At 68.4% G+C, this 113498-nt stretch carries 105 protein-coding genes and 1 pseudogene (2 of these 106 running past the window's edge); 45 read left to right on the forward strand and 61 right to left on the reverse strand.

What is annotated here, in order from left to right:
• A protein-coding gene (locus tag NXI30_03015; protein ID MCR9093164.1) for a glycoside-pentoside-hexuronide (GPH):cation symporter crosses the window boundary here: on the reverse strand, nt 1–724 show its 5' portion. 632 nt of this gene lie to the left of the window's left edge; the window shows 724 of its 1356 coding nt (coding positions 1–724); its start codon is at nt 722–724; the stop codon falls past the left edge of the window.
• A gap of 87 nt (nt 725–811) precedes the next feature.
• Between NXI30_03015 and NXI30_03020 the strand changes: the two genes are divergently transcribed.
• Nucleotides 812–2002: a heparan-alpha-glucosaminide N-acetyltransferase domain-containing protein gene (locus NXI30_03020; protein MCR9093165.1), complete on the forward strand. Its 1191-nt coding sequence runs from the start codon at nt 812–814 to the stop codon at nt 2000–2002.
• Between the two features lie 128 nt (nt 2003–2130).
• Nucleotides 2131–2883, forward strand: coding sequence for a hypothetical protein (locus NXI30_03025; protein ID MCR9093166.1), 753 nt, complete (start codon nt 2131–2133; stop codon nt 2881–2883).
• 55 nt (nt 2884–2938) lie between these two features.
• Here NXI30_03025 and NXI30_03030 read toward each other — a convergent pair whose 3' ends face one another.
• Nucleotides 2939–3406, reverse strand: a complete 468-nt coding sequence (locus NXI30_03030) for a nuclear transport factor 2 family protein (GenBank protein MCR9093167.1) — start codon at nt 3404–3406, stop codon at nt 2939–2941.
• Nucleotides 3407–3573: 167 nt separating this feature from the next.
• Here NXI30_03030 and NXI30_03035 point away from each other — a divergent pair, with 167 nt between their 5' ends.
• Nucleotides 3574–4362, forward strand: a complete 789-nt coding sequence (locus NXI30_03035) for a tyrosine-protein phosphatase (protein ID MCR9093168.1) — start codon at nt 3574–3576, stop codon at nt 4360–4362.
• A 30-nt stretch (nt 4363–4392) separates the two neighbouring features.
• Nucleotides 4393–5223: an SDR family NAD(P)-dependent oxidoreductase gene (locus NXI30_03040; protein MCR9093169.1), complete on the forward strand. Its 831-nt coding sequence runs from the start codon at nt 4393–4395 to the stop codon at nt 5221–5223.
• Here NXI30_03040 and NXI30_03045 read toward each other — a convergent pair.
• A complete protein-coding gene (locus NXI30_03045) occupies nt 5220–5624 on the reverse strand; it encodes a VOC family protein (GenBank protein MCR9093170.1) in 405 nt (134 codons plus the stop codon). The genes NXI30_03040 and NXI30_03045 overlap by 4 nt on opposite strands.
• A 79-nt stretch (nt 5625–5703) precedes the next feature.
• Here NXI30_03045 and NXI30_03050 point away from each other — a divergent pair, with 79 nt between their 5' ends.
• Together NXI30_03050 and NXI30_03055 are read left to right on the forward strand one after the other, a co-directional pair.
• A complete protein-coding gene (locus NXI30_03050) occupies nt 5704–6471 on the forward strand; it encodes an enoyl-CoA hydratase/isomerase family protein (GenBank protein ID MCR9093171.1) in 768 nt (255 codons plus the stop codon).
• A gap of 136 nt (nt 6472–6607) precedes the next feature.
• Nucleotides 6608–6907: a hypothetical protein gene (locus NXI30_03055; GenBank protein MCR9093172.1), complete on the forward strand. Its 300-nt coding sequence runs from the start codon at nt 6608–6610 to the stop codon at nt 6905–6907.
• Between the two features lie 57 nt (nt 6908–6964).
• Here the strand turns inward: NXI30_03055 and NXI30_03060 are convergent, their stop codons facing one another.
• Together NXI30_03060 and NXI30_03065 are read right to left on the reverse strand one after the other, a co-directional pair.
• On the reverse strand, nt 6965–7480 hold the full coding sequence (locus NXI30_03060; GenBank protein MCR9093173.1) for a UGSC family (seleno)protein: 516 nt from the start codon (nt 7478–7480) through the stop codon (nt 6965–6967).
• A 34-nt stretch (nt 7481–7514) separates the two neighbouring features.
• A complete protein-coding gene (locus NXI30_03065) occupies nt 7515–8975 on the reverse strand; it encodes a thioredoxin family protein (GenBank protein ID MCR9093174.1) in 1461 nt (486 codons plus the stop codon).
• Nucleotides 8976–9065: 90 nt separating this feature from the next.
• On the opposite strand from NXI30_03065, the gene NXI30_03070 reads away from it, so the two are divergent.
• From NXI30_03070 to NXI30_03090, 5 genes are all read left to right on the forward strand, one after another.
• Nucleotides 9066–10226: a CoA transferase gene (locus NXI30_03070; protein ID MCR9093175.1), complete on the forward strand. Its 1161-nt coding sequence runs from the start codon at nt 9066–9068 to the stop codon at nt 10224–10226.
• Nucleotides 10227–10262: 36 nt separating this feature from the next.
• Nucleotides 10263–11291 carry an NADP-dependent oxidoreductase gene (locus NXI30_03075; protein MCR9093176.1) on the forward strand — a complete coding sequence of 343 codons (1029 nt, stop codon included), beginning with the start codon at nt 10263–10265 and terminating at the stop codon, nt 11289–11291.
• A 9-nt stretch (nt 11292–11300) separates the two neighbouring features.
• Complete coding sequence (locus tag NXI30_03080; protein MCR9093177.1) at nt 11301–12521, forward strand: CoA transferase; 1221 nt, start codon at nt 11301–11303, stop codon at nt 12519–12521.
• Nucleotides 12419–13057: a GNAT family N-acetyltransferase gene (locus tag NXI30_03085; protein ID MCR9093178.1), complete on the forward strand. Its 639-nt coding sequence runs from the start codon at nt 12419–12421 to the stop codon at nt 13055–13057. Before NXI30_03080 ends, NXI30_03085 begins: the two co-directional genes overlap by 103 nt.
• A 93-nt stretch (nt 13058–13150) precedes the next feature.
• Entirely contained in the window at nt 13151–15295 is a 2145-nt protein-coding gene (locus NXI30_03090) for an FAD-dependent oxidoreductase (GenBank protein MCR9093179.1), read from the forward strand.
• Nucleotides 15296–15307: 12 nt separating this feature from the next.
• Here the strand turns inward: NXI30_03090 and NXI30_03095 are convergent, their stop codons facing one another.
• Nucleotides 15308–17533 (reverse strand): molybdopterin-dependent oxidoreductase, encoded by a 2226-nt coding sequence (locus NXI30_03095; GenBank protein MCR9093180.1) that lies wholly within the window; start codon nt 17531–17533, stop codon nt 15308–15310.
• Nucleotides 17534–17833: 300 nt separating this feature from the next.
• Here NXI30_03095 and NXI30_03100 point away from each other — a divergent pair, with 300 nt between their 5' ends.
• Nucleotides 17834–19078 (forward strand): efflux RND transporter periplasmic adaptor subunit, encoded by a 1245-nt coding sequence (locus NXI30_03100; GenBank protein MCR9093181.1) that lies wholly within the window; start codon nt 17834–17836, stop codon nt 19076–19078.
• Nucleotides 19075–22323 carry an efflux RND transporter permease subunit gene (locus tag NXI30_03105; protein ID MCR9093182.1) on the forward strand — a complete coding sequence of 1083 codons (3249 nt, stop codon included), beginning with the start codon at nt 19075–19077 and terminating at the stop codon, nt 22321–22323. The genes NXI30_03100 and NXI30_03105 overlap by 4 nt, the downstream gene beginning before the upstream one ends.
• Nucleotides 22324–22368: 45 nt before the next feature.
• Here NXI30_03105 and NXI30_03110 read toward each other — a convergent pair whose 3' ends face one another.
• The 8 genes from NXI30_03110 to NXI30_03145 form a co-directional block, all read right to left on the reverse strand.
• A complete protein-coding gene (locus NXI30_03110; protein MCR9093183.1) occupies nt 22369–23529 on the reverse strand; it encodes a Fic family protein in 1161 nt (386 codons plus the stop codon).
• 165 nt (nt 23530–23694) lie between these two features.
• Entirely contained in the window at nt 23695–24738 is a 1044-nt protein-coding gene (locus tag NXI30_03115) for an LLM class F420-dependent oxidoreductase (protein MCR9093184.1), read from the reverse strand.
• A gap of 53 nt (nt 24739–24791) precedes the next feature.
• Nucleotides 24792–25478 (reverse strand): glutathione S-transferase N-terminal domain-containing protein, encoded by a 687-nt coding sequence (locus NXI30_03120; protein MCR9093185.1) that lies wholly within the window; start codon nt 25476–25478, stop codon nt 24792–24794.
• Nucleotides 25479–25510: 32 nt separating this feature from the next.
• Nucleotides 25511–26539, reverse strand: coding sequence for a glutathione S-transferase family protein (locus NXI30_03125; GenBank protein ID MCR9093186.1), 1029 nt, complete (start codon nt 26537–26539; stop codon nt 25511–25513).
• 131 nt (nt 26540–26670) lie between these two features.
• Nucleotides 26671–27408: a hypothetical protein gene (locus NXI30_03130; protein MCR9093187.1), complete on the reverse strand. Its 738-nt coding sequence runs from the start codon at nt 27406–27408 to the stop codon at nt 26671–26673.
• Nucleotides 27409–27415: 7 nt separating this feature from the next.
• Nucleotides 27416–27754, reverse strand: a complete 339-nt coding sequence (locus tag NXI30_03135; GenBank protein ID MCR9093188.1) for a hypothetical protein — start codon at nt 27752–27754, stop codon at nt 27416–27418.
• Nucleotides 27755–27766: 12 nt separating this feature from the next.
• Complete coding sequence (locus NXI30_03140) at nt 27767–29227, reverse strand: AMP-binding protein (GenBank protein ID MCR9093189.1); 1461 nt, start codon at nt 29225–29227, stop codon at nt 27767–27769.
• Between the two features lie 31 nt (nt 29228–29258).
• A complete protein-coding gene (locus NXI30_03145; protein ID MCR9093190.1) occupies nt 29259–30362 on the reverse strand; it encodes a glutathione S-transferase family protein in 1104 nt (367 codons plus the stop codon).
• 69 nt (nt 30363–30431) lie between these two features.
• On the opposite strand from NXI30_03145, the gene NXI30_03150 reads away from it, so the two are divergent.
• Entirely contained in the window at nt 30432–31031 is a 600-nt protein-coding gene (locus NXI30_03150; protein MCR9093191.1) for a TetR/AcrR family transcriptional regulator, read from the forward strand.
• 40 nt (nt 31032–31071) lie between these two features.
• On the forward strand, nt 31072–32100 hold the full coding sequence (locus NXI30_03155) for a glutathione S-transferase (GenBank protein MCR9093192.1): 1029 nt from the start codon (nt 31072–31074) through the stop codon (nt 32098–32100).
• A 9-nt stretch (nt 32101–32109) separates the two neighbouring features.
• On the opposite strand, the gene NXI30_03160 is transcribed toward NXI30_03155, so the two are convergent.
• Nucleotides 32110–34365: a DUF3604 domain-containing protein gene (locus NXI30_03160; protein ID MCR9093193.1), complete on the reverse strand. Its 2256-nt coding sequence runs from the start codon at nt 34363–34365 to the stop codon at nt 32110–32112.
• A 127-nt stretch (nt 34366–34492) separates the two neighbouring features.
• On the opposite strand from NXI30_03160, the gene NXI30_03165 reads away from it, so the two are divergent.
• Nucleotides 34493–36229 carry a hypothetical protein gene (locus NXI30_03165; GenBank protein MCR9093194.1) on the forward strand — a complete coding sequence of 579 codons (1737 nt, stop codon included), beginning with the start codon at nt 34493–34495 and terminating at the stop codon, nt 36227–36229.
• A gap of 15 nt (nt 36230–36244) precedes the next feature.
• On the opposite strand, the gene NXI30_03170 is transcribed toward NXI30_03165, so the two are convergent.
• The 4 genes from NXI30_03170 to bioA form a co-directional block, all read right to left on the reverse strand.
• A complete protein-coding gene (locus NXI30_03170) occupies nt 36245–36817 on the reverse strand; it encodes a hypothetical protein (GenBank protein MCR9093195.1) in 573 nt (190 codons plus the stop codon).
• Between the two features lie 193 nt (nt 36818–37010).
• A complete protein-coding gene (locus NXI30_03175) occupies nt 37011–38162 on the reverse strand; it encodes an acyl-CoA/acyl-ACP dehydrogenase (GenBank protein ID MCR9093196.1) in 1152 nt (383 codons plus the stop codon).
• Nucleotides 38163–38166: 4 nt separating this feature from the next.
• Nucleotides 38167–39354, reverse strand: a complete 1188-nt coding sequence (locus tag NXI30_03180) for an acyl-CoA dehydrogenase family protein (GenBank protein ID MCR9093197.1) — start codon at nt 39352–39354, stop codon at nt 38167–38169.
• A gap of 1074 nt (nt 39355–40428) precedes the next feature.
• Nucleotides 40429–41703 (reverse strand): adenosylmethionine--8-amino-7-oxononanoate transaminase, encoded by a 1275-nt coding sequence (gene bioA / locus NXI30_03185; GenBank protein MCR9093198.1) that lies wholly within the window; start codon nt 41701–41703, stop codon nt 40429–40431.
• A gap of 135 nt (nt 41704–41838) precedes the next feature.
• On the opposite strand from bioA, the gene NXI30_03190 reads away from it, so the two are divergent.
• Genes NXI30_03190 through NXI30_03200 form a run of 3 tightly spaced genes read left to right on the forward strand, consistent with a single transcriptional unit; the run spans nt 41839 to nt 46686 of the window.
• Nucleotides 41839–44379, forward strand: a complete 2541-nt coding sequence (locus NXI30_03190) for an ATP-binding protein (protein ID MCR9093199.1) — start codon at nt 41839–41841, stop codon at nt 44377–44379.
• A 43-nt stretch (nt 44380–44422) separates the two neighbouring features.
• Nucleotides 44423–45550 carry a DUF1214 domain-containing protein gene (locus tag NXI30_03195; protein MCR9093200.1) on the forward strand — a complete coding sequence of 376 codons (1128 nt, stop codon included), beginning with the start codon at nt 44423–44425 and terminating at the stop codon, nt 45548–45550.
• A complete protein-coding gene (locus tag NXI30_03200; GenBank protein ID MCR9093201.1) occupies nt 45547–46686 on the forward strand; it encodes a DUF393 domain-containing protein in 1140 nt (379 codons plus the stop codon). The genes NXI30_03195 and NXI30_03200 overlap by 4 nt, the downstream gene beginning before the upstream one ends.
• Nucleotides 46687–46725: 39 nt before the next feature.
• Here the strand turns inward: NXI30_03200 and NXI30_03205 are convergent, their stop codons facing one another.
• On the reverse strand, nt 46726–47358 hold the full coding sequence (locus NXI30_03205; protein ID MCR9093202.1) for an EthD domain-containing protein: 633 nt from the start codon (nt 47356–47358) through the stop codon (nt 46726–46728).
• Nucleotides 47359–47438: 80 nt separating this feature from the next.
• On the opposite strand from NXI30_03205, the gene NXI30_03210 reads away from it, so the two are divergent.
• From NXI30_03210 to NXI30_03220, 3 genes are all read left to right on the forward strand, one after another.
• Nucleotides 47439–48728: an MFS transporter gene (locus NXI30_03210; GenBank protein MCR9093203.1), complete on the forward strand. Its 1290-nt coding sequence runs from the start codon at nt 47439–47441 to the stop codon at nt 48726–48728.
• A gap of 150 nt (nt 48729–48878) precedes the next feature.
• Nucleotides 48879–49589: an energy transducer TonB gene (locus tag NXI30_03215; protein ID MCR9093204.1), complete on the forward strand. Its 711-nt coding sequence runs from the start codon at nt 48879–48881 to the stop codon at nt 49587–49589.
• A complete protein-coding gene (locus tag NXI30_03220) occupies nt 49586–50566 on the forward strand; it encodes an aldo/keto reductase (GenBank protein ID MCR9093205.1) in 981 nt (326 codons plus the stop codon). The genes NXI30_03215 and NXI30_03220 overlap by 4 nt, the downstream gene beginning before the upstream one ends.
• Before the next feature lie 12 nt (nt 50567–50578).
• Here the strand turns inward: NXI30_03220 and NXI30_03225 are convergent, their stop codons facing one another.
• Nucleotides 50579–51802, reverse strand: a complete 1224-nt coding sequence (locus NXI30_03225) for a sulfotransferase (protein MCR9093206.1) — start codon at nt 51800–51802, stop codon at nt 50579–50581.
• A gap of 180 nt (nt 51803–51982) precedes the next feature.
• Between NXI30_03225 and NXI30_03230 the strand changes: the two genes are divergently transcribed.
• On the forward strand, nt 51983–52918 hold the full coding sequence (locus NXI30_03230; protein MCR9093207.1) for a nitronate monooxygenase: 936 nt from the start codon (nt 51983–51985) through the stop codon (nt 52916–52918).
• Between the two features lie 70 nt (nt 52919–52988).
• Here the strand turns inward: NXI30_03230 and NXI30_03235 are convergent, their stop codons facing one another.
• The 6 genes from NXI30_03235 to NXI30_03260 are packed head-to-tail and all read right to left on the reverse strand — an operon-like array spanning nt 52989 to nt 60535.
• Nucleotides 52989–54869 carry a DUF3604 domain-containing protein gene (locus NXI30_03235; GenBank protein MCR9093208.1) on the reverse strand — a complete coding sequence of 627 codons (1881 nt, stop codon included), beginning with the start codon at nt 54867–54869 and terminating at the stop codon, nt 52989–52991.
• 17 nt (nt 54870–54886) lie between these two features.
• On the reverse strand, nt 54887–55333 hold the full coding sequence (locus NXI30_03240; GenBank protein ID MCR9093209.1) for a nitroreductase family deazaflavin-dependent oxidoreductase: 447 nt from the start codon (nt 55331–55333) through the stop codon (nt 54887–54889).
• A 12-nt stretch (nt 55334–55345) separates the two neighbouring features.
• Nucleotides 55346–56356 carry a TIGR03617 family F420-dependent LLM class oxidoreductase gene (locus tag NXI30_03245; GenBank protein MCR9093210.1) on the reverse strand — a complete coding sequence of 337 codons (1011 nt, stop codon included), beginning with the start codon at nt 56354–56356 and terminating at the stop codon, nt 55346–55348.
• Between the two features lie 22 nt (nt 56357–56378).
• Nucleotides 56379–57302, reverse strand: coding sequence for an MBL fold metallo-hydrolase (locus tag NXI30_03250; protein MCR9093211.1), 924 nt, complete (start codon nt 57300–57302; stop codon nt 56379–56381).
• 53 nt (nt 57303–57355) lie between these two features.
• A complete protein-coding gene (locus tag NXI30_03255) occupies nt 57356–58789 on the reverse strand; it encodes an amidase (protein MCR9093212.1) in 1434 nt (477 codons plus the stop codon).
• A gap of 51 nt (nt 58790–58840) precedes the next feature.
• Nucleotides 58841–60535 (reverse strand): ATP-binding protein, encoded by a 1695-nt coding sequence (locus NXI30_03260; GenBank protein MCR9093213.1) that lies wholly within the window; start codon nt 60533–60535, stop codon nt 58841–58843.
• A gap of 143 nt (nt 60536–60678) precedes the next feature.
• Between NXI30_03260 and NXI30_03265 the strand changes: the two genes are divergently transcribed.
• Entirely contained in the window at nt 60679–60987 is a 309-nt protein-coding gene (locus NXI30_03265; GenBank protein ID MCR9093214.1) for a YheU family protein, read from the forward strand.
• A gap of 84 nt (nt 60988–61071) precedes the next feature.
• Here the strand turns inward: NXI30_03265 and NXI30_03270 are convergent, their stop codons facing one another.
• The 10 genes from NXI30_03270 to NXI30_03315 form a co-directional block, all read right to left on the reverse strand.
• Nucleotides 61072–61293 (reverse strand): hypothetical protein, encoded by a 222-nt coding sequence (locus NXI30_03270; protein MCR9093215.1) that lies wholly within the window; start codon nt 61291–61293, stop codon nt 61072–61074.
• A 195-nt stretch (nt 61294–61488) separates the two neighbouring features.
• Complete coding sequence (locus NXI30_03275) at nt 61489–62094, reverse strand: cytochrome c oxidase subunit 3 (protein ID MCR9093216.1); 606 nt, start codon at nt 62092–62094, stop codon at nt 61489–61491.
• 64 nt (nt 62095–62158) lie between these two features.
• Entirely contained in the window at nt 62159–62608 is a 450-nt protein-coding gene (locus NXI30_03280; protein ID MCR9093217.1) for a cytochrome C oxidase subunit IV family protein, read from the reverse strand.
• A 100-nt stretch (nt 62609–62708) separates the two neighbouring features.
• Complete coding sequence (locus tag NXI30_03285; GenBank protein MCR9093218.1) at nt 62709–63284, reverse strand: cytochrome c oxidase subunit 3; 576 nt, start codon at nt 63282–63284, stop codon at nt 62709–62711.
• Nucleotides 63285–63398: 114 nt separating this feature from the next.
• Nucleotides 63399–65123 carry a cbb3-type cytochrome c oxidase subunit I gene (locus tag NXI30_03290; protein ID MCR9093219.1) on the reverse strand — a complete coding sequence of 575 codons (1725 nt, stop codon included), beginning with the start codon at nt 65121–65123 and terminating at the stop codon, nt 63399–63401.
• A gap of 220 nt (nt 65124–65343) precedes the next feature.
• Complete coding sequence (locus tag NXI30_03295) at nt 65344–66069, reverse strand: cytochrome C oxidase subunit II (protein MCR9093220.1); 726 nt, start codon at nt 66067–66069, stop codon at nt 65344–65346.
• A 54-nt stretch (nt 66070–66123) separates the two neighbouring features.
• Complete coding sequence (locus NXI30_03300) at nt 66124–66252, reverse strand: hypothetical protein (protein MCR9093221.1); 129 nt, start codon at nt 66250–66252, stop codon at nt 66124–66126.
• Nucleotides 66253–66306: 54 nt separating this feature from the next.
• Nucleotides 66307–66915 carry a c-type cytochrome gene (locus tag NXI30_03305; protein MCR9093222.1) on the reverse strand — a complete coding sequence of 203 codons (609 nt, stop codon included), beginning with the start codon at nt 66913–66915 and terminating at the stop codon, nt 66307–66309.
• 476 nt (nt 66916–67391) lie between these two features.
• Complete coding sequence (locus NXI30_03310) at nt 67392–67832, reverse strand: DUF420 domain-containing protein (protein MCR9093223.1); 441 nt, start codon at nt 67830–67832, stop codon at nt 67392–67394.
• Between the two features lie 115 nt (nt 67833–67947).
• Nucleotides 67948–68940, reverse strand: coding sequence for a phosphotransferase family protein (locus tag NXI30_03315; protein MCR9093224.1), 993 nt, complete (start codon nt 68938–68940; stop codon nt 67948–67950).
• Nucleotides 68941–69193: 253 nt separating this feature from the next.
• Here NXI30_03315 and NXI30_03320 point away from each other — a divergent pair, with 253 nt between their 5' ends.
• Entirely contained in the window at nt 69194–70648 is a 1455-nt protein-coding gene (locus tag NXI30_03320) for an MFS transporter (GenBank protein ID MCR9093225.1), read from the forward strand.
• 25 nt (nt 70649–70673) lie between these two features.
• Here the strand turns inward: NXI30_03320 and NXI30_03325 are convergent, their stop codons facing one another.
• Genes NXI30_03325 through NXI30_03335 form a run of 3 tightly spaced genes read right to left on the reverse strand, consistent with a single transcriptional unit; the run spans nt 70674 to nt 73700 of the window.
• On the reverse strand, nt 70674–71840 hold the full coding sequence (locus NXI30_03325; protein ID MCR9093226.1) for an aromatic ring-hydroxylating dioxygenase subunit alpha: 1167 nt from the start codon (nt 71838–71840) through the stop codon (nt 70674–70676).
• A gap of 22 nt (nt 71841–71862) precedes the next feature.
• Nucleotides 71863–72258, reverse strand: coding sequence for a VOC family protein (locus NXI30_03330; protein MCR9093227.1), 396 nt, complete (start codon nt 72256–72258; stop codon nt 71863–71865).
• A 26-nt stretch (nt 72259–72284) separates the two neighbouring features.
• The gene (locus NXI30_03335; GenBank protein MCR9093228.1) at nt 72285–73700 is read right to left on the reverse strand and encodes a phosphotransferase; all 1416 of its coding nucleotides are present in this window, start codon (nt 73698–73700) and stop codon (nt 72285–72287) included.
• A gap of 70 nt (nt 73701–73770) precedes the next feature.
• Between NXI30_03335 and NXI30_03340 the strand changes: the two genes are divergently transcribed.
• Nucleotides 73771–74313: an MOSC domain-containing protein gene (locus NXI30_03340; GenBank protein MCR9093229.1), complete on the forward strand. Its 543-nt coding sequence runs from the start codon at nt 73771–73773 to the stop codon at nt 74311–74313.
• 45 nt (nt 74314–74358) lie between these two features.
• On the opposite strand, the gene NXI30_03345 is transcribed toward NXI30_03340, so the two are convergent.
• Nucleotides 74359–74985: an OmpA family protein gene (locus NXI30_03345; GenBank protein MCR9093230.1), complete on the reverse strand. Its 627-nt coding sequence runs from the start codon at nt 74983–74985 to the stop codon at nt 74359–74361.
• Nucleotides 74986–75238: 253 nt separating this feature from the next.
• Between NXI30_03345 and NXI30_03350 the strand changes: the two genes are divergently transcribed.
• From NXI30_03350 to NXI30_03370, 5 genes are all read left to right on the forward strand, one after another.
• On the forward strand, nt 75239–75895 hold the full coding sequence (locus tag NXI30_03350) for an HD domain-containing protein (protein ID MCR9093231.1): 657 nt from the start codon (nt 75239–75241) through the stop codon (nt 75893–75895).
• A 142-nt stretch (nt 75896–76037) separates the two neighbouring features.
• Nucleotides 76038–76574, forward strand: a complete 537-nt coding sequence (locus NXI30_03355) for a hypothetical protein (GenBank protein ID MCR9093232.1) — start codon at nt 76038–76040, stop codon at nt 76572–76574.
• Nucleotides 76575–76648: 74 nt separating this feature from the next.
• The gene (locus NXI30_03360) at nt 76649–77482 is read left to right on the forward strand and encodes a hypothetical protein (GenBank protein ID MCR9093233.1); all 834 of its coding nucleotides are present in this window, start codon (nt 76649–76651) and stop codon (nt 77480–77482) included.
• Nucleotides 77483–77497: 15 nt separating this feature from the next.
• Complete coding sequence (locus tag NXI30_03365) at nt 77498–77668, forward strand: hypothetical protein (GenBank protein ID MCR9093234.1); 171 nt, start codon at nt 77498–77500, stop codon at nt 77666–77668.
• 150 nt (nt 77669–77818) lie between these two features.
• Complete coding sequence (locus NXI30_03370) at nt 77819–79009, forward strand: MFS transporter (GenBank protein MCR9093235.1); 1191 nt, start codon at nt 77819–77821, stop codon at nt 79007–79009.
• Nucleotides 79010–79020: 11 nt separating this feature from the next.
• On the opposite strand, the gene NXI30_03375 is transcribed toward NXI30_03370, so the two are convergent.
• The 3 genes from NXI30_03375 to NXI30_03385 form a co-directional block, all read right to left on the reverse strand.
• Nucleotides 79021–80550: an alkaline phosphatase D family protein gene (locus tag NXI30_03375; GenBank protein ID MCR9093236.1), complete on the reverse strand. Its 1530-nt coding sequence runs from the start codon at nt 80548–80550 to the stop codon at nt 79021–79023.
• Nucleotides 80551–80777: 227 nt separating this feature from the next.
• Nucleotides 80778–82052 (reverse strand): cytochrome P450, encoded by a 1275-nt coding sequence (locus NXI30_03380; protein MCR9093237.1) that lies wholly within the window; start codon nt 82050–82052, stop codon nt 80778–80780.
• Nucleotides 82053–82288: 236 nt separating this feature from the next.
• A complete protein-coding gene (locus tag NXI30_03385; GenBank protein ID MCR9093238.1) occupies nt 82289–82540 on the reverse strand; it encodes a GlsB/YeaQ/YmgE family stress response membrane protein in 252 nt (83 codons plus the stop codon).
• A 106-nt stretch (nt 82541–82646) separates the two neighbouring features.
• Between NXI30_03385 and NXI30_03390 the strand changes: the two genes are divergently transcribed.
• Nucleotides 82647–83069: a hypothetical protein gene (locus NXI30_03390; GenBank protein ID MCR9093239.1), complete on the forward strand. Its 423-nt coding sequence runs from the start codon at nt 82647–82649 to the stop codon at nt 83067–83069.
• On the opposite strand, the gene NXI30_03395 is transcribed toward NXI30_03390, so the two are convergent.
• Together NXI30_03395 and NXI30_03400 are read right to left on the reverse strand one after the other, a co-directional pair.
• Nucleotides 83066–83977 carry a DMT family transporter gene (locus tag NXI30_03395; protein MCR9093240.1) on the reverse strand — a complete coding sequence of 304 codons (912 nt, stop codon included), beginning with the start codon at nt 83975–83977 and terminating at the stop codon, nt 83066–83068. The two genes, NXI30_03390 and NXI30_03395, sit on opposite strands and share 4 nt — an antisense overlap.
• Before the next feature lie 12 nt (nt 83978–83989).
• The gene (locus NXI30_03400) at nt 83990–85123 is read right to left on the reverse strand and encodes a c-type cytochrome (GenBank protein MCR9093241.1); all 1134 of its coding nucleotides are present in this window, start codon (nt 85121–85123) and stop codon (nt 83990–83992) included.
• A gap of 124 nt (nt 85124–85247) precedes the next feature.
• Between NXI30_03400 and serS the strand changes: the two genes are divergently transcribed.
• Genes serS through NXI30_03420 form a run of 4 tightly spaced genes read left to right on the forward strand, consistent with a single transcriptional unit; the run spans nt 85248 to nt 89053 of the window.
• On the forward strand, nt 85248–86528 hold the full coding sequence (gene serS / locus NXI30_03405) for a serine--tRNA ligase (GenBank protein MCR9093242.1): 1281 nt from the start codon (nt 85248–85250) through the stop codon (nt 86526–86528).
• Between the two features lie 10 nt (nt 86529–86538).
• A complete protein-coding gene (selB, locus tag NXI30_03410) occupies nt 86539–88506 on the forward strand; it encodes a selenocysteine-specific translation elongation factor (protein MCR9093243.1) in 1968 nt (655 codons plus the stop codon).
• Nucleotides 88507–88563: 57 nt separating this feature from the next.
• Complete coding sequence (locus NXI30_03415; GenBank protein ID MCR9093244.1) at nt 88564–88800, forward strand: DUF4160 domain-containing protein; 237 nt, start codon at nt 88564–88566, stop codon at nt 88798–88800.
• Nucleotides 88781–89053, forward strand: a complete 273-nt coding sequence (locus NXI30_03420; protein MCR9093245.1) for a DUF2442 domain-containing protein — start codon at nt 88781–88783, stop codon at nt 89051–89053. Before NXI30_03415 ends, NXI30_03420 begins: the two co-directional genes overlap by 20 nt.
• 28 nt (nt 89054–89081) lie before the next feature.
• On the opposite strand, the pseudogene NXI30_03425 reads toward NXI30_03420, so the two are convergent.
• From NXI30_03425 to NXI30_03465, 9 genes and pseudogenes are all read right to left on the reverse strand, one after another.
• Nucleotides 89082–89420: pseudogene (locus tag NXI30_03425) on the reverse strand (peroxiredoxin family protein).
• Between the two features lie 15 nt (nt 89421–89435).
• The gene (locus tag NXI30_03430) at nt 89436–89807 is read right to left on the reverse strand and encodes a peroxiredoxin family protein (protein ID MCR9093246.1); all 372 of its coding nucleotides are present in this window, start codon (nt 89805–89807) and stop codon (nt 89436–89438) included.
• Between the two features lie 93 nt (nt 89808–89900).
• The gene (locus tag NXI30_03435) at nt 89901–91379 is read right to left on the reverse strand and encodes a hypothetical protein (GenBank protein ID MCR9093247.1); all 1479 of its coding nucleotides are present in this window, start codon (nt 91377–91379) and stop codon (nt 89901–89903) included.
• Complete coding sequence (locus NXI30_03440) at nt 91376–93055, reverse strand: NADH-quinone oxidoreductase subunit M (protein ID MCR9093248.1); 1680 nt, start codon at nt 93053–93055, stop codon at nt 91376–91378. The genes NXI30_03435 and NXI30_03440 overlap by 4 nt, the downstream gene beginning before the upstream one ends.
• Before the next feature lie 13 nt (nt 93056–93068).
• Complete coding sequence (locus NXI30_03445) at nt 93069–95126, reverse strand: hypothetical protein (protein ID MCR9093249.1); 2058 nt, start codon at nt 95124–95126, stop codon at nt 93069–93071.
• A gap of 4 nt (nt 95127–95130) precedes the next feature.
• A complete protein-coding gene (locus NXI30_03450) occupies nt 95131–95448 on the reverse strand; it encodes an NADH-quinone oxidoreductase subunit K (protein MCR9093250.1) in 318 nt (105 codons plus the stop codon).
• Nucleotides 95449–95488: 40 nt separating this feature from the next.
• Entirely contained in the window at nt 95489–96004 is a 516-nt protein-coding gene (locus NXI30_03455) for a hypothetical protein (protein MCR9093251.1), read from the reverse strand.
• The gene (locus tag NXI30_03460; protein MCR9093252.1) at nt 96004–97176 is read right to left on the reverse strand and encodes an NADH-quinone oxidoreductase subunit H; all 1173 of its coding nucleotides are present in this window, start codon (nt 97174–97176) and stop codon (nt 96004–96006) included. The genes NXI30_03455 and NXI30_03460 overlap by 1 nt, the downstream gene beginning before the upstream one ends.
• Nucleotides 97173–97520, reverse strand: a complete 348-nt coding sequence (locus tag NXI30_03465) for a hypothetical protein (protein MCR9093253.1) — start codon at nt 97518–97520, stop codon at nt 97173–97175. Before NXI30_03465 ends, NXI30_03460 begins: the two co-directional genes overlap by 4 nt.
• Nucleotides 97521–97805: 285 nt before the next feature.
• Between NXI30_03465 and NXI30_03470 the strand changes: the two genes are divergently transcribed.
• The 5 genes from NXI30_03470 (at nt 97806) to NXI30_03490 (ending at nt 105432) form a co-directional block, all read left to right on the forward strand.
• A complete protein-coding gene (locus tag NXI30_03470; GenBank protein MCR9093254.1) occupies nt 97806–98867 on the forward strand; it encodes an NAD(P)-dependent glycerol-3-phosphate dehydrogenase in 1062 nt (353 codons plus the stop codon).
• 123 nt (nt 98868–98990) lie between these two features.
• Entirely contained in the window at nt 98991–99242 is a 252-nt protein-coding gene (locus NXI30_03475) for a ferrous iron transport protein A (GenBank protein MCR9093255.1), read from the forward strand.
• Entirely contained in the window at nt 99239–101143 is a 1905-nt protein-coding gene (locus tag NXI30_03480; GenBank protein ID MCR9093256.1) for a ferrous iron transporter B, read from the forward strand. Before NXI30_03475 ends, NXI30_03480 begins: the two co-directional genes overlap by 4 nt.
• Nucleotides 101144–101191: 48 nt before the next feature.
• The gene (locus NXI30_03485) at nt 101192–102070 is read left to right on the forward strand and encodes a hypothetical protein (protein ID MCR9093257.1); all 879 of its coding nucleotides are present in this window, start codon (nt 101192–101194) and stop codon (nt 102068–102070) included.
• 293 nt (nt 102071–102363) lie between these two features.
• Nucleotides 102364–105432: a sulfatase-like hydrolase/transferase gene (locus NXI30_03490; protein ID MCR9093258.1), complete on the forward strand. Its 3069-nt coding sequence runs from the start codon at nt 102364–102366 to the stop codon at nt 105430–105432.
• 18 nt (nt 105433–105450) lie between these two features.
• On the opposite strand, the gene NXI30_03495 is transcribed toward NXI30_03490, so the two are convergent.
• From NXI30_03495 to NXI30_03505, 3 genes are all read right to left on the reverse strand, one after another.
• Entirely contained in the window at nt 105451–106110 is a 660-nt protein-coding gene (locus NXI30_03495; protein MCR9093259.1) for an HAD family phosphatase, read from the reverse strand.
• Nucleotides 106100–106507 (reverse strand): peptide-methionine (R)-S-oxide reductase MsrB, encoded by a 408-nt coding sequence (msrB, locus tag NXI30_03500; GenBank protein MCR9093260.1) that lies wholly within the window; start codon nt 106505–106507, stop codon nt 106100–106102. The genes NXI30_03495 and msrB overlap by 11 nt, the downstream gene beginning before the upstream one ends.
• A 90-nt stretch (nt 106508–106597) precedes the next feature.
• Entirely contained in the window at nt 106598–107014 is a 417-nt protein-coding gene (locus NXI30_03505; GenBank protein ID MCR9093261.1) for a hypothetical protein, read from the reverse strand.
• A 44-nt stretch (nt 107015–107058) separates the two neighbouring features.
• Here NXI30_03505 and NXI30_03510 point away from each other — a divergent pair, with 44 nt between their 5' ends.
• On the forward strand, nt 107059–107358 hold the full coding sequence (locus tag NXI30_03510; GenBank protein ID MCR9093262.1) for a hypothetical protein: 300 nt from the start codon (nt 107059–107061) through the stop codon (nt 107356–107358).
• A 40-nt stretch (nt 107359–107398) separates the two neighbouring features.
• Nucleotides 107399–108178: a hypothetical protein gene (locus NXI30_03515; protein ID MCR9093263.1), complete on the forward strand. Its 780-nt coding sequence runs from the start codon at nt 107399–107401 to the stop codon at nt 108176–108178.
• Nucleotides 108179–108182: 4 nt separating this feature from the next.
• Here NXI30_03515 and aat read toward each other — a convergent pair whose 3' ends face one another.
• Nucleotides 108183–108920, reverse strand: coding sequence for a leucyl/phenylalanyl-tRNA--protein transferase (aat, locus tag NXI30_03520; GenBank protein ID MCR9093264.1), 738 nt, complete (start codon nt 108918–108920; stop codon nt 108183–108185).
• Nucleotides 108921–108980: 60 nt separating this feature from the next.
• On the reverse strand, nt 108981–109580 hold the full coding sequence (locus NXI30_03525) for a TIGR00730 family Rossman fold protein (GenBank protein MCR9093265.1): 600 nt from the start codon (nt 109578–109580) through the stop codon (nt 108981–108983).
• Between the two features lie 442 nt (nt 109581–110022).
• Here NXI30_03525 and NXI30_03530 point away from each other — a divergent pair, with 442 nt between their 5' ends.
• Both NXI30_03530 and NXI30_03535 read left to right on the forward strand, forming a co-directional pair.
• On the forward strand, nt 110023–111228 hold the full coding sequence (locus NXI30_03530) for an aminotransferase class I/II-fold pyridoxal phosphate-dependent enzyme (protein ID MCR9093266.1): 1206 nt from the start codon (nt 110023–110025) through the stop codon (nt 111226–111228).
• Nucleotides 111229–111438: 210 nt separating this feature from the next.
• A complete protein-coding gene (locus NXI30_03535; protein ID MCR9093267.1) occupies nt 111439–112215 on the forward strand; it encodes a PEP-CTERM sorting domain-containing protein in 777 nt (258 codons plus the stop codon).
• Between the two features lie 190 nt (nt 112216–112405).
• Here NXI30_03535 and NXI30_03540 read toward each other — a convergent pair whose 3' ends face one another.
• Nucleotides 112406–113498, reverse strand: partial view of an ATP-binding protein gene (locus NXI30_03540; protein MCR9093268.1) — the 3' portion only. 695 nt of this gene lie beyond the right edge of the window; only the last 1093 of its 1788 coding nucleotides appear in the window; its start codon lies beyond the right edge, outside the window; the stop codon is at nt 112406–112408.

The following is a 113498-nucleotide window of genomic DNA, read 5'->3' on the forward strand; positions in this document are numbered from 1 at the left end:
TCCGGCCGAGGGCGAAGAGCGCGAGCAGACGGCCGAAGTTGCGGTTGCCCGTGATCACGCCCAGGTACTCGCGGAGCGGCACGGGATCGGCGATCTCGCGCGGCGGCCGCTCCCACGTGACCCACCAGATCGGCAGCCAGGGCCACACGATCCAGAGCGAGAAGACCGCCCCGGTCATCGCCCAGGCCGGCGCGTCGCCGCCGAAGGTCGCCACGAGCGGACGAAACGCCACGGCGATCAGGAGGGTTCCGATCAAGGACAGCGCCGAGCGGAACGTCACCAACGCCGTCCGCTCGTCGTAGCTGTCCGTGAGATCGGGCATCAGAGCGTAGTAGGGGATCGCGCAGACGGTCATGCTGATGCTGATCAAGACATAGACGCCCGCGTAGAAGACGAACTGGCCGAGGTCGCCTTCGAAGGCCGGCGCCGACCAGATCGCCGCGAAGGAGAGCGCGAAGGGAAGCGCGCCGATCAAGAAGAAGGGCCGCCGACGCCCCGCCTTCCAGCGCGTCCGGTCGGAGAGCCGCCCCATGTAGACGTCGGAGACCGCGTCGACGCTCCGGCCGACGAAAGGCACGAGGCCCGCCAGCCAGGGACGCATCTCGACGACGTCGGTCAGGTAGAAGGGAAAGACCATCGTGAGCGCGACCAGCGCCACGTTGATGGAATGGTCCCCCAGGCCGAAGACGAACTTGAGATGGAGGGGGAGCCGCGTGTCCTGCACGGGGAGAGCCTACACGAAGGGCGCGCCGCCGGACCGCCCTGCGGTCGCGGGAGCGGGACGCGCTCGGACGGGTATCCTTGCCGCGCGATGACCGAGACCCGAAGCGACATGAGCCGACTCGCGGCGATCGACTGGATGCGGGGCTTCGTCATGGTCTTGATGGCCGTCGACCATGCCTCGCAGATGTGGAACGCAGGCCGGGTCGCTTCCGACTCCGCCTACCTCGCCAATCTCTTCGTCGGCGGCGACTACTGGATCCCCGGAACGGAGCTCGGCCCGGCCCAGTTCGTCACGCGCTGGATCACCCACCTCTGCGCTCCGACCTTCCTGTTCCTCTCGGGCACTTCTCTCGCGATGAGCTTCGAGAAGCGTCGCGCGCAGGGCATGGCCGAGAGGGAGCTCGATCGACACCTGCTGGTCCGCGCCGGCGTCGTGCTCGCCTGCGAGGGCCTCCTCTCCCTCATGGCGGCGAGCGGGATGCTGATGCTCCAGGTCCTCTTCGCGATCGGCGCGTCGATGATCGCGATGGTGCTGCTTCGGCGACTGCCCACGGCCCTGCTCGTCGCGATCGGCGTGGGCTGGCTCGCCGGGAGCGAGTTCGTCCTGATGCGGCTCCTGCCGATCCCGGAGGATCTCTCGACCGGCGCCGTGGATCACTTCTCGATGCTCTCGACGCTCCTCTTCGTTCCGGGAAACGGCAGCTTCGTCGTGAACTCGTATCCGATGACCCATTGGCTCGCGATGATGCTGCTCGGCTGGGCCTTCGGCCGCTTCCTCCTCGACCAGCCCGCGAACGAGCATGGACGCCAGGAGACGGAGAAGCTCCTGCTGCTCTGCGGCTGCACGGCCCTGCTGCTCTGGTCCCTCATTCGTAGCCAGAACGGCTACGGCAACATGGGCCTCCTCCGGGACGACCGATCGGTCATCCAGTTCCTCCACATGTCGAAATACCCGCCGGCCCTCGTCTACTCCCTGATGGAGCTCGGCTTGATGGCGCTCGGCCTGGTCTTCTGCCTGCGAACCGAGCGGCGTCTCGCGAAACCCGTGAATCCGTGGAACCCGCTCCTCGTGTACGGACAGACGGCTCTCTTCTTCTACATGCTCCACTTCGTCCTGCTCGGCGCCGGCGCGATGGCGATCACCGGCGGGATGATGCTCCGGGGCCTGACGGAGACCTGGATCGCGGCAGGGGCCGTGCTCGTCGTGCTCTACCCGGCCTGCGTCTGGTTCCGCCGACTCAAGCGGCGCCATCCGGACAGCTTTCTCCAGTACATCTGAGACGCCGTCGGCCGGCCCCCTCCTCCGTCACTCGAACGTGTCGCCGTACCGGGAACCGACCGGCGGCGGGCAGCGTCGCACCGTGTGTCCCCCCGACACGCCGTGCCCCCGCGGCGAAGGAGTCCGCGATGCGCCCCCCGACCTCCGATCCCCGACTAGCGCCCCCCGCTCTCCCCCCGAGCTCCTCCGACCGTCGGCCGACGACGACCGATCGACCGGCCCGCGCCGGAGTCGCCCTCGCCGCGACGCTGATCGGATCGACCGCCCTCGCGTCGAACGGCGACGCCTGCATGATCGCCGAGCCCGACGCGTCCGCGTTGGTCTCGATCGAGGTCGCTCCCGGTGTCGACGACGAGATCGAGATCGTCGTCTACGAAGAGCGCGACGAGGAAGGTCGGGTCGTGGGCAGCGACTGCTATGCGAACATCTCCGTCGCGCTCTCGGCCTTCCCGTCGATCTCGAACCGCCTCGCAACGCACACCGTGGCGCGCGCGATCGAGGAGAGCGCCGCGGCGCTCGGCGCCGAGACCTGCGACGTCCGGATCTGGTACGAGGACACCGAAGACCAGCTCTCCCTCGGCGAGGAGTGCGTGACCGCGAAGTTCGGGTTCTCCTCCTCGGGCCATTGGACGAGCGAATCCGAGCGGAGCTGCTGGACGGATGAGGCGCTCGCGGACATCGAGGCCTGGGAGCGAGAACGCGAAGCGCAGGAGGCGCTCGACGCCGAGCAGGCCGACGCTTTCGCGGCTGCCGAGGACGGAATCGAGGAATGGGGCGAGTCGCTCGACGACGAGGCCGTCGTGGCGGCCTCCGAGGAAGTCACGCTCTCGAGCGTCGAGCCGAACACGAGCGAAGACGAGCTTCTCTGGGCCGGAAACTGAGTCGCGGCGATGCCCGCGATCGGGCCCGGGACGATTCCTGGGCCTACTCGTGGGCCTACGCCTGGGCCTTCTCCGCCTCGACGCGCTTCTTCGCGTCCATCCATCCCTTGATCATGGTCCCGAAGTGCGCCGGGTTGTAGACGTCCTCTTCGTAGGACCACTGCATGTTCCCGGCGTACTTGAGGATCGTGATGTTGTACTCCTGGTGGATCGAGCCGTCGCCGGGATCGATCATGCGATTCCAGACCTTCGCGATCACCGTGCCCTTGTCTTCGTCGATCGTGTACCAGTCGATCGGGAAGTAACGCATCTGCTGGTTGATCGGCTCGTCCATGGTCTTCTGGATCCAGTTGTAGATCGCTTCCCGGCCACCGAAAGAGCCGTAGTGGTGCTCCACGTACGTCGCGTCCTCGGTGAACATGTCCGCCCACTTGCGCCAATCCCCCGACGTCCCCGCGTCGAGGGCCGTCTTCTGATAGACATCGAAGGCTTCTTCCAATTCTTCCCGGCTCCAGCGTCCCATCGACGATCTCCTCGCAATCGGCGCCGTGATCGCAGATTCGCGCGGCGTGCTCGTCAGTCTACGGGGCGGACACGCGCGCGCAACGACGTCCGAAACCGCCCCGGCGCGCTCCGCTCGCGGCGGTATCTTCTCGCGACCCCGCGAAGACGCGCAGGAAGGAGCCCCCCGTGACCGACTACCGAGCCCCCTCCCCCCTCCAATTCGAGAAGGTCGCCAACTTCCGCGACATGGGCGGACATACGACCCACGACGGCCGCCGTCTCGCTCGGGGGCGGCTGCTCCGCGCCGGTCATCTCGGCCACGCGACCGATGCCGACGTGGCACTCCTCGAGCCCTTCGGCCTACGCCGTGTCTTCGACTTCCGGACGGCCAAGGACATCGAGCTCGAAGGCGCCGATCGCCTCACGAGCCAGGCCGAGAGCGTACTGCTGCCCATGCCGGACCCCGCGAAGGGTGCGGACATCCGCGAGCTGATGGAGAACGCCGGCCCGGACGACATGGAGCGGCTCTTCGGTGACGGGAAGGCCGAACGGATGATGATCGAGTCCGCCGCCGGACTCGTCCGCGAGCGCAGGGAGCCCTACTCGCTCTTCCTCAAGGCGCTGGCCCACGACGCCCACGTGCCGGCCCTCTTCCACTGCTCCGCCGGCAAGGACCGCGCGGGCTGGGCCGGCTCGGTCGTGCTCCTCACGCTCGGCGTTCCCGAGGATCAGGTCATCGAGCAGTACCTGCTCAGCAATCGCGCCGGCGAGGAGATCATCGAGCGCAGCAAGCAGAACGGGAATGCCTGGTGGCACGAAGCCCTCGCGCCCTTGATCGGCGTCCGAGAGGTGTACATCCAGGCGTCCTTCGACGCGGTCGCCGCGGATTGGGGCGACTTCGACACCTACCTCTCGCAGGGCCTCGGGATCACCGACGACGAACGCGCGTCGATCCGGGCGAACCTGCTCGAGTAGCCTTCGCCAACCCAGGAGACGGAGAAGAAGATGGAGAACCTCGACGGAAAGATCGCCGTCGTCACCGGCGCGAGCAGCGGAATCGGACTCGGGATCGCCAAGGAGCTCGCCCGCCACGGCATGTCGATCGTGATGGCCAGCCAGAGCGCCGATCGCCTGGCCGCCTCCGCCGAGGAGGTCCGCGCCCTCGGCGCCGAGGTCCTCGAAGTGCCGACCGATGTCGCCAAGAAGTCGGAGATCGAGCGCCTCGCCGAGAAGACCCTCGAGCGCTTCGGCGCGGTCCACGTCCTGGTGAACAACGCGGGCGTCTACGCCCCGGGCTACGCCTGGGAGCTCGACGACGACGACTGGGACTGGGTCGTCGACGTGAACTACTGGGGAACGGTGAACGGCATCCGCGTCTTCATGCCCCATCTCCTCGAACAGGACGAAGCCCACGTCGTGAACGTGTCGTCGGCAGGCGGGATCATGACCGCGATGTGCCACGGTCCGTACACGTCGACCAAGCACGCGATCGTCGGCCTCTCGAAGGGTCTGCGCGTCGAGTGCGCCATGAAGCAATCGAAGGTCGGCGTGACCCTCGTCTGCCCCGGCGGCGTCGCCACCAACATCTCGTCCCAGTTCGACCGCTCCGGGCCGGACGGGCAGCCCCGCGGTGATCGCCCGCTCCCGAACGAGATCAAGGAGCTCTGGAAGGCCGTCGACGCCACCGTCGACGGCGGCATCCCGAGCGACGAGGTCGGCCGGATGGTCCATCAGGCCATCACCGAGAACGTCTTCTGGGTTCTGCCGAACGCCGAGTGCTACTTCCCGATCTTCGACCAGGAGTTCGAAGAGATGAAGAACGCGATCCGGAACTAGCCGTCCGTCGAAAGCAGTTCCAGCAGGTTGTGGTCCGGATCCCGGAAGTAGACCGAGAGGCCCATCTCGCCGTCCGCCGCCGGCCGCGGACCCTCCCCCTCAATCACCTCGACGCCGTGGTCGACGAGGAGCTTTCGCGCCTCCTCGATCGGCCCGTCGAAGCGGAAGCAGAAGTCGGCCGAGCCCGGGGTGGGCGTGTCGGCGTGGGGCGAGGCGGGGGACGCCGCATCGTGGATCGAGAGGCGGCTCGCGCCGATCTGCAGGAGTACGACGGGGATCTTCCCCTCCCGCCAGAGGTCCTCGTAGATCGTCGTCGCGCCGAGGACGCGCTTGTAGAAGTCGAGGGTCGCCTCCACGTCGGCGCAGGTCAGCGCGACGTGGTCGAGTCCGCGTACGGGCATGCTTCGTTCCTCCCGGGTCATCGCTCGTTATCATCGCGCGATCCGCGGAAGCGCGCTTCCGCGAGTCAGGAGCCCGAACATGTCCGAGTCGCCCATCCTTTTCGAAAAGCGCGACGACGGGATCGCCGTCGTGACGCTCAACCGGCCGGAGAAGCTGAACGCGCTGACCGGGCCGCTCCTCGATGCCCTCGACGAAGCCGTCGACCGGGTCGCGAACGACCCCGAGATCAGGGTCTTCCTGCTGCGGGGCGCCCCGCGCCCGGACGGCCGCCCCTGCTTCAGCGCCGGCGTCGACGTGAACGCGGTCATGGAAGGGACCGGCGTCGGCGAAGAGCAGGGCTTCCTCCTCACGAACAAGATCGACGACCTGCTCAAGCCCTCGATCGCCGTCATCGACGGCATCTGCACGACCGGCGGCGCCGAGATCGCGATCGCCTGTGACTTCCGTCTGGTCGGCCGCCAGGCCCGGATCAGTGACTGGCACCTGAAGAAGCTCGGCACCGGCCTCGGCGCCTGGGGCGCGTCGACCCGCTGGGCGCGGGAGTGCGGCGTCACGAACGCGAAGCAGATGCTCCTGACCGGCCGCGAGATCGACGGCGACGAAGCGTTCCGGATCGGCTTCGCCAGCGCGGTCTACGACTCGGACGCCCTCGACGCCGGCGCCTTCGAGATGGCGGGACGGATCGCGGAGATGAACCCCGACGGCGTGAAGCTCGTCCTCGCCCACCTCGACCGGATCGAAGACATGAGTCGCGACCAGGCGCTTCGCTGGGCCCAGCTCTCCGCCGACTGGCTCGACGTCAAGGTCGGAGCGAGCGAGCTCCAGGGAAAGGTGCTCGGTCGCTGAAGGCGATTCGCCCCGGCCGGGGGCGACACGCGTTCGTGACGTAGCCGAAAGCTCGCACGCCCTTCACACGATCGTCATTCTCGAACGAGATGATCTCCCGAGACGCGCCCTCTGCGTCACAGGAGGTTCCCCCCGAATGCAGGAACGAAGACGCTCCGATCGCGAGTCCCATCACGCCGAGCTGGTCCTTCTCCCGAGCATCATCGAGTTCGCCCAGGAAGAGTTCGACGACTCCCCGCTCGATCCCTGGGACCGGGTCGGACTCACACGCGAAGAACGCGCCCGGCTCAAGGGGCCGAGCGCGATCTGCCTGACCGACGGCGACAAGCACATCCAGCTGATGTCGCCGAACCACGTCGAGCGCGGTCCCGAGCGCGACGAGCAGCTGATCCGCCTCCAGGACTGCCTGGACGCCGGCTTCCAGCTCGTCGGCTGAACGCCGCGCGGCCCGGCCCCCCGCGGAGCGCCCGCAGGCGGCGAACCAGCCGGAGGACTAGCCGGCGATCCGCGCCACCACTTCGTCGACCGCCTGGTCGGCGATCACGCGCATCTCGTCGTCCGTCCGATCCTGGATCGGATGCTCGACGTAGACCGCGGAGGGTTTCGTGCCGAGCGCCTTCGCCTGCGCGTCCGCGCCGTCGACGAACTCGACGGTCGAGACGAAGACGGAGGGAACGCCGCGATCCTCGAGGTCCACCGTGTCGTGCACACTGCACGACGTGCAGCTGCCTCAATCGGCGAGGGCTTCGACGACCGCGTCACACTGGGTCGCGATCTCGTGCCGGAGGTCGATCGGCGCCGGCTTCGTGAAGGTCGGCTTCGCGTAGCGGATCACGGAAGCGCCGCGCGCGGTCAGCAGATCCTCGAGCCGGTCGAGGAAGACGTCCCCACGCGCCTTCCGGATGTCGAGCAGTCCGATCGTCTTGCCCGCGAGCTCGGCGAGCCGGGCCGGCCGGACGCGCTCGGCCGGGACGGCTTCGCTCGAGGGGTCGAGGAGGACGGTCGTCATGACGTGATCTCCTTGTCGTCGCGGCCGCTGCCGCTCAAGGCGTGATGGCCTTGCAGACGGGCGCGCTGCCCATCTCACCGTTGGCCCAGCCGGGGATGATCGCGGAGAAGAGCCCCGCCCCCCCACCGGCATGGACGACCCGCAGGCCGTCGGGCTTGAACTTCGGAACCTGGTTGCCGCGCACGCTCTCGGGCAGGCCGTCGGCGATCCCGCCGGCGCCGCGCACGAGATCGTCGCCGTTCATGAGCGTGAGCTCGTGGAGGCGCCTCACCAGATCCTCGCGCGTCCAGCCGGCTTCGCGAAAGATTCGGGAGTGCTCCGGCGAGACGACGACGATCGCGTCGAAGGCGAGCACCATCTTCGGCGTGAGCATGTGGCGAAGCGCGTCGGCGAACATGTGACAGAGGGACTCGGGATCCCGGGCGATCTGATCGACGACCGTTCGCGGTCCCTCGCCCGGAAAGAGCGTGACCGTATTCGTCCCCGCCTCGAAGCCGAACTCCGTATTGAGGGGCGTGAAGGGCGAGCCTTCCTCGTCTTCGGGGAAACAGAAGCCGACCTTGCCGGGGTTGCCGAGGGTGGCGCGATCGACCTCGCCGGGCCGGCCGCCGCCGACGTTCCGGATGACCAGCTGGAGGGCGCGTCCGATCGTGCTGTTCGCGCGATTGCCCTGACCGAATACGTTCTTGCCCGCGTTCATTCCGATCGCGTTCCGGATCGGGCCGTTCACCACGAGCACCGGTCCCGCGGACATGGTCGTCGCGAGCAGGCCGTGGATGTTGAACTCATCCGTACACGCCGCCTCGACCGCCGCGATCACGACCGGCAGGTACTCGGGCTTGCAGCCCGCCATGACGGCGTTGATCGCGACCTTTTCGACCGTGCAGGGCGCCAGATCGGGCGGAACGTTCGCGACGACCTCGTCCGGGGCGCGCGTCGTTCCCTCGAGCATGCGCAGCACCCGCGCTTCCGTCGGCGGCACGATCGGCAGGCCGTCGGTCCAGCCGCGATCGAAGAAGGCTTCCTGCTCGTCCTCGAGCTCGGCGATCTCGACGCGGCGGGCCTTGAGCTTCGACCCGGTGAAGCGGATCGCGAGCTCCGGCGCGCGAGAGGGATCGACGGAGAGCGAGCCGCAACCCGGACGGAGCTCGGGCAGGCCCGGGCCGAGATCGGCGACACGGGTCAGCGCCTCCCACTCGCCGCGATGCCAGCCGATCGCGCGCTCGACTTCCTCTCCGCCCTCGACGCGAAGAAGCGTCGGAACCGCCTCGATCTCGTGATGCCAGGAAACGGCCAGATCCGTGTCGTCGACCCGGTCGACGCCGTCCGGGAACCCCGGATCGTCCTGGGTATAGACGGTGACCGGAGCCTCCTTCGAGAGCGCGGCGAGCACCGGCGCGACCAGCTCGCAGGTCGGGCAGTCGCGCTTCACGAAGGCAACGATGCCCTCGGGCAGGGGCGGCTTCGCCGTCGGATCGGAGGGGGTGGACGCCATCGCCCCAGGATACCCGAATACGCCGACCTCGACGCGACCCCCGGTTTCCGTGGCTGCTAGCTTCCCGCCTCGCTTCGGAGGCCACCGCCCATGACCGAATCCAGCGCGAACGGGCCCCTCGCGGGCTACCGCGTCGTCGACCTGACCACGATGATCTCGGGCCCCATGGCCACCTGTGTCCTCGGGGACCAGGGCGCCGACGTGATCAAGGTCGAGTCCCCCGGCGTGGGCGACCTGGTCCGCCGGCTCGGCGCCCCCCGCGATGGGATCACCGCGACCTTCGCGACGACCAACCGCAACAAGCGCTCGATCGTCCTCGACCTCAAGCAGGACTCCGACATGGAGGCGTTCCGGAAGCTCGTCGCGACCGCCGACGTCGTCGTCCAGAACTTCCGCCCCGGCGTCGTCGACCGCATGGGCATCGGCTGTGACGCCCTGCGCGCGATCAAGCCCGACCTGATCTACGTCTCGATCTCGGGCTTCGGCGAGACGGGGCCCTACTCCGGCAAGCGCGTCTACGACCCGGTCATCCAGGCGCTCTCCGGACTCGCGACGATCCAGGGCGATCGCGGCGTCGGTCGACCGAAGATGATGCGCGTCGTGATCCCGGACAAGGTCACGGCGATGACCGCCGCGCAGGCGATCACGGCGGCGCTCCTCGCGAAGGAGCGGACCGGAGAGGGGCAGCACGTCAAGCTCTCGATGCTCGATGCGATGATCTCCCTCGCCTGGCCCGAAGGCTACGCGGGTCACACCTTCGTGGGCAGCGAGGCCGACGTGCCGCGCAACGCCCTCGCCCAGGACCTCGTCTTCGAGACGAAGGACGGATACATGACGGCGGGCGCGGTCTCGGACTCCGAGTGGCACGGGCTGACCCGCGCCCTCGGCCATCCCGAGTGGCTCGACGACGATCGTTTCAAGACCGCGGGCGGCCGCGTCGCCTACGCGAAGGAGCGCCTCGACCAGACCGCCGACGTACTCGTCACGCGCACCACCGAGGAGTGGCTCGAGCGCCTCGACGCGGAGCAGGTCCCCTGCGCCCCGATCCTGCCGCTCTCGGAGATCCTCGAGCATCCGCAGATCGAAGCGACCGGCGTGGTCGTCGAGACGGATCACCCCGTCGCGGGCCGGATCCGTCAGGCGCGCGCCGCCGCGCAGTTCGAGAAGACCCCGACCAACCTGGACCGCCCCGCCCCGACGCTCGGCGAGCACACGGACGAGATCCTCGCCGAGCTCGGCCTCGCGCGGTAGGCGAGTTCGGCGCCCAAGGAATCGACAGGAACCGACATGCCCTACACGAACCGCCAATGGCTGCTCGCCGCCCGACCCGTCGGGATGGTGAAGGAAACCGACTTCCGCCTCGCGAGCGAAGAGATCCCCGGCGTCGCCGACGGCGAGTTCCTCATCCGCAACCTCTTCCTCGCCTTCGAGCCGGCCCAGCGCGGCTGGATCGACGACGTCGAGAGCTACATCCCGCCGGTCCAGCTCGGCGAGGCCATGCGTGCGGGGACCGTCGGCCAGGTGATCGAGTCGAAGCACCCCGAGTTCGAGAAGGGCCAGCTCGTCTCCGGCATGTTCGGCTGGCAGGAGTACTATCTGACGGACGGCACGCCGGGCCCCTTCGGGGGCGTTTCCCGCGTGCCCGACGGGATCCCGCCCCAGCGCATGCTCTCGGTACTCGGCGCGACGGGCATGACCGCCTACTTCGGGATCCACGACATCCATCCCGTGAACGAAGGCGACAACGTCCTCGTCTCCGGCGCCGCCGGCGCGACGGGGTCGGTCGCGTCCCAGATCGCGCGGATCCGCGGCGCCGGCAAGGTCGTCGGAATCGCCGGCGGTCCCGACAAGTGCAAGTGGCTCGTCGAGGAAGCGAAGCTCGACGCGGCGATCGACTACAAGAACGAGGACGTGCTGAGGCGCATGCGCGAGGAGTTCCCGAACGGTGTCGACCTCTACTTCGACAACGTGGGCGGCGACATCCTCGACGCGGCCCTGCTCGCGATGGCCGAGCGCGGCCGGATCACGATGTGCGGCGGCATCTCGGGCTACAACGAGGAGACTCCGCCGCCCGGCCCGAGCAACATCATGCAGATCGTGATCAAGCGGCTGTCGGTCAAGGGCTTCATCCTCTTCGACCACGTGGCGAACGCGGGCCAGGCGATCGCCGACCTCGCGAAGTGGAGCGCCAGCGGCGAGATCGCAGTCGAAGAAGACATCCAGGAGGGCTTCGAGAACACGCCGAAGACCTTCCTCCGCCTCTTCCAGGGCAAGAACCTCGGCAAGCAGCTGATCAAGATCGCAGACGCGGAGTAGGACACACCCATGACCGAATCCAATGCACTCCCCCTCGAAGGGGTCCGCATCCTCGCCGTCGAGCAGATGCAGGCCATGCCCTTCGGAACGCAGCTCCTCGCACGGATGGGCGCGGACGTCGTCAAGGTCGAGCACCCGACGCGCGGCGAGTCCGGCCGCGGAAGCCTGCCCTCGATCACCGACGAAGACGGGAGCGAGACCGGCGCGACCTTCCTCCGCAACAACCTCGCGAAACGGAGCCTCGGCCTCGACCTCAAGAACCCGAAGGGCGCCGAGCTCTTCAAGAAGCTCGTCCCCGCCTACGACGTCGTCGTCGAGAACTTCAAGCCCGGCACGATGGAACGGCTCGGGCTCGGCTACGACACGCTCGAGGAGATCCATCCCGGCGTCATCTACGTGGCCGTCTCGGGCTTCGGATCCCTCCGCGAGACGCCCTACGGCAGCTGGCCGGCCTATGCCTGCGTTCCGGAGGCGATGAGCGGCTTCTACTCCTTCCGCCCGGAGGAAGGGCGACGGCCCAACATCGGCGTCGCCGGCGCGATCGGCGACATCGGCTCGGGCCTCTTCGCGATGATCGGGCTGCTCGCGGCGCTCCACCGCAAGAACCAGACGGGCCGCGGACAGAAGGTCGACGTCGCCATGATGGACGCGATGATCTCGATCATGGACATGGTCGCGTTCGGACCGTCCATCGGCCAACACGACCAGAGCCTCAAGGCCTGGCCCGGCATCCTGCAGTGCTTCGACGCGAAGGACGGCATGTTCGTGCTCCAGGTCGGCCGCGAGCACCAGTTCGAAGCGCTCGCCGATCTGATCGGCTGCCCCGAGTGGAAGACCGACGAACGCTTCGCGACGCGACAGGGGTGGAGCGAGAACATCGAGCCCGTGATCCGTCCGGCAGTCGAAGCCTGGGCCGCGGACAAGACGAAGCTCGAGGCGTCGCGCATCCTCGCCGAGTCCGGCGTCGTCGCCGGCCCCTCCTACGAGGGGCACGACCTCCTCGCGGATCCGCACGTTCGATCCCACGACATGCTCTGCGAGGTCCCGGTCGAGGGCCGGGAGGACCCGGTGATCGTCCACGGCAACCCGATCAAGTTCTCGGGAAGCCCCGAAGGCCCGACGGACAAGTGGCCCCTCGTCGGCGAACACACGTCCGAGGTCCTCGAAGGCGACCTCGGACTCGCCGACGACGAGCTGGCCGTGCTGCGCAGCGAAGGCGTGATCAACTGAGGATCGGCGGCGTCCGGCTTCGCGCGATCGCGTGGGAGGACCGACCGGCCCTGGCTTCGCTCCTCTCGATCGAGGCCGTCCATCGCTTTCTCTGCGATGGAGCGCCCCCACCCGACGAGGCGATCGACGCCTGGATCGAAGAAGGCCTCGAACCGGTCGCGCCCTGGCTCGGCCTCTGGCTCCTCGAGAACGATCGGGGAGAAGCCTTCGGGTGCGTCCGACTCTCCGCGGCCGAGGACGAGGCGGCGAGCGCCGAGCTCACCTACCTGCTCGATCCGTCCGTCTGGGGGCGCGGTCTGGCGACCCGGATGGCGCGGACCGCGCTCGCCCGCGCGTTCGCCCAGGGCGCCGACACGGTCCTGGCCGGCGTCGACGCCCCCAACACGGACTCGATCGCCGTCCTGCGGCGCCTCGGGATGCGTTTCCTTCGCGACGCCGACTATCCGAGCGGACCGGGCGTCGAGTACGTTCTCTCGAGCGCAGACTTCGACCCACCCGTCGCCGGCGAGGCGTTCGACGTCGTGGACGAACGCTGACGCTGCGGCACTCACGGGAGGTCGCCATGCAGGCACTCGACACGCGAAGACGCGCGTCCAGCTCGCTACCCTCCCCGGGCCAAGGAGTCCGCCATGTCCTTCTCCCACCTCCTCTCCCCCACGAAGATCGGCTCGATGGAGCTGCCCAACCGCGTGGTGATGGCGCCGATGGGCGTCGAGCTCGTCGAAGCCGACGGCGTCGTTCGTCAGCCGACGATCGACTACTACGTCGAGCGCGTTCGGGGCGGGGTCGGCCTGATCATCTCCGAGAACACGAGCGCCGCGTATCCGATGGGCGCCAACTCGGCCCACGAGATCGCGGTCTCCGACGACAAGTACCTGCCGGGGCTCACGGCGCTCACCGAAGCGGTCCACGCCGCCGGTGGGAAGATCGCCATCCAGCTCGCCCATCACGGCAAGGTCGGCCGCCTCGACACGATCGAAGGGCGTGAGCTCCTCATGCCTTCGATGCCACGGAAGTCGACGCGACCGAGCGGTCCGCTCGATCTCTCGATGGACGAGATGATGGCCATGGCCAAGGCCTCGGGTGGCGGCAAGCCCGTCATCAAGGAGGCGACCCACGAGGACATCGCCTGGTTGATCGAGGCCTTCGCCGACGCGGCGGAACGCGCCCGGCGCGCGGGCTTCGATGCCGTCGAGATCCATGCGGCCCACGGCTACATCTTCTCCGAGTTCCACTCCCCCGCCTGGAATTTCCGCGAGGACGAGTACGGCGGCGACGCGGAAGGTCGATCGAAGCTCCTCTGCGACGTCCTGCGCGCCTGCAAGGCGCGCACGGGCGGCGACTTCCCGATCTGGTGCCGACTCGACGCGAAGGAGATCGGCGTCGAGAACGGCATCGTCGTCGAGGAGGCCGCCAAGACCGCGCGCTTCGCCCAGGAGGCGGGCGCCGACGCGATCCACGTGAGCGCCTACTCCGATCCGATGGGCGCAGGCTTCACCGAAGGTCCGCTCGTCCACCGCGAGGGCGGCTTCCTCGGGTTCGCCTCCACCATCAAGCGCTCGGTCGACGTCCCCGTGATCACCGCCGGTCGGATCACCGTCGAGCGCGGCGAAGAGGCGATCCGGGGCGGCGAAGTCGATCTCGTCGCGCTGGGGCGACCGCTCCTCGCGGAGCCCGAGCTCGTCAAGAAGCTGTCGGAGGGGCGTCGAGACGAAATCCGCCCCTGCATCTACTGCTACGTCTGCGTCGCGCAGCCCTTCTTCGATCGCCGGGTGAAGTGCGCCGTCAATCCGGTCCTCGCCCAGGAGAGCGAGTTCGCGCCCCTTCTCCGTGAGAAGGCGCCCGACCCCAAGCGCGTCGTCGTCGTGGGCAGTGGCCCGGCCGGCGTGGAAGCCGCCTGCACCGCCGCCGCCCGCGGCCATCAGGTCACGCTCTTCGAGAAGGACGCCCACGTCGGCGGAACGCTCCGCTTCGCTGCGCTCCCCTATGAACCCAACGAGCGCCTTCTCGACTGGATGGAGGCGCGACTCGCGCGATCGAACGTCGACGTCCGGACCGGCACACCGGCGACCGCCGAGGCGATCTCGGCGCTCTCCCCCGACGTCGTCCTCGCGGGCCTCGGTGCGCGACGCGAGTCGAGCGGGATCCCCGGCGCCGACGGATCCCACGTCTGGGACGGCGACGATCTCCGCCTCGTGCTCGCCGGCGATCCGGCGACGACCAGGCGCCTGGGCATCCCCCTCTACGCCCGGCTCGCGATCTCGATCGGACGCAGCCTCGGGATCACGACCGACCCGTCGCGCCTGCGGAGCGCCTCGAAGCTCTTCATGCCGATGGGCAAGCGCGTGACGATCATCGGCGGCGGACTCGTCGGCGCGGAGCTCGCGGAGTTCCTCGCCGAGCGGGGACGCGAGGTGACCGTGATCGAGCGGGGACCGGTCGTCGCCCTCGAAATGGCTCATCCACGACGCTGGCGTGTCCTTCACGAGCTTCGCGAGGCCGGCGTCGAGCTCGTGACCGAGGCAACACCCCTCGAGATCACGAAGGATGCCGTCCGCTTCAGCCGCAAGGGCGAAGGCGAGGACGAAGCGCCGGTGGAGCGCCTCGTGCCCGCGGACACGGTCGTGATCGCCGAAGGGCTCGCCGCCAACCCGGATCCGCTCGAGGCCCTTCGCGCCTGCGGCGCCCCGGTCGTCCCGATCGGCGACGTGGAAGGCGTGAAGTACATCGAGGGCGCCATCCACCAGGGCTTCCGCGCCGCGATCGAGCTCTGAATCCGGCGCGCCTCAGGCCGCGGCGACCTCGACCGGGATCCCGTTGAGGACGCCGTTGCCACTCGCCGTGTCGATCACGCGATCGTCGGTCAGGACGTTGCTGGGCACGCCCGCGTTCGCCGCAGCGACGGCCATGCGCGACCCGGGCGTTCCGTGCCCCCAGCCGTGGGGCAGTGAGACGACGCCCTTCATCATGGCCTCGCTCACCTCGACCTCGACCTCGAGAGCGCCGGCCTTCGAACGGATCTCCGTTCGGCTGCCGCTCTCGAGACCGCGCGTCGCGGCGTCGTCCGGATGCATGAGCAGGGTGCAGCGGGACTTGCCCGAGACGAGGCTCGGCACGTTGTGCATCCAGGAGTTGTTCGAGCGGAGGTGACGTCGGCCGATCAGCAGGAGCCCTTCGGAGGCGCCGCCGTCGAGGCGCGCGCGGACCCGCGCCCAATCCGCGACCAGGTGCGGAGCGTCCAGGTCGAACTTCGCGCTCTCGGTCCGCAGGCGCGCGGGGAAGCGCTCGACCATCGGTCCGAGATCGATCCCGTGCGGGTGCTCGGCCAGCTTCCGGAGCGAGACCCCGCCCGGGCGCGCGCCGAAGAGATCGCCCTGCCAACCGCCGCGGAGCTTCAGATCGAGCTGCTTGAGGAGCGGCGAGAGGCCCTCGAGCTCCGCTTCGATCTTCTCGCGATCGAGGTCGTGTCGGTCCACGAGCTTTCCGATCGCCTTCTCGATCAGCTCGTCGTGGAGCTGGTTCGGATCGGCGTCCGCGCCCTGCCCCGCGATCGCGAGGGTGAGCCGCGCGAAGATCTCGGCCTCGTCCGGACCGTCCGATTCGAAGACCGGCTCGTCGAACTTCGCGAAGCTGCGGATCGCGTTCACCATGAACGTGAACTCGTAGGTCGGCTCCTCGAGCGCCGACGGCGCCGGCAGGATCACGTCCGCGTGCCGGCTGGTCTCGTTCACGTAGATGTCGAAGGCCACGTAGAAGTCGAGCTCGCCGAACGCGCGATCGAGCCGCTCGCTGTTCGGGTAGGAGCGGACGGGATTCGCGGCGACGCTCAGCGCGGCGCGGATCTGGCCGGGGCCGGGCGTCTCCATCTCGTCGGCGAGGCTCGCCGCGGGGAACTCACCGTTGATCTCGGGGTGGCTCCCGACGCGGCTCTTCCAGCGACCGACGCGGTAGCCGCGACCGCCGGGCTCGCCGTCGTCGATGCTCGCCGCGATCGGCGACGAGGTCATCACGCCGCCGGGCCGATCGAAGTTTCCCGTCAGGATGTTGAGCACCGCGCACATCCACGCGGTCGCCGTCCCGAACTCGACCGTATGCGCCCCGATCCGGCCGTAGACCGCGGCGGCCGCCGCGCCGGCGAGGTCCCGCGCCTGGCGTCGGGTCGTCTCGGCATCGATCCCGCAGAGATTCGCGACCGCCTCCGGAGTGAACGCGTCCACCAGCTCGCGGATCGTGTCGACGCCGTCCACGAAGGGTTCGAGCCGGCCGATGTCGACGAGATCCTCCTCGAAGAGGGTCCGCACCATCGCGGCGAGCCAGAAGACGTCGGTCCCGGGCCGGATGAAGAGATGTTCGTGGGCCCGGGCGGCGGTCTCGGAGCGCCGGGGGTCGACGACGACGAGCCTGGCTCCACGCTTCGGCATGTCCTTCAGTCGGCCCGGAAAATCCGGGGCCGTCATCAGACTGCCGTTCGAGGCCATCGGGTTCGCCCCGAGCATGAGCAGGTGGTCCGTCCGGTCGATGTCCGGGATCGGGAACGCCGCCGGGTCGCCCCAGAGCAGACCCGACACGACGTGTGCCGGCATCTGGTCGACGGTCGACGCGCTGTAGATCTGACGCGTGCCGCAGGCGCGGATCATCGGCCCCATGTAGAAGGCGGGGGCCAGGTGGTGGGTCGTAGGATTGCCGAGCACGAGGCCCAGGCTCTCGCGCCCGTGCTCCTCGAAGACGCGACCGAACCCCTCGGCGACGGCCGCGAAGGCCTCGTCCCAGGTCGCGGGAACCAGCTCACCGTCACGACGGACCAGCGGCGTCCGCAGTCGGTCCGGATCGTCGTGCAGCTCGCCCAGGTTCGCGCCCTTCGGGCAGATGAAGCCGCGACTGAAGGGGTCGTCGTCGTCCCCGCGCACGCGGACGACGCGGTCGCCTTCGACCTCGACCGCGAGGCCGCAAGTGGCCTCGCAGAGCGGGCAGGTTCGATACTGGGTCCGGGGGGCGGCGTCGGTGGGGGCCATGGCGTGTCTCCTGAGGCCTGATCTTAGGCGAGGCCGCCCGTCCCGCGTCTCCAGCGGGCTGACCCGACCCCGTTTGACACCCGCCAGCCCCCTACCTAGCTTCCGAGAAACGCGCCCCCCCTACGGATACGGGTCCCCGACGACCCATCCGCCCTCGCCCGCCTCGCGCGGTCGACCCGGAACCCCGATGCCCCTAAGTCCTTGCCGCGAAAAGTCTTTTCAGCGGTCTACCACCTCTTCTCCGGGCTCGTCGGGCCGGCCCGACGCGGTGGGGCGGCGGGCGGAAGAGATCCCCCTGCGATGAAGCGCTCCGCCCTTCGCCAACCGCTGCTGATCATCGGCGCGGCCGTTCTCGTGGTCGCCCTCCTCGTGCGCGTCCAGCGCTCGCCCGAGGATCGCCCCCAGCAGAACGCCGCGCCCCTCGTCCGGACGGTGGTCGCCGAGCCGACCGAAGTCCGATTCACGGTCCAGGCGAACGGCTCCGTCACGCCGCGGACCGAGAGCGAGCTGATCCCCCAGGTCTCTGGCGAAGTCGTCGAAATGTCGCCCCAGCTCGTCGCCGGCGGCTTCTTCGAGGAAGACGATTTCCTGGCCCGGATCGACGACGCCGACTACCGCGTCGATCGCGAGGCCGCGCGGGCCCAGGTCGCGCGCGCTCGCAGCGAGTTCGGTCGCGCCGAGAAGGAGCGCGCCCGCCAGCGCCGCCTCGCTGATCGCTCGGTCGCGAGCGAGGCCCGGATCGACGATGCCGAGAACGCGTACGGGATCGCCGAGGCGAGCCTGCGTGAAGCCCAGGCCCGACTCGAGCGCGCGGAGCGCGACCTCGCACGAACCGAGATCCGTGCCCCCTACCGCGGCCGCGTCCGCGCGGAGCAGGTCGACCTCGGTCAGTTCGTGAACCGCGGCCAGTCGATCGCGACCCTCTACGCGATCGACTACGCCGAGGTCCGGCTCCCGATTCCGGATCGCGAGCTCGCCTACCTCGAGTTCGGACAGTTTCGCGCCGCGATCGTCGGGAAGGGCGAGACGACCGGAGCGAAGGTCGTCCTGTCGACCGAGTTCGCGGGCGCCCAGCACCACTGGGAAGGCGTGCTCGATCGGACCGAGGCCGAGCTCGACCCCAGGAGCCGCATGATCAACCTCGTCGCCCGCGTGCCCGAGCCGTACAAGCTCGAGGCGCCGCGGAGCGCGCCCCTCGCGATCGGTCTCTTCGTCGACGCGGAGATCGAAGGGCGGGTCGTCGAGGACGCCTTCGTCCTGCCGCGGGACGCGCTTCGCGCGGGCGACCGCGTGTACGTGATCGACGCGGAGAACCGGATCGCCTTTCGCGAGGTCGAGGTCCTCCGGACCGAACGCGATCGGGTGGTCGTCGCCGGAGGCCTCGTCGCCGGCGAGATGATCTGTACCTCGCCCCTCGATGCGGCGATCGATGGCATGCTCGTCCGCGTGAGCGGCGAGACGGCGGCACCCACCGTCGAGGATCCCGCTTCGGAGGACCTCGCGGAGCGCGGGGACGCGGAAGCGGCGGCAGGAGCCATCCCGTGATCCGCGCCATCGCGTGGTTCGCCCGGAACCACGTCGCCGCGAACCTGCTGATGGCGCTCATGCTGATCGGCGGGATCGTCAGCCTGCCCGCGATCCAGCAGCGCGCCTTCCCCGAGATCGTGGTCGACGTGATCGCGATCAACGTCGTCTATCTCGGCGCAGCGCCCGAAGAGGTCGAGCAGGGCGTCTGTATCCGGATCGAGGAAGAGATCCACGGCATCGACGGGATCGAGGAGATCAAGAGCTCCGCCGCCGAAGGGGCCTGCGGCGTGAGCGCCGAATTGATGACGGGCTATCCGATCGACCGCGCTCTCTCCGAGATCAAGAACGCCGTCGACTCGATCACGACCTTTCCGGTCGAGACCGAGAAGCCGATCGTCAGCCACTTCGAGGTTCGCAATACCGCCCTGTCGATCGCCGTCTCCGCCGCCGCCGACGAGCGCTCGCTCAAGGTCTACGGCGAGCGGATCCGCGATTCGATCGCGTCCCTGCCCGACGTGACCCAGGTCGAGCTCAAGAACGTCCGCGACTACGAGATCTCGATCGAGGTCGCCGAGGAGACGCTCCGACGGCACGACCTGACCTTCGACGAGGTCGTCGCGGCGGTCCGGCGCGGCTCCCTCGATCGACCCGGCGGATCCATCAAGACGACGGGCGGCGAGATCCTTCTCAGGACGAAGGGTCAGGCCTACGTCGGCCAGGAATTCGAGCGGATCGTCCTACGGACCGAGGCGGACGGGACGCGGCTCCTCCTCTCGGACGTCGCGACCGTCGTCGACGGCTTCGAGCCGGACGAGCAGTTCGCCACCTTCGACGGCAACCCCGCGATCACGATCAAGGCCTACCGCGTCGGCGACCAGAAGGTGATCCGGGTCGTCGACGCGATCCGTGCCCATCTCGAGGAGTTCCGCGCGTTCGTTCCGGAAGGACTCTCCATGAACGTCTGGGAAGACGAGTCCCAGACGCTCAAGGACCGCCTCAACATCCTGATCAAGAACGGGGTGAGCGGATTCGTCCTCGTCTTCGTCGTGCTCGCCCTCTTCCTTCGCCTGAAGCTCGCGATCTGGGTCTCGATCGGCGTGCCGCTCTCGATCCTGGGGGCGCTCTTCCTCTTCCCCTACACCGACATCTCGATCGACGTGATCTCGCTCTTCGCGTTCATCATGGTGCTGGGACTGCTGGTGGACGACGCCGTCGTCGTCGGCGAGAACGTCCATCGCCACCAGGAAGCCGCGGAAGACCCCCTCGACGCCTCCGTTCGCGGGACCCAGGAGGTCTCGATCCCGGTGATCTTCGGCGTACTCACGACGATCGCCGCCTTCGGCCCGATGATCTTCGCGCCCGGCACGATGGGCCAGATCTTCGGCGTGATCGGGCTCTCCGCCTCGCTCTGCCTCGTCTTCTCGGTGATCGAGTCCCAGCTCGTCCTGCCGGCCCACCTCGGCCACATGAAGCCGAGCGCCGCCCACGGGACGCTCGAGCCGGGCTCGCTCCAGGCGCGCTGGAAGTCCTTCCAGGCGACGATGGCCTCGAGCCTCTCGCGCCTCGCCCAGGACCGCTATCGGCCGCTCCTCGATCGCGCCCTCGCGAACCGCTACTCGGTCATCGCCGGGGGGATCGGCATCCTCGTCATCGCGCTCACCACGGTGGGAACCGGGATCGGCGGCGCCAAGATGAATTTCTCGTTCTTCCCGCCGATCGAGAGCGACTACGTGACCGCGACGCTCACGATGCCCCAGGGCACGCCGATCGAAGCGACGGAGCGCGCCGCACGGGTCGTCCTCGATGCTGCCCACCGAACCAAGGCCGAGCTCGCCGAGGATGGCTTCGATGCGGACGAGCTGATCCAGCACGTGCTCTTCTCGGTCGGCCAGCAGCCCAACGCCGGCGACTCCGGTCCTGGCGATCCTTCCGGCGCGACCGGAAGCCACCTCGCCGAGATCCGGATGTCGATCCAATCGGGGGACCACCGCCCGATCAGTGCGGCCGAGATCAAGCAGCGATGGCGCGACCAGACGGAGAAGGTCGCCATCCCGGACGTCGTCGAGCTCAGCTTCAACGCCGCGCTCTTCGACGCCGGCGACCCGATCGACATCCAGCTCCGAAGCACCGACGTCGACCAGCTCGTCGAGGCCGCAGGCCGACTCAAGGCCGAGCTCTCGCGAAAGATCGGCGTGTTCGAGATCAGCGACTCGTTCCGTGCCGGAAAGCAGGAGCTCAAGCTCGACATCCTGCCCGCCGCCCAGACCCTCGGTCTCACCCTCGACGATCTCTCGAAGCAGGTCCGGCAGGCGTTCTACGGCGAGGAGGCCCAGCGGATCCAGCGCGGTCGCGACGACATCCGCGTGATGGTCCGCTACCCGGACCGGGACCGGCGCTCCCTCGCCGACCTCGACGAGCTCCGGATCCGGACCCCGAACGGGGGCGAGGTTCCCTTCTACGCCGTCGCGCGCGCCGAGCTGGGGCGGGGCTTCGCGACGATCAAACGGGCGGACCGCAACCGCGTGATCCACGTAACCGCGGACGTCGACGTCAAGGAGGTCGCGGCGGGCGACGTGATCGCGGAGCTCGAGCGCGAGTTCATACCGCTGCTCCTCGCCGACTATCCGGGCATGTCCTACTCGCTCGAGGGCGAGCAGTCCGAGCAGGCGGAGAGCATGGGCGGGCTCTTCCGCAACTACGCGGTCGCGCTCTTCATGATCTACGCGCTGCTCGCGATCCCGCTCCGGTCCTACGTCCAGCCGCTGATCATCATGGCCGTGATCCCCTTCGGCCTCGTCGGCGCGATCATCGGCCACTGGTTCATGTACTTCGTGCGCGAGATCTTCACGGACCAGACCTTCAACTTCTCGATGATGTCGATCTTCGGGTTCGTCGCGTTGACGGGGGTCGTCGTCAACTCGAGCCTCGTCCTCGTCCACTACATCAACGAGCGGCGCGCCGAGGGCGTGGCCCTCGAAGAAGCGGTCCGGGCCGCCGGTGTTGCCCGCTTCCGGCCGATCGTGCTGACGTCGATGACCACGTTCGTCGGCCTCGCGCCGATCCTGCGCGAGGGCAGCGTGAGCGCGCAGTTCCTGATCCCGATGGCCACGAGCCTGGGCTTCGGCGTCCTCTTCGGCTCGACGATCTCGCTCTTCCTCGTCCCGTCCGCCTACGTCGTCGTCGAGGACGTGAAATCGGCCCTCGCAGGACGCAAGGACGAACTCCAGGAGATCGACCCGCTCGATCCGCTGATCGGCAGCTGAGGTCCTCCGGTCGCACCGAACCATCTCCGTCCGAACGAACGAGACTCAGAGCGGCTCGGTCCCCTCGTTCAGGATCGAGAGGTATTCGTCATAGACGAAGAGCCGATTGCGTTGCTTGCCGGTCAGCTCTCGGACGATCCCCAGCTCGACGAGCAGGTCGATCGAAGAAGAGACCGTGGGAAACGAGAGCTCGGTCCGTTCCGACACCGACGAGATCGAGCCCAACGGACGTGCGGAGAAGGCTTCCAACACACGAAGCGCCGACCCGGCTCGGCGCCCCCGATTGGCGATCGAGTTGCGATCCTTCGAGAAGAGCCGCGAGAGCCGATCCGTCGCAGCGACGACCTCCTGCGCCACCGACGTGACGCCTTCCAGGTAGAAGGACATCCACGCTTCCCAGTCTCCATGTGTGCGGACTCGAGTCAGCAGCGAGTAGTACTCCGTTCGATGCTGCTTGAAGTAGAGACTCAGATAGAGGAGAGGATCGCTGAGGGTGCGTTGCTCGCAGAGCAGGAAGGTGATCAGAAGACGACCCACCCGACCGTTGCCATCGAGGAAGGGATGAATGGTCTCGAACTGGACGTGCGCGAGTCCTGCGCGAAGAAGCGGCGGAAGATCGTCGTCTTCTGCGTGCAGGAATCGCTCGAGGTCCGTCAGGCACTCAGCCAGCCGATTCGCAGGAGGCGGAACGAACTCCGCGTCGCGCGCGCGCTGCCCTCCTAGCCATACGCCAGTCGTGCGGAATTCGCCGGGCTGCTTGTCGCTTCCGCGTCCGCGGGCGAGAAGGACTTCGTGGATCTCCCGGATGAGCCGCGTCGAGAGCGGGAACCCGCCTCGCAGCCGCTCGAGCCCGTGCTGGAGCGCCGCGACATAGCTCGCGACTTCCACGACATCCGACTCGGGAACGCCGGGCGCTTCGTCCAACTCGAAGAGCAAGAGATCGGAGAGCGTCGACTGCGTGCCTTCGATCTGCGAAGAGAGAAGCGCCTCTTTCCGGATGTACGTGTAGAGAAGGAGTTCCTTGTCGGGCAGAAGCGTCGAGACGCCGTCGAGACGACCAAGCGACACGTTCGCCTCGGCGGCGAGTCTGTTGAGACCCGTAAGGTCGAGGGATGGCATGGGAGGAAGGGGAAGTGGGACGAAGGCAGCTACGCGATCCCCTCCGATCACGGTCTCTTCGTATCGCCCGGTGAGTCCGCGCTCCAATCACTTGCCCTCGAACGCAAGAAGTTTGAATAGCCTCGCTCGTAGCTAAATTTTATAGCCCAAATTTTAACAATAGCGATGATCCCCCGAAGGGATCCCACTGACGCCGTCTGCGACGCCCGCGCAGTGTTCTGAGAGCACCGCAACCCGGCCGACGCCCCCCGGCTAGAGCAGCTCTTCCGCGAGCAGCTCGAGCGCTTCCGGCTGCATCGCCCCGACCTGGAGCGCCGCGACCTCGCGCCGCGACCCAGCCTCCTTCCACGCCTGGAGGCGGTCGCGGATCTTGTCCGCGGGGCCGACGAGGTGGACGGCGTCGACGAGCTCATTCGGGACCGCGGCGATCGCCTCGGCCTTCTTCCCGTCGAGGAAGAGGTCCTGGATCTCGATCGCGGCGTCCACGAAGCCCATCCGCTTGGCGTAGTCGTTGTAGAAGTTCTTGTCGCGGGCGCCCATGCCACCCACGTACTGAGCGATGTTGGCCTTGACCGGGGCCATCGCCTTCTCGACGTCGTCGCTGATGATGCACGAGATGCCGACCTGGACGTCGAAGTTCTCGAGGCTCTTGCCGCCGCCCGCCTTCGCGAAGCCCTCTTCGAGGGGGGACTGGAGCAGCTCCTTGTAGCGCTCCGGGTCGTACATCATCGGAATCACGCCGTCGGCGACCTCGGCGGCACACTTCAGACCGTTGGGACTGATCGACGCCGTGTAGATCGGGATGTCGGGGTTGCCGTGCAGGATGCTCTTGAGTGGCTTGCCGAGGCCCGAGGCCTTCGGGTCCTTCGTCGGGATCTGGTAGTACTCGCCGTCGAACTCGAGCTTCTCCTCGCGCGCGAGGATCTTGCGGATGATCGCGATGTACTCCTTGGTCCGCGTGAGGGGCTTGCCGTAGGGCACGCCGTGCCAGCCCTCGATCACCTGGGGACCCGAGGGCCCGAGACCGAGCTTGAAGCGCCCGCCCGAGAGGTGATCCAGGGTCATCGCGGTCATGGCCGTCATCGCCGGCGTCCGCGCCTGCATCTGCATGATCGCCGTCCCGACCTTGAGGGTCGTCGTCTGCGCCGCGATCCAGGTCGCCGTCGTGACCGCGTCGTTGCCCCACGCCTCCGCCGTCCAGGCGGACTCGAAGCCGAGGCTCTCGGCGTGCTTCACGAGGTCCATGCGGATCGAGGCCTTCGGTCCGAAGTTCATGGCATTGATGGCGAGCTTCATTGCGTTTCCTTTCGAGGGCCGCTCCGTGAATCGAGGGTGGCCCGATCGGGCGTTCAGGTCTGCAGGCTCTTGCGAGCGTTCTCCGCGAACTTCTTCGCGGCGTCGTCGTCCTTGGTCAGGTTCTTCACCTTGATCGGAACCGCCAGCCCCCGGTCGACCGCCGGCCGCGGCCGGATCGACTTGAGCCAGCGCTCCAGGTTCGGGAGCCCCTCGATGGAGACCCCCGACCACTTGTACGTCTTGACCCAGCAGAAGTTGGCGATGTCCGCGATCGTGTACTGGTCGGCGGCGAGCCACTCCTTGCCCTCGAGGCCGCGCTCGATCACTTCGAAGAGCCGGCGACTCTCGTTCTGGTAGCGCGCGATGACGGACGGGAGCTTCTCGGGGAAGTAGCGGAAGAAGACGTTCGCCTGCCCCATCATCGGGCCGATCCCACCCATCTGGAACATCAGCCACTGCATCGTCTCGGAGCGGCCCTTCGCGTCCGTCGGCAGGAGCCGCCCGGCCTTCTCGGCCAGATAGACCATGATCGCGCCGGTCTCGAAGACCGCGAAGTCTTCTTCCTCGCGATCGACGATCACCGGGATCCGGCCGTTCGGATTGAGCTTCAGGAACCACTCTTCCTTCTGCACGTTCTTCGAGAGGTCGATGGCGTGCGCCGTGTACTCGAGCCCGAGCTCCTCGAGCGTCACGCTCGCCTTGTGACCGTTCGGCGTCGGGGCCGTGTAGAGATCGATCATGTCGGACCTCCCGTCGTTCTCGTTCGGAGAGTTCAGGCGCTCTGGAGCGTCTCGAGGCAGCCCGCCGCCGCGAGCACGGGGTCGAGGGCTTCCTTGGCCTCGGCCGCCGCGTACTTCTCTCGCAGGACCGCGAGGGACTTCGCGTGGTACTTCTGGGGCTGCTGCGTGAAGGTCTCGCCCAGGAGTTCGACGCTGAACGACTCGTCTCCTGAACCGAAGGCCGCCGCGTTCGCGACGGTCCAGGGACAGAAGAGCGCGCCGACCTGCTCGGCCAGGAAGGGCGCGAGGGTCGACTCGACGCTCGCCCAGTCCTCCCAGTCGCCGAGGATCGTGGGCCAGGTCATGCGGTGGATCCAATCGAGGACGTTGGGTGCCGAGCCTTCGACCCAGGCGCCACCGGTCGGGTCCGTCCAGGCATTGTAGATCTGACCCCAGAGCCCGAAGTCGCCCCAGGACGGACGGCCGCCGAAGAGATAGGGGCGATCCTCGAGGTGGGCTTCCAGCCGTGCCAGGCCCGCCAGGAACGAGCGTTCGATCTGCGGTCCCGTGACCTCGTTCGAGCCGACGAAGTGGAGGCGTCCCTTCATCCGTTCCATGAACTGGGCGCGGACGGCGAGGCGGGCCTCCTCGTTGCCCTTTGGCGCCATCATCGTCGCGGCACGACCCGCGGCCGAGAGGCAGTCCTCCTCTCGGGCCCAACGCAGGTGGAACATCCACTTGTTGCCCCATTCGTCGCCGAACTCCTCGAGCAGGATCGAGACGAAGCGCGCGACCGGGTCGCTCGGGTGCGTGGACGGCTCCGGCGCGAGCTCGTCGATCCGCTCCATGATCGGCGTCGAGTCCTGGAGCGCCTGCTCGTCCGGCGACACCACCAGGGGAATGATCAGGATCTTCGCGAACTTCTGGTACTCGGCCATCGAGTCCGCGTTCCGGACGATCCAGCGGTGGGGCACGTCCTTGAAGCGGAAATAGGAACGGATCTTCACCGAGAAGGGCGAGAGCTCGTTGCCGAAGATGCGGTACTCGTCGGGCGAGATCGCGGAAGCTCGTTGCGAAGGCATGGGGGGATCCTCTCGTTCGCGCGGCGACGAAGCACGATGGCAGATCGACCTGTGCGCCGCAAAATCGTGGAAGGACTCGAGGTCATTGGTCGAAGAAACCCCGGCCGTGGACCCGGAACCCTCCTCGGACGTCAGCCGCTCGGAACGGAATCCGCGTCGACGTGGATCCAGGTCGCGCGCGCATGGCCCACGCACGCGCCGGCCTCGTCGTAGAGCGCGGTCCCGGTGACGTGCTTCCGTCCGTCGTTCTCGATGTACCAGCTGGTCACGACGCAGGGCGCACCGATCCGGACGGAGCCGAAGATCTGCACGGCCATCTCGCCTAACAGCACGACCCCGTCGACCTGCGGGAAGGAGAAGGCCCCGGGGCAATCGAGGGCCGCCCAGACGAACGTGTCGTCGAGTTCGCCCGCGGAGCCCGAGCGGAGACTCTCGTCCGGCGTCCAGGTCGCCGCGAAGAGCCCGCCCTCGTTCGCCGCGCCCGGAAAGATCCGAAGCCCGTCGCCCGCCTCCCGATCGATCCCACAGACGAAGCAACCCGGAAAGACGTGCTCGTCGAATCCGCGAAACGACCGCGTCGCCTCGGCGGCCACCTCGAAGGAGGGCGGAGGAGGCGGGGAGAGTTCGAGCGGAACGGCCCGTGCCTTCGCAACCAGGCGATCGCCGTCGAAGAGCCCCGCGCCCTCGCCTTCTTCCCGGACGTCGAGCGCGGCTTCGAGCGGCGGCGGCGCGAAGAGTCGGACGGCGACCGCTGGGCGATCCGCGTCGGTCTCGACGAAGCCCGCGAGTCGTCCAGCGACGTAGCCTCCGTTCCCGGAGGTCGGAGGTCCGCAGAAGCGCGACGCGATCGAGAAGCTCCCGAGGCCCATACGAGTGCTAGATCCGAATCTCGCCGCTCGCGATCCGGTCGTAGGCGATCCCATCGAGCGGGACGTAGGTCGACTTCTCCGGGTCGCGGTAGTAGATCGGATCCTGGAGCTGGGCGGGATCGAAGCCCTCCTTCACGAGGTCGACCTTGCGGTGCTTGAAGGTTCCGGTGATCTCCATCTGCGGAAGGAGCCGGACGAAGAGCGGGCGGGCGTAGAAGGCGAGCTCCTGCTCGATCCGTCGACCGAAGGCTTCTAGGTCGAAATCGTCGGACGTGACGAGGGCGGCCATGCCTGCGCGGCCGTCGGCGCCGGGCACCTCGACACCGTAGACGTTCGCCTCTTCCACCCCGGGCTCGACCTACAGGACTTCCGCGACCTCGTTCGTCGAGACGTTCTCGCCCTTCCACCGGAAGGTGTCCCCGATCCGATCGACGAAGTAGAAATAGCCGTCGCGATCGAGTCGGAGAAGGTCACCCGTCCGGAAGTAGGCGTCGCCCTTCTCGAAGACGTCGGTCAAGATCTTCTTCTTCGACGCTTCCTCGTTGGTGTAGCCCTCGAAGCGCTGGGTCGCGTTGATCTTCATCAGCAGCTCGCCGGGCTCGTCGAAGTCCGCCGGCGTGCAGAACCCGTCTTCGCCGCGGATCACCGCTTCCTCGACGACGTCGAAGCGTGCGACCTGGATGCCCTGAGCCTTGCGCAGCAGGGGCGGCAGGTAGCCGATCGCCCCGACGCGGCTGTCGTGGTTGAGCAGCATCATGTTGCCCTCGGTCGCGCCGTAGAACTCGACGATCCGCGGGATCTTGAAGCGCTCGACGAAGGGCCCCCACACCTCCGGGCGCAGACCGTTGCCCATCGCCGTCCGGATCCGGTGGCGGTTCTCGTCGGGATGGGTCGGCGAATTGAGGAGGTAGCGACAGAGCTCGCCGATGTACTGGAAGACGGTCACCTCGTGCTGGACACAATCACTCCAGAACCGCGACGCCGAGAATCGGCGTGCGATCACGAGGGTTCCGCCGGCCATCAGGATCCCCCCCGCGGCGAGCATCCCGCCCGCGCTGTGGTAGAGCGGGAGGCAGCAGTAGAGCCGATCGGCCGGCGTGAGACTCTGGAACTTCCAGCAACCGACCGCCGCGGTCATCGCCTTCGAGTGGCTGACGCGAGCCGCCTTGGGCAGACCCGTCGTGCCGCTCGTATAGATGTAGAAGAGGCCATCCGCTCCGGTCCGCGCCGCGCGGACGCTCTCCGGAACCGCCGCGTCCCCCGCCGCCTCGCAGGCCGCGTCGAAGGAGGTCGCCTCGAGGAGGGTGGCCGCCTTCGCGTCGGACGCGTCGTCGAAGGACGCCAGCAGGATCGTCGGCTTCGTCTCGAGCTCCGGGAGGACCGACGCCGCCCCTTCGGCGAGCTCGCTGCCGACGATCAGGTAGTCCGCCCCGGCTTCGCGGATGCAGTGGGCCAGGCGATCCCCGGTCAGATGGGTGTTGAGCAGCGCCGTCACGACGCCGACCCGGGAGAGACCGAGCCAGGTCGCCACGTACTCGGCGCGATTCTCCATGAGGAGCGCGACGACGTCGCCTCGCTCGAGGCCCTGCCCGAGCGCCCAGTTCGCGACGCGGTTCGCGTGACGATCGAGCTCACCCCAGGTCATCCGACTCGACTCGCCGACCAACGCCGGCTGATCCGGACGACGCTGGAAGTGTTCCGCGAGGGAGTCCGAGAACTCGACGCGCCGCTGCGGCCCGAAGCGAAGCGCGCTCGGGACCACGCGGCCGAAGGCGGAGACGAACCCGAGGGCGCGGCTGACTCTTCGAAGGGCATTCATGCTGGGGACACTCCTGATCCTGACCCGCTCGTCAGCGGGGGGGCTCGGCACTCACCTCGGAGAAGACCAGGTCGAAGCCCTTCTTCTCGAGCCGATGCCTCGGAGTGTAGGCGAGAACGGGCTCCCAACCGGTCCCGGCGAGCGCCTGGTCCACCCGCGCCCGATCCGCCACCGGGAGCGCCCGATAGGGGTCGAGGATCCGCTGGAGCATCCAGAGGGAGTAGACCTGCGCACCCCGGGTCAGGGTCGACCCCCGGAGCGGCCATTCGGCGATCCCGACGACCCGCGGCGGCGTCTCGCCCACGAGCGCGTGCTCGTCCGCCCAGGCCTCGACGACCTCGGCCAGTGCGACGAGGAGCGACGCTCCGTCGCCGCCCATCGTGGTCAGGACGTCGACGAGAGTATCGGGCAGGGCGTCGTCCGCGAACCAGTCGCCCTGATCGTCCGCCCCCGGCATGTTGCAGTACTCGATCCAGCGAACGACGGGCAGCGCCGTCTCGAGGAGCAGCCGGCGCGACAGCAGATCCGTGTAGTAGTGGGCATAGATCGGCCCCATCAGGGCACAGTCGGCGAGGCTCATCCGATCGCCGAGCACGAAGTCGTTCTCGTCGAAATGAGCCGAGAGCGTCGCGAGCATCGCCGTCACGTGCTCGTCGATCGCCGGCGCCGCCTCCGGCGTCGCCCCGACCGCGAAGCGCCCCTTCACCATCTGGTCCCCGGCGCGGTTGCCCTGCTCCATCGAGCCGGTCATCGCCCCGAAGCGCCGACGCGTGAGCGCCTCGCCCTCTTCCGTCCCCCAGCGGGTGTGCATCGCCGACGTGAGCATCACCTCGTCCGCGAAGACCTCGATCAAGGCGCAGACGATCCGGTGGAGCGGCGTCTTCGGGTAGAGCGGCGGATCCGGGTGGCGCGCCTCGAGGGCGTCGAGGATGTCGCTCGTGTCCTGCCAGACCTCGCCCTCCGGCGTGGACACCGCCGGGATGAACGCGTACCCGGTCTGCTCCAGGATCCAACGCACGTCGGCGCGCTTCTCCTCCAGGAAGAGCTGCTTGTAGCGCATCGCCGCCCGCGCCTTCGCCGTGAAGTACGAGACGTCGAAGCCGTGCAGGACGTAGGGTCGATCGGTGGGATTCATGGGCCTGCCCTTCGGGACCTCGAGCCGTCCCGCTGGATATAATGGCATCGAGTATGCCATAATCTGAGCATGGCGACCGCAGCCGACAACCCGACCGACGGACGCGTCCAGCGCTCCGAACGAAGCCGCGAGGCGATCGTTCGCGCGCTCCTCGACCTGGTCGGGGCGGGTACGCTCCGACCGACCGCCCAGCAGGTCGCGGCCCGGGCCGACGTCGGCGTGCGCACGGTCTTCCGGCACTTCTCGGACATGGACACGCTCTTCGCGGCCATGAACGAGCGCCTGACCGACGAGGTGCGCCCCTTCTTCGTCCGCGAGGCGCAGACCGGTTCGCTGGACGACCGCGCGGCCGGGCTGCTCGCGGCCCGCTTCCGGATCCTCGAGCGCGCCGAGCCCTACATGCGCTCCGCCGCACTCCAGCGTGCCGACTCGTCGTTCCTGCAGGCCCAACACGATCGCACCGTGCGCGACCTGCGGACGGACCTCCGGCGCTGGCTGCCGGAGCTCGACGACACGCCGCCGGCGATCGCCGACGGTCTCGAGCTCGCGCTCTCCTTCGAGGCGTGGGATCGCCTGCGAACGGAGCAGCGCCTCGGCGTGCGCCGCGCCCGCGAATCCGTGGCGCGGATCGTCGCGACCCTCGTCGCCGCGATGCCCTCTCGAGACTGACGCGCACACCCGGCGCGCGAGACCCACGAATGGAGACGCCATGACCACTCCCTCCCCGCTTCCGATCCTGGGCGCCGTCGGCTCGCCCTACACGCGCAAGCTCCGCGCCGTCTGCCGCTATCGCCGGCTGCCCCACGTCTTCATCCAGAACGGCAACCGCGAGTCCCGCGGCCTCCCGAAGCCGAAGGTCGAGCTGATGCCGCAGCTGATCCTCGAAGAGGACGGCGAGCGCAAGGCGATCACGGACACCACGCCGATCATCCGGCGCCTCGAGGAGAGCCACCCGAACGAGCGCTCGGTGATCCCCGAAGATCCCGCGATCGCGTTCCTCGACGCGCTGGTCGAGGACTACGGCGACGAGTGGATCACGAAGGCGATGTTCCACTACCGCTGGGCATATGCGGCGGACATCGAGAAGGCGGGCTCGATCCTGCCGCGCTGGTCGATGTCGCAGCAGTCCGACGAGAAGCTCGAGGGGTTGAGCCAGATGTTCTCGAAGCGCCAGATCGACCGGCTCTGGGTCGTCGGTTCGAACGAGAAGACCGGACCGCTCATCGAAGCGAGCTACGAGCGCTTCCTGGCTCTCATGGAGAACCACCTGCGCGAGCACCGCTTCGTCCTCGGCGACCGGCCGGGCAGCGGCGACTTCGGGCTCTACGGACAGCTGACCCAGCTCGCCCTCTTCGACCCGACGCCGATGGCGACGACCCTGCGGATCTCGCCCCGGACCTACGCCTGGACCGAGCTCGTCGAGGATCTCTCGGGGCTCGAGCCGGAAGCCGACGACTGGTTCGCGCGCGACGCGATCCCGGACACGCTCCGCGCGCTCCTCGCGGAGATCGGCCGCGTCTACCCGCCGTTCCTGCTGGCGAACGCCCGTGCCCTCACGAGCGGCGCCGAGAAGGTCGAGTGCGAGATCGACGGCGAGACGTGGACCCAGAAGCCCTTTCCCTACCAGGGGAAGTGCCTCGAGTGGCTCCGGCGCGACTACCAGGCCCTCGCCGACGCCGACCGGGCGTGGATCGACCAGACGATCGCGGGCAGCGGCCTCGAAAGGCTGTTTCAGTAGCCGCGCGGCCTAGCGGGCGGCGACGGCAGTCCGCGGGCGGTTCACGAAGATCGGCGACGACCAGGCGCGCTCTTCGGTCTGGGCGAGGCACTCGTCGTCGTCGGGGCGACCGAAGCAGGGATCGACCTGGACGCAGCGACCGTTCTCGTCCCGCCTGCAGCCGAGGGGATCCGCGGCGACGGCGTCGCTCGGGGCCTCGATCGCTCGGGCGTAGTAGAGGACGTCGCGACCCGAGCTCGCGTATTCCTCGTCGACGAAGACGCCGGTGCAGCCCTGGGGATCCTCGTCGCAGGGGATCACCTTCCACGGATCCTCGACGAGCCCGACGATGTCCTCGTCGGCGGTGCGCTGGGGCCGGATGCGAACGATTTCGATCCGCGTGATCGGGCGGCGCACGGTCAGCGGGTTGTAGCACTCGCCCTGACAGAGCCGGTCGATCCGCTCCTGACCGAGCGACGTGATCGCGTTGTTGCCGCAGCCGGGACGCTGCTCGAAGGAGCCCACTGCGCGGACCTGGAAGATCGGGTTGCCGTCCATCTCCACCTGGCTGCCCATCGGGCTCGGCCCACGACCGGGGCCGTTCAAGAGGTCGAACCAGAGGAGGATGCGCGGACCGCTCGTTCCGTAGACCTCCTTGCGGTGCATGCCGTCCCAGATCGAATCGCGGTCGCGTCCCGCCGTGTGGACCGCCGCGAGGCCACCGTTCAGGAAGAAGGAGGCGCCCCGCTCGACCTCGAAGGCGGAGAGCGGACCGGCACTTCCCGGATCGAACTCGAAGGGAACGGCCTCGCTCCCGTACTCCGGCGCGCCGAGGTTCATCCCGATCACCGTATTCGTGAAGTTGCCGAAGCGGTTCTCGGTGAACTCGAGGCGGGAGACTTCCTTGTAGCCCGTCCCCGGACGCGCCGAGTGGTTGTCGCTCGCGGCGATGAAGCCGAAGTCGAAACGGAAGGGCCCGCCCGATCCGTCCTCGCGACCGAGCGCCATGATGTACTGGACGGAGCTCTTCGGTCGGTAGTTGAAGGAAGGCTGGAAGCAGTCGCGGCACTGCCCTGCATCCTGCCACTCGGCGACGGTGGAGGCCGGCACGACGTTCGTGCCGCCGTTGTTGGGTGCATCGACGAAGAGCTGCCGCGCCGTCGCGGCCCGCTCGTCGCACTCGTCCCCGGCGATCCCCTCTTCGAGGCAGCGCTCCGCGATGATCTCGCCGGCGCGCCAGCAGCTCGGCAGGTAGCCATTCGCCGGCTCAGGGCAGAACGCGTTGCCCTCGTCGTCGAAGGCGATCTCTTCGAAGGGCCGGAACTCTTCGGAGTTGCCGTGGCCCGAGAAGACCTCGATCAGGCGCTGGTAGCGCGGGTCGTGGTCCTGCTGCGTGAGCTGCTTGTCCCAGGACGAACCCAGGGGCGTGTAGAAGCCCCAGGTCGTACCGTGCGGGATCACCATCGAATCGAAGCCCCAGTCGTCGAGCTTCCCGAAGAGCTCGCCGGGGGTGGCCGCCGACTCACGACAGTCGTCGGGCAGCTCCCGAACGGGGACGCCGCGCTCGCAGTCGGTCACCTCCATGAGCTCGCTCTGGTAGGCGGCGAACTCGAGGCCGCCACCTTCGATGTTCGCGAGCCCGAGAAGGCCCATCGTCGCGGCCGAGGGAAGCTCGGAGTTGATGCTCTCGATCCCGAGCGGAAGACCCGCGGCGATCGGGCGCGTCGGGATCTCGTGGTCGTCGAGTCCGCGGACGATCACGTTCTTGTGGCCCCAGTGGGTCTCGGGGGTCGCGCCGACCTGCGTCCACTCCCATCCGAGGTACGCCACGAGGTCGGGATTCGCCGGGTCGTGGGCCATGTCGTTGCACTGCCGGATCGCGTCGATCGTCTCGACCCAGCGCCGCGGCGTGAGGGTCACGGCGTGGTCGTTGATCGAGAAGAAGTCGAGGTTCGCGCAGTGGCGCGCGTAGTCGCAGGCATCGGAGACCGGATGGGCCCCGTCGCCCCCGGACATCGGAAGGCTCAGCGTGAACGCGTCGAAGGAGAAGGTCGAGTGGACGTGGAGGTCGCCGAACACGATCTGCTTCGGGCGCGCGACGCCGACGTCCTGCGCGGCCTCCTCGGTCGCGTTCTTCTTGAAGTCGAGGATCGCCTGCGAGACCGGCGGGGCCTCCGGCTCTCCGCCGACCGGGAGATCCGCGAAGAAGCCGCTTCCGGCCATCCAGGCGACGAGCCAGACGAGCGCGATGAGGGCGACGAGTACGAGGGCGAGCTTGCGAAGCATGGGGCCTCCGGGCGCGGTCCGCGGTGGCAGTCGGGTGGACCGGGCCGCGCAGTCTAGCGAGCCGAGGGCTCCGAGGCGCACCCGCAGCCGTGTGGTGCGGATTCGGGTGGGGTGCTAACCGACGAGAATGCGCTGCCGATCGCGCCTCGGGCGCGCGCTCCTCGTCGTTCTGCTGGTCTTCGGGTCCAGCGCCGCCTCCCATGCCCAACCGCTGGAAGCGCCGACCACGACCGTGGCGGAATCCACCGACTCCGCACCGCCGGACGAGCGCGGGGCGACCGCAAGCGCCCGTCCTGGCGCCCGCGAGCGCGGCCTCGCGCGGGTGCTCGAGTCCCGTGCCCAGATCGAAGCGGATCTGCGCGCGCTCCAGGCGAGCCTCGGCGCGGACTCCGCCCGCGGCCGCGAAGAGGAGATCGAGGCCGAGATCCGCGCCCTCTCCGACGAGCTCTCCTCGCTGAACCGCAACTTCTCCGAGCTCGCCGCGGGCGTCGATCCGTCGTCGATCGACGCGGAGCAGGCTCCCGCGGAGCTGAATCTCGGCGAGGAGGTCCGCGAGCTCCTCGGCCCCCTCGTGAACGAGCTCAAACGCGCGACGAGCCGACCGCGAGAGATCGATCGACTCCGGACCGAGATCTCCGAGCTCCGCGAGCAGCTCGCGAAGATCGACGGCGCGATCGAACGCCTCGACCGGATCCGCCGCCAGCTCGTCGACACCGCCCTCGTCGACGCGATCCAGCAGGAGCGCCGCGAGTGGACCCGCCGCCACAATGCCGCCTCCGCCGCGCTCCAGGTCGCCCAGCAGAAGCTCGACCAACGCCTCGGCGAGAGCCAGTCGATCGCCCAGGCGATCGAGAACCTCTTCCAGATCTTCTTCAAGAGTCGCGGGCGCAATCTACTTCTCGCGCTCGTGGCGATGATCGGCTTCCTCTACGGCATCCGACGCCTCCGCAGCTTCCTCTCGGCGCGGCCGGTCGTCTCGCGCCGCGCCGAAAGCTTCGAGGGTCGCGTCTTCGGCCTGATCTATTCCGCCTTCACGGTCCTGGGCGCGGTCCTCGTCTTCCTCGTCTCCCTCTACTTCTTCGGCGACTGGGTCCTGCTGATCCTCGTGTTGCTCCTGATCCTGGGGCTCATCTGGACGTCGAAGCAGGCGATCCCCCGCTTCTGGTCCCAGACCGTGCTGATCCTCGACATGGGCGCGGTGCGCGAAGGCGAGCGGTTGATCTGGAACGGTCTGCCCTGGATCGTCGATTCGATCTCCTTCTACTCCCAGCTCCGGAACCCGGCCCTGGTCGGCGGGGCGATCCGTCTCCCGATCGACGACCTCGGCGAGCTCCGCTCCCGGAGCTGGAACGAGGACGAGCCCTGGTTCCCGACGAAGACCGGCGACGTCGTGCTCCTCGACGACGGTCGCCCCGCCGAGGTCGAGTTCCAGTCGATCGAAGGCGTCCGCCTGCGCGCGCCGGGCGAGAACCGCGTGGTGATCCCGGCCGCGGAGTTCGCCGGCGGAACCGTCGAGAATCTCTCCCGCGGCTACCGCTGCGACATCGCCTTCGGCCTCGACTACGGCGACCAGGCCAACATCACGACGACCATGCGCGAAACGATGGAGCGCGGCGTCGAGGCCCGCTGGCGCGAGTCGAAGTGGGCGGACTCCCTGATCTCCTGCGTCGTCGAGTTCGCGAGCGCCGGCGCCTCGAGCCTCGACTACTTCGTCCGAGTCGATCTCGACGGCTCCAAGGCCATCGACCTCCAGGCCCAGAAACGCGCGCTGGCCACCTACTGCGTCGACATCTGCAACGAAGAGGGCTGGGTCATTCCGTTCACGCAGCTGACCCTGCACGTGGCGCCGACCGAGGGCGCCTAGCACTCTGCGCGCCGCTCAGTCTCCTCCCGCGATCTCCGACAGGCGACCGTAGGCGAGATTCATCAAGAGCAGCGTGAAGGGTGTCGTCAGGAGCGTGCCGAAGACGACGGCGCCCCCGAGACCGCTGAGCACGAGTACGATCACCAGGAAGACGGCGGCGAGTGCCGGGGACTCGCGGATCAGCCCGAAACTCCGTTTCATCCCGCCGATCGCGTCCTCGTCGTCGATCGCGATCGCATGGAACGTGAATGCCATCAGCAGGCCGAAGACCAGCCCCGGCACGAAGAGAAGGAACGAGCCGATCAGGACACCGACGCCGATCAGCAGAAAGGCGATCAGGCTCGCGCCGAACTTCGAGAAGCCGCCGAACACGTCGGCCACGGAGGTGGGCTCGCCTCGCCGCTTCTGCTCCACGAGCTGGACGAAGCCGACCGTCAGGGGTCCGGCGAGAATCCCCAGGCTGACGACCGAACCCACGGCCAGCACCAGCCCGGTCACGATCCAGAGTACGAAATCGCTCGTGAACAGATTCCACGCCTCGGAAAGCGCCCCCTGAACGACGTCCTCGGTCCTCTCGCTCCCGGCCATGGCCACCTCCTCCGATCGGTTTCCGACACCAAGAGTAGACGATCGAGCCCACCCGCCACCCGAACGAACGAAGGCCCACCCCGACGACGTCGGAGCGGGCCTTCTCATTCGGTTCCGAATCCGTCCGGCGCGCCGCGAGCGCAAGACGCAGCCAGAAAGGCTGCGTCGAGAGGCACGCAGCGCCGACAGGCACTCAGTCGACCGCGTCGAACCCCTTCAGGCTCTGGAAACGATCGACGTGCCAGTCGCCGTCGCCGAAGAGGCCCTGGAGGCAGCGGAGGCGCTTGAAGAAGAGACCTTCGTCCTGCTCGTCGGTGACGCCGATGCCGCCGAATAGCTGGATCGCGTTCTCCTGGATGAACCAGCCGCTGTCGGTCAGCTGGAGCTTCGCCGCGGAGATCTCCGCCTTCCGCGTCTCCTCGTCCTCGATGTCGACCTGGACCGACGAGAGGATGAGCGCGGAGCGCAGCAGCTCGAGCTCGGCGTACATGTCGACGACCTTGTGCTGGAGCGCCTGGAAGGAGCCGATCGGCACGCCGAACTGCTCGCGTTCCTTCAGGTACGCGACGGTCCGCTCGAAGAGCTCTTGCGCGCAGCCGAAGCCTTCGGCGCAGGCCGCGGCCGCGCCGCGATCGACGGCGAGCTCGATCGTGGCTCGGGCTTCTCCTTCACGGCCGAGGAGCCGGTCCGCGGCGACGGCGACGTCGGTGAAGCGCAGGATCGCGCTCCGCTGGCCGTCCATCTGGTTGACCCGCACGCGCTCGAGGCCTGCGGCGTCCCCGTCGACCACGAAGAGCGAGAGCCCCTCGTCGTCGAACTGGCCGCCGGCGGTCCGGGCGACGACGATGATCTGGTCGGCGGCGTGGCCGTTCAGGACCCACACCTTCTCGCCGTTCAACTTGTAGCCGTCGCCGTCTTTCGTTGCGGTGGTCTTGCAGTCGGCCAGGGCGTAGCGACTCTGGGCTTCGGCGTAGGCGAAGGCCAGGCTCGTCGATCCCTCGATCATCGGGTCGAGGAACGCCTCGCGCTGGGCCTCCGTCCCGAGATCCGAGAGGATCCCGCCGGCGAGCACCGCCGAGGCGATGATCGGCTCCGCCACGAGGCCGCGGCCGAGCTGCTCGAGGATGAGCGCCATGTCGAGGAAGGTGCCGCCGAAGCCGCCCTGCTCTTCCGGGACCGCGATCGCGAGCCAGCCCTGCTCGGCCATCTTTGCCCACATCGCGGGTTCCCAGCCCTGCTCGGTCTCCCTCAGCTTGCGGAACCGGTCGACCGGCGACTCGTTCGCGACGAACTTCGCGGCCTGGTCGACGATCATCTGCTGCTCTTCGGTCAGATCGAAATTCATGGGATCACGCTCCCGGCATGCGAAGCATCTGCTTCGCGATGATGTTCTTCTGGATCTCGTTCGATCCGCCGTAGATCGTCGCCGCGCGGTTGTAGTTGAACTGCGAAGCCACGGCCTGCTGGTTCGGGGGCATCGCCTCGTCCGGCGAGTCGAGCCAACCGAGCGCGTTCTGGCCCATCGCGTCCATGCAGAGCTCGTCGGTCTCCTGCTGCAGCTCCGTGCCGACGATCTTGAGGACCGAGCTCTCGGCCCCCGGCGCATGGCCGAGCTGCGCGGCCGCGAGCTGGCGCAGGTTCAGGATCTCGATGTTGCGCAGACGCATCTCCTTGCGGGCGATGCGATTGCGGAACGCGGCGTCGTCGAAGAGCGTCGAGGCTCCGACCTGCGTCTGCTGCGCGATCTGCTTGGCGCGCTTGAGACCGCGTGCCGAGTCGGCGATCCCGCCGATGCCGGTCCGCTCGTGGCCGAGCAGCGCCTTCGCCATCGTCCAGCCGCCGCCTTCGGGACCGACGATGTTCGCCTGGGGAACGCGGGCGTCCTTGAACCAGGTCTCGGAGAACGCGTAGGTCCCGCCGGTGGTGAGGAAGGGCTTCACTTCGATGCCCTCCGTGTTGTGGATGTCGGCGAGGAGGAAAGTGATGCCCTCCTGCTTCTTTCCGTCGCTGCTCGTCCGGCAGAGGACGAAGATCCAGTCGGCGTACTGCGCGTAGGTCGTCCAGGTCTTCTGTCCGTTCAGGATGTAGTCGTCGCCGTCCTTGTCTGCACGAAGCTGGAGGTTCGCGAGGTCCGAGCCGGCGTTCGGCTCGGAGTAGCCCTGACACCAGACCTCTTCACCGGCGAGGATCTTCGGAAGGAAGCGCTCCTTCTGCTCCGGGGAGCCGTACTGGATCAGCAGCGGCCCGACCATCGAGAGCCCGAAGGGGGAGAGGCCGGGCGTGTTCGCGCGAACGCACTCTTCCTGGAAGATCGAGCGCTGGGTGACATCCCAACCGGGACCGCCGACCTCTTCCGGCCAGTTCGGTGCGACCCAGCCCTTCGCGTACAGGATCTTGTGCCATTCCATGACCTCTTCCTGCTCGAAGTTCTGACCGTTCTCGGCCTTGCGTTTGATGTGCGGCGGCAACGCCTCCGCGATCCAGCTCCGCACCTCTTCACGGAAGCGGATCTGCTCGTCCGAATACGAAAGCTCCATCGTGTCCAACTCCTCGTCGACCGCGGTCGGCTTCAGCCGCGGTCGTCCACGCGTCGGTCCACCGGTCGCAGCGCTGCCACGGAGAGAACGGCGAGCTGCTCGGGAGGACCGACGCAGACATCTCGGGAAGACCGGAAGGAATCCGGTGGAGTCGGATCATAACCATGACCGGCTCGGCATGACCGTCGCGGATCTGACTTGAGGTCAAGCGGCCCGAAACGGCCGAGAACGGCCATCTCAGGTCTCCTGCCGCCCTTCCAACGCCCCTTCGCGACACCTTTCCGAAGCGACCCGGCCCTCCGCCAATACCCGTCGATTCGAACGCCAACCGCCGACTCGTTGGCGCTCGTCAATGACGGCCGTCAACTGATCACCCGTCATGATCGAAGGAAGACGATCTCGGGAGAAGAGGAAGCGACACGCGGCCACGATCTTCAGCGCACCGCACTTTTTTCCGGACCCGCCGGCTTTTTCCTTGCCTTGTCGTCGCCCCATGGTCTGATGCGTTCAGATGGAGCGAGATCGAACTAACACGACCCACGAAGAACCTGCCGATCCCCGGATCGCGTGTTCCGATTCCCATCGCGACTCGAAGCCTTCGCGTGCGACGGAGGCCCGCCGAGACGATGCCACGTCGTCGATCGGTGCCCCCCGGCGAGTCGGGGAATCGGATCATCAGGGAGCGCGAGCCGGGGACACGAGGCGGGGTGGGTCCCGAAAGGCGACGGCCGTCGCGCGGCTCAAAGGAGGGGCGTCCCCATCGACGTGGACGCGTAGGACCCGACCCTGGAACGCGAGCACCCCCGACGGCCGTCGTCGACTCCACTCGAGCCGGCCCCCGATCGACGCTCGAGGTGTACTCCGGAGGCGAGGTACCGGAGGCAGGGGCGGGGGAATCCATCGGAGGACCCCGCCAGCATGCTGTCCGCAAGGGCAGCCGCATCCACGGCTCCCCCGTTCGGCCTCGAGCCGGGCGGGGGAGACCGGCGCGATCGAGCGGTACGGAACGCGGCCGGGCTGCCGGAACGAAGAACGCGGTCTGCGGCCCTTTCCGTCTCCCCGCTCCGCGCGTGCCTAGCGGATCCTCGAGACGACCGAGTGGATCCCGCGCGTGATCAGGCTGAGATCGGCGGGCTCCGTCACGAAGGGCGGCATCGTATAGACGAGCTCGCCGAAGGGGCGGATCCAGATCCCCTCCTCGACGAAGGCCGGTTGGACGACCGACATGTCGACGGGCTCGTGGAGCTCCACGACCCCGATCGCCCCGAGCACACGTACGTCCTTCACGGCGGGGAGCGGTCGGCACGCCTCGAGCTCGTCCGAGAGCTGCGCCTCGATCCGTGACACGCGCTCCTGCCAGCTTCCGTCCTCCAGGAGATCGAGGCTCGCGTTCGCCGCCGCGCAGGCGAGCGGATTCCCCATGAAGGTCGGGCCGTGCATGAAGACGCCGGGCTCGCCCTCCCCCATCGCGCGCGCGACGTCCTCGCTGGCGAGGGTCGCCGCCATCGTCATCGTCCCCCCGGTCAGCGCCTTCCCGACGCAGAGGATGTCCGGCGAGACGTCGGCGTGCTCGCACGCGAAGTAGCGTCCGGTCCGGCCGAAGCCCGTCGCGATCTCGTCGGCGACGAGCAGCAGGCCGAGCTCGTCGCACAGGCCGCGCAGTCGCTTCAGCACGTCCGCCGAGTAGAACCACATGCCGCCCGCGCCCTGCACGATGGGCTCGAGGATCACCCCCGCCAGCGACTCGGCGTGCTCCCGGACGAGCGCCTCGATCGGTGCGAAATCGGCGTCGCTGCACGCTTCCCCGAAACGCCGCTCCGGACGCGGCGCGAAGACGTGCGTCGCGAGGGTGTCTTCGAAGAGCGTATGCATGCCCGTCACCGGATCGCACACGGCCATCGCGCCGAAGGTGTCCCCGTGATAGCCGCCGCGCAGGGTGAGCAGCTGGCTCCGACTCCGTTCGCCTCGCGACTGCCAGAACTGGAGCGCCATCTTGATCGCGATCTCGACGGCGACGGAGCCCGAGTCGCTCAGGAAGACGCGGGAGAGACCGGCCGGCGCGCGCTCGACGAGCCGTTCGCAGAGGCGGACCGCGCCTTCGTGGGTGAGCCCGCCGAACATCACGTGGGGCAGCTTCTTGATCTGTGCCTCGAGGGCGGCCTCGATGTGGGGATGGCGGTAGCCGTGGATCGTCGACCACCAGGAGGACATGCCGTCGACGAGCTCGCGCCCGTCTTCGAGGACGAGACGAACGCCGCTCGCGCGTTCGACGGCGAAGAGCGGGCTCGCCGCCGGAGGAGCGTAGGGATGCCAGACGACCTTCTGATCGCGTTCGACGAGGGAGGACATCGCGTTTCCAATGCGCGGACCCAGGCCGCGGAATAGCAGGGCGCTCGGGACCCGAGCGCGCTGAAAATAGCGCGCCCCGAGAACCCATGAGTCCGTCGGAGCGTTCTATAATCGGCGCCGAGGAGAGCGGAGCCAATGTCTCAGGGTCTCTTGTTGTCGACCGCCGCCGTCTTCGCCGTCACACTGCTGGTCGGCGTCCTCGGCGCCACTGCCTTCCGTGTCGGAACGCGACCCCTCGGTTTCTGGCTCTTCGCGTGGAGCGCCCATCTCTTCGCCGCGGGCCTGATGCTGGTGAATCTCGAGATCCCGGCGATTCGCCCGGTCGTCTTCCTGTTCAGCGCGCTCGTCGCCCCACTCATGCTCTGCGGCGCGTTCGAACACGTCCGGAGGACGGCGCCGATCTGGCCGCTCGCCCTGGGAATCACGCTCGGCGCCTTCCGGATCGCGGCGTATCAGCTCGGCGCGATCGAGCTCGGCCGGAGCGCCGCCCTCCTGATCGAACCGGGCCTCGGTCTCGCCGCCGCGTACGTGATCGCCCGGCCGAAGAGCGGCGGACCCCGTTCGCGCGGCGATCTGCTGCTCACGACCGGCTTCGGCCTCTACGCGGCGTGCGAGGCGATCGACGTCGGCCTCCGTTTCACGACGTACTCGAACTGGACGATCTGGGGCGTCTGGCTCGCTCTGGGCACGCCGCTCTTCACGACGCAGGTCGCGCTCTACATCAGTCGCCTGGGGCGAAGCGCGCAAGCCGAGCATCGTCAGGCAGTCGGCCTCTCCGAGCGGCTCCGGATCTTCACGGACTCGGCCGACGTGAGCCTCGTCGAGTTCGACCAGTACGGAAACCTGACCTACCTGAGCCCGAACGCACCGCCGCTCGCGCGGGGCGAACTGGAGGACTTCGTCGGTCGGCACGTCTCCGAAGTCTTTCCTACTACGCTCGACTCGACGATCAAGCGGGCCCTCGCCGAACGCGGCCGGATTTCGGAGAAGGACATCCGCAGCGCCGAGATCGAGACCCAGCGCAGTGTCCTGCCGTCCGGGGCAGTCGTCTACCACGAGGCGCACCGGACGGTCTACTACACGCCGGAAGGAGAGATCCGGGTCCTCACCCAGGCCCGAGACGTCACCGAACGCGTCGAGGCGGAGCAGGGGATCCGCGAGAGCGAGCGTCGCCTCAAGCACGCCGAGCAGATCGGCCAGTTCGGGAGCTGGGAGCACGAAGCCAGGACGGGCACGACCCACTGGTCGGATCATCTCCACCGGATGCACGGGCTCGAGCCGAGGCCGGGGCCGGTGGATCTCGCGTCCGCCCTGCGCCTCGTGAGCGCGGACGCACTCACCGAGATGACGACGAGCGCCCATGGTCTGAGCGAGGGACAGGGCTTCCCCGAGTTCCAGTACACCATCCAACGCGCGGACGACGGGGAGACGCGCCACTTCCGGACGCTGGGCGAAGTCGAGTACGACGACGACGGCGAGGTCCTCCGGCTCAGCGGCGCGACCATCGACGTCACCGAGCAGCACGTGCTCGAAGACGCCCTTCGGCGCGGTCGCGAATACCTCGATGCGCTGGTGAACGCGAACATCGTCGGCGTGTTCTACGGAGCTCTGGACGGCTCGATGCGCGACGCCAACTCGGCCTTCCTCGATCTGGTCGGTTACCGGCCGGATGAGCTCCCGCTCGACTGGCGCGCGCTCACACCGCCCGAGGGCCAGGCGCGGGACGATGCCGCGATCATCGATCTGATCGAGACCGGAACGGCCCTTCCCTACGAGAAGGAGTTCCTGACGAAGGAAGGCGAGAAGGTCCCGGTCCTGATCGCGTGCGCGCAGATCGAAGCGGATTCGGCGATCGCGATCGTCCTCGACCAGCGCGAGCGGAAGCGCAACGAGGCCCTCGTCGCTCGGCAGCAACGCGTGCTCGAGGAGACCGTGACCGAGCGGACGCGCGAGCTCCTCGACTCGCGGACGCGGCTCGAAGAAGCGCAGCGACTCGCGGCCGTCGGAACGCTCGCAGCGGGCGTCGCGCACCAGATCAACAACCCGATCGGCGCGATTCTGAACACGGCGGAGTACGCGCTCCTCTGCGCCGACGACGAGAGCGCGCTCCGCATCTTCCACGAGGCGCTCGCGAGCAACCTCACGGAGGCACAGCGCTGCGCTCGAATCGTGAAGAGCATGCTGCAGTTCTCCCGGGACGAACCGACCGAGAAATGGAACGACGACCTCGACCGGGTGATCCGCCACGCTCATCGCGCGATCGCCGCCTACGCCCAGGATCGCGACGCCATCGTCTCGCTCAACCTCCCGGACGAGCCCATTCGCGTCTGGATCAGCCCGATCGAGATCGAACAGGCGATCGTGAACGTCCTGCGCAACGCGATCGAATCCCGGGATCGGGGCGCGAAGATCGAAGTCGTCTTGAGGAAGATCTCGAGCGAATCGGGGAGCCAGGCCGAACTCTCGATCACCGACGACGGCGTCGGCATCGGACCCGACGAGCGCGCGCGCCTCTTCGAGCCCTTCTACTCGACGCGTACACGCGAGGGAGGGACGGGTCTCGGCCTCTCCGTGGCCCACGGCGTGATCACGGATCACGGCGGCGAAATTCGCGTCGAATCGCGCCACGGACGCGGCACGCGCGTCCTCATCACGCTCCCGACGCCCCCGGATTGACCGACGCGATCAGCGCGCCACCATCGGGTCGAGGAGAAACATCATGAACGAATCGAACGACCGGGCGCGCGCCGAAGCCGAGGCGCGCATCGTCGACGGAACCACCTGGCGCGAGTTCTGCCGCGCCCTCGAGAAGGCGGGCGACACGATCCTGCGCGAGGAGACGCCCGCGGACCCCTTCAACCGCGCCGAAGGCGTTCGCTACCTGACGCGCCTGCTGCGCGCGGCGCTCGAGAGCCAGGTCGAGTCGTCGGATCCGTGCTTCCCCCGCTTCTACCAGCTCTCGAACCAGACGATCAAGATCGGCAACGACAACCCGGACAACACCTATCACAACTGCAACATCTCCGGCGCGCACGACTACCGGATCACGGGCACGCGCGGGACCGTCCCCTACATCAGCTTCGGCACGAAGGCCGGGACCTACGAAGAGGACGGCGAGATGTGGCCGACGGGCCAGATCGACTCGAGCGCGATGGAGATCGCCGACGACGGTACGTTCGAGATCATCGTCTCGAAGGACGAGAAGCCGGGCAACTGGCTTCCGATGACCGAAGAGACCGGCATGATCATCGTGCGCCAGCTCTTCACGACCCGCGAGAACGAGGAAGAGGCGACCTACGACATCGAGTGCCTGACCCGCGGCGACGCCAACGCACGCCTCGACCCGGCGAAGCTGGAAGGCGCCCTCGCCCGGGCGACGGACTTCGTGAACTCGACGTCCAACCTCTTCACCGATTGGATGAAGGGCTACGAAGACCACCTGAACGCGCTCCCCTCCGACGACCAGGAGCGGTGCCAGCGCGCCGGCGGCGATGCGAACATCCACTATCTCCAGAGCCACTGGCGGCTCGGTCCGGAAGAGGCGCTCCTGATCGAAGCGGATCGCATCCCCGAGAAGGGCCACTGGAATCTCCAGATCAGCAACTACTGGATGGAGAGCCTCGACTACCGGAACCACCGGATCCACGTGAACAAGCACACCGCCCACTACGAGCCCGACGGCGGCGTCCGGATCGTCCTCGCGCATGCGGACCCCGGTCCCGACTTCCCGAACTGGCTCGAGACCTGCGGGCACGACTGTGGCGGCATGCTCTTCCGCTGGATCGACTCGGAAGGGGATCACCCACCCGTGCGCACCCGAGTCGTGAGGCTCGACGCGCTCAGGTGACCGACGCCTCCAGGACCCACGCCCCCGGATGGACCGGGATCCAGTACTCGGTCTTTCGCGGTGCCCTCGCCCTGGCCGCTGCCCACGTCTGCTGGGTGCGGCTCCCGCTCGTCGAGGGACCGTCGTGGCCACTGCTGGCCCTCGGACTGCCCGGTGCGATCGCCTTCGCGCTCGGGTGGCGCGACCGCGCCGTCGCGACGGCGCTCTTCGTGCTCGTCGCCGGACTCGCGGCGTTCGTCGACGGCGCGCCGATCGTGCTGCCTGCGAGCGACGTGATCTTCACCGCGAGCCTGCTCTTCTTCCATCTCTTCGTGCCGATCACGCCCTTCGGCTCGTGGGACGCCCGCGGTCGGATCGATCCCCGCGGTGACTGGCACCGGCCCGCCTGGATCGGCCACGTCGCATGGGCCTGGCTCGCGCTGATCCACCTGGAACGCGCGCTCGGGACCTTCGGGATCGCCCCCCGCAGCGCCGCCGCCGAGGAGCTCTGGCTCGCCGCCGGCGCGTTCGCCGTGATCCAGGGATCTGCCCTCGTCGCGCTCTTCGTGCCCCGCCTCCGCCCCTTCGTCTGGATCGCGCTCACCCTCGCGCAGACGGGCTGGATCGCCGCGACGGGCGTCGCACCCGGGGACGGGATCCTGCTGCTCGTGCACGCGTTCGCCGCGGATCCCGCGTGGTGGCCCGGCCGTTCCTTCGAGGGCGCCGTCGGAGACGAGGACGCGCTCCTCTTCTACGACGGCGACTGCGGCTTCTGTCACCGCAGCGTCCGCTTCGTCCTCTCCGAGGAGGCCAATACCCCCGATGCGCTCCGTCTGCGCTTCGCACCGCTCGCGAGCGAGACCTTCGAGCGACGGATCTCCGCCCGGGACGACGTCGACGCGACCGACCTCCCGGACAGCATCGTGGTCCTCCTCGAGGACGGCCGGCTGCTGACGCAGAGCGCGGCGCTGCTCGAGCTCGCCTCGCGACTCGGCGGGCTCTGGCGGGGCCTGGCTCTCGTCGCGTCCCTGGTCCCGGAAGGGCTCCGCGACGCCGCCTATGATGCCTTCGCGCGAATCAGGAAGAAGCTCTTCGCGCAGCCGACCGACGCCTGTCCGATCCTGCCCCCGGATCTGCGCGCACGCTTCGACCACTAGCGGCGACGCGCTTCGACCACCAGCCGCGACGCGGCTGGATCAGAGGCTCGTCTCGTGGCGACGCGTGCGGACCGCGGCGACGCCCCATCCTTCGTCCTCGAGCTTCGCCGCCCACGCGTCGAGTCCGACGACGCCGTCGCTGCCGAGCTGCAGCACCGCGTTGTACGGAATCTCGCCCCCAGCGACCGCAAAGGCGTCGCGGAGCAGCGCGAAGCGGAGACCGTCGCAGGCCTCCAGGAGTCCCGGCAGATGATCCCGAACGAAGACCTTCGACGCGTCGGATCGATCGAGCGCCTCGGGCTTCCGGACGAGGACCCAGTCGTGGACGTCGCCTTCCTCGCCGTCCACGAGGAGCCGCTCGCTGACGGGAAAGAAGCGATTCGCCGGCTTGTCCATGAAGGTGAGCTCGTCTTCGAGGATCGGCTTGCCCTCGTCGCTCGCGAGCACTTCCATCAGCTTCGCGGTCGACTCGGCGTCCCGGTACCAGAAGGCCGAGATCACGTCGAAGCCGACCTCGCCCAGGAGTTCCGCTTCGAGGTGGTACCGCACGTACCGCTCGAGCCCCTCCATGTACGGGAGCGCGAGCGGGGCATGGACCGTCTCGTAGTGATCGCGAAAGGCGTCCCGCGTGATGTCGGGACGACGCTTGATGAGGGAGAGGGTTCGGATCAAGGGGGCCTCCAGGCGAGCCCCGATGTTCCCACCCGGGAGGGCGCGTTGCCAGCGGCGACGCAAGGGCCGAAACTCGGGGCGTGAGCGCCCCCACCCGACCTTCTCCCGCCTCGAACGGAGGCGCCTTCGGCGCGCTGCGTGGGCTCGGACCGCACGCGGGGCTCTTCGCGCTGCTCTGCGTGGCGACCTTCTTCGAGGGCTTCGACACGAAGCTCGCGAGCTTCGTGCAGCCGGTGATCGCGACGGAGTACGGTGCAGGCGTCGCCGAGGTCGGAACGGCGATCGGCATCACGAGCTTCGGCATGGTGCTCGCGTTCTTCGTGAACCTGCTCGCCGACGTGATCGGCCGTCGCCCGGTTTTCCTGGGTGCGCTCGTCGCCTATGCCACCTTCACGCTCGCGACGGCCTTCGCCCAGAGCCTCGCCGCCTTCACGGCGCTGCAGTTCTTCGCGCGCATGGCGATGGTCGTCGAGCTGTTCCTGGCGTACACGATCCTCTCGGAGGAGGTCCCGCCCGACATCCGCGGGCGAGTGAACGGGTTCTTCGCTTCGACCGCCACGCTCGGGGCGGCGGTTCCGGCCGCGCTCCTCGCGCCCCTCGACTCGATCGGGGTCGGCTGGCGTGGCCTCTTCGTAATCGGGGCCTTCCCGCTCCTGCTCGTGCCGATCTATTTCCGGCGCATCCCGGAGACCCGCGCCTTCCGCGAGCGTGCGAACAAGGGGGCCCGCTACGGCGAGGATTTCGTCCGGATCGCGCGAACGCTCTTCCGCTCCGAGGACCGCGGACGACTGATCCGCGTGAGCGTACTCTGGCTGGCGATCAACTTCTGGTCGGGCTCGGCGATGTACCTCTTCTTCGTCTACGTTCAGCGCGAGCTCGGTTGGACCGCCGAAGACGTCCAGCTCCTGCCCCTGGGCACGATCCCCCTCGGCCTCGCGCTCTACTCGCTGTCCGGCTTCGTCATGGATCTCCTCGGTCGACGCACGGCCGCGACGCTCTATCTGTTCGCCTGCTTCGTCACGACCCTCGTCTGCTACCGGGCGACCGACGACCGGATCATCTACTGGGCGTACTGCACGATGTTCGGCCTGAACGGCGTCTGGGTCGTCGTCACGACCTGGACCCTCGAGCTCTTCCCGACCTCGACCCGCGCCACCGCGCTCGCGATCGCGAACAACCTCGTCGGCCGGATGGGCCTCGTCTTCGGGCCGATGCTCGGCGGCATTCTCGCCGAAGCCTGGAGCAGCACCGCGTCTTCCGTGATCATCCTCGCGAGCGTGACCCTCGCCGCGATCCCGCTCGTCTGGACGCTTCCGGAAACGAACGGAATCGGGCTCGACGAGGACGCAGAGACCGTCACGGGCGCCTGAGCTTGTCCCGGGACCTCGGCTCGCGAGCCGAAGCACGAGTCGGAAGAGGGCCGACGCCCGGTCAGACGCGGGCGACCGGATCCCGGCAAGAGGGATTATGCTTGCGTGGCGTCCGGGCACCGGGCGCCGCCTTCCCCGTCCGGAGAACCCATGTCCGAGAAGCCCGCGCGTCCTTTCCGCCTCCCTTCGATCATCCTGCTCGTCCTGCTCGTCTCGTTCGCGAGCGGCACCGTCGGATGCCGCACCATGTGGGACAAACACAGAGAAAGGGAGCGCCTCTTCGCCCTCGAGGCCGCGCGGACCCACACCAGGCGCGGGCAGTGTGAGAAAGCGATCGGCGAGCTCGATCGCGCCCAGGCTCGAGTCGACCTCGGCGCCTACTCGACGGAGTCCATCCTCGCCCGGGTTCGCTGCTACGAGAAGCTCGGCATGACGGAGCTCGCCACGGCTCACCGCCGCCTGGTGGACGATTTCTACACGAAGCAGCCGATGGCCTATCCCGATCCCGACGGCTCCTCGATCTTCCGCGTCCGCACCATCTCGAAGGGCGGGTACGTCCGACCGCCGAGGTGGCTCAAGATCTCGGCACCGCGCTATCCCGAGTTCGCCCGCCGCTCGCAGATCACCGGCCGCGTCGTCGTCGCCTTCGAACTCGCGGGCAACGACCGCCCTCGCTCGATCCGCGTACTCGAAATGCCGCACCCGCTGCTCGCGACCTGGGCGATCGAAGCGATCGTCCAGGCGGAGCCGAAGAAGAAGAAGGGCACGACCGAGCTCATGCCGGGCGGGCGCTACGTGACGACCTTCGTCTTCGAGTACCGCTGGGCCAGGGAGCAGCCCACGGAAGAACTCGACTCGTGAGCCTTCCCCGCGTCCGTCTCGGCCGCTCCGACCTCGAGGTCTCGCAGCTCGCTTTCGGGCTGATGAGCCTCTCCCAGACCTACGGTCCGAGCGAGGACGTCGACTCGCTCCAGACGATTCACGCGGCGATCGACGCGGGCCTCGATCTACTCGACACCGCGGAGATCTACGGCATCGGCCACAACGAGCGCCTCTTCGGCGAAGTTCTCGAGAAGCGGCGGGACGAGGTCGTCGTCGCGACGAAGTTCGGTCTCGAGCTCGGTGACGGCGGCATGCGCGCGAACGGCCGACCGGAGAACGCGCGCCGCGCGATCGAGGGAAGCCTGGAACGCCTCGGAATCGAGACCGTCGACCTCTACTACCTCCATCGCGCCGACCCCGCCGTCCCGATCGAAGAGACGGTCGGTTCCATGGGTCGTCTCGTCGACGAGGGAAAGGTCCGCACGATCGGACTCTCGGAGGTGAACGCCGAGACCCTCCGTCGCGCCGCCGCCGAGTTCCCGATCACGGCGCTCCAGTCCGAGTACTCGGTCTTCCATCGCCTGCCCGAGGACGAGCTCCTCGAGACGTGTCGCGAGCTCGGAACCACCTTCGTCGCATTCAGCCCCCTCGGTCGCGGTCTCCTGACCGGAACCGTCCGGGCCGCCAGCGATCTCGACGAGCGCGACATGCGACGCCACTCGCCCCAGCTCGCCGACGAGAACGTCGCCGCGAATCTCACCGTGATCGACGCCTTCGTGGCCCTCGCGCGCGAGCGCGAGGTCGAGCCCGGTCAACTCGCGCTGGCCTGGGCGCTCGCCCAGGACGTCGTGCCGCTCTTCGGAACGCGGCGGGCGGCGCGGGTCCGCGAGAACGTCGCGGCCGCCGAGGTCCCGATCGACGCGGCGCTGCTCGAACGGATCGACGAGATCGCGCCGCGCGGCGCCATCCAGGGAACGGCGCTCCTGCCCGCCATGGAAGCACTCAAGCAGCGCTAGTCCGGGCCCGATCTATTCCTCGAGCTCGACGCCGAAGGCCTCGACGTACGCGCGCGTGTCCGCGCGGATGCCTTCCTTCGTGAAGCCCCATTCTTCGGGCGAATGGGCGTGCCTGCCGAACTTGCCGCGCGGCTTGTTCTCGAGATAGTCGCGAATCCGGCCAGCGTGCCCGTCGTCGAAGGGACGCCCCATCTTCTCGTAGGCTCCGCGGATCCCCGACACCGGGTCTCGCATCTGATCCTTGAAGTGGACGTCGACGATCCGGTCGGGGAGATCGCCGGCGTCGCGGCGCTGCTTGATCGCGACGAGCAGGTCGTAGTAGGCGGCACTCCCCTGGGTCAGGTCGTCGAGGTCTACGTCGTCGCTGCGATGCCAACGGACCATGGAGAGGGTCGACATCCCCGACGGCAGGGTCTGGACCGGATCGCGGTGGGTGAGCAGGATCCAGGCGTCGGGGAAGAACTGGAAGACCAGATCGAGGACCGGGAGATAGACCGGCGTCTTCAGGACCCAGGTCTTCCGCGGCTGCTCGTATTGGAGGAGCTTGAGGAAGACCGTGTGGTACTGAAGCGCGGCGACGAAGTCCGGCATCCACTGGGACACCTTGCCGTGCATCCACCACTGGAACGACGCGAACGAGGGAAGCATCGCCGTGATGCACTCGACCGGGAGATCCGAACGGTTCTCGTGGATCGCGGCGTACTCCGGCTGGACGTCCGCCCAGAACTCCTGCTCGGGCTCGGTCCGCGCGATCAGGTCCTCGACCGGGAGGTCCCCCGGAACGGGGTTCGTCGCCTGCCAGCCGGCAATCGCACGCGCCTCCGGATCCTGGGAGAGCAGCTCGAAGAGGATCGACGTGCCCGAACGTCCCTGCCCCGTCACGATCATCGGCGCCTCGATCGTCTCGTCGAGGATCGCGGGCGCTTCGTCGAGACGCCGCGTGATCGCGAGACGCGTCCCGAGACAGCGTAGGATCTCCTGCCGTGCCATCAGTCGGCCGAGCGCCGTCAGCTTCGCCTCCGCCTCGTAGGCGGCGACGAGCCCGTCGAGCCGACCGCGCCAGTCCCCATCGAAGTCCCCGAAGTCCGAGAGGCCGTGGGTCACCCGCGCGGTCGCGACCAGCTCGTCGACGTCGAGCGGAATCAGGCGGTCGGCCCCGCCCACCGCATCACCCATGGCATTGAGACGTCGCACCCAGTCGGGACGGGGGGTGCGTTCGGACATCGGAGCGAGCACGGCATCTCCTTTTCGGCGTTCGGTCGGTTCCGCTCTCCGCGATCGGTCGGTTCCGCGAAGCCGCGCGAGCGTAGCAATCGAGATCCGGCGCGAGAACGCCGAGATCCGACGTACCCGGCGTCTCGGACGCTTCCCGGGCGACGCGCTAGGCTCGGCGGCCCGCACGAAGAGGAGACCCCGATGCGCTTCGACAACCGCGTGACCCGTGACCTCGGCGTCGACATCCCGATCGTCCAGGCCCCGATGGGCTGGATCGCGCGCGCCCCCCTCGCGAGCGCCGTCTCCCGCGCCGGCGCCTGCGGGATCATCGAGACCAGCTCCGGCGAGCTCGACGCCGTCCGCGGCGAGATCACCAAGATGAAGGAAGCCGGCCTCCCCTTCGGCGTGAACATCGCCCAGGCCTTCGTCCGCGACCCCTCGATCGTCGAGTTCGTGGCCGGTGAGGGGGTCAAGTTCGTGACGACGTCGGCGGGCAGCCCGACCCAGTACACCCAGTCGCTCAAGGACCACGGCCTGACCGTCTACCACGTCGTGCCGACCCTGCGCGCCGCACGGAAAGCGGTCGACGCCGGGGTCGACGGTCTCGTCGTCGAAGGCGGAGAAGGCGGCGGCTTCAAGAACCCGCGGCCGGTCTCGAGCCTCGTCCTGCTCCCGCTCGTCCGCGCCGCGGTCGACGTGCCGATCATCGCCGCCGGCGGCATCTGCGACGGCGTCTCGATGGCCGCGGCCTTCGCGCTCGGAGCAGAAGGCGTCCAGATGGGGACACGGATGGTTTCCGCCGCCGAGTCGCCGGTCCACGACGGATGGAAGAACGCGATCGTAGACGCGGCGGAGACCGACACGTGCTTCCTGCGGACCGAGGGTGGCCCGGCCCTCCGCGCCCTGCGCACCAGGACGACCGAACAGTTCGAGGCCGGCGAAGGCAACGCGATGGCGGGCCTCGGCGGCGGCGTGAAGGACGTCTACTTCGAGGGCAAGCTCGAGAACGGCGTGGCGCTCACGGGTCAGGTCGCGGGGCGGATCGACTCGGTCCGCCCGGTGGCCGACATCATCGCGGACACCGTCAAGGAGTTCGAGGAAGCGGCCGCGCGCCTCTCGGCGCAGATCCGCGACTGACGACGAACCCGTCGGCCCGGAGCCGACCCGAGCGAGACCGGGCCGTCCGCCACCGGGTGGACGAGCGCCGCTAGTCCGTCGGCTGGAGCCAGATCGCCGACGTGACCGCGCGCTCCTGGATTCGAGCAGGCTCCGGCGCGTCTACCCCGAGGAGGGCCGCCGCGTAGGTCGTGTGGCGCGGCGTGGGGATCTCGATCACCCGAGCGTAGTAGTACGCATGTCGAGAAGGATCATGCTCCGGGTCCTGCCAGCGGGCCGAGAGCTCCGTTGCCCCGATCGTGTTGCCGTAGGACGCCCGTGCGACGTCGACGGTGTCGCCGACGGGTGCGAGCGCGCCCCCCGCGGCCTGCGCCAGCCGATCGCCGGAAGCGGCGACGTCGAAGACCCGCTCGTGGCTCGCACCGGCCGCGTCCACCCAGGCCTTGACGATCTGGACCCGGTCGAGGTTCGCGCCGAGGGGATCCTTCCAGGCGGCCACGAGGAAGACCGGCGCCGCGTCCGTACGCGCGGGCAGCGTCCCGCCCATGGGAACTCCGCCGCGATCCGCCTTCGCGACCCAGTCCCCCTCGAGCGCGTCTTCGGCGTAGCCGTAGCCGGCGAAGAAGCGGACGGACATCCGCGGACCGGAGGTTGCGAAGGTCTCCTTCCGTTCCATCGCGGCGAAGATCGACTCGCGCGTGTTCGCCTCGGCCCAGGCCGCGACCAGTCCCGCCGCACCGTAGGTCCGGATCGGAAGTCGCTCGTATCCGAACGCCCAGGCGGTGCCGATCCGCTGGGCCGGGATCCCGTCGATGATCGGCATCTTGCCGTGGTAGTTGTCCTCTTCAGCGTTCGTGCTCGCCGTATGGCTGTCGCTGCTCCCGATCACGCCGAAGCGGAAGGGGTTCCAGCCCTCGCGGGACGCGAATTCGAGACCGGTCCGCAGGGCATCGCGGGCGTAGCTGCCCTTCGGCTCGCTGGGCGGGGACTCGGGACTCATGACCGTGTCCATCAGCTCGAAGCCCGCGAACTCGTCCTCGGGCGAGAGCGTGGGATGGGTCTCCGACGAACCCTTGATCTGGAAGATCTCAACGAGGGGCTCGTTGCGCATTCGCGTCTCGGCGTACTCGGCACCGAGCGGTTCTCCCTCGAAGGTGTTCGACTCGAACATGCGACCGTCGCTCACGTTCGAGTTGTGCGGGATCGCGAGCATCCTCATCCCCTCGGCCCGCTGCGCATCGAGCGCCCGCCACAGGTCCTCGGGGTTCTCGGAGTCGCGGGACGAGAAGGGGAAATCGGGCACGTCGCTTCCCGCGTAGATCACGTTTCGATGGAGGTTCCGCTCCGCCGGCATCGACGACCATTCGTAGGCGATGAAGCTCGTGAAGCGACCGGGATCGTCGTGCCGCTCCGCGGCCTCGATGATCTGCTCCCATGCGGCCTGGGAAACCGCCTCCATTCCGGGAACACCGAAGGTCTCTTCGCGGATCTCGCGACTCGCCATCTTCGTGAAGGTCACCCGGAGAAAGTTGAAAGTGGTGCGCAGGCGGCTTCCCGAGCGGATCGCGTCGCGATACGCATCGGTCTCGGCCTGCCCGCCGTTCTCGAGGTGCCACGGCACGCCGAGGTACTCGGCGTGGTCCGTGACCGCGCCGAAGTCGAGGGGTCGCTTCGCGCGGATGGGGTAGCCCGCAGCATGCTCGATCGTCCCGCCCTTCATGTAGGTGTAGGCGTCGTCGGGAAGCGCCCGCGTTCCCGTGGTGAACGCGTCGTAGGACAGACCCGTGTGGATATGGAGATCGCCCCAGAGGAGATTGCGATTCGGATCGACCCGGACGGTGTCGCGAACCGGCGGCGGCTCGGCGGTCGCGGCGTCGTAGACCTCGTCGAGGGTCGGATCCTCGTAAGCGCCGCAGGCGGTGAGCGTGACGACCACGACGAGTCCGAGGACCCCCTTCGAACGGCGATCCATGTCCACCCTCCTCGGCGTCAGCGACGCCGTCGTTCGAGGACCACCACCGGAATCCGCCGGTCCGTCCGTGTCCGGTACTGCGCGTAGTCCGGTGAGATCGTGACGAGATCGTTCCAGATCTGCTCGCGCTCCTCGCCTTCCGCATCCCGCGCGACGACCGCGATCCGGCTCCGCCCGGCGGTGACCGCGACCTTCGGATCGGCGCGGAGGTTCAGGTACCAGGCCGGGTGCCGCGGCTCGCCGAGGACGGAGGCGATCACGACGAAGTTCTCTCCGTCGGGATGCGGATGGGGCAGATAGGTGAGCGCCGTCTCGCGTCGCTCGCCGGAGCGGCGTCCGACCGTCTCGAGCAGCAGGACCGGCAGACCGGCCAGCTTTCCGCCGATCCGGCCGCCGGACCAGCGATAGAGGCGCGGATGCCACTTCCAGAAGAGCTCGATCACGAAGTTGCGCTGGTGGGCCACGCGAAGGCTCCGTCAGCGCGTTGCCGAGAGATCGCGGACGACGTCGTCCCAGATCTCCGGGTCGCGGGTGAAGTGGGCGACCAGGCTGACCCGATCGGCTCGACCCTGCGCCCGGGCCTCGACCGCCTTCGCGACCTCGCCGATCGGCGCACAGACGGCGATCGCCTCGAGGAGCTCGTCGCTGACCAGCGCACTCATGTCGCCCCAACGGCCCTGTTTGGTCAACGCGTTGAGCTCCTCCTGCAGGTCTCCCCATCCGTGGCACTCGAGGACGGGTCGATAGGCCGGCGTCGAGCCGTAGAAGGCGATCTGCTGCTTCGTCGCCTCCCGCGCCCGCTCGATCTCCTCGTCGTTCTGCCCGGTACAGATCATCACCTGGAGCGAGATGGCCAACGCATCGGCCTCCCGTCCGCCGAGGGCGAGACCGCGGTCGAGCGCCGGCAGGGTGAGCTCGGCGAAGGAACGATGGCTACCGAAGGGATGGACGAAGAAGCCGTCCGCCACCTCGCCGCAGACCTCGGTCATGCGCGGACCGACGCCCGCCAGGAAGATGGGCGGAAGCCCGTGCGGGGCGGGCCCCGGATCGAACATCGGCGTCATGAGCGTGTTCGAGTAGATCTCGCCTCGGAAGTCGAGGCGTTCGTCGCTCTCCCAGGCGTTCCAGATCGACTTGATCGCGAGCACCATCTCGCGCATCCGCGTCGCCGGCTTCGACCAGGGCATGTCGAAGCGCTTCTCGATGTGTGGCTTGATCTGCGTCCCCAACCCGAGCAGGAAACGCCCCTTCGAGATCGCCTGCAGGTCCCAGCCGATGTTCGCGAGGATCATCGGGTTCCGCGCGAAGCCGATCGCGACCGCCGTGTAGAGCTCGATCGTCTCGCTCGCCTTCGCGGCGAGGAGCAGCGGGAAGAAGGGATCGTGGGGCCCCTCGTAGGTGAAGGCGCCGGCATAGCCCTTCGACTCGAGCCGTCGGACCTCGTCTTCGGGCGCGTCGAAGGAATAGAGCGGTGCATCGACCTTCATCTCGAGAATTCCTATCGCGCCGCTACGGAAGGACGAAGTCTTCGCGGATGGAGGGGTGGGCGTGGGTCCGGTCGTCGTGGGCGACGACGATGTGGACGCCTTCGTCGCTGTCGTAGAGATCGCGCAGGGCGCGGAGCTGGTCGAGCCCCGATTCGCGATCCTCTCCGATGAGCCAGTCCGTGATGAAGCGCGGGCGATAGACGAGCTCGGTGATCGCGTCGAGATTCCAGACCACGTCGCCCACGAAGAGGAGCTCCTTCCCGTCCGCCATCTGGACGAAGACGATCTGGTTGCCCGGTGTGTGCCCCGCCGCCTGCTTCACGACGATGCCCGGCGCGATCGCGACGGCGCCCCGGGCGTCGAAGGCCAGCGGCTCGACGCCTTCGGCGAGAGCGTCGGGAAACGACACCAGGGCGAGCGCCTCCTCGTTCGCGAGCTGTTCCGGGCTCAAGCGAAGACGCGGAGCGAGGGCCTCGGGACGAGGATGGACCGCGGCGCCGCCGATGTGATCCGCGTGCTCGTGGGTGATCACGATCTGCTCCGCGGTCTCGAGGGCCCGGACGACGTCGTTCCAGGCGTCTTCGTGATACGGGCCTACGCCGATCGGCAGCGACTCGTGGGCCGCGCGATCCTGCGCGCTGTCGATCACGACGAAGGATCCGTCGGCGCGCAGCACCTGGAAGACGACGTGACTCATCGGCACGCCCTCCCACGATCGCCCCGCCATCATGAACGCCCCGGGCATCTCCGCTTCACCGACCAGCGCGCGCCGGAGCTCGCTCGGCCGATCCCCCGGCAGACTCGACGCGAGCGTGCGGAGATGGTCCAGGGCGAGATCGTAGTTGGAGGTGTCGGGCACCGGCTCGCTGCCGAGCGGCGAGCAGCCCGCGAGCGGAAGCACGATCAGCAGGAGCAGACGGACGAGGAGACTTCGGGTCGCTTGCATGGCGACACTCTAGCCATCCCGGCCCGCCCGTACCTGCGAGGCGCCGCTGGCGACTAGAGCGGGGGATGCTTCGTGTGGAAATCCGTCGCGTCCTGATAGGCCGCGCCGAGCGCGAGGAGCTTCGATTCCTCGAGCTTCGCCCCCACGAGCTGAAACCCGATCGGCGCGCCCTCGTCGTCGAATCCGCCGCACATCGTGAGCGACGGCGAGCCGGACATGTTGAAGGGGCCGGTGAAGCGCATCGCCGCTCCACCGTTGGGAAGCAGCTCGGGACTGCCGAGGTTCGCATCCGCCGGGAAGGGTCCCGGGATCACCGGCGCCAGAACCGCGTCGAGTCCCTCCGACGCGCCCGCGGGCGTCGTCGCCGACCCCGCCTCGAAGCACGCTTCGAATCGCCGCGTCCAGGCCGTGCGCTCGCGCCATGCCTTCGCCACGTCGAGGGCAGAGGACCCACGACCCAGCTCGATCACCTGAGAGAGCCCCTCCCCGTACTCGTCCTTCCGACTCGGATAGGTCTCCGCATGGGCGTTCGCGATCTCCGGCGCGCCGAGGAAGATCCAGAACCCGATCGCGGGGGTGTAGTCCGGGAGCGTGAACTCCACGATCTCGGCACCGAGGGAGCGATACACCTCGAGGGCCCGTCGCGCGGCCTCGGCCACGAAGGGCGCGACGCCGTCTTCGGCGTATCGCGGATCGAAGCCGATCCGCAGGCCGCGGGCCGACGGCGACGCGGGAATCGGCGTGGGCTCTGGGTTGTAGGCGAGGCTCCACGGGTCGCCCGGATCGTGACCGCACAGGACGCCGAAGGCGAGCGCGGCGTCGCGGGCCGATCGGGCCATCGGTCCGATGTGATCGAGGGAGTCGGCGAGCGGCTGGACGCCTCGGATCGAGACGCGGCCGTGGGTCGGCTTGAGACCCGACAGACCGCAGGCCGCGCTCGGGTATCGGATCGAACCGCCGGTGTCGGTGCCGAGGGCGAGGGTGCAGAGTCCGGCCGCGACGGCGACGCCCGATCCGCTCGAGGAGATCCCCGTCCAGCGTTCGGCGTTCCAGGGATTCTTCGGGGGGACGACGCTCGGATGGTGCTCGACGAACGCGCCCTCGGTCATCTTGACCTTGCCGAGCACGACGGCACCCGCCGCCTCGAGTCGATCGACCACCTCGGCGTTCGCCTTGGCGGGGGTCGCGCCGAGGGCGGTGGTGCCCGCCTTCGTCGGTTCGCCGGCGACGTCACAGAGATCCTTGAGTGCGACGGTCACGCCATGGAGCGGTCCCATCGCCTCGCCCTTCGCGCGCGCCTCGTCGAGACGATCGGCCCGGGCCCGCGCGCGCTCGGGATACACGAAGGAGTAGGCCTGGAGACCCGGGTCGAGGCGCTCGATCCGGGCGAGGAACGCGTCGGTGATGTCGCGGGCGCCGAGCGTGCCCTTGGCGATCGCGCCCCGGAGCGCAGGGATGTCCTGCCAGACGATCTCTTCTTCGGTCATGGGTGGGAGCCTCCGTGGCCCTCGCCGGTGGGGCGAGAGAGGGGACTCCGATCATGCCACAGGCGGGGCGGCGGATTCGTCCTCGGCGCCGGCCGACGGCGGCGACCACGGAAGCCAGAGGGAGAAGCAGGCCCCGCCGTCCTCGCGATTCGCTGCCGACAGATCCCCCCCGAGCTGTCGCGCGAGGTCGTAGCTGAGTGAGAGGCCGAGCCCCGTCCCCTTCGGCTTCGTCGTGAAGAAGGGATCGAAGATCCGGGGCAGCAGGGAGTCGGAGATGCCGGGCCCGCGGTCGGCGATGCGGACGAGCGCGCCCGATTCCCGAGCCTCCAGGAAGACCTCGACGTTCGGTGACTCCGGATCGGACTGGATCGCGTTCAGCAGGAGGTTCACGAGGATCTGGAACACCGCCGTCTCGATCGAGATGATCGCGAGCCGTGCGTCGCCGGCCAGCCGGATCGCCGTACTCGGCTGTCCGATCGAAGCGATGGCGGCGGCCTGCTTCACCGAACGGACGAGGTCGATCTCGATGGCGGTCGCGGAGAGATCCGGCGTCCGCGAGAAGGTCTTGAGCCGCTGGACGAGCTGCCGGATGCGCTCGACGCCCTCCTGGGTCTCCTCGATCACACACGACATGTCGTCGACGCCTTCGCGCAGCGCCTCGTCGAGATGGGGGCGCACCTCCGGAGCCGCGAGCATCTTCGCGGTCTCGTCGAGGGAGGAGAGGTTCGCCTGGATGAAGGCCAGCGGATTGTTGACTTCGTGGGCGATGCCCGCGGTGAGCGATCCGAGCGCTTCGAGGCGGCCGCCCAGCTCCAGCCGTCGGCGCGACGACTCGGCCTCGGTTCGGTCGGTCAGGATCAGAGCGTGGCCGGTCACGCCGAAGCGACCGGAGAGGGCGATGCCGCGCGTCTCGATCACGGCGTCGGGACGCTGCTGCGCGGCAGCGACGGCTTCCGGAAGGAGCAGACCCTGCAGCTGATCGAGCTCGGAGAGACGTGCCGCCGCGTGGTTCGCGCTCACGATTCGACCGTCCGGATCCGCCACGATCACGCCGACGTCGAGCTGGTCGATCACGTCGGAGCGGTCCGCCGAGAGATTCGTGGCGAGACCGGCCTCGAGCGCGGCCAACCAGATCACCAGAGCCGAAGGGCCGAGGGCCACGGCGGTCCAATCGGACTCGGTCACCCGGAAGTAGTAGAGCAGGTTCACCACCATCGGGACCGCGACACCCGAGGCGAGGGTCACCATCGCCGGCACGCTCGTCCGACCGATCCGGAGCGCCGCCCGCAGGAAGTAGCCGGTCCCGGCCAGACAGAGCAGGTACTGGTGGTTCATGAAGAGCTCGAACCACGGCCCGTGCTGGGGGGGCTTCGCCTCCCACGCGACGAAGCGGACGGCTCGATCCCAGTAGAGACAGGAGTAGAAGAAGGCTGGCGTCGCGAAGGCGAGCACGACCCGTCGCGGATCGCGCCGATACCAGTCCGGCGCGGCCGCGCGGGCGCCGAGCCAGAACCACGCTGCGGGCAGACCGGCGGCGGCAAGAAAGAATCCCCGTCGCGCCCAGCGGATCTCGGCGGGCGAGGTGGCCAGCGAGATCATGATCTCGCCGGCGGCCCAGAGGGCGATCAGGACGCCGAAGAGCGCGAACGCGCGGCTGCCGAACCCCACGGATGGGCGTTGGATCGAACCGATGGCGATCCAGCCCGCCACGAAGATCGTCAGCGTGAGTCCGAGGGTCGAGATCATCGCCTCTCGAATCGGCAACTCCGCCCGGTAACGCGAGCGGGAAGAGAGGACTTGCGGCTTCGCGGGTTCAACTCGTGTGTAAATACACCCGAATGTGCCGAGTAGACGCCGGCTTGCGGCCGGGATCGGGCTACGGTCTCGGCATGGACGACGAACGCTCCGCTCCTGCGCCTCCTTCATCCGCCGAGGGCACGGGCGTCGAGCTCGATCCCGACCAGCTGTCACCCGGCGCCCTGCGCGGCCTCGTCGAGGAGTACGTGACCCGAGAGGGCACGGACTACGGCCACGGCGACTGGTCTCTCGAAGACAAGGTGGCCCAGGTCTTCCGCCAACTCGAGTGCGGCGACGCCCGGATCGTCTTCGATCTGGAGCAGGAGAGCGCGAGCATCGTCACCGCGCCGGAGCTCGCGCTCCACGCGCTCGAGCCGCCGCCCCGCGCGGCCAACGGCTGATCCCGGGACCGCCGCGCCGGCCGAGCGCGGGCGGGCGGGCGGGCGGGTCACCGACTTCGCACCGACCTGCTCACGAGACGGCGTCTAGCGCGCCTCGTTTCGAACCGTCGCAGCCGTCGGAGCCGCCTCTTCGCGCTGGGCCTCGAGCTTCTGGATCCGTCGCCAGAGCACCCAGACGAGCGTCCCGATCGCCGCGAGCGGCATGATCGACATGAAGATCGTCGTCATCAGGAACGCGAACGCGTTCTCCTCGTCCTTCCCCGCCGTGCAAACCGCACAAGCCGAAGCCACCGAGGGCAGGTGCAACAGCACAGTGGCTACGACCGAAGCGATCGCGAGGGAGTGTCGTCGAAGAATCGTGTCCATCACATGAGCCCCGAGTGAGGAAACAGCCCTGAGCTGTCGATCGCGTCGCGATCGACAGCGCGCTCTGCGCGCGTCCAAAAGAAACAGCCCTGAGCGGTCAGTCGCCCCGCGACTGACAGCGCGCTCCGCGCGCGTCTAGAGATAAACGCGCCAGTACACCACCGGCCACGCGCCCACGACGAAATACCAGAAGACCGCCGCCGTCGCGAGCTGGCTGGGCTGGAGCCATCCCGACATGTGTCGGCGAAGGACGCGGACCATCATGATCAGCGCCGCGATCGCGTGCAGCGCGTGCGTGCCGACGATCAGGTAGAAGAAGCTGCCGAGGGTCGACGACGTGAGCGTCAGTCCCTGGGCGAGCATCGTCGCCCACTCCCATCCCTGGAACAGGACGAAGAAGGCGCCGAGTGCGATCGACGCGATCAGCGGCGTCCGCGCCGCGGCACGATCGCTGTCGAAGCGACGCTGGGCCAGGTAGAGGCAGAGGCCCGAGGCGAAGAGCGCCGCCGTATTGAACGCGGTCTCTTCGATCGGCAGGCGCGGCTGATCCGGCGGCGGCCAGACGAGCGCGGAGGCGCGCACGATCGAGAACGCGCTGATCATGCCCGAAAAGAACATGATCTCCGTCAGGATGAACAGCGTCATCCCGAGGACACCGTTCGAGATGATCTTCTCTTCGCCGCGTTCGTCCGAGACGAGCCGGACGCTACCGGGACGGTTGGGGGAATAGGTGTTGCTCATGGGGTCCTCCCGGCTCCCCCCAAGAGCCAGAAATCGAAGCCAGGATTAGGGGGCCACCCGGACTCTAGTGTCCAGCGGCCTCGTGTCCGTCGGTCGCGTGTCCTTCGCCTTCCGCGTGGCCGTCACCGTGCCCTTCGGCGTGGTCTTCGCCGTGGGACGAGACACCGCTGACCTCCCCGGCGGCGTAGGCGCGCTCGGCCTCGATCCAGGCGGGCTTCTCCCAGTTGGTTCCTCTGTCCTTCATGACGTCCGGCGCGGCGCCGGCGAAGAAGAGCAGCATGAAGATCAGGCAGGTCACGACCGTGTAGATCACGTAGCGGGGCGTCAGATTGATGTGCATGAAGTGCACGGCAACCATGTACGCCTTCACGACCGCGATCCCGAAGGCGGTCACGAGCGTCAGCCACTGGATGCCCGCCTCCGGCCCGATGAACGAGACGACGAGGAGGGCCAGGAGCCAGAAGTAGATCTTGATGTAGTGGCTGTCGCCGTGTTCTTCTGCGTGGTCACTCATGATGGTGTTCCTTCGAATCCGAGTGCTCGGTCGTCTTACTTGGCCGTCTTACTTGGCCGTCTTACTTGGCCGTCTTACTTGGCCGTCTTACTTGGCCGTCTTACTTGGCGATGTAGAGGAGCGGGAAGAGGAAGATCCAGACGACATCGACGAAGTGCCAGTAGATGCCGATGATCTCGACCCGGTGCAGGTGCTCGTTCTTCTTGGCCCAGGAGGCGGTGAAGAGCATGAGCACCATGCCGGCGATGACGTGGAGCGCGTGGATGCCCGCCGCCGTGTAGTAGAACGACCAGAACGTGTTGGCCGTGATCGTCATGCCGTGGCTGATCTCGTAGCTCCACTCGTACGCCTTGACGCAGAGGAAGACGAGGCCGCCGCCGCAGGTCGCGTAGAGCAGGTTCGCGGCCCGCTGGCCGTCACCGCGCTCCGCCGCCTGATGCGCGAGCACCGCTGCGAGGCTCGAGGTCAGCAGCACGAACGTGTTGAAGAGCCCGATCCAGGGGTTCGTGTTCGCCGCGTAGTCCGCCCAGATGCCGTGGGCGAGGCGGTGCATGATGTACGACCCGAGGACGCCGCCGAAAATCACGATTTCCGAGGCGATGATCCACCAGACGGCGAGTCGGGCGGTGGGCATTCCCGCCGTGCTGCGCGTCGTTGCGATCGGTGTTGCGGACATTCAGTCGTCTCCGTCTTTCTCTCCGTGCCCGTCGGGGCACGTTCATCGATCGGCCCGGGAGCGGCACTCTGGGCGCCCCGAACAACCCTGACGGCCGCGAAGCGGCCATGCGGATCAAGCCGGTTCGTTCTGCGGCCAGTAGTCCTCTTCGCGGTCCGGGTGGCTGTACTCGTAGGGGCCGCGGTAGCAGTTCGGCAGACCTTCGGGCCAGTTCCCGTGCGGCGGAGGAGAGTCCGCCGTCCACTCGAGGCTGTTCGCCTTCCAGGGATTCTTCGGCGCCTTCTCCCCCGACATCCAGCTTGTGATGACGTTGTAGAAGAAGAGCACCTGCGCGCCGAGCATGATCAGGAGCATGACCGTCGCGAACTGCCGCATGTCCTGCATCCAGGGCAGCGCCAGCTCGGGGAAGTTCTGGTAGTCGTAGATCCGACGATGCTGGCCGGCGGCGCCCAGGACGAAGAGCGGCAGGAAGATCCCGTTGAAGGGGATGATCGTCAGCCAGAAGTGCAGCTTGCCGAGCGTGTCGTTCATCATTCGACCGAACATCTTGGGGAACCAGTAGGTGAAGCCCGCGTAGGTCCCGATGATGGCGATCGGATAGAACGTGTAGTGGAAGTGGGCGAGCACGAAGTAGGTGTCGTGCATGTAGATGTCGTTGCCCGACGCGCCCAGGAAGATGCCGGTGATGCCGCCGATCAGGAACTCGAAGATGAACGCGAGCGCCCAGAGCATGGGCGTGGTCAGCGTGATCGACCCGCCATAGAGGGTCGCGATGTAGACGAACATCATCTCGGCGATCGGGACCGAGATGAGCAGCGTCGTCACCGTGAAGACGTTCGCCATCCGCGGATCGATGCCGGCGATGAACTGATGATGCGCCCAGACGGTGAAGGAGAGGACGCCCGTGCCGATCGCGGTATAGAGGACCGTCTTGTAGCCGAAGAGCTTCTTCCGGCTGAAGGTCGTCATCACGTCCGCCACGATGCCCACGGCCGGCAGGAGCACGACGTAGACCTCCGGGTGGCCGAAGAACCAGAAGAGGTGCTGCCAGAGGATCGGGTCGCCGCCCTTGTCCGGGTCGAAGAAGGCGGTGCCGAGGTTCTGGTCGAAGAGCATCATGATGCCACCGGCGAGCAGCGGGCCGACCGACAGCATGAAGAGGATCGAGGCGATCACGATCATCCAGACCACCATCGGGATGTCCCACATCTTCATGCCGGGAGCGCGGCTGTTCATGCAGGTCGTGATGAAGTTGATGCCGCCCAGGAGGAACGCGACGAACTCGAGGAAGACCGCGGTGATCCACAACGTGGATCCCAATCCGGTCAGGGAGTACTCGGCCTTGGTCGAGAGCGGGGGATATGCGGTCCAGGCGCCGCCGAAGGCGCCGCCCTCAACGAAGAACGCCGAGAGGATCACGATCGCCGAGAGCAGGAACACCTGGTAGGAGAGGCGGTTGATCTTGGGGAAGACCATGTCGTCCGCGCCGATCATGAGGGGGATCAAATAGTTGCCGAAGGCTGCGATCAGGACCGGCATCGCGACCCAGAAGATCATGATCGTCCCGTGATTGGTCACGAGTGAGTTGTAGTCCGCCGGTGAAACGACGCCCCAGCCCGGCACCTCGATCCCGGGAAACGCGAGCTGCATCCGAAACGCGTAGGCGAAGAAGCCGCCGATCAACGCCATGAACATGCCGGTGAACATGTATTGCATGGCGATCATCTTGTGGTCGAGCGGGAAGATGTACTTCTCCGAGAAGCTCATCTCGTGGTGACCGTGATCTCTGTGGTCTCCCGCGTGGTGTCCGTTCTCTTCGACGGGAATCGACTCGGCCATGTCTCGTTCTCCTGCTTCCGCCCCGGCTCGGAACGCTGCTCGGGTCGGGAGTTGGGCGGCGGCGCCGCCTCTTCAAGATTCGTGCTGTCTGCTTTCGATCGCGTTTCGGTCTGACTCGTCGCCGTGCGCCCGCAGGCGACACGCGGTGTTCATGCCCTTCGCCGAGAATCCGCAGGTGACCGGCTCGTCGTCCTGCGCGTCGCCGAAGTCCCTCCGGCGACTAGTTGCCGGCGAGCTCGATCGATTTGGATTCGCCCATTGCGCGCGCCAGAGCCGCGGCGGATTCGCGTTCGACCCACGCGGAATAGGCCTCGGGACTCGAGATGTGGATCCGCGCCGGCATCAGCCCATGCCCGATGCCGCAGATCTCCGCGCACTGGATGTCGTACTCGCCGGTCACCGTCGGCTCGAACCAGCCGGTGATCACGCGACCGGGGATCGCGTCCTGCTTCAGCCGGAAGACGGGCACCGAGAAGTTGTGCAGCACGTCGAGCGCTTCGAGCTTGTAGTGATAGAGGGTGCCGGTCGAGACGTGGAGCTCGTTCACCTTCGTGATGTCGTCGGCGGTGCCCATCGTGTTGTCCGCGCCGGGGTGGACGAAGGTCCAGGCCCACTGCTGGGCGATCACGCGAACCTCGGACTCCATCTCGGGTAGATCCTGCTTCACGTCGTACCAGACGTTGATCGCCATCACGACGATGATCAGGTCGAAGGTGAGAATCGGGAAGTGGGCCCGATGGATCCACTTCATGTACCTGTGCTCGGTCCCGGTGATGTACAGCGCCTTGACCCCGTCCTTCGCCTTGAACTTCAGGATGAAGGAGAAGAAGAGGAAACAGGCGATGGTGAACGGAATCATGACCAGGACGGTGATGACGTCGAAGAGTCGATCGATGTCACCCGCGTAGGTCGAGGCCGCGGCCGGGAGCAGTGAGTCGAGAATCATTGGGCTGCCTACCTGGTTGGTGCAGATTCCTCGGGGCGTCTCCTGCGAGACGTCCTAGAGGATGAAGATGAAGACGATCGCGATGAAGCCGAGCACGCCGGCGATTCCGAGAAGGAAGAGGCGATCGGCGAGGTCCGCCGCGTTGGGCGGCGTCGGCTCGATGTGGTTGTCGTCGTCGGACATGGTCTGGGCTCCGTTCGGAGGGGGATGATCTTCGCTTCGGCCTGACGCCGAGCGCTAGTTGCCGAGGGATTCGATGTGGGCGATCACGTCGATGATCGCGGTGTCGTCGGCCAGGGTCCCGACCATCGCCTGCATCGCGACACCGTAGGGATCTCCGGCGCCCGAACCGCGAACCTTGTCGCGGTACTTCTGGATCGAAGAGAGGAGGTACCAGTCGGACTGGCCGGTCAGCGGCGGCGCGCCCATCCCCTGATTGCCCTCCGCCGCGGCGCCGTGGCAACCGCTGCAGACCGCGTAGTAGCCCGCGCCGAGCGCGGCGTTGCCCTCTTCCTCGAGCTGCTTTTCGAGCGGGGCCGGCGGCATGCTCGCGACGTACGCGGCGACCGCCTTCTGGTCCGCTTCCGACCGGAGCCACTGGGACATGGGGTACATGCGGAGACCGCCGGTGTCCTGGGCGTGGAGCCCACGGATTCCGTTGGCGAAGTTCTTCAGCTGCATCTCGACGTACCACTCGGGCATGCCGGCGATCGCGGGGGCGAGCGCCTCGCGGCTGCCGCCGCCGTCGGCCATGTGGCACTGGGTGCAGAGCGCGTAGAGTTCCTCGCCGCGGGCGAGGTCACCGTCTTCCGCGATCGCGACGCCGGCAGAGGCAATCGCGATCATCGCGGTAGCGAACGCGCGAATCGTCTTGTGTGCGAAGAGTTTCCCGAACAAGGTCTTTCCTCTTTCTCTAACTAGGCCCGGATCCGTCGGGGCCCGCAATCAACCTTCGGAGCCGTGCCGTCGCCCAACCTTCCACGATGGGCCACGGCACATCTTGGCGCATGTCGTCGGATCGAAGGAGGACGATCCGGGGGGACATACACGCGAATGTGACGATCTCTCGGGAGGGGAGTGGCTCGGAGAGCACTCGGCACGGGGCCTGATCTCCGAAATGAAACGGGTAGCGGGAGGTCTGTCGTCCGCGGGGTAGCCCATGGCTCGCTCCCCGGTCAAGGGAGATCGCGGGCCGGTGGGCGCTCCGGCGGTTCGCGAACAGCATAGCGTCACGCCGTCCCGACGGGATCGCGCCGGAAGTGAAAAGTCGTCCATCGGCGCGGCTTTCCGTTGCCCTCCGCAACGATCCGCTGCACCAATGATCAGCCCCCCGGACTCGGGGGATTGAACGGATAGAGCAGCAGATAGATCAGCACTCCGGTAACGGACACATACAGCCAGATCGGCCATGCGATCCGCGCGATCCGGCGATGTCGCTCGCGGTCGTCGCGCAGTCCCAGGCGGATCAACAAGAGGGCGAACACCGGCACGGACATGGCCAGGGTCACGTGGGATCCGAGCAACACCAGGTACGCGGTCTTGCCCCAGCCTTCGACGTTGAAGGTCGTGTTCTCGAAATCCTTTGAGACCTTGTGTCCCACGTATAAGAGAAGGAAGAGCGTCGAGACGCCGAAGGCGGAGAGCATCACCCGGCGATGGCGCTCCACCTCGCCCCGCTTCACCAGCTGCCGCCCATAGACGAGGAGCGCCATCGAGGTCGCGTTGAGGGCCGCGTTGATCGGCGGAATCAGCGAAAAGTCCATAATTGTCGGCACCTTAGCAGCTCGTTGGCGCGCGACGACGCAACCCGGCGCTGCGCTGCGGCGCGCCGCACGCCCCACCTTCGAGGGTGGATGGGATGGGCCCCGCCCGATCCGCTCAGATGAATTCGAGCGCCCGCTCGAAGAGCGCGACGGTCGTCGCGTGCAGCAGATCGCCGATCGGCTTCGGCGCCCGCCCGGCACACGCGCGGGCGTGGCTTCCTTCGAGGATGATGCCGAGCCGGTAGGCCGCGAGGACGACGTACCAGTCGATCTCCACCAGGTCCCGCGTGGAGTGTTCGCCGTAGCACTCGATCAAATCCTGCGTGCTCGGCAGACCGTCGAGGCTCCCGGAAGAGGCGCTCGCGCCGCCCAGCGGCGACCGCCCCTGCTCGTCGGGCCACCCGATGATGAGCGCGCCGAGGTCGAGGAGCGGATCGCCGATCGTGGCCAGCTCCCAGTCGACGATCGCCGCCAGCTCGGGGCCGTCGTGTCGGAACATCACGTTGCCGATGTGGTAGTCGCCGTGCAGGATGCCGGGCGGGCCGTCGGGGGGACGATTCGCCTCCAGCCATTCCGCGACGCGGTCGACCCCCGGAATCTCCGGGCCCGGATATCCGTCGAGCTCCGAGTAGCTCTCGAGCTGGTGCCGCCAGCGCGAGACCTGTCGCTCGAGGTAGCCCTCGGGTCGACCGAGCCCGTCGAGACCGACCGCCAGGTAGTCGACCATGCCGAGACGCGCGACGCTCCGCGCCATCGAGAAGCCCATCTCGCGCTTGATCGCCGGGTCGCCCGCGTGGAGCTCGGGCAGGCCGCTCCCGATTCCCCAGCCGTCGACCGGCTCCATCAGATAGAAGGCCGCGCCGATCAGCGCCTCGTCGGGACACGCGGCGATCAGTCCCGGATGCGGAACGTCGCTCCCCGCCAGCGCGCCGAGCACCCGCGCCTCGCGGCGCATCGTCTCGTCACTGTTCGCGCGCTTGTGGATCGGCGGCCGCCGCAGGACGAAGGCACGTCCTCCGCGTTCGAAGCGGACGAGGATGTTCTGGGTCCCGCCGGTGAGCGGCGTGATGTGCTCGATCGGGCCCTCGGTCAGGCCCTGCTCGTCCATCCACGCGTCCAGGATCGCGAGGTCGACGCCTTCGATCCGATCTTCGTCACCCGCCACCGCGACCTCCTGCCCCGCCGTCTGCCTCGCGGCGGACGTTCGACGTTACCACCTCGTCCCGACCCGCGGACGTGCGGCACCCGACGCCCCGCCGCTCCCCTCCCGACGCGCGAAGTGCCCGATCGCCGCTCCCCTCCCGACGCGCGAAACGCCCGGTCGCCGCCCGCACCGCGCGAACCGCTACCCTGCCGCCGCCATGCCCCCCTCCCCTTCGCCGATCGACACCCCCGAACCCTGGCGTCAGCGCTTGATCGACCGGCTCGAGGAGAGCGGACGCTTCCGGACGGTCACGCTGATCACCGCCCTCGCCGGCATGTTCGCGACGACCTTCCCGGTCACGATCCTGACGATCTCCCTCGGGCCGATCGCCGAGGAGTTCCAGGCGCAGGAGACGACGATCGCCTGGGTGATCTCGGCGCCGATGCTCCTGTCGGCGGTCTTCTTTCCGCTCCTCGGCAAGCTCGGTGATCTGCGCGGCCACCGGCAGATCTTCCTGATCGGGTTCGGCTTCGCGACCCTCGTCGCGGGCCTGACCGCCCTCGCCTGGGACGAGTGGAGCCTGATCGGCCTGCGCACCCTCGCCGCGATCCTCGGCGGCGCGACGCAGCCGACGTCGATGGCGCTCATCTTCTCGGTCTACCCGCCTGAGCAGCGCGTCCGCGCGATGGGCTGGTGGTCGATGACCGGAGCCGCCGCGCCCGCCCTCGGACTCGCCCTGGGCGGCCCCCTCGTCGAGCTCTTCGGCTGGCGGGTCGTGTTCGGACTGCAGGCGGCGATCAGCCTCGTCGCCCTCGCGCTCGCCTACGCCGTCCTGCGCGAGACGCCGCGCAAGCGCGTGCGCTTCGACTTCGCGGGCTCCGTCGCCCTCGCGGTCGGGATCGGCGGCTTCATGTTCGCCCTCGGAAGCCTGCGCCTGCTCGGTGGGGATCCGACGATTCCCCTCGCCGCGGTCGGCGTCGGCATCTTCGGGCTCCTCGCTTTCGTCACGATCGAGACCCGCGTCGAGGAGCCGCTCCTCCCCCTCGCCTTCTTCCGATCACGGAACTTCTCGGCGACCCTGCTCACGAACGCGACGACCAGCGCGGGCTACATGGGCTCCTTCGTGATCGCGCCCTTCTTCCTCTTCCATCTCGGCTTCTCCGCGACCGCCGCATCGTTCCTGATCCTCATGCGAACCGGCGCGCTCACGATCGCCTCGCCGATGGGCGGGAACCTGGGCGAGCGATTCGGCGAGCGAGGCGCGTCGCTCTTCGGCTGCAGCGTGATGACCGTCGGGCTGGGACTGGCGGGATGGGGCATCTCCCAGGAACACCTCGTCACCTTCATGATCGGACTGATCCTCCAGGGCCTCGGCCACGGCTGGAGTCAGCCTTCGATCACCGCGGCGATCTCGCGCTCCGTCGACGAATCCGACCTCGGAATCGCGGCCGCCTCGAATCGCCTCTTCGGACAGGGTGGCGCTGCCTTCGGCATCACGCTCCTGACCCTCGCCTACGGCGGCGAGCAGACCCCCGAAGCCTTCGCGACGGCCTTCCTCGTCGGAACGGGACTCTCCGCGATCTCCGTCGTGACCGCCGTGTGGATCGGCGCCTCGAAGCTCGATCTCCACCCGGACGAAGACGCGCACGTCGCGCCCGCGGTCGGACGTTAGTCGGCGATTCTCGAGCGCCCCGCGCTCAGACCTGGATGAGCGGGAGCGCTTCCATTCCCAGCACCCGACGATAGGTGTTGTGGTAGTGGTGGAGCGCCGGCTCGTTGCGTCCGAAGATCACGTAGTCCTGGAGACCGGCCTCCGCCGAGAGCTGCGACCCCTCGGCCACGGCGTAGTCCTCGTCGCGGATCACGTCTCCGAAGATGCGTGCGCGCTCGAGGGCGAGCCCCGGATCCGCTCCGATCGCAGCTTCGGTCGAGTAGAACGTGACGCGTGAGATCGATCGTCCCGGGTTCTCGCGGTCCGGATAGGTCCGCACGAGCGTCACGCCCGACGCGCCGACGTTCACCTGGACGTTCGGGAAGAGGTAGTAGACCGGGAAGCCGCCGTCGGTGATGTGCCAGTCGTCCTCGGGCTTGCCGCGCAGGTCGTCGAGGCCCTTGAGGCAGAGGATCATGCGGTGGTTCTTGTCGAAGACGTCGTAGCACTGCGCGTTGCCGTAGAACGCCTGCGCGAGGGTGTCCTTGTGCAGCGCATTGAAGTGGTAGGTCTCGCCGAAGGTGTCGATCGCGAGCTTCCAGTTGAGCCGCATGTCGTAGGTGTCGGTCCCGACGTGGACCAGCTTCCCGAAATCCCAGGACGCGAACTCGTCCGAGAGCCCCCCGAGCACGTCGGTCTCCTCGATCGTCCCTTCCGGATCGGGGTGGACGAAGAGGAAGCCGTGCAGCTCCGCCGCCGGCAGCTCGATCAGCCCGTGACACGACTTGTCGATCGTTCCGAAGTGCTCGGGCTTCGGGATCGCGACGAGCTCGCCCGCGTTCGAGTAGGTCCAGGCGTGGAAGGGACAGACGAAGCGCTCCGCCTCGCCCCGCTCGCGATTCTCGAGCACGACCCCGCGGTGGCGGCAGGTATTCGCGAAGGCGCGGAAGCGGCCGGCGGCGTCGCGGGTCGCCAGCACGGGCCCCCCGAAGTCGCGGCTCGTGACGAAGCTCCCGGGCTTCGGCAGGTCGCCGGAGAGCCCGAGGAGCTGAGGGTGCCCCTGGAAGAAACGGGCCCACTCCTGCGCGGCGATCGCGGGCGAGCGATAGACGTCGGTGGGGTTCCGCCGGTGGCCACCCGCGTCGACGTTCGTGCCGTCGTCGCGGTGGCGCATCAGCTCCTTCAGGAGACGGATCTGTTCTTCCCGGTGCATCGTCGCTTCCCTCGAATCCGCCTCAAACCGGCGGCGCGTGGCAGACCGCCTCGACGTTGTTGCCGTCGGGGTCGAGCAGGAAGCCGCCGTAGTAGTCCGGGTGGTAGATCGGACGCGGGCCCGGCGCGCCGTGGTCGGTCGCGCCTAGAGCGATCCCCGCCGCGTGGAACGCATCGACCGAGCCGCGATCCGCGGCGGTGAACGCGAAGTGGCGCGGCGTGTACTCGACGCGCGTCTCGACGAGCCAGAACATCGGCCGGCCCGGCCCCCACGCTGCCATTCGCCGTTCCGGGAAATCCGGGTCCCAGCTCGCGGTCATCTCCGTCTGCAGCGACACGCCGAGCGGCGCGAGCACCGCATCGTAGAAGGCCTTGCTCCTCTCGAAGTCCGTCCCGTACGTACTCAGATGGTCGATCACGGATGACCCCCTGTTCCGCGGCGCCGCTAGAGGAGCTGCGTCTTCTTCCCCTTCAGCTCGCGCGCGGCGGGCGCAAAGAGCGCCTCGTGTCGCAGGCATCGCTTCTGGAAGAAACGCAGGAGCGCCTCTTCGTTCGCGCCTCCCTGCTCGAGCACGAACGCTTCGAGATCGGCTTCGCGATCCTGCGGCGACGTCGTCCGTCCGAGGAGCGCATCGATCTCGGCGTTCTCCTCCTTCTCCATCTCGGGCCACATCGATTCGACCCGCTCGAGGTAGACGGCGTTTCGCCAGGTCGTGTCGATCTCGTACTTCACGAAGTCGTCCGCCCCGCTCCGGATCTCCGCCAGCTTGTCGACCTGCCAGGCGTGGGCCGGCGCGAACGGACTCTTCGTCGGCTCCGGAATCGCCGGCGTGTCGAGCGAGATGCCCATCGTGTCGGCCATGACCTCGACGCAGGCGCGCGACCAGACCCAATACCACGCGAGATATTGGATGTAGTCCGCCGTGGCGGGGGGCTCGATCACGAAGGGCGCACAGGTCGTCGGCGTCGCCAGGTTGAAGCGGACCGTGTGGAAATCGATGATCTCCTTCGGGATCCGCGCGCCGGTCTTCTCGAAGTAGTGGTCGAACGCGGGGGCGAGCGGACCGAGGGGCTCGGCCAGATCACGACCGCGCATGCCGGCGAGATCCGCCGCCGGATCACCGAGGGTGGCGAGCTCGAGATCGATGAACGAAGTGACGCGTCCCTGGTCGAAGAGGAACTGCGCGGAGTCGACCTGCAGACAGGAGATTTCGTAGCGGTCCTTCGGGACGTTGCGCCGGAGCCAACCGTAGACGAACTCGATGATCGGTTCGGGACGGTTCTTGGCCGCGCGGAAAGTCGCTTCCCAGGTCGCCAGGTCGGCGAAGCCCGCCGCCTCCGCGTCCTTCGGCTTCTTGACGCCGAGGTCTTCGAAGCGCTTCGGGTCGATCGCATGGAGGTCCGCGAGGAGCTCCATGTAGTGATTGAGGACGGAGACGCGCTCCTCTTCGTTCTCGGCGGTGGAGAGGTCGATGCGTCCCGGGACCTTGTCCATCACGATCATCTTCGGGTCGGGGATGATCCCGTGGATGTGCGGAACCGGGAGCCCTTCCTCTTCCATCATCTCGAAGACGTGGGCCTCGAACTCGAAGGGGTTTGCGCCGTGGTCGAGCTCCCCGCGCTCGCCGCGCAGATAGAGCGGCACGGTCTCGCCGTCGCGCGCGAGATCGACGAAGAACGCGGGGCGCCAACGCGGCTGCCGCTCGAAGGCGACGATTTCGCCGCCGAGCTCCTTCTCGACCCAGGCGAAGGCCCGCTGCCATTCGGAGTCCAGACTCTGGCGTGCCAGCTGGGCGTCGCTGGGATCGGAGTCCTCGCGGCGTGCGCCGCCTTCCTGCGTTTCGGTGGATTCGCTCGTCATGCCCCGAGCGTAGACGAGTTCCGGCGGCCGTGTGGCATATTGCGCCCTCCCCCACCCGGAGGATCTTCGCATGACCGGCCGCGTCGCGAGCCTGTCCCTCTCCCCCCGCTACACCTTCTCGAAGGACACGACGGAGCGGGTTCGGGTGCTCGAGGGCAAGGGCTTCGAGGGTGACGTCCACGCGGGGGAGACGGTGAAGCACCGCTCCCGCGTCGCCCAGGATCCCACCCAGCCGAACCTTCGCCAGGTCCACCTGATCCCGGCGGAGCTCCTCGACGAGCTCGCCGCCGAGGGGTACGACGTGTTCCCGGGGCGCCTCGGGGAGAACGTCCTGACCCGCGACCTCGATCTGCACGCGCTTCCGACCGGAACGCGTCTCGAGCTCGGGCCGGAAGTGGTCCTCGAGCTGACCGGCCTTCGGAACCCGTGCGGCCAGCTGAACGGTGTCGGCCCGGGGCTCATGAAGCGTCTCGTCCATCGGGACGAGACGGGGGCGACGATCCGACGGGGTGGCGTGATGTCGATCGTCCTGGTCGGCGGCGAGGTCGCGCGAGACGACGAGATCCGGGTCGTCCTTCCGGAAGGGCCCCATCGACCGCTCGAGCGCGTCTGACGCGCCGGGCCGGAGCGGCCCTCCGACGTCGAGGTGGGCGATGGGCTAGAGCCGCTCTCCACCGTCGCGCAGGATCTGCAGCTCGACCCGGCGGCGCTGGGCCGCGGTCGCGTCGGCGGTCGCGTCCTCACCGAAGCCCTTGCTCTCGAGCCGTCCGGCCGGAACGCCGTGGATCTCGACGAGCTCCCGGTAGACGGCGGCGGCGCGACGCTGGGACAGGTCCATGTTGTACTCGGCGCTCCCGGCCGCGTCCGTGTACCCGGCGACCCGGAAGCGGGTGTTCGGGAAGTGGTCGACGAGGACCGAGGCAGCGGCTTCGATGTCGGGGGTCGCCGCCTCGTGGAGCGCGTCCGAGTCGAAGTCGAAGTGGACCTCGAGCTCGACGCTCGGGCGGGCGACCCCGGCGACGAGCTGGTCCTGGAAGCGCTGGCGGAGCTCCATCGCCACGAGCGCCACGCTCGGATCCGCTGGCGCCGCTTCCGGCGCCGGCTCGCCTTCGGCGGCGGGACCGAGCACCTGGGCGAGGACGATCTCCGGGACCCGGATCTGCTGGGCCTCCGCCGAATTCGTCACGAGGAAGACCCAGGCGGCGATCGCCGCCAGGGCGACGGTCCAGCCGCGCAGGTGGAGGCGACGTTCGGCGGGGGTGGTGTCGTTTTCGGTGCGCGTCATTTCGATTCTCCGATCGTCAGGGCCTCTGCGGGCGCGGGCCGTGTCCGACGTGGGGGGCTCGGCTTGCTCTCATCCTGGAAGGCGGGAAACTGGGGGTGGACCGGGCAGCTCTCGAACGAAAAAAGTCGGAAAAATCGGGAACCCGACGTGACGATCTGTGCCCGGCGCGCGTTGTGAGGGGAGCGGGGGTGCTCCCACACCGAGCCGAACTTCGGAAAACTCCAATTTTTCCGGATACTTGGGAGTCGATCAGGTGAGCACACAGGACGCCCGTGGCCCGGTCCCGGCGGCGAAGCTCTCGGACGAACCGCTCCGCCTGCTGCGGGCGACCGAGCTGGCCTGGGCCTGGCACGGCCACCAGACCCGCAAGGGGCGAGTGACCTCCTGCATGAGCCATCTGCTCCAGGTCCAGGGACTCGTGATCGGCGCCGGCGGTGGACCGGACGCGGCGGTTGCGGCGCTGCTCCACGATGCCCTCGAGGACGCGGAGAGCCCGGCGGAGCGCGCGGCGCGGGAACGCGCGATCGAGGGGGAGTTCGGGGCGAACGTGCTCCGGATCGTCCTCGACCTGACGGACACGACCCCGGACGAAGCCGGGGCGAGCAAGGGCCCCTGGAGGGTGCGCAAGGAGCGATACCTGGAGCAGCTCCGCGGAGCGGGCCTGACGAGCCGCCTCGTCGCGGCCTGCGACAAGCGCCAGAACCTGGGGGATCTCGTGACGGACCTGCGTGTCGAAGGCCCGGCGACCCTCGAACGATTCAACGCCGGCGCCGCGGAGCAGGTCTGGTATTTCAGATCCATGGAGACGATATGTCGGCCCGCCATCCCCGCGGAGCTCGCGAGCGACATGGCGTCGCTCCTCGCCGAGCTCGAGCAGCTGGTCGCCCCGCAGCCGTCCGGGAACCGGTAGACGGAAAGCAAGTCCGCCGTCCGACCGAACCGGAGCGCAACCCATCGCGCGGCCGCCGGTTCGACCTCTCGAATCGGAACCCCTCGCGGAGAGCGGGGGTCCGACATCAACCGGGCCAGCAGGCCCCTGGAGTCCTTCGAACATGCGAGCCATCCGACGAACCCCCTTCCAGCGCGCCTTTCTCCCGATCGCGGGCCTGACCCTCGCGACCCTCACCGCCGGCGGCGCGCTGGCGGAGGGCGAAGCCGAAGAACGTCTCCGCGAGCGGGGCGACCGCGTCGAGGAACGACTCGACCGCAAGGGTGACCGCGTCGAGGAACGACTCGACCGCAAGGGTGACCGCGTCGAGAAGCGGCTCGACCGCAAGGGCGACCGGGCCGAGCGACGACTCGAAGAGAAGGGCGAGCGCATCGAGCGCAAGGGGGAGAGACGCGCCGAACGTCTGCGCGAGAAGGGGCGCGACGCCAAGGCCGATCGGGTCGAAGAGAAGGCCGAGCGCCGGGGCGAGCGCCTCGAGCGCAAGGGGGAACGGATCGACCGCAAGCTCGATCGCCGGGGCGAACGCCGCGACCAGAAGCTCGACCGCAGGGGAGATCGGAAGGAGCGCAAGCTCGACCGCAAGGCCGAGCGAAAGGCAGAGCGAAAGGGCGAACGCGAACGGCGCCGAGGCGAACGTTAGGCGCTCGGTCCCACGACCCACGGCTTCGCGGCGGCGTGGCGGGAACGGTCGCAGACGATAGTCTCGCAGCCGCCATGTCCGAACCCGCCGCCTTTCCCCCTGCCCGCCACCTCACCCGGGACCTCGCCGTCCGTATCCGACGCGACGCGAGCGGGTCCACGCTCACGCTCCCGATCGTGCCCGCGCTGCGGGACGGGAGTGGGCGCGTGCGAACGGGCGTCGTCGCGATGATCGCGGACATCATCAGCGGAGAGGCCGCGGTTCGCGAGGCGCTCCCGGGCTGGATCGCGACCCTCGGCCTGAGCCTGCAGGTCGGCGACCTCCCCGGCGAGGGGCACCTCGCCGCGCGCGCCCGCAAGATCCGGAAGGGGCGGACCACGCTCGTCTTCGAGGTCGACCTCGAGCACGTGGAGACCGGCTGCGCCGTCGGGCTCTCGACGCTCACGTTCTCGCTCCTGCCCGCGCGAACCGAGCTCCAGTCCCGCGCGACATGGGCCGAGGAGCCGGATCCCGAGACCGACTTCGCGAACGAGGACTCGGGCTTCGAAGCGCCCCTCCTCGACACGATCGGCCTCACCTTCGATCCGGACGATCCGGCGATCGCCCGCGCCCTGAAGACCGACTACGTCGGCAACACCCTCGGCGCCATGACCGGGGGCGTCGTCGCGATCCTGGCCGAAGCCGCCGCCGACCATTTCGCCGCGGCGGAGCTGGGCGGCGCGACCCGCGTGCACTCCCTCGAGATCCACTTCCTGCGACTCGCGAAGGTCGGTCCGATCCGCGCGGAGGCGCGCACGATCGGCCGAATGGGCTCGGCGATCGTCGTCCGCGTCGAGCTCCGGGACGAAGGGCAGAACGGAACGCTCACGACCCTGGCGAGCGTCGTCGTAGATCGTATGGACGATTAGGCGTCGGATCTCGCGATGGCCATTGACGCGCGGCGCGCGCTTGCGTACCCCTCCGACGTGATGTCCGAGACCTCCTTCCACCCGACGAGCTTCGTGCCGCACGTCGTCCCCATGCAGGGGATGGACGCGTTCGTCTGCACGCAGTCGAAGCGTGTCTGGTGGACGAGGCGGAGGCCGACGGACTGAAGCGAAACGCAGCCTGAATACGCTGCATCGACCCGAAGCCCCCCTCCGCCCCGCCGAACGGCCCCGCGGAGGGGGGCTTCGTCGTTTCGGCGAGCCGCGCTCCACCTCGAGGGCGCGCGGGGCTGAACGCACTTCGAACGAGACACGACCATGCCCGAACGGAAACTCTGGAATCGCCGATTCGTCTTCCTGCTGCTCACGCAGGCGGGCTTCGGCTTCGCTCATTCGGCGTTCATGATGTTGCCGAAGTGGATGGCGACGGAGCTCGACGCCGGTCCCGACGCGATCGGCCGCGTCGTCGCCGTTTCCGCGATGGGGATCGTCCTCTTCTTGATGCCGGCGGGCGCGATGGTCGACCGCTACGGGCGGAAGCGTTTTCTGGCCGCGGGCGCAGCGCTGATGTCCGTCACGAGTCTCTGCTATGTGAACGTCGAATCGATCGGCGTCACGCTCTACCTGCTCCGGATTCTCCAGTCGATCGCCTTTGCCTACGCCTTCGCGGGCGGCGCCGCGCTCTGCGTCGATGCCGCACCGCCCGAGCGGATCGGACAGGCGGTCGGCCTCTTCGGACTCTCGTACGTCGTAATGGGCGCCTTCGCGCCTGCAGCGGTCGAGGAGATCGTCGCGGCCTCGAGCTGGGACACGGCCTTCGCTCTCGCTGCCGGCGCCGCGGCCTGGTGTGCGCTCGGCGGGCTGCTCGTGCACGAGGAGCCACTCGCGGCAGAAGCCAGCGAGCCGGTCGCCCTCGGCGAGATTCTCGTGCGTCGCGAGATGCTGTGGGGGATCTCGATCGTCGCGCTGCTCGGGATGGCCTTCGGCTGCGCGATGAATTTCCACCAGCCCTACGCCCTCGACCTCGGTCTGACCCGGCTGCGCGACTTCTTCATCGCCAACTCGGTCGCCGCCACCGCGTGTCGCCTGCTGCTCGGCCCGTTCATGGATCGGATCGGGCTCCGCCGCGTCGCCGTCGCGAGCCTGACCGCCTACTCCGCCGTCATGCTCTCCCTCGTGTGGCTCGATCGGATCGGGCTCGCACCGATCGGATTCGGAATGGGCCTCGCCCATGGCCTCTTCTATCCGGCCTACACGGGCTCGCTCCTCGCCGGCTGTCCCGCCAACGAGCGCGGCCGCCGCATGTCGATCATCCAGGCTGGCCTGAACGGAGGGATGGGGGCCGGCGGGATCGCGCTCGGGTGGCTCGCCGCGCGGGCCGGCTATCCGATCATCTTCGTGATCTCGGCCGGGGCGGTCCTCTTCGGCGCCTTCCTGATCACCCGAACGCTACCCGCGAGCGTCGCGATCGAGGCGAAACCGCTGTCACCGGAGACCGAAGCCGCCTAGGGGATGGGTCTTCAGTCGACCCGGACCACACGATGGGTCCCGGCCGCGGCTTCGAAGACCGCGCCCCCGACGGACTCGGCGGACCACCGGTCGACGGGCGCGCTGAACACGTACTCGACCCGGACGGCCGCCGGCGTGAGCTCGACGACCAGGTAGCCATTGTGGACGAGATCGACGAACGCGAGGTGGTCGGTCCGTTCGACGAACTCGCGGGCCTGGTCGCCGATCGGCGTCGACTTACCGAAAGGCGGCGAGCTGATCGCCGGGCACACGAACTCGAGCGCGCAGTGCGGCGTGCCGTCGTCGTGGGGCACCTCGAAGACCCAGCTGCTGTGGACGTCGCCGGTCAGGAAGACGACGTCCCGGATCGATTCGGCGACCAGATGATCGAAGACCTCCCGGCGATTCGCACGGTAGCCGTCCCAGGCATCGGGATTGAAACCGTACTCCCCGAGCAGGATCGGCGAGACGACGACCTGTTGTCCGACGACCCGCCAGCGGACGCCATCCTGCGCCGAACGAGACAGCGCATCGAGGAGCCAACCCGTCTGGTCGTCGCCGAGGAGCGTGCGGCTCGGATCGTTCGCCGTCGCCTCGTCTCCGCGCTCGGGCTGCTCGTCGCGCTGGAGACGCGTGTCGAGCATCACGAGGTCGACGAGATCCCCGAAGCGGAACGTGCGGAAGAGACCCGTCGGTAGCTCTCGGATCGGCATCCATTCGTAGTAGGCGCGGATCCCGGCGAGCATCCGCTCCTGCCAGTCGCCTTCCGTCTCGGACGTATGGTTCTCGGCGCCCGTCGCGTGACTGTTGTTCGCCGTCTCGTGATCGTCCCAGACGGTGATCCAGGGATGACGCGCGTGGGCCGCCTGCAGGTCAGAGTCGGCCTTGTAGCTCGCGTGTCGCCAGCGGTAGTCGGCGAGGGAGACCGTCTCGCCGAGGGGCGCGGGGATTCGACCCAACGCCGTCCCGTCCCCGTATTCGGCGTGGCCGTACTCGTAGAGGTAGTCCCCCAGATGGAGCACGGCATCGAGATCGTCGCGACGCGCGAGGTGGGCGTAGCCGTTGAAGAAGCCCTGCGGATAGTTGGCGCAGGACGCGAAGGCCAGGCGTACGCGCGAGATGCCTTCGGCGGGCAGCGTCTTCGTCCGACCGATCGGCGAGCGCTCGCCTTCCGCCTCGAAGCCGTAGTGGTAGTCGCCCCCGGCCTCGAGACCCGCGGCGTCGACCTTGACCGTGTAGTCCCGCGACGGATCCGCGACGGCCACCCCCTCGTCGATCGCCCCGCTCCCGTCGGCGTTCGGCCCGATCCACCAGCGCGTCTCGACCGGATCGCCTCGTTCGCCGGCGCTCGGCGTGATCCGGGTCCACAGGATCACCCGATCCACGAGTGGATCCCCGCTCGCCACGCCGTGCGCGAAGCGCGTCCGGCTCTCGTTCATCGTGAACGCACCCGGCGCGCAGCCGGTCGTCGATCCAGCGACGGCAAGCCCGGCAACACCGACGGCCCCGTTCCTCAGGAATCCACGACGATCGATCGGCATGTCCCGGCGCTCCTCTCCCTCCGCTCACGAGCAGGGCGAAAGACGCGGCCGAGTCTAGACCACGCCGTCCCGATCGGGAGCGAGCCCGCCCACGAGCGACGAAGACCGCAAGACGCCCGCAGCCGGCGGTCCTGCCAAGGCCGCCAACCCGGCGAGACCCACCACCGGTCGCCCAGCCAAGGCCGCCGACCCCGCAACCAACCCGGCGAGCGCCCGCAGCCGGCGGACTAGTTGCTCGGGTGGAGCTTGTAGCGGATCGGCAGGCGCTTCACGCCGCCCACCAGGCTCGAGTGAAGCCGGTCGACCGGGCCGGTCAGCTCGATCTCGGCGATGCGCGGTATGAGGTGCTTGTAGGCGACCTCCATCTCCCAGCGTGCCAGATGGGCGCCGAGACAGAAATGCTCGCCGATCCCGAAGCCGATGTGGCGGTTCGGCTTGCGATCGATCCGGAACGTCCACGGATCCTCGAAGACGTCTTCGTCGCGGTTCGCCGAGGGGTAGTAGAGGGCGACCGACTCGCCTTCCTTGATCGTCTTGTCGCGGAGCTGGTAGTTCCGAGTCGCCGTCCGACCGAAGTGGATGATCGGCGAGGTCCAGCGGACGATCTCCTCGACCGCGTCCTTGAGCAATCCCATGTCTTCCTGCAGCCGGCGCATCTCGTGCTGGTGCTGGATGAGAGCGAGCATGCCGCCGGTCGTGCCGTTCCGGGTCGTCTCGTTGCCGGCGATCACGATGATGAAGCACCACGAGAGGACTTCCATGTCGTTGAGCGGCCGGCCCTCGTACTCCGCTTGCACGAACGTGGTGATCAGATCGTCCTGCGGGTTCTTTCGGCGATCGTTCATCAGGCCGGTGAAATACTGGAAGAGCTCGATCTGCGCGGCTTGCGAGGTCTCTCGCGCATCCTTGCCCTCTTCCTGGTATTCCGGATCGCCCGCTCCGAGCGTTCGATTCGTCCAGTCGTAGAGGAGCGGCCAGTCCTCTTCGGGCGCACCGAGCAGCCAGCCGATCACCGCGATCGGGAGCGGCGCGGAGATCTCGTCTACGAAGTCGCACTCGCCCTCGTCACCGCGGGCATAGAGCTTGTCGACCAGGTCCTTGCCGATCTTCTCGATCGGTTCCGTGATCTTCTTCAGCGCGCGCGGCGTGAACTGCTTCGACACCATCGCGCGAAAATCGCGATGCATCGGGTTGTCCATCTGGATCAGGGTCGGCGGGAGGTCACGCACCTCCTCCTCGAGATGCTGGATCACGAGGCGGGGGCCGGAAACGAAGATGTCGGGCTGCTTACCGATCTCCATGATGTCCGCGTGCTTCGTGATCGCCCAGTAGTCGATCGCGTTGCCGGGCTGGACCTGCCAGGAGACGGGCTCCTCTTTGCGGAGGCGCTCCCAGATCTTGTGCGGATATCCGTGGGCCGCGTAGTCCTCGGGATGCGTGATCCGGAAGTCTTCCGGGACGGGGCGGGGGAAGGTCAGCGGTTCTTCGGGGCTGGCAGCCATCTCGAGGTCCTCTCGTTTCCCGGGCCACCGCAGGTGCACGGCAGGTGCCGGTCGATTCAGAGCGCTTCGGAGCGAGCCTCTCCGGGGAGGCGGCGCACACGCGAACCGGAGCCCGCGCGCACGGGGGGTCGCCACGAAGCATGACTGAACGAACGATCGTTCGTCAAGCCCTGAATCGATCCGGTGCCTCGAAACCTGAGCCGAGGCCGCTGGGCCGAGCGCGGGAATCCGCCCGGTCAGGCCGATTTCATCTTCCGGTAGATGAAGAGGAGGAGGAACGCGCCCGCCGTCGCCACCGCGATCGTGCCGAGGCTGAACCCGCCCGTCGTGCCGAGCCCGATCAGCGAGGCGAGGAAGCCGCCGACGAAGGATCCGGCGATTCCGAGACCGATCGTGATGAAGAGGCCGCCGGGATCGTCCCCGGGCATGAGCCACTTGGCGAGGACGCCCGCGATGAGGCCGAGAAGCAGCCAGCTGAGAATGCCCATGTCGTGTCTCCTTTCGGTCACCGCGCGGCGCGCGGCGTCTTCTGATCGTCCGTAAGAGGAACGCGAACAGAGTATCGATCGTCACAGGTGATCGAGGAGACGCCCCATGCGAAGAGCCAAACGTCGTTCGCCCGAGGAGCCCCTCCTGTCCGGCGGTGTCGGAAGCGATCTGGCTTGGATCCTCGTGCTCGCCTTCTTCGTCGCGGTACCGAGCGAGGGGATCCACGCGATCCCGCTCGTCGAGCCGATTCACTCCCCCGGATCCCTCCGCCGGGGCGGCTGCGACGCACCGCAGATCATCGTCCAGCTGCTCTCCGGCGACCGCGTGTCGATTCGGGGTCGACTCTTCTCCGTCGACGAGGCGGTCGACGCCGTCGAGACGCGAGCCGCAGGCGCTCCGCGGCTCCAACTGATCCTCGCCCCGAGTGCCCGTTCCGAGAACGGACTGCTCGTCCGAATGATCGACGAGGTCCGACGTAGCCCCTCGCTTGGCGAGATCGAGATCTCGATCGCGCAAACCGTCGACTAGCGCGCCTCCGCTGGCCGCCACTGCGCGAGCAGCACACCCGCCATCAGGACCGCGATCGCGCCGATCTGCGGCGGCGTCAGCCACTCGCCCAGGATCGGGATCGCCCAGAGGGCCGTCCAGACGAGGCCGGAATTCGCGACGACGCTCGCCTCGAAGGACCGCAGGGTGCGCATGATCCCGTTGAAGATGGTCTGCGAGAGCGCGAGACCGAGGATCCCGTTGGCGACGATGATCGCCGCGTTGCGCACGCCGCCGACCGCCTCGAAGCCTCCCTGGAGACGAGCGCCGTCGATCGCGAGACCGACCAGCACGATCGGAAGCCCGCCCACCAGCAGGCCGATCGTCGAGTAGAGCGCGGGCGAGAGATCCGTCGACCCGTGGCCGAGCACGAAGCGCGTCACGTTGTTGCTCGCGCCGAGTCCGAGCACGACGAGCGCCGCGTAGACGACGCCGATGCGCTGGTCGGGGGCGGGCAGCTCGGGGAAGTAGAGCCAGACCCCGAGAACGGCCAACAGGATCCCGCCCACCTGGACCGGCCCCGGACGCTCACGAAGAAAGAGGATCGAGAGCGCGAGGGTCACGAGCGGAATGAAGCTCAACACGAACACGAACGTGTTCATCGGGAGCCGCTCGATCCCCATCATCATCCACACACGACACAGACCGAAGTTCACCGCGCCGACGAAGAGGATCGCGAGCCAGGTCCGCCGGTCGAGCCCCGAAGGCCATCGCTCCCGCCGCCACAGGAAAGTGTAGGCGAGCAGATAGACGAGCGCGGCGCCGAGCTGGAGCCAGACGAAGGTGAACGCCTCGACCTCGAAGAGGGCGAGCTTGGCGAGCACACCCATCAGCTGGGAGAGGACGATGACCGCGAGCCCCTGCCCGACCGCGAGGACGCGCGGACTCATGCCGTGGGCCGACTAGCTCGGGTCGGGCGCGGGCGTGTCGGGTCCGCTCTCGGGCAGCTCGGGCTTCGCCACGTACGCGGTATCGACGTTGCCCGTGAGCGCTTCGAGGAAGACGACGATGTCGGCGACCTGCTCGTCCGAGAGGTCGATCCCGATCTGGTGCTTGCCCATGATCCGGACCATCTCGGGCAGGCTCGCGATCGAGCCGTCGTGGAGATAGGGACCGGTCTCCGCCACGTTGCGAAGCGACGGGACCTTGAACACGTGCCGATCGATTTCGTTACCCGTCACGTTCTCGCGACCGACGTCCTCGGTCTCGTAGGGGAAGATGAAGCCGAGCTTGCGATAGAGCGTGCCGCCGACCGCCGGGCCGTTGTGGCAGGAGTTGCAGCCGACCGAAAGGAAGGTGTCGAGACCCTTCCGCTCCTGCTCGGTCAGCGCGTTCAGGTCGCCGCCCAGGAACGCGTCGAAGCGTCCCGGCGTGAGGAGAGCGCGCTCGAAGACGCCGATCGCGAGGGTCATGTTCTGGTAGGTGATCGCCGTGTCGTCGCCGGGGTAGGCCGCCGCGAAGGCCTCGACGTAGCCCGGGATCGATCCGAGCAGCGTCAATACGGCCTCCTCGCTCGGCATCGCCATCTCGATCGGGTTGAGCACCGGGCCGCCGGCCTGCGCCTCGACGTCCGGGGCGCGTCCGTCCCAGAACTGCGCGATGTGGAGCGCTGCGTTGTAGACGGTCGGGGAGTTGCGGTCACCGCGCTGCCCCTTGTGCCCGGGCGAGGTCGGCTCGCCGTCGACCCCGAACGCGTCGAGCATGTGGCAGGAGTTGCAGGACACGTCCTGATTCTTCGAGAGGCGGGCGTCGAAGTAGAGCATCCGTCCGAGATCGACCTTGGCGTCCGTGCGCGCGTTCGCCTCGTTCGGGACGAAGCCCGGAAGGACGCCGAGCGTGGTCCGGGCGCGCCGGGCGAGCTCCGCCGCGCCCTCCGGCACCTCGGGTGCGGTCTCGGCCACGGGCTCCGGTGCGGCTTCCGGCGCCGACGCCGGGGCGCCCGACTCCTGCTCACCGCAGCCGACGAGCACGAGGCTCCCCAACAGAATGATCGTCATCCACCTGGTCGTGCTCGTCGTCGTGATCGCCGGGTTCATCGGAGTCGTCGTCCTCGCGCCATGGGAGTTGCCTTGCACGCGGAGACTTTAGGCGGCGGATGGGGCCGCGCCCACAATCGCGCGATTTGGCGGCGAATCGGGGCGTGTGCTTCCCTACGGCCCCATGCTGGATCCCCGGAGTCTCCAGGAACGCCGCGACGAGATCGTCGAGAGCTGCGAGGCGCGTCACATCCGCGCCGACGTCGATGCGGCGATTGCCCTGCACGAGCGGACGAACGTCCTTCGCACGGAGCTCAACGAGGCGAACCGCCTCCGCAACGAGCACCAGAAGGCGGGGAAGCAGAAGCTCGACGATGCGGCGCGAGAAGCGCACACCGCCGAGGGACGCCGGCTCAAGGAAGCGGTCGGCGAACGGGAAGAGGCGGTTCGCGCGGCCGAGGCCGAGCTCGAGACCGCGCTCCGGACCCTTCCGAACTTCCTCCATCCGGAATCGCCCCGAGGAAACGAAGAGGACTTCAAGACCCTCGAGACCGTGGGAGAGCCCCGGAACTTCGACTTCGAGGCCCGTGACCATCTCGCGCTCGCCCAGGACCTCGACCTCGTCGACTTCGAGCGGGCGGCGAAGGTGTCTGGCCAGAAGTTCTACTACCTGAAGCGGGAAGCCGCGATGCTCGAGGTGGGGCTCCAGCGCTTCGCCCTCGACCAGCTCCTGCCCGAGGGCTTCATCCCGGTCGTCACCCCCGACCTCGCCCGTCCCTCCGTCATCGAGGGGCTCGGGTTCAGCCCCCGCGGCGAGGAGACCCAGATCTACTCCGTCGCGGACCACGATCTCTGCCTGATCGGAACCTCCGAGATCACCCTCGGCGGGATGTACGCCGACTCGATCCTCTCCGAGGACGAGCTGCCGCTCAAGCTCGCCGGCGTCTCCCACTGCTTCCGGACCGAAGCGGGCGCCGCCGGCCGGGAGAGCAAGGGCCTCTACCGCGTGCATCAGTTCACGAAGGTCGAGATGTTCGTCTTCTGCCGCCCCGAGGAGTCCGAGGCCCAGCACCAGGAGCTCCTCCGGATCGAGCGGAAGATCTTCGATGCCCTCGAGATTCCGTACCGCGTGATCGACATCGCGAGCGCGGACCTCGGCGCCCCCGCCTACCGCAAGTTCGACCTGGAGGCGTGGATGCCCGGTCGTGGCGAGAGCGGCGAATACGGCGAGATCACCTCGACCTCCAATTGCACCGACTTCCAGAGCCGCCGCCTCAAGATCCGCTTCAAGCGCTCCGGCGAGAAGAAGAAGAACGAGCTGGTTCACACGCTGAACGGCACGGCGATCTCGAACGCCCGCGCGATCGTCGCGCTGCTCGAGAACCACCAGCAGGCCGACGGCACGATCACGATCCCCGAAGCCCTCGTTCCCTACGTCGGCACGGACCGGATCGGCCCGCGTTAGGCCGCGCGCGTTGGCCGCCGAAAACGAATCCCCGTCCGCAGGAGCCGTCCAGAGCGTCGTCCTCGGCACCGCCGGCCACATCGATCACGGAAAGACCGCCCTCGTCCGCACGCTGACCGGCCGCGACCTCGACCGGCTGCCGGAAGAGAAGGCGCGCGGGATCACGATCGAGCTCGGCTTCGCGCCCCTGGCCCTCGCCGACGACCTGAAGGTCGCGATCGTCGACGTGCCCGGACACGAAAAGTTCGTACGCACGATGGTCGCGGGGGCCTCGGGCCTCGACCTCGTGATGCTGGTGGTCGCCGCCGACGAAGGCGTCATGCCACAGACCCGGGAGCACCTGGCCATCTGCGAGCTGCTCGGCATCGACCGCGGCTTCGTCGTCCTCACGAAGAAGGATCTGGTCGACGAAGAGATGCTCGAGCTCGCCTACGAGGACGTACGCGAAGCCCTCCTCGAGGGCCCCCTGGCGGACGCGCCCATCCTGGCCGCCAGCGCGGAGACCGGCGAAGGGATCGACGAAGTCCGCGCGACCCTCGAGCGCCTGATCCGCGAGACCCCCGACCGGAGCGACGACGATCGGCCGTCGCGTCTCTTCATCGACCGCACCTTCACCAAGCACGGCTTCGGCGCCGTCGTGACGGGCACCTGGTCCGGTCGCCCCCGGCGCGTCGGAGACACGATCGCCCTCGAGCCCGGCGAGCGGAAGGCCAAGATCCGCGGCCTCGAACGCCACGGGGACGGCGTCGACGCGACCGAGTCCGGCGCGCGCATCGCCGTCAACCTGCAAGGCGTGTCCACGGAGGAGATCGACCGGGGCGACCTGATCACCGAGCCCGGCGCCGTCGCAGCGACGACGACCTTCGACGCGAGGCTCCGTTGGATGGCCAGCAAGGCCAGCCTCGAAGACGCCGCCTCGGTCGAGCTCCTCACGGGAACCGCCGAGCGCCGTGCCCGGGTCGCGCTCGTCGGCTCCGCGCCGATCGCGCCGGGCGAACGCGGCTTCTGCCGGGTGCACGTCGACGGCGACGGCCTCCCTCTTCTCCCCGGCGATCGATTCGTGCTGCGCGGCTTCTCCCGGGACGCCGGCGTCGGCTCCACGCTCGGCGGAGGAATCGTCCTCGACGTCGCCCCGCCCCACCGTCGACGTCGCGACCCCGCGCTCGAGGCCGAGCTCGAACGCCTCGACGCGGGCGAGCTCGACGCGGGCCTCGCCGTTCGGATCGAACGCGCCGGCCTCGAAGGCTTGCGCGAGTCCCGCCTCGCGCTCGAGACCGGCGAGCGCGAAGCCGCGCTCGGCCCGGTCCTCGAAGGGCTCGCTGCCGACGGCACGATCGTCCGACTCGAAGGCGGACTCTGCCTCGGGCGTGCCGCCGCCGACCGGTTGATGGAGACCCTGAACGAAGCACTCGAGGCGTTCCACGCCCGCGACCCGCTCCAGCCCGGCATGCCCCGCGCCGCCCTGATCGGCGCGCTGCCCGAGAACGTCCCCACGGAATCCGGCGCCGCCCTGCTCGCCCGCCTCGCCGAGCGCGGCGACGTCGAGATCCGCAGCGACGTCGTGACCCGGACCGGATTCGAGTCGACCCTCGACGCGGATCAGGAAGCGCTCGCCGAGAAGCTCCGGCTTCGCTTCGCCGAGGCGGGCCTCGAACCGCCGGCCATGCGAACCGTCGCCGAAGAGAGCGGAGAGGACGAGCGGTCGCTGCGCGCCGTCGCCCACTTCCTCGAACGCGAAGGCGCCCTCGTCGCGGCGCCGGACGATCTCTTCTTCGACCGAGCGAGCGTCGTCCGCCTGATCGAAGACGTCGTCGCCCACTTCGCTTCGAGCGACGAGCTCGATACGCAGACGCTCAAGGCGATGATCGGCGCGAGTCGTCGGACGGCGATGCCGCTGATGGCGCTCCTCGACGAGCTCCAGATCACCCGCCGCGACGGCAGCCTCCGCCGACTGATCGGCTCGGATCCGAAGTGGTGACGAAACCGGAGATCGGCTGACGCCCATCTGATGGGATGCGCGTACACGATCCGGCGAATGCCGACGATCGCGCGAATCGGTCCATACCGATTCTTCTTCTTCAGCAACGAGGGGCGTGAACCGCCGCACGTTCACGTCGAGCGAGACGCCGCAACGGCCAAATTCTGGCTCGATCCCGTGGTGCTATCTTCGGCGGACGGAATGAGCAGTCGTGATCTCCGCCGTCTGCATTCGATCGTGGCGGAGCGACACGAGGAGTTCAGGAGCGCCTGGGATGAGTTCTTCCGCGCCTGAAAAGACGCCGCGCGCGACCTCCGTCGAGATCTCCGGCGACGAGCTGATCGTCACGCTTCGGGACGGGCGACGGATCGCCAGCCCGCTTGCGTGGTATCCGCGCCTCCAGGAAGCAACGCCCGAGGCGCGCGGGAACTGGACGCTCCTCGGCGACGGAGTCGGGATCCACTGGCCCGAGATCGACGAAGACCTCAGCATCGAGGGCCTGCTCGAAGGGCGGCCCGCGATCGGACTCGCACGCGAGGCGCGCTAGCTCGCGGCCGCCGACCAACGTCCGTGCGCTACGCCAGCGTCTCGTTGATCGCCCCGAGCACCCGGCCCGGCGCGCTCCGCAGCATGTAGTCGTCGGTCTGGTCGATCCAGGCGACCTTTCCGTCCGCGTCGACCAGGAAGGTCGTCGGGATCGGCAGACCCCCGAGGCCGCGCGGGCTCACGTTGAGCGGATTGCGCAGATTCAGCTGATCCGTCACGGAGAGGTCCGGGTCCGACAGGAGCGTGCCCTTCATGTGGTGCTTGGGCCGACCCTCGCGGAGCTGCTCCGGCGTGTCGGTGCAGATCGCCACGAGCGCGATCTCCTTCTCGTCCAGCATCGGCCGGAGCTCTTCCCATCGCCGCAACTCGGCGACACAGTAGGGTCACCAGTGGCCGCGAAAGAACTTGAGCAGGTAGGGCTTGCCCGTCAGGCTCGCGAGGTCGAAGTCGTTCCCGTTCTCGTCGGGCGCCACGAAGGGGATCATCGGATCACCGACGGCGACCGCCGGCCGATTCGGCTGCTGCTTGCTCTGGAGCCGGAGCGCCGGAAAGACGAAACCCACGAACGCGGCCGGCACGCCGAACAGGACGTTGAAGAATCCGCCCTGTCCGATCGCGACGAGACCGAGCGCGCCGGCGGAGAGGAACGCGGCGAACCAGCCTCGCCGGTCGCGGGGGATCGCGACGCGGCCGATCAGCTGGAACCAGTTGTAGAAGGTCGCCGCGACGACGATCAGTGCGAGCAGTCCGAGCATGGGGTTGCTCCTTCCGGGTCGGAAAAGCCCGGGCGGGCCGCCGACCGTCCCCCGAAGCGTACCGCAACGCGGCGAAGTCGCGGAAGCCGCGCGCTAGAGCCGCAGGGTCGCGACCGCCCGGTCGATCCAGATCGCGAGCTGGCCCGCCATGTTCGTCTCGCCGAGGATCGGACTCACCCCCAGCCAGATCGTGATCGCGCCGCAGACGAGCAGGACGAGCTGCTCGTTCGACAGAGCGCGGCTTCCCGTCTCGTTCCCGTCCGCGTTCCGCATCATCGCGAGCAGCGGACGACCGACGGCGGAGAGCGCGAGGACCGTCGCGGCGAGGCCCACGACCATGGCCCAGCGATGACCGCCGTGCTCGAGACCCTGAAGGATCCGGAATCGCGCGACGAAGCCGAGGGTCCCGGGAACGCCGCCGAGCGACAACAGAAACGTGCCGAGCAGGGCCGCACGAAGCGGGCTCGTCTGCATCATGCCGGCGAGGTCGCCGATGTGTTCGCAGGCGCGTTCGTGATGGCTGAGCGAGCTGAGCGTCGCCATCACGCCGGTGATCGCCGCGCCCGACGCGATCAGCCCCCAGAGCAGCGCCTGCGCGCCGTCGCCCTGCGCCTCGACGAGGGCGAGCGTCAAGAACCCGACCTGTCCGACGGCGATCCAGCCGACCAGGCGGCGAAGCCCGACCTGCACGAGCGCCATCGCGTGTCCCCAGACGAGAGCGAGCCCGCCGAGACCCGTGAGCAGCGTCGGCAGTCGTGTCCCGAACGAGTCCGGCTCGGCGAGCAGCGCGCCGGGCGCCGCGTGGAGCACGCGCAGCAGGACGAGGAAGATCGTCGCCTGCGCGACCGTCGCGACGTGGGTCGTCACGAAGCTCGGTGCGCCTTCGTGAACGTCCGGCGACCAGGGGTGGAAGGGCGCGATCGCGGCCCGGGCGACGAGCCCGAGGACGACCAGCGAGAGCCCGACGTCGAAGGCGAAGCCGTGCTCGACGCCGGCGCCCGAAAGGCCCGCGAGATCGAGTCGGCCGGTCGCGCCGAAGACGAAAGCGAGACCGTGGGCGAAGACCAGGCTCGCGAAGACGTGAGCGAAGAAGGCCTTGAGACTCGACTCGCTCGAAGAAAGACGCCGCGAGTCGATCGCCACCAACGCGATCATCGGTAGCCAGGCGAGCTCGATCGCCACGAGGAGCACCACCAGGTGGTCCGTCACGACCGCGGCCATCGCGCCCGCCCAGGAAAAGAGCAGCAACGCGATCGGCTCCGCGGGGCGACTGCGCGCCATGCCGAAATGGGTGAGCGAGAGCGCGAGGACGAGGGCGCCGGAAACCACGATGAAGCCGATCCCGAAGAGGCCGAACCCGTCGATGTCGAGGACTCCGCCGACCGGCTCGCGGCTGCCCCAGGCGAGGGTGAAGGCGACGCCCATCAGACTCACGACCGCGACGGCGCCGAGACGGATGCCGGCCAGGGCGGTCTGGCGATGACCGCTCCGGTCGCCGCGACCGAGAAGATCGAGGGCGAGGATCGCGAGGGCGCCGAGCGCCGGCATGAGCACCGGATTCAACAGGCTCATCGCAGCGGCTCCCCGGAACCGCCGCGTTCGAAGAACACGCGGCCGACACGCACGAAGGTTTCGCCTTCGGACGGCAACGCATCCTCGGGCCCCTCCGCATCGGGAGCCACCGAGCGCCGGTCCATCTGATAGAGCAGCTCGAGCACGGCCGGCTCGACGCGCCGAAGGACCGGATTCGGATGGATGCCGATCGCGACGATCGGAATCGTGAGCGCGAGCAGGATCGCCCGCTCGACCCGGTCGAGATCGATCAGGCCACGATTCGCGGGCTCGTCGACGGGACCGAGGAAGAGTCGCCGCTGGACCCAGAGCAGGTACGACGCCGCGACGACCATGGCGATCAACGCGAAGACCGACAGGGTCCGCCGGGTCTCGAGGCTGCCGAGCAGAACGAAGAGATCGCCCACGAAGCCGCCCAGCAGCGGCAACCCCATGAGCGACAGGACCATCACGCCGAAGAAGAACGCACAGACCGGCATCGGCTTCGCGAGGCCACCGAAGGCGCCCACCTCGGTCGTGCCCCGTCGCACGGCGAGGAAGCCGATCAGGACGAAGAGCCCGGCGGTCGCGAGCCCGTGGGTCAGCAGCTGGATGACCGCGCCGGTCAGCCCCTGCACGTTGAGCGTCGACATCCCGAAGAGCGCGAAGCCCGCGTACCCGACGGAGGCGTACGCGACGAGTCGCTTCAGCTCCTTCTGCACGAGGGCGAGGAGCGAGGCGTAGGCCAGGGCGACGATCCCGAGCAGGGAGAGCGCCGGGCCGCTCGCGTGCGCCGCGTCCGGGAAGAGCGGCAGCGCGAAGCGGAGCCAGCCGATCGCCGCGGTCTGGACGAAGCCCGTCGCGATCAGGACCGAAAGCCCCGTCGGCGCCGCCGCATGGGCGGCCGGCAGCCAGAAGTGGAGCGGCGCGATCGGGAGTCGCGTCGCGAGCGAGAAGGAGAATGCGAGGAAGAGCAGCCACTGCTCGTCGACCTCGAGCCGGACGTCGAGCAGCGAACGCACCATCCCTTCGCCCCCGTCCCGCGGCAGGAGATCCAGACTCGCCACGCCGAACTGAGAAAGGGTCGCCTCGTGCAGGACGAAGGCGACGAAGAGGAGACCCGCGAGTCCGATCGCTTCGGTCGTCCAGAGCCGCGACGCAGCGCGGGCGCGACCGAGGCCGCCCCAGCGTCCCATCCAGAGCATGAGCGGAACGAGCCCGGCGGCCCAGAAGCCGATGAAGATGAGCAGGTTGGAGGAAGCGATCGCCCCGAGGAGCGCGCTCTCGAGGGAGAGGATCACGAAGACCCAGGACGGTTCGGCATCCCGCACGGATTCGCGGGACGCGATCAGCGCGAGCGGGGAGACCGCCGCCGTCGAGAGGAGGAAGCAGAGACTGATTCCGTCGATCGCGAACGCGACGTTGGCGCCCAGGGAAGGGACCCAGGGCACGGCCTCGAGTCCCTGCAGTCCGAGGGTCTCCGGGTCGAAGCCGATCGCGGCCCAGAGCGTCGCCGCGAAGGTCGCGAGGGTGGCGACGAGCGCGGTGCCCAGCCAGACCCGGGAGGGCAGCTCCCCGAGGCCGACCGCGCCGAGCGTCCAAGCGAGGCCGCCGAGCACGAAGGCTACGGTCACGGGCAGCGCCACGACGATCGCGAGCAGATGATCGGCCGCGAAGAGGACCAGCGTATTCAGCATCTCGACCCGCCTCTCATACGACCATCCAGGTCACGACGACGACCACCGTCAGCAGGCCGAGCAGGATGTAGCTCTGCATCCGGCCGTTCTGGATCCGCCGGAGCACGCCCCAGACCGCTCCGCGGAGAACGCCCGAGCCACCGGATACGACCAGGCGATCGATCAGCTGGTTCTCGATCCCCCGCGCCAGGGCGAGCTCGGAGAGTCGCCGGACCGGCCGGACGAGCAGGACCTGATAGGCGCGCTCGAAGAAGAACATCTCGCGCATCCAGAGCGCCGCGATCCCCATCGCCCGGTGCTTCGATTCGCCGCGGTAGCCGCGCCGCGCATAGCGGGCGGTTGCGATCGCGGCCCCGAGCACGACGACCAGTGCGACGAGCGCCGCCAGCCAACCGCGCTCGCTGCCGATCAGCTCGGGATCGGGCGCCCCCGGAACCACGCGCGTCAGGAAGTAGCCGACGGTGTCCATCTGCTCGATCGGCACCGGCATGAACTGCTGCCAGAACTGTGCCGGGCTGAGGAAGCCGCCGCTGAAGGCGAGGACGGCGAGAATGGTCAGGCTGTTCTGCTGCCAGCCGGTGGGATCCTTGAGGGGCGACTCGACGAGGCCGCCGGGTCGGACGTTGCCCCAGAAGACCAGGAAGAACGCGCGCCCCATCGCGAAGGCGAGGACGCCCACGCTCGCAACGACGACCGCGAGGAGCAGGTCGCTCTCCGGGCGCGCCGAGATCCAGAGGAAGGCGACGAGCTCCTCGATCGGAAAGAAGCTCGCGAACGGGATGGCGCCGACCAGGCCGAGGCTCGCGATCAGGAAGAGCCAGTGCGTACCGGGCATGCGACGGCCGAGCCCGCCCATGCGCCGCAGATCCGTCTCGCCCTGCTGCGCCTCGATCACGACGCCGGCCACGAGCAGCAGCAACGCCTTCGACACCGAGTGGGTGAGCATCAGGAATGCCGCCGTCGAGTACGCCCCGATCCCGACCCCCAGGACCGCGAGCCCGAGGACCGCCGACGTGGTGAACGCGATCAGCCGCGGCAGGTGGAGCTGGTTCGCCGCGGCGAGACTCGCGAGGAGCGCCGTCGCGGCGCCCGCGAGGATCAGACTGCGGAGCGCCCCAGGCGCACTCTCCAACAAGAACGCGAAGCGCAGCAGGACGTAGACCCCCGCGACGACCGTCGTCACCGATTGCAGGAGCGCCTGCGCCGACGCCGGCCCCTTCGTCGATTGCGGGAGCCAGAAGTGGAGCGGCAGCTGCGCGCACTTGGTCAGCGCCGCCAGCACGAGACCGAAGCCCACGATCTCGAGCAGGAGCGGCGCCTGCGCCAGGCCGTAGGAGAGCCAGAGCACCCCCTGCCCTTCGAGCAGTCGGAACGCGGCCTCGATGCCGCGGAAGGTGAGCGCCGGCGCCCCGGCGCGGGAGAGCCCGTCGAAGAGCAGGAGCATCGCCGCCAGGAGTCCCAGGTCGCCGACCCGACCGATCACGAAGGTCGTCGCCCCGGCACGCGAGGCCTCACGATCCTCGAAGTCGAACGCGGCGAAGAGCTGCGAAGCGATCCCGACGCCGGCCCACCCGAGGAAGAAGAGCAGGAGGTTGTCCGCCAGGACCAGGACCAGGGTGGAGCCCACGAGCAGGTCGAGCATCGCGAAGGTGCGATGGGCCGCTTCGCGATTCCTCTTCCCGCTCGCGAACCCGCCGATCGCGTGCACGTACACCACGAGGGCGGTCCCGGTCACCACCAGGCAGAAGACCGCCGAGAGCGGATCGAGCTGGAACGCGAGCTCGGCGCTGAAGCTTCGCGGGCCGACACCGCCTCCGATCCAGGGGCCGACGCTGTCGAGCAGTCGCTCCGCCGCGCCCACGCCGACGAGATCGTAGAGGCCGATCATCGAGAAGCTGAGCGCGACCACGACCGCCGAGATCGAGACGCCGAAGACGAGCCGATCCGAGATCCGCGCCCGGACGAGGCCGATCAGGACGCCATGGACGAACGCCGCGACGAGGGGAAGCAGCGCGATCCAGCGGATCATCGATCCGCCGAAGAGCGCCCCGGTCGTCGTCAGGTCGTCCATCCGCCTAACCCTCGAGCAGCCCGGCGTCCTGCACGTCGAGCGTGCCGCGACGCACGACCCGAGCGACGACGATCGCGAGACCGAGGGCGACCTGGAGCAGGCCGACGAGCGCCAGGGCGACGAGCAGGACCGCGCCCTCCCCGGGGCTCGCCTCCGTCGACCGCGCCGAGAGCCAGCCCACGCCGACCACGACGACCGAGAGCCAACCGAAGAGCACGCCGACCAGCATGCCGATCAGGCTGCGTCGCCAGAGCAGCCCGAGCATCGCGACCCAGAAGAGTGCGAGACCGCCCATCACGAGCGCGAACGCCCCGTCGATCACGACGAACGTCCTCCGGCCGAATCGTGCGGGATCGCCACGACTAGCGGTTCCTCCCTTCGCCGCGCAGCAGCATGAGCGAGGCGAGAAGCGTCGCCGCCAACAGCAGCCCGACGAGCGAAACGCCTTCCTGGAGCGAACCGAAGAACCGGTCGCCGACGATGCTCTCCTCCGTGGGAAGACCGACCGAGACGAGACGCGAAGCCGCAGCGCCGTCGCCGGCCTGCGCGAGGACGAGACCGAGAACGACGATCCCACCGGCGAGGACCCCGAATGCGAGGCCGCGGGCCAGGGCGGTCAGGCCGTCGGTCGGCGGGAGATGATCGCGATCGACGTCGACGAGCATCCATCCGAAGAGCTGCACGACGGCGAGCGCGAGGGCCGCCCCCGCGAGCGCGAACCAGGCGGGGTAGCCGCCGCCGGCCTGCACGAGCGCGAGGCCGAGGGCCGAGAGGGACGCGCCGGCGGCGAAGACCGAACGCGTGAGATTGCGGCCGAGGACGACGGACGCGAAGGCCGAAAGACAGGCGAGCACGAGTGCCACGACGAGGACCGACATCAGCCACCGACTCCCGGGAGGCTCTCGAGCCAGAGCGCGATCGCCGCCACCAGCAGCAGGTTGGCCCACGCGACCGGAAGCAGCCGTCGTGTGGTGAGTCGCAGCGACCGGTCGTCGCGGCTGCTCGCCGACATGCGCGCGACCCGCGATGCGACGAAGATCACCCCGACGAGCTTTCCCGCGAACACGCCGACGTGGAGCAACGTCACGAGCGCTTCCGGCAAGCCGCGCCCCACGAAGGGCGCCGCACGATCGACCAGACCGGCCGGATCGAGCAGGGGCAGCCCGCCCGCGCCGAGGAAGAGCGTCACGAAGAGCCCGGCGGCGAAGACCTCTGCGAGCCGCGCTTCGACACGGATCCAGTAGAGCTCGGTGGCGTCGCCGTCGAGACCGAGCCCGGCGATGCCGACGCCGCCGCTGCCGGGAAGATCCGCTCGCGGCGAGCTGACCCAGAGCGAGATCGCAGCCGCGAAGAGGATCGCGGTGAGTGGCTGCGTGAAGACGTTCCAGGCCGGAATCGGCCAGGCCTCGAGGCCCGCGACGACTTCGGGTCCGAAGAGCCGCGCGAGACCGGCGACGGGCCAGAGCATGCGCTGCTGGTCGAGGACGAGATCGTGGAGTCGAAGGGAGGCCGCATCGATCGCGAGCGGCGTCGTCGCGAGCACCAGGAGCGCCGTCCCCGCGATGGCCCGACTCGTCTGTCGCGCGGCCCCGATCCGCGACCAGGCGCTCCGCTCCGAGAGGCCGGTCGCGCTTCGCGCGAACGCCAGGGCGAGCAACACGAGCACGATCGCGACGAGACCGCCCTCGAGATCGAGGAGCAGGAGCGGCGGCCCGGCGGTCCCGCCCCAGGTCCCCACGATCGGCAGCATCGCGAGCCCGAGCACGAGCGCGCCGCATCCGAGCGCGCGCGAGAGTCGCCGCAGGCCGCCCCGATGATCGACGACCCGCGTACGGCGACGCACGAGCCGGGCGAACCCGGCCAGCGCCCGCGCCGTGACGGAGCGCGAGGGCGGATGGAGCGGACCTCCGCCCCAGACCGCGCGCGGCGGAGCGAGCTCCGGCCGATCCGGACGGGGGCGGCTGCGACTGCTGCGCTCGAAGACCGCGACGCTCCCGAGCCCGACCATCGCGACCCCGAGCCAGACCATGACCAGCAGGATCGTCGTCATTCGACGCGCCCTCCCCGACCGGCGTGAACGACCACGAGCAGGGTCGGCAGCACGAGCCAGAGCCCCGTCTGCACGCCGCCGACGCCGAGTCCGCGCAGCGAGACCGCTGCCGGCACGAGGACCAACGCGACGAGCGCAATGAAGAACGCGCCTAACAAGCCGCGGTGGAGGAGCACGGCGTGGCGCGGAGAACGACGCGCCTTCTGCGACACCCCGAACTCGATCGCCTCGACCGGAGCGGTCGCGGCCCGACGGGCGGGCAGCGCGCGACGCAGCCCGGCGGCGGCGAGGGGCACGGCCGCGAGCATCGCGAGCGCGATCAGCAGGAACAGCGACGCGGGCATGCGCCCCCGGCGGCCCGATCCTCCTTCGCAGCGCGACCCGGGCGGACACGGGGCCGACGACTCGTGTCGGACCCGCTTCGGGGCGGCCACGTCGGACGCGATCGGACGGGCAATGGGGGGCGACCCACGGGCGGCGGGAACCGCGCCGTCAGGAGTCGCAAAAGTAGCCGTAGACCCCCGAAAGGTCAACGAAAATGCGGGGATCCGACCCCTCTCGAGCGCGCGCCGACGGCGGGCGCGACGGGCCGTGACATGCAGGGCTCGGTGGTTGGTAAGGTTCCCCCCGTGAGTACTCCGACCGCCGTGCTCGGTGCGGGCAGCTTCGGCACTTGCCTGGCGAGCCTGGGCGCCCGCGAACACGATGTGAAGATCTGGGCCCGCCGCGAGGAAGTGGTGGAGTCGATCAATCGTGACCACCGCAACCCACAGCACCTGACCGAGTTCGACCTGCCCGAGAGCCTCGAGGCGACGACGGACCTGCGCGACGCCCTCTCCGGCCGCGAGCTCGTGATCGTGGCCGTCCCGAGCACGGCCCTCCGCGAGGTGATGGAGACCGCCGCGCCCTGGATCGAGCCCGGCGCGATCGTCGTCTCCGCGGTCAAGGGGATCGAGTTCGAGACCGGGCTCACGATGCACGGCATCCTCGAGGACGTCCTGCCCGAGGAGCATCATCCTCGGCTCGTCGCCCTGTCCGGGCCGTCCTTTGCGGCCGAGATCGCTCAGCAGCGACCGACCGTCGTGACCCTCGCCTGCCGCGAGGAGGCCTACGCGATCTCGGTCCAGGCCACCCTCTCGAGCCCCTGGTTCCGCTGCTACACGAACACCGACGTGATCGGCGTCGAGATCGCCGGCGCCCTCAAGAACGTGATCGCGATCGCGATCGGCATGTGCGACGCCCAGGAGGGCGGCCACAACGCCCGCGCCGCCCTGATGACCCGCGGACTCGCCGAGATCACCCGGATCGGCGTGGCGATGGGAGCGACCCCCGAGACCTTCCTCGGCCTGTCCGGGATGGGCGACCTCCTGCTGACCTGTACGGGCGACCTCTCCCGCAACCGGCGGGTGGGGCTCGGGCTCGGCGCTGGACGGGGGCTGGAAGAGATCGTCGAGGAGCTCGGTGAGGTCGCAGAGGGCGTCCACACGACCCGGGCGGCGGTCCGGCTGGCCGCGCGGCTCGGCGTCGACGCCCCGATCGCGAATCAGGTCCGCGCCGTGCTCGACGGCGAGAAGACGCCGCAGGAGGCAGGGCTCGCGCTCATGACCCGCCAGCTGAAGAGCGAGCGCGACGCGACCTTCGCGCGCCGCGGAGGAACGGGATTCCGGGTAGGCGAACGCGATCGCAAATGAAATCCGTCCCTCAGGCTGCTCGAGGACGAGCGAAACCCCCCGAAATCGCTAGCGTTCGCGATTCTGAAAACGGTTTTCGATTCGCCGTCTCCGCGCGCCCGTCTCGTCCCTGATCCCCACGCCATGCCCCCTACCACCACGCTCGACCGCGTCCCGCGCGGAGCCTCGGTCCGCGTCGTCACCGTCGATGGCGGCGATGCGATCGCGCGCCGACTCGACGATCTCGGGCTGCGCGAAGGGGTCGCCGTCGAGGTCCTGCGCCGTGCGCCGCTCGGCGACCCGACCGTCTTCGAGCTCCACGGCTATCAGCTCTGCCTGCGCAAGAGCGAGTCCGGGCGGGTTCGGGTCGAACCGGTCGACGGAGCCCCCGCGTGAGCGCGACCGCACTCGATCCCGTCGGCCCCGTCTTCGGCCTGGTCGGCAGCCCGAACGCCGGGAAGACGACGCTCTTCAACGCGCTGACCGGCCTGCGCGCGCGGGTCGGCAACTACCCGGGCGTGACCGTCGAGCGGCGCGAGGCCCGCCTCGAGCTCGGGGGCCACGACGCGACCCTGATCGACCTCCCCGGGACCTACGGCCTCGAGCCGATCAGCGCGGACGAAGCCGTCGTCGGCGACGTGCTCGAGGGTCGGATCGAGGGCGCGCCGCAACCGCAGGCGCTGATCGTGGTGGCGGATGCCTGCTCGCTCGCGCGCACGCTGCCCTTCATCGGCGAGTCGATCCTGCTCGGTCGACCGGTCTGCGTCGTGCTCACGATGCTCGACGAGCTGGCGGCACGCGGCGGCTCGGTCGACCTGGAGCGACTCGGGGACGCGCTCGGCGTGCCGGTCGTCGGGGTCGTGGGCCACCGCGGCCGCGGCCTCGGCGCGCTGCGCGCGCTGCTCGAGGCCCCCTCGGCCTGGAGCGCCCCGGCCGTCCCGCCGCCGGGGGATCGCCGGGAACGCACGGGCTGGGCCGACTCGATCGCCGAGACCGTGATCGTGCAGGCCCCCACCCGCCACGCGCTCACCGAACGGATCGACCGACTCGTGCTCCATCCGCTCTGGGGCTCGCTGCTCTTCGCGATCGTCATGATCACGTTCTTCCAGCTGATCTTCAGCGCCGCCGGGCCCGCGATGGACTGGATCGACGGGGCGATCGTGAGCCTCGGCGAGATCGCACGCGCCTCGCTGCCGGCGGGCTGGCTGGCCGACCTCGTCGCCGACGGCCTGATCGCCGGCGTCGGCTCGGTGGTGATCTTCCTGCCGCAGATCGTGATCCTCTTCTCGCTCCTCTATCTGCTCGAAGACGTCGGCTACATGGCCCGGGCCGCCTTCGTGATCGACCGTGTGATGGGCCGGATCGGCCTCGAAGGGCGCTCCTTCGTCGCCCTCCTCTCCTCGTACGCCTGCGCCGTTCCCGGGATCATGGCGACGCGCACGATCCCCTCGCCCCGCGACCGCCTCGTCACGATCCTGGTCGCGCCGCTCATGACCTGCTCCGCGCGGCTCCCGGTCTACGCCCTCCTGATCAGCGCCTTCGTGCCCCGACGCGAGGTCTTCGGCCCGATCGGCCTGCAGGGCCTCGTCCTCCTCGGGCTCTACGTGGGTGGCGCCGCCGCTGCCCTGATCATGGCGGCGTTCCTCAAGCGGACGCTCGTCCCGGGCGACGGGCTCCCCTTCGCCATGGAGCTCCCGACCTATCGCTGGCCGACCCTGCGCGTCTGGGGCACGCAGGTCTACGAGAGCGCCTGGGCGTTCCTGCGCCGCGCGGGCACCATCATCCTGATCGCCTCGCTCGTGCTCTGGGTCCTGCTCACCTTCCCCCGCGTCGAAGCGCCCGCCGGCATGGACGAGCAGGCGGCCGCTTCCTACGCCCTCGAACAGAGCGTCGCCGGACGCCTCGGCCACGCGATCGAGCCCGCCATCGCCCCCCTCGGCTTCGACTGGAAGATCGGCGTCGGTCTCGTCGCGAGTCTCGCCGCGCGAGAGATCCTCGTCGCGACCCTCGCCCAGATCTACGCCGCCGAGCAGACCGACGAGGACGACGGCGGCTCCTCGCTTCGAGAAGCGCTCCGCTCCGATCGCCGACCGGATGGGCGCCTGGTCTTCGACCCACCGACCGTCGGCGCACTGCTCGTCTTCTTCGTCTTCGCGCTCCAGTGCACGTCGACGATCGCGATCATCAAGCGAGAGACGAATTCCTGGCGCTGGCCCGCGTTCGCGTTCACGTATCTGTTCGTGCTGGCGTACGTTGCGAGCTTCGCGACCCACCGGCTCGTCGGCGCCCTCGTCTGACGCGACGCCCCGATCCTTCGCGATCGCCGAATCGGCTATCCTCGCGCCATGGCCACCCAGCCCCTCCTTCGCCGGTTCCGCACCGTCTCGGCCGTCGCTCTCGCCGTCGCTCTCTGTGGGGTCGCGACCGGCTGCGCGACGCGCAACGTCCGCCACAACGTCCAGGACGACTACCTGACGATCGTCGACCTCGTGCGCGAAGTGCGCGGGTTCACGACCCAGGAGCAGGGCTTCGAGCACCCGGCCATCATCTCGCCGACCCGCCTCTCGAACATCCTGCGCGCCCTCGAGGTCGAGATGCAGACCGACGAGGGCACGATCCGCCAGCCGGCGATCCACCCGGCGATCGTGAATCGCGTCTCCGAGTCGCTCTCCGCCGCCCTCGAGAAGGCGTCGCCGGACGAAGAGGTCGCGGTCCGGGCGATCCGCAAGCAGCGCCGACTCGGCGTGCTCGACACCAAGTACCTGACGAGCTTCCTCGCGCACGTGAAGGACGAGCAGCTCTATCTGGCGATCCGCCGAGTCGACTGGCCGCTTCCTCCCGGCGCCGAGACGACGAAGACCAAGAACGTGCTCCCGGATCCGATCCGGGAGCGGCGATCGATGAACTTCCGGGTCGTGACCGGCGAGCCGATCTACTTCGCCGGCCCGCAGGATCTCGAAATCGACTGGCGCAACGAGGCCTTCGAGACCGCTTTCCACCTCCCCGGAACGACCAAGGGCCGCAAGCGCAAGCGCGAGGTCCTCGAGAGCTCCCGCATTCCGAGACAGGAGTTCGCGCCGCCGGCCGGACAGGCCGTCGGGCTGGAGGAGCTGACGCCGGAACAGCTCCGCGCGCTCGCCGATCTCGAAGAGGATCGTCGGGAGGGTCGGATCACGGAGACCGCGTACCAGCGGGAGCGCCGCCAGCTGCTTCGCAAGCGCTAGCGCGTCCTTTTCCTGGGCGCGCGCGGGGCGCGCTGTCAGCGAGCGGAGCTCGCTGACCGCTGAGGGCTCCTTCTCGGGGTGAACTCGGGCCCTCGCTCGACCGATACGACTTCGACCGTCCGGGTCCCGGCTCGGGATGCGGCAGGTCGGGTGCGGGTGGGGCGCAGCGTGGCGGTTTGGGAGCGGTCCCCGCGTGGATTTTGACCGCTACCTTCGGCCGCTTTCGTAGCACTCACCCCTGATCGTGGGGTCTCTCTCGAGGGGACCTGACCGACACAGGAGTTCGCCTTCAGATGACCATCTTCCTCCAGATCCTGGGCATCGGCATCCTCGCCGTCATCGGCTTCCGGATGCCCAAGGGCAGCACCGCGCGCACGCGGATCTTCACTGCCCTCAAGGCGTGGATCACGGTCTTCGCGTTCTGGATGCTCTTCAGCCACGAGATCGACGGCAAGAGCGTGCTCGAGCTGATCATCGAGAAGGTCGAGCAGATCGACCCGGTCACCTTCTGGACCTTCACGCTGATCGCGACGGGCATCAAGGTGATCGGCATGCTGTCGTCGATGTTCCGCTGGATCCTGATGCTGCGCGGTCAGGGGATCGAGCTGCCCTTCCGACACATCTTCGGCTCCTTCCTGATCGGCCGCTTCATCGGCACCTTCCTCCCCTCCACCGCCGGCCTCGACGGCTACACCCTCTTCGATGCCGCGCGCTTCTCGGGCAAGACCGTCGAGGTCACCGCCGCGAAATTCGTGGAGAAGGTCTGCGGCTTCTCCGGCGTCTTCCTCACCTTCCTGGTCACGCTCCCCTTCGGCATCGCCATCTTCGGCGACAACGCCACGCTCTTCGCGTCGATCTCGATTCCGATCGCGGCCGGTGTGATCTCCGCCCTGATCGTCGTCCTCCTCTTTCCCGGCTTCGTGCAGTGGATCCTCGAGACCGTCCCGCTCCCCGCGAAGGCACGGATCGCCGGCCTCGTCAGCCGGATCTCGACGTCCGCCGCGGCCTATCGCGGTCGCCCGGGTCTCGTCTTCCAGATCCTCTTCTTCTCGTTCCTCGTCCACTTCACGACCGCCGCGATGTACTACTTCACGGCGCTGGCGATCAGTGCGGAAGGCGCCGAGTTCTGGACCGTGACCTTCGGCTCGTCGATCCAGATCTTCGCGACGGTGATCAGCCCCTTCACGATCGCCGGTGAGGGCATCCGTGAGGCGGCGCAGCTCGTCCTGCTCGGCGAGCAGATCGGCGAAGCCGAGGCCGTCGTCTCCGCCGCGCTCGGCTTCTGGGCGGCGGAAGCACCCACCCTCTTCGGCTTCTTCTTCTGGTGGGCCCGCGGCGACGACTACCGCCCGGCCTACGCCAAGGTCGACGGCGTCCAGGTCGACTACGAAGCGGCGGCGGCCGCCGCGGCGTCCCTCGAAGAGGACGTCGACGTGACGGCGGGTGAGGAAGCCGCGACGCCCCTCGGCGAGCGCCTGTGGCGCGCGCCGGCCGCCGGTGCCTTCGCGGGCATCCTCGCCGGGATCGTGCTCGGCCTCGGCGAGGCGATCACCATCTACCAGGGCGGCCTCGGAACCGAGAGCCAGGTCTTCTGGTTCGGCCCTTTCCTCTGGGCTTCGGTCCTCGGTGGACTCTCGATCCTGGGCGGCCTGTTCCTGGCGACCCTCCCGATGGACAAGAAGGAGCTCGGTCACTGGGTCTTCCGCCTGGGCTTCGGCGCCTGTCTGATCCCCTTCGGCCTCTTCGTCGTACTCTTCCGACTGCGCCGCGACGTCTACCTCGAGCAGATGCCCCCGATCGGGGTGATCGCCCTCGTCCTGATCGCCGCCACGCTCCTGCTGGCGTTGATCCTGGGTCCGATGCGTCGCGTGGTCGAGCCGATCGCCGAGCGGATCACGAGCCCGATCGCCCCGATCGCCCTCTTCCTGGTCGGCGTGTTCGGCCTCGGCGGAGCGCTCTCGCTGGCCTTCGCGCCGGCATCCACCGAGCGGGCCGAGAAGAACGGGATCACGGCGGGGCTCGAGTCGAGACCGAACGTGATCCTGGTGATGGTCGATACGCTTCGCGCGGATCATCTCTCCTGCTACGGGAGCGACGTGTCCACGCCGAACCTCTGTCGCCTCGCCGAGGACGGCACGATCTACCAGGGCTTCTCCCACGCCTCGTGGACGAAGCCCGCGACCGCGTCGCTCATCACGTCGACCCTTCCTTCGACGCACAACGCCATGTCCAAGCCGTCGTCGCTGTCCGGGGACCTCGTGCTGATCCCGGAGGCGCTCCAGGAAGCGGGGTACACGACCGGCGGAATCGTCTCGAACGTCAATCTGGCCGAGAGCTTCGGCTTCGCCCAGGGCTACGACGACTACTACTACCTGGGGCCCGACTATCTCTTCGGGGCCGAGGAGTCGAGCTCGAAGCTGATCTCCTACCAGCTCGGCCGACAGATCGCGCTCGGCGTGTTCGGCGGCGACGAGGTCTACTTCAACGACTTCTATCAGGACTCCGAGGTCGTGAACGGCGTCGCCGAAGGCTGGCTCGACGCGCACGCGGACGAGCGTTTCTTCCTCTTCGTCCACTACATGGATCCCCACGATCCCTACTTCGAGCACCCCTACAACGGCTACGGCGTGGCGCGCGTCTCGATGCCCGAGCCCGAGCCGGAGATGGCGGCGGAGCTGAAGGACCTCTATCGCGGCGAGATCGAGTACCTCGACGCGAACTTCGGAAAGCTCCTCGCGAAGCTCGAATCCGAAGGCGTCTACGACGACACGGTGATCGTGCTGACCGCCGACCACGGCGAGGAGTTCCACGAGCACGGCGGCTTCTGGCACGGCCTGACGCTCTACGACGAGCAGATCCACGTGCCGCTCGTGATCAAGTGGGCGAACGGCGTCGAAGGCCCCTCGAACGGCGCCGACTCGGGGATCGCGCGACTGATCGACGTCGGCCCGACGCTGCTCGGGACCGCGGGCGTCCCCGTTCCGGGCACGATGCAGGGCATCGACCTCCGGACCCCCTTCGCCTCGCGCCTCGAGAAGGACCAGCAGGTCTTCGCCGAAGAGGATCACGAGGGCAACGTCCTCTGGGCGCTGCGGACCGAGGACGAGAAGCTGATCGTCGCGAACGCGGGGAACCCGCGGAAGCTGCCGGAGCGGGCGTACTTCGACATCTCGAGCGATCCGCTCGAGCTGGATCCCTACGAAGATCCCGAGGCCGAGGCCCACCTCGAGGAGCTCGCCGAGTTCCAGCGCCAGGCCGCCCTCGGCCAGGCGGTCCAGGGCGAGGACGTCGAGATGGACCTCCAGACCTGCCAGCGCCTCAAGGCGATCGGCTACGTCGAAGACTGCTCGCACCTGCAGTAGGCGAGCGCGCCGGGACGCCTAGCGAAGCCCCAACCAGCCCGGAAGCGCCGCCATCGAGTCGAGCCGCGCGATCGCCCGTGAGAAGTCCGCACCCGCGGTCAGCTCGTTCGGGATCGCGATGCACGCCATGCCCGCGTCGGTCGCCGACACGAGCCCCCGCTCCGTATCCTCGATCACGAGACAGCGCGACGGCTCGACGCCAATCCGTTTCGCCGCCACGAGGTACGGGTCCGGATGCGGCTTGTGCCGCGCGTAGTCGCCATCCGCGAGCACGAACTCGAAGTTCGGCACGAGCCCCGTCTGCACGTGGATCTCGTCGAAGTGGTCCCGGCTCGAACTCGTGACGATCGCCTTGGGGCATACGCCCCGAAGCGCCTCCATCGTGTCGTGCACCCCGTCGAGGACACGCACGCCCTCACGGATCAATGCGTTGTAGCGCCCGCCCCGAACGCGTCGCATCTCGAGGATCTCCTCGTCGGAGATCCCCTTCTCGCTCACGAGCTCGAAGACCGTCCGCCCCTGGCGCATCGTCCAGTCGTGATAGAGCTCGACCTGGAGGTCGATCCCGACCGTGGCGAGGATCTCCTGCGTCGCCTGGAAGAAGAGCGGCTCCGTGTCGACGAGGATCCCGTCGTTGTCGAAGAAGATCGCCTCGTAGCGATCGAGCCTACTCGTCATCCTTCTTCAGGTTGAGCGACGCCGAGTTCATGCAGTACCGCAGACCGGTCGGCTGCGGGCCGTCCGGGAAGACGTGCCCGAGATGCGCGTCGCACTTCGCGCAGACCGATTCGGTGCGAACCATGCCGTGGGAGCTGTCGACGATCTCGCCGACGGCGTCCTCGGCGACGGGCTGGTAGAAGCTCGGCCAGCCGGTGCCCGAGTCGTATTTCGTCTCCGAGCGGAAGAGCGGCGCATCGCAGCAGATGCAGTGGTAGGTCCCACTCGCCTTCTCGTCCCAGTAGCGGCCGGTGAACGCGCGCTCGGTCGCCGAGCAGCGAGCGACCTGGAACTCCTCTTCGGAGAGCTGCTCGCGCCATTCCTCGTCGGTCCGCGTCACCTTGTCGTCGTTCGCCATCGTCGTTCTCCTCGATCCTTCGATCCCTTGATTCGTCCACGCGGACGATCCGGTTACACGGGACTCTATCCGCGCCTGGACGACGCGGGCCTACCCCTCGTCGAGCGAGACGCGGATCGCGCTGCCCGTCGCCTCGAGCCGGACCACGCGTGGATTCTCGCCCTCCTCACGGAAGCGCATCTTCACGATCATCAGCTTCCCGAGCCCGGAGGCGCCGACGCCTTCCTCCACGCCGCCCGGCCAGGCCGCCGTGATCGGCTGGCCCAGCAGGCGCCACCAGGGCTCCTCTTCGTCGAGGGACCCGAGTCCATCCGGGAGTCCCTCCCGATCCCCGATCCCGGCGATCTCGAGCCCATCGTCCGACGGCGCAACCACGACCCTTCCGACGTCGAAGGTCAGCGCGAGCACGCCCACCGACGAACCCGCCCGGTCGCCCTCGGCCCGGAGGATCTTGCCCCGCGCCTCGGCGACGCGCTCGAGGATCTGGAGTCCTTCCTGCATCGACATGCCGGGGAGTCTACACTGGCTCGCCCCGCCCGACCGGAGCCCCCTTGCCCCCCGACGCCGACCTCGCCCGCCGCGTCCGCCTCGATGGCCTCGCCGTTCGTCGCTACCGCCACGACCGCGGCTGGTCGCCACGCGACCTCGTCGTCGCGATCGAAGAGGCCTGCTTCACGTCGAGCGGCCTCCGCCGCACGCTCACCCCGAACCAGATCCAGGCGATCGAGGAGCGCGAAGAGCTCATCTCCTACGACGAGCTGCTGCTGCTCGCCGACGGACTCGCCTGTGACCCGAGCGACCTGATCGCCGAAGGCGAGCTCTCGAGCCGCCGTCGCGGCCGCCCGAACTGAACCTTTCCAACCAAGCCAGCCGAACCAGGGAATCGAGACCATGGAATACGTCGAACCCAGAGAAGCCCGCGACATGCCGGGCCTGCGCCTCGCGCTCACGACCGGTGTCCCCGGACCCTGGGGCGAAGCCGCCAAGGCGATCTTCGCCGTCAAGAAGCTCGACTACGTCCCGGTCCGGCAGACGGCGAGCGAAGACAACGCGGACCTCGTCGCCTGGACCGGCTTCCGGAACGCACCCCAGGCGATCTACGAAGACGCGCCCGCGCGGATCGGCTGGGAGGAGATCCTCGCCCTCGCGGAGCGGCTCGCTCCCGAGCCCGCCCTGGTTCCCGCCGACGAGGGGGAACGCGCACTCGTGATGGGCATGTCGCACGCGCTCTGCAGCGAGGATGGACTCGGCTGGAACCGAAGGCTCCAGCTCCTCGACCCCATGCTCTCGGCTCCGGACGCGACCGAGAACCCGGCGCTGGCCGGCACCCGCGTACTCGGGCGCGACTACGGTTGGAGTCCGCAAGCGACGGAGCGCGCGAACGCGCGGATCGTCTCGATCGTCGCCTTCTTCTCGGGTCAGCTCGCGAAGCAGCACGCCGCCGGGCGCGAGTATCTGGTGGGCGAGGCGCTCTCCGCGGTCGATCTCTACTGGGCCGCGTTCTGCGCGATGCTCCGGCCGCTGCCCGAGGAGCACTGCCCGATGCCCGAGTTCCTGCGGATGGCCTACGGGACGACGTCGCCGGAGACCGACGCGGTCCTCGATGAGAAGCTCGTGGCCCACCGCGACCTCGTCTACGAGCGTCACGTGGGCCTGCCCCTCGACTTCTAGGGGGTCAGTCGGTCACCGCGTCGTCGAAGCGCCAGGCACCCCGTCGGGTCTCGGTGGCGAGCGCGGCTTCCAGCCGATCGAGGAACGCCTCCCGCGTCCATTCGACGGCACCGAAGCGCGCCAGGTGTTCCGTCGCCATCTGGCAGTCGACGAACGCGAAGCCCCAGCGTTCGAGCTGGGACACGAAGGTCGCGAACGCGATCTTCGACGCGTCGTCCGCGTGCGCGAACATCGACTCGCCGAAGAAGGCTCGCCCGAGCGAAACCCCGTAGAGCCCCCCGACCAGCCGCTCCCCCCCGCCCTCTTCCTGCCAGGCCTCCACGCTGTGCGCGAAGCCGAGCGCGTGCAGACGGCAATAGGCGTCGACCATGTCGGGGGTGATCCAGGTGCCGTCCTGATCGGGACGCGGCGTCTCGCGGCACGCGCGAATCACGTCGGGGAACGCTTCGTCCATCGAGATCCGATACGGCACCGCGCGCAGCCGCTTCGCGAGGGAACGACCGACGTAGAGCTCGCCCGGGACGAGCACCATCCGCGGATCCGGCGAGAACCAGAGGATCGGGTCCTCGTCGTACCAGGGAAAGACGCCCTGGGCGTACGCTGCGATCAGCCGCTCGGGCGAGAGATCCCCGCCATAGGCGAGCAGCCCGCGCTCGTCGACGTCCCGCGGATCCGGAAAGGGCAACGCCCGCACGAGCTCATCGATCAGACCGCGCGTCGTGCGAGGTCCCGACTCACTCATCGTGTCGCGCCCAATCGCCGGCCCTGCCTCATCGTGTCGCGCCCAATCGCCTGCGCTGCCTCATCGTGTCGCGAACTCCACCGCGTTGTCCGGCCACGGCTCCGTCGACTCGATCGCCGGCAGGATCTGCTCGACGCGATCGACGGACTGCCAGATGTCGAGGTGCTGATCGTTCATGAATCGTTCGGCGACGCTGCTCTCGAGCAGTTGGAAGAGCGGGTCGTAGAAGCCGTTCTGGTTCAGGATCACGATCGGGTGGGAGAAGATCCCGAGTCGCTTCGACGTGATCGCGTCGAAGAGCTCCTCGAAGGTGCCGCTGCCGCCCGGGAGCGTGACGATCGCGTCGGCGGTCTCCAGCATCAGGCGCTTGCGCGTCTGCATGTCCTCGACCAGCTCGAGCTCGTGGATCCCGTGATGGGCCCACTCCAGCTCGCGCATGAAGCGCGGGATGATCCCGACGACGCGGCCGCCCTCCTCGAGGGCCGCATCGGCCATCGCCCCCATCGAGCCGACGGCACCCCCGCCATACACCAGCGTGTGACCCGCCCGCGCGATCTCACGGCCGAGGGTCGCCGCGGCGTCGTGGAAATGCGGCGCGCAGGCGGTGCTCGAAGCACAGAAGACGAGAATGCGGCGCGCCCGGGCGCTCTCTGCGGTCATCGCGGCCTCACGCCCCCGCTGGGCGCCCAAGTTGACGGGGTTCCGGATCGCCCGTAGGTTTGCGGCTTCAGGTCTGAATTCAAGGGGTTGATTTCAGGCACTTGCAGACCCTTTCCTAGGCCGGACCCCGCGCCTTTTCCTGGGCCGGACCCCGCCGTTTCAGGCGGATGCCTGTAGCACGATTCGGGATGCCCCCGTGGCTGCCGAGTCGTTCGCCGGAAAGCACTCGTGAAACGCGGGTGGTTGTTGCTAAGTGCCCCTTCTTGATCGAGAAGTGTCGACGTCTCGTCCGTCCGCGTTCGCGCGTGCGGTCGCGTGACGAAGCGAGCGGAGCTTCGAATCCGCCCGCCGAGGAACGCGACGTACGTGCGGGCTTCGTTTCCCTCCGACCCGGGAAGCGAGGGCGCCGTGCCCCGACGACCTCGATCGAAAGCGAGAACACATGTCCGATCGAAACGATTTTCCGGAAGAGCCCAGCGATCGCGGGAACGCGACGAGCTCCGTCCACGCCGGCGAGCTGCGACAGCAGGAAGCCAACGCGATCACGACGCCGATCTACCAGACGTCGACCTTCTGGTTCCGCAACTCGAAGGAGGTGACGGACTACCAGGAGGGCAAGAGCGACCGCGAGGAATACGGTCGCTACGGCAACCCGACCTGGGCCGCCGTCGAGCGAAAGATCAGCGCTCTCGAAGGCGGCGAAGAGACGGTCCTCTTCGCGTCGGGCATGTGCGCCGCCACGACGACCTTCATGGCGCTGCTCGACGAGGGCGACCACCTGATCGTGACGAGCGACTGCTACCGCCGGACGCGTCAGTTCATCGAGCAGTTCCTCTCGCGCATGGGCGTCGAGACGACCGTGATCGAACCGTCGAATCTGGAAGCCTTCCGCGAGGCGATCCGGCCGAACACGAAGCTCTTCTTCACCGAGTCGCCGACCAACCCGTACCTGCGCGTGGTCGACGTCCCCGCGTTCGCCTCCGTCGCGCACGCCAAAGGCGTGAAGATCATCATCGACTCGACCTTCGCGACGCCGGTGAATCACAAGGCGCTCTCCGACGGCGCGGACCTCGTGCTGCACAGCGCGACCAAGTACCTGGGCGGCCACAACGATCTGCTCGCCGGCACGCTGACCGGACCGAACGAGCTCGTCGATCCGGTCCGCAAGGCGCTCGGCGTCCTCGGCGGGATCATCGACAGCCACGCGGCCTGGCTCCTGCTGCGCGGGATCAAGACCCTCGACATCCGCATGGAGCGCCACAACGCCAACGGCCTCGCCCTCGCGCAGTACCTCGAGAAGCACCCGAAGGTCAGCAAGGTCTTCTACCCGGGCCTCCCGTCCCATCCCGACCACGAAGTCGCCGAGCGCATCATGAACGGCGCCGGCGGCGTCGTCACGTTCGAGATCGATACGGACCTCGAGGGCGCGATGCGCTTCATCGACGCGACGACGATTCCCTACCAGGCGCCGAGCCTGGGCGGGGTGGAGAGCCTGATCGAGCTCCCCGTCACGATGTCCTTCTGGGACAAGCCGAAGGAAGAGCGCCTGCGCCTCGGGATCACCGACACGCTCGTTCGATACGCCTGCGGCATCGAGAACGCCGACGACATCATCGCGGACATCGAGCAGGCCCTCGGCAAGGTGTGACGTGCGCCGCTGAATCGTCTTCATTCCTCGACGATTCGACGCCTTCCTGCGCTTTTCTTACATGGGAAACAGGACGCCTGTTAGGGTGGTCCGACCTGGGAAGAGTCGCGAGGCGTGCGCCTTCGCGACGCTGAGCGCTATGTCGTCGCATTTCGAGCAGAGATCGACCCCGGCGTAGCGCTCTGAAGCACATCAGAGGGAATCGGTTTCATGAAGCTCTTCAAGCTCGCGCTCCGCAAGTCCGCTCGTCGCTCGACCACGCCGTTTCTCATGGCGATCGTCGGCCTCCTCGCCTTCGGCACACAGGCTTCGGCCGCGCCGATCTTCGACTACTTCGGCCCCCTCGACGAAGCGACCTTCGGCGGGACGGGGATCCCGAACGACGAGGTCGCCGTCGCTTCGCAGTTCGTCGACGGGGACAACCTGATCACCGTCGCCCTGAGCGCGACCCAGCGCTTCTCGAACCCGGCGCTCACGAACGACGGGGCCGGCACCTACCTCGCCACGCCGGGCAGCAACTTCGGCGGCGCGGGCGAGAGCACGAACGAGGGCGCACTCTGGAACTGGAACTACTTCATCCGCGTCGAGAACATGTCGGGCGGCTCTCCGCAGCTGACCGACTACCAGATCGATCTCTACTACGACTTCGATCCGGCCTTCGACAACGCGCTGCCCTCGCTGGGGCGGATCGACGTGACCGCGTCGCTGCTCGCGACGGCGCCGCCCGGAACGACCCTGGTCGAAGACTCCCAGAACCTCCTCTTCGGCTTCCTCGCGGTCGACGCGCCGCCCTTCGTCGACGCGCCCGGCGGCAGCTTCGACCAGAACGCCCTCGGTGAGTACAACTTCGCGATCCAGGTGAGCAGCCTGGGCTTCGGCGTGGAGACGGTCGCGATGGACGTGCAGGTCGTCCCGGAGCCGGGCACGGCGCTGCTCGTCGGCCTCGGCCTCGGCCTGCTGGCGTCGCGCCGCCGCGCGGGAGCCTGATCGACGCCCGGAAACGCGCGCGACCCCGAGGCGGGACGGACGCTCTTCACGTTCCAGGCGAACGAGGGCGCGCGAAGGTTCTACGAACGCGAGGGCCTCGAGGCCATCGAGTTCGGCGTGGCTCCTCCGCCCGAGAACGAGCCCGACGTACGCTACGCGTGGCGGCCTTGATCGGCCCGACCGGCTCCGCTCAGGCCTCGAGCAGCGGAAGGTCGATCTCGACGCGCACGCCCTTCCCGTCGCTCGACTCGATCTCGATCTCCCCGCCGAGGTCCTTCACGAGTCCGTGGACGACGGAGAGGCCGAGTCCGGTTCCGCCGCGATCGAGCCGCGTCGTGAAGAAGGGATCGAAGGCGTGCTCGAGGACGGCGTGGTCCATGCCCGGTCCGTCGTCCGCCACCGAGATGATCGCGGAGCGACCGCGCCGCTCCGTCTCGATCCGGATCTCGATCGGTTCGTCCGACGAGAGCGCGGCGTTCTCGACGAGATTGGTCAGGATCTGATCGACCGCGACCGGGTTCATCGCGACGAGCAGCTTCTCTTCGCAGAGCGCCGTCTGGATCGACGCGTCCCGCCGGCTGACCTGGGGCCGCATCAGCCGGACCGACCGACGGACCGCTTCGTTCACGTCACCCTGCCACCGCGACATGGGTTCGTTGCGCGAGAACTGCAGGATGCTCTTCACGATGTCGCCGCAGCGCGCGGCCTCCTCGACGATCCGGTCGAGCGCTTCGGCCAGATAGCGCTCGCTCGCGGTTCCGTCGTCGATCTCGGCGAGACTCGTCTCGGCGATCATTCTGATCCCGCCGATCGGGTTGTTGATCTGGTGGGCGATGCCCGCCGCGAGGGTCCCCACCGAAGCGAGCTGTTCCTGCTGTCCGATGCGCTCGCGCGAGGCCTCCAGCTCGAGGCCCTGCTGCTCCAGACGCTCACGCATGTCGCGCAGCGACCGCTCGTGAACGCGCTTGCGATCACGGATGTCGACCGCGTGGACGAGCCAGTGCCGGCGCCCGTCGACCGACAAGGTCTCGATCGAGGCCAGGAGATCGATCGCCTGCCCCTCGCGATCGAGGAGTCGGGACTCGATCGCTTCCGCGCCTCCCGTCTCGATCACGTGTTCGCCGAGCCGGCGCATGTCATCCTCGTTGAACCACGCACCGAGCTCCGAGAGCGAGCGCCCGACGGCTTCGTCGCGATCCCAACCCATGAGGCTCGTGAAGCGTTCGTTCACCTCGACGACCTTGCCGTTCTGCAGGTCGACCAGGAAGAGCATCGCCGGCGTT

This window comes from bacterium (genome assembly GCA_024742285.1).
In the GTDB taxonomy this organism is placed as follows: Bacteria; Myxococcota_A; UBA9160; order UBA9160; family UBA4427; genus UBA4427.

Coding starts and splice junctions, on each gene's coding strand:
- NXI30_03030 (MCR9093167.1), bottom strand. CDS start 3,406: ATGGGACGCTGGAGCCGGGAAGAATTGGAAGAAGCCTTCGATGTCTAT.
- NXI30_03065 (MCR9093174.1), bottom strand. CDS start 8,975: ATGGCGTCCACCCCCTCCGATCCGACGGCGAAGCCGCCCCTGCCCGAG.
- NXI30_03535 (MCR9093267.1), top strand. CDS start 111,439: ATGAAGCTCTTCAAGCTCGCGCTCCGCAAGTCCGCTCGTCGCTCGACC.
- NXI30_03310 (MCR9093223.1), bottom strand. CDS start 67,832: ATGGACTTTTCGCTGATTCCGCCGATCAACGCGGCCCTCAACGCGACC.
- NXI30_03415 (MCR9093244.1), top strand. CDS start 88,564: ATGCCGACGATCGCGCGAATCGGTCCATACCGATTCTTCTTCTTCAGC.
- NXI30_03095 (MCR9093180.1), bottom strand. CDS start 17,533: ATGGCCCCCACCGACGCCGCCCCCCGGACCCAGTATCGAACCTGCCCG.
- NXI30_03360 (MCR9093233.1), top strand. CDS start 76,649: ATGTCCGAACCCGCCGCCTTTCCCCCTGCCCGCCACCTCACCCGGGAC.
- NXI30_03160 (MCR9093193.1), bottom strand. CDS start 34,365: ATGCTTCGCAAGCTCGCCCTCGTACTCGTCGCCCTCATCGCGCTCGTC.
- NXI30_03195 (MCR9093200.1), top strand. CDS start 44,423: ATGAACGAATCGAACGACCGGGCGCGCGCCGAAGCCGAGGCGCGCATC.
- NXI30_03375 (MCR9093236.1), bottom strand. CDS start 80,550: ATGCCGATCGATCGTCGTGGATTCCTGAGGAACGGGGCCGTCGGTGTT.
- NXI30_03150 (MCR9093191.1), top strand. CDS start 30,432: ATGGCGACCGCAGCCGACAACCCGACCGACGGACGCGTCCAGCGCTCC.
- NXI30_03455 (MCR9093251.1), bottom strand. CDS start 96,004: ATGTCGGTCCTCGTCGTGGCACTCGTGCTCGCCTGTCTTTCGGCCTTC.
- NXI30_03145 (MCR9093190.1), bottom strand. CDS start 30,362: ATGAATCCCACCGATCGACCCTACGTCCTGCACGGCTTCGACGTCTCG.
- NXI30_03285 (MCR9093218.1), bottom strand. CDS start 63,284: ATGTCCGCAACACCGATCGCAACGACGCGCAGCACGGCGGGAATGCCC.
- NXI30_03385 (MCR9093238.1), bottom strand. CDS start 82,540: ATGGGCATTCTCAGCTGGCTGCTTCTCGGCCTCATCGCGGGCGTCCTC.
- NXI30_03465 (MCR9093253.1), bottom strand. CDS start 97,520: ATGCCCGCGTCGCTGTTCCTGCTGATCGCGCTCGCGATGCTCGCGGCC.
- NXI30_03430 (MCR9093246.1), bottom strand. CDS start 89,807: ATGCTCGGACTGCTCGCACTGATCGTCGTCGCGGCGACCTTCTACAAC.
- NXI30_03025 (MCR9093166.1), top strand. CDS start 2,131: ATGCGCCCCCCGACCTCCGATCCCCGACTAGCGCCCCCCGCTCTCCCC.
- NXI30_03125 (MCR9093186.1), bottom strand. CDS start 26,539: ATGCCTTCGCAACGAGCTTCCGCGATCTCGCCCGACGAGTACCGCATC.
- NXI30_03100 (MCR9093181.1), top strand. CDS start 17,834: ATGAAGCGCTCCGCCCTTCGCCAACCGCTGCTGATCATCGGCGCGGCC.
- bioA (MCR9093198.1), bottom strand. CDS start 41,703: ATGTCCTCCCTCGTCGAACGCGATCAGAAGGTCGTCTGGCATCCCTAC.
- msrB (MCR9093260.1), bottom strand. CDS start 106,507: ATGGCGAACGACGACAAGGTGACGCGGACCGACGAGGAATGGCGCGAG.
- NXI30_03315 (MCR9093224.1), bottom strand. CDS start 68,940: ATGGACGAGCAGGGCCTGACCGAGGGCCCGATCGAGCACATCACGCCG.
- NXI30_03235 (MCR9093208.1), bottom strand. CDS start 54,869: ATGGATCGCCGTTCGAAGGGGGTCCTCGGACTCGTCGTGGTCGTCACG.
- NXI30_03505 (MCR9093261.1), bottom strand. CDS start 107,014: ATGTCGATGCAGGAAGGACTCCAGATCCTCGAGCGCGTCGCCGAGGCG.
- serS (MCR9093242.1), top strand. CDS start 85,248: ATGCTGGATCCCCGGAGTCTCCAGGAACGCCGCGACGAGATCGTCGAG.
- NXI30_03355 (MCR9093232.1), top strand. CDS start 76,038: ATGCGAGCCATCCGACGAACCCCCTTCCAGCGCGCCTTTCTCCCGATC.
- NXI30_03325 (MCR9093226.1), bottom strand. CDS start 71,840: ATGCACCGGGAAGAACAGATCCGTCTCCTGAAGGAGCTGATGCGCCAC.
- NXI30_03275 (MCR9093216.1), bottom strand. CDS start 62,094: ATGAGCAACACCTATTCCCCCAACCGTCCCGGTAGCGTCCGGCTCGTC.
- NXI30_03255 (MCR9093212.1), bottom strand. CDS start 58,789: ATGACCGAAGAAGAGATCGTCTGGCAGGACATCCCTGCGCTCCGGGGC.
- NXI30_03440 (MCR9093248.1), bottom strand. CDS start 93,055: ATGCTGAATACGCTGGTCCTCTTCGCGGCCGATCATCTGCTCGCGATC.
- NXI30_03515 (MCR9093263.1), top strand. CDS start 107,399: ATGGAATACGTCGAACCCAGAGAAGCCCGCGACATGCCGGGCCTGCGC.
- NXI30_03485 (MCR9093257.1), top strand. CDS start 101,192: ATGGCCACCCAGCCCCTCCTTCGCCGGTTCCGCACCGTCTCGGCCGTC.
- NXI30_03525 (MCR9093265.1), bottom strand. CDS start 109,580: ATGACCGCAGAGAGCGCCCGGGCGCGCCGCATTCTCGTCTTCTGTGCT.
- NXI30_03365 (MCR9093234.1), top strand. CDS start 77,498: ATGGCCATTGACGCGCGGCGCGCGCTTGCGTACCCCTCCGACGTGATG.
- NXI30_03265 (MCR9093214.1), top strand. CDS start 60,679: ATGGACGACGAACGCTCCGCTCCTGCGCCTCCTTCATCCGCCGAGGGC.
- NXI30_03050 (MCR9093171.1), top strand. CDS start 5,704: ATGTCCGAGTCGCCCATCCTTTTCGAAAAGCGCGACGACGGGATCGCC.
- NXI30_03075 (MCR9093176.1), top strand. CDS start 10,263: ATGCCCTACACGAACCGCCAATGGCTGCTCGCCGCCCGACCCGTCGGG.
- NXI30_03380 (MCR9093237.1), bottom strand. CDS start 82,052: ATGGCTGCCAGCCCCGAAGAACCGCTGACCTTCCCCCGCCCCGTCCCG.
- aat (MCR9093264.1), bottom strand. CDS start 108,920: ATGAGTGAGTCGGGACCTCGCACGACGCGCGGTCTGATCGATGAGCTC.
- NXI30_03250 (MCR9093211.1), bottom strand. CDS start 57,302: ATGCAAGCGACCCGAAGTCTCCTCGTCCGTCTGCTCCTGCTGATCGTG.
- NXI30_03140 (MCR9093189.1), bottom strand. CDS start 29,227: ATGAATGCCCTTCGAAGAGTCAGCCGCGCCCTCGGGTTCGTCTCCGCC.
- NXI30_03130 (MCR9093187.1), bottom strand. CDS start 27,408: ATGGGCCTCGGGAGCTTCTCGATCGCGTCGCGCTTCTGCGGACCTCCG.
- NXI30_03300 (MCR9093221.1), bottom strand. CDS start 66,252: ATGTCCGACGACGACAACCACATCGAGCCGACGCCGCCCAACGCGGCG.
- NXI30_03055 (MCR9093172.1), top strand. CDS start 6,608: ATGCAGGAACGAAGACGCTCCGATCGCGAGTCCCATCACGCCGAGCTG.
- NXI30_03340 (MCR9093229.1), top strand. CDS start 73,771: ATGACCGGCCGCGTCGCGAGCCTGTCCCTCTCCCCCCGCTACACCTTC.
- NXI30_03475 (MCR9093255.1), top strand. CDS start 98,991: ATGCCCCCTACCACCACGCTCGACCGCGTCCCGCGCGGAGCCTCGGTC.
- NXI30_03090 (MCR9093179.1), top strand. CDS start 13,151: ATGTCCTTCTCCCACCTCCTCTCCCCCACGAAGATCGGCTCGATGGAG.
- NXI30_03435 (MCR9093247.1), bottom strand. CDS start 91,379: ATGAGCCTGTTGAATCCGGTGCTCATGCCGGCGCTCGGCGCCCTCGCG.
- NXI30_03390 (MCR9093239.1), top strand. CDS start 82,647: ATGCGAAGAGCCAAACGTCGTTCGCCCGAGGAGCCCCTCCTGTCCGGC.
- NXI30_03080 (MCR9093177.1), top strand. CDS start 11,301: ATGACCGAATCCAATGCACTCCCCCTCGAAGGGGTCCGCATCCTCGCC.
- NXI30_03165 (MCR9093194.1), top strand. CDS start 34,493: ATGCGCTGCCGATCGCGCCTCGGGCGCGCGCTCCTCGTCGTTCTGCTG.
- NXI30_03190 (MCR9093199.1), top strand. CDS start 41,839: ATGTCTCAGGGTCTCTTGTTGTCGACCGCCGCCGTCTTCGCCGTCACA.
- NXI30_03180 (MCR9093197.1), bottom strand. CDS start 39,354: ATGGAGCTTTCGTATTCGGACGAGCAGATCCGCTTCCGTGAAGAGGTG.
- NXI30_03020 (MCR9093165.1), top strand. CDS start 812: ATGACCGAGACCCGAAGCGACATGAGCCGACTCGCGGCGATCGACTGG.
- NXI30_03320 (MCR9093225.1), top strand. CDS start 69,194: ATGCCCCCCTCCCCTTCGCCGATCGACACCCCCGAACCCTGGCGTCAG.
- NXI30_03530 (MCR9093266.1), top strand. CDS start 110,023: ATGTCCGATCGAAACGATTTTCCGGAAGAGCCCAGCGATCGCGGGAAC.
- NXI30_03400 (MCR9093241.1), bottom strand. CDS start 85,123: ATGAACCCGGCGATCACGACGACGAGCACGACCAGGTGGATGACGATC.
- NXI30_03445 (MCR9093249.1), bottom strand. CDS start 95,126: ATGGACGACCTGACGACGACCGGGGCGCTCTTCGGCGGATCGATGATC.
- NXI30_03280 (MCR9093217.1), bottom strand. CDS start 62,608: ATGAGTGACCACGCAGAAGAACACGGCGACAGCCACTACATCAAGATC.
- NXI30_03115 (MCR9093184.1), bottom strand. CDS start 24,738: ATGAAGCTCGCCATCAATGCCATGAACTTCGGACCGAAGGCCTCGATC.
- NXI30_03120 (MCR9093185.1), bottom strand. CDS start 25,478: ATGATCGATCTCTACACGGCCCCGACGCCGAACGGTCACAAGGCGAGC.
- NXI30_03490 (MCR9093258.1), top strand. CDS start 102,364: ATGACCATCTTCCTCCAGATCCTGGGCATCGGCATCCTCGCCGTCATC.
- NXI30_03460 (MCR9093252.1), bottom strand. CDS start 97,176: ATGACGACGATCCTGCTGGTCATGGTCTGGCTCGGGGTCGCGATGGTC.
- NXI30_03045 (MCR9093170.1), bottom strand. CDS start 5,624: ATGCCCGTACGCGGACTCGACCACGTCGCGCTGACCTGCGCCGACGTG.
- NXI30_03260 (MCR9093213.1), bottom strand. CDS start 60,535: ATGATCTCGACCCTCGGACTCACGCTGACGATCTTCGTGGCGGGCTGG.
- NXI30_03290 (MCR9093219.1), bottom strand. CDS start 65,123: ATGGCCGAGTCGATTCCCGTCGAAGAGAACGGACACCACGCGGGAGAC.
- NXI30_03335 (MCR9093228.1), bottom strand. CDS start 73,700: ATGACGAGCGAATCCACCGAAACGCAGGAAGGCGGCGCACGCCGCGAG.
- NXI30_03230 (MCR9093207.1), top strand. CDS start 51,983: ATGCGCTTCGACAACCGCGTGACCCGTGACCTCGGCGTCGACATCCCG.
- NXI30_03175 (MCR9093196.1), bottom strand. CDS start 38,162: ATGAATTTCGATCTGACCGAAGAGCAGCAGATGATCGTCGACCAGGCC.
- NXI30_03155 (MCR9093192.1), top strand. CDS start 31,072: ATGACCACTCCCTCCCCGCTTCCGATCCTGGGCGCCGTCGGCTCGCCC.
- NXI30_03495 (MCR9093259.1), bottom strand. CDS start 106,110: ATGACGAGTAGGCTCGATCGCTACGAGGCGATCTTCTTCGACAACGAC.
- NXI30_03395 (MCR9093240.1), bottom strand. CDS start 83,977: ATGAGTCCGCGCGTCCTCGCGGTCGGGCAGGGGCTCGCGGTCATCGTC.
- NXI30_03245 (MCR9093210.1), bottom strand. CDS start 56,356: ATGAAGGTCGATGCACCGCTCTATTCCTTCGACGCGCCCGAAGACGAG.
- NXI30_03370 (MCR9093235.1), top strand. CDS start 77,819: ATGCCCGAACGGAAACTCTGGAATCGCCGATTCGTCTTCCTGCTGCTC.
- NXI30_03040 (MCR9093169.1), top strand. CDS start 4,393: ATGGAGAACCTCGACGGAAAGATCGCCGTCGTCACCGGCGCGAGCAGC.
- NXI30_03345 (MCR9093230.1), bottom strand. CDS start 74,985: ATGACGCGCACCGAAAACGACACCACCCCCGCCGAACGTCGCCTCCAC.
- NXI30_03420 (MCR9093245.1), top strand. CDS start 88,781: ATGAGTTCTTCCGCGCCTGAAAAGACGCCGCGCGCGACCTCCGTCGAG.
- NXI30_03070 (MCR9093175.1), top strand. CDS start 9,066: ATGACCGAATCCAGCGCGAACGGGCCCCTCGCGGGCTACCGCGTCGTC.
- NXI30_03170 (MCR9093195.1), bottom strand. CDS start 36,817: ATGGCCGGGAGCGAGAGGACCGAGGACGTCGTTCAGGGGGCGCTTTCC.
- NXI30_03215 (MCR9093204.1), top strand. CDS start 48,879: ATGTCCGAGAAGCCCGCGCGTCCTTTCCGCCTCCCTTCGATCATCCTG.
- NXI30_03305 (MCR9093222.1), bottom strand. CDS start 66,915: ATGATCGCGATTGCCTCTGCCGGCGTCGCGATCGCGGAAGACGGTGAC.
- NXI30_03295 (MCR9093220.1), bottom strand. CDS start 66,069: ATGATTCTCGACTCACTGCTCCCGGCCGCGGCCTCGACCTACGCGGGT.